The following is a 115,343-nucleotide window of genomic DNA, read 5'->3' as shown; positions in this document are numbered from 1 at the left end:
GAACTTAACGGGCTGCTCAGACAGGTCAATCTGCTGCTGCGCCAGGCGAACCTCAGCGGCCAGTTCCCTCTGCTGGTGGGCTACTATCATCGTGGTCTGAAAAATCTGATCCTGGTCTCGGCCGGATTAAACGCCACGCTTCACGTTGATACCCATCAGATTCAGCTCAGTAATGGTGTTCCCCTTGGCACTATGGGTAGCACCCACCTCAATCAAATCAGTCAGCGCGCAGACAACTGGCAGTGCCACGTCTGGGGCGCGGGTGGTCGCATTCGGCTGATGCTGTCAGCAGAAGAATAAACGGCAAAAATGGAAAGATTCTGGCGCTGAGGACAGGGCCAGAACTTAGCTTTACAGTTGGGTAATAGTCTTAATTTCGACGGATTGATGCCTTCCAGGATAAATCCGTTCGATACTAACTGATATACTCATTTTCGATTTTAAACCGACATATCAAGTATTAACTTGAACGGCCTATGAGAGAGGTAACTTAATGTCTGCCAATAATACCAAAGTAAAAAAAGCGGTAATCCCGGTCGCGGGTTTGGGTACGCGTATGCTCCCGGCCACCAAAGCGATTCCAAAAGAGATGTTACCGCTGGTTGATAAGCCGTTAATCCAGTATGTCGTTAACGAGTGTATCGCTGCAGGCATCAACGAGATTGTGCTGGTTACGCATTCATCTAAAAATGCCATCGAAAACCATTTTGATACCAGCTTCGAACTGGAATCTATGCTGGAAAAACGAGTTAAGCGTCAGCTGCTGGATGAAATCCAGTCAATCTGCCCGCCACACGTGACCATCATGCAGGTTCGTCAGGGTATCGCGAAAGGCCTGGGCCACGCAGTGATGTGTGCACACCCACTGATCGGTAACGAGCCGTTTGCCGTTATCCTGCCAGACGTCATCATCGACGAATATGAATCTAACCCAACCAAAGATAACCTGGCCGAGATGCTGACCCGTTATGAAGAGTCAGGCCGCAGCCAGATTATGGTTGAGCCGGTTGCCGATGTAACCGCTTACGGTGTTGTCGATTGCCAGGGCGCAGAACTGAACCCAGGCGACAGCGCACCGATGGTCGGTGTGGTTGAGAAACCAAAAGCGACCGAAGCGCCATCTAACCTGGCGGTCGTAGGTCGTTATGTTCTGTCTGCAGACATCTGGCCTCTGCTGGCGAAGACGCCTCCGGGTGCGGGCGGCGAAGTTCAGCTGACCGACTCTATCGCCATGCTGATGGAAAAAGAGACCGTTGAAGCTTATCACCTGAAAGGCGTAAGCCATGACTGTGGTAACAAACTGGGCTACATGCAGGCTTTCGTTGAGTACGGTGTTCGTCATCCGGTATTGGGCAAAGATTTCTCTGAATGGCTCGATAGCGCAGTTGGCAACAAAAAGTAATTTATAAACACAGGATAACTCGATGAAAGTCACTGTATTTGGTATCGGCTATGTCGGTCTGGTTCAGGCTGCGGTGTTAGCCGAAGTCGGACATGACGTTCTCTGCATTGATGTCGACGCAAACAAAGTCGAAAATCTGAAAAAAGGCATCATTCCTATTTTCGAACCAGGTTTAACCCCGCTGGTAATGTCCAATTACGAAGCGGGTCGTCTGAAGTTCAGCACTGATGCTGCACAGGGCGTAAACCATGGTGTTATGCAGTTTATTGCAGTAGGTACACCACCGGATGAAGACGGCTCTGCCGATCTGAAATATGTGACCGCCGTAGCACGCACCATTGCGCAGCATATGAACGATCACAAAGTGGTTATCGACAAATCAACCGTACCGGTTGGCACAGCAGACAAAGTTCGTGCGGTGATGGCGGAAACGCTGAAATCGCGTGACGCCAACATCACCTTTGATGTGGTGTCGAACCCGGAATTCCTGAAAGAAGGTGCGGCAGTGAATGACTGCATGCGTCCTGAGCGCATCGTTGTCGGTACCGACAACGATGACGTGGTCGAGCTGTTACGCGAGCTTTATGAGCCGTTTAACCGCAACCACGATCGCATGATCATGATGGATATCCGCAGCGCAGAGCTGACCAAGTATGCAGCAAACTGCATGCTGGCGACCAAAATCAGCTTCATGAATGAGATGTCTAACCTGGCTGAGCGTTTAGGCGCGGATATTGAAAAAGTACGCCAGGGCATCGGTTCCGATCCCCGTATCGGCTACCACTTCATCTATCCTGGCTGTGGCTACGGTGGCTCCTGCTTCCCGAAAGATGTGCAGGCGTTAATCCGTACAGCGGAGTCTATTGGCTATCAGCCACGTCTGTTGCAGGCCGTGGAAGATGTCAATGACAACCAGAAAAACAAGCTGCCAACCTTCATCAAACGCCACTTTGGCGACGATCTGAAGGGCAAGACGTTTGCTCTCTGGGGCCTGTCATTTAAGCCGAACACTGACGACATGCGTGAAGCCTCCAGCCGTGTGCTGATGGAAACGCTGTGGGAAGCAGGCGCATCTGTTCAGGCGTTTGACCCGGAAGCGATGGATGAAGCGCAGCGTATCTACGGCCACCGCAGCGATCTTAAGCTGATGGGAACCAAAGAAGCGGCACTGCAGGGCGCAGACGGTCTGGTCATCTGTACGGAGTGGCAGAACTTCCGTGCGCCAGACTTCGACGTTATCAAAAATGCGCTGAAAGAAGCCGTGATTTTTGATGGTCGTAACCTGTATGATCCAGAGCGTATCAGCAAACGCGGTTTCGTTTATTATGCAATCGGCCGCGGAGCGTCTATTCAAACTGCATAATTAACGAGGGATTTATGAACTTTCTGGTCACCGGCGCCGCAGGCTTTATTGGTTTTCATGTCAGTCAGCGTCTGCTGGCCGCCGGTCACCAGGTTGTCGGTATCGACAACCTGAATGATTATTACGACGTAAATCTCAAGCGTGCCCGTCTCGATTTAATTAATGCTGAACCTGGCTTTACTTTTATCGAGCGGGATCTGGCCGACCGTGACGCGATAGCGTCACTGTTCGGGCAGTATAATTTTCAGCGCGTTATTCATCTTGGCGCGCAGGCTGGCGTCCGCTACTCCATCGAAAATCCCCATGCTTATGCAGATTCCAATCTGACAGGTCACCTCAATATTCTTGAAGGCTGCCGTCATCATAAAATTGAACATCTGCTCTACGCGTCGTCGAGTTCCGTTTATGGCCTGAATCGTAAGATGCCATTCTCAACGGACGACAGTGTGGATCATCCTGTCTCTTTATATGCAGCGACGAAGAAAGCGAACGAGTTAATGTCTCATACTTACTCGCACCTTTATCAGCTGCCGACCACTGGATTACGCTTCTTCACCGTCTATGGCCCGTGGGGCCGTCCGGATATGGCCCTCTTTAAATTCACCCGCGCAATGATTGCCGGTGAGGCGATTGATGTCTATAACCAGGGCCAGATGAAGCGCGACTTTACCTATATTGATGACATTGCTGAAGCGATTGTGCGTCTGCAGGATGTCATTCCGCAGCAGGACGATCACTGGACGGTTGAATCGGGATCGCCAGCAACCAGTTCAGCACCGTATCGTGTTTATAATATCGGTAACAGTCAGCCGGTAACGCTGATGAGCTATATTGAGGCGATTGAAAAAGCACTGGGGATGACCGCGAAGAAAAATCTGATGCCGATGCAGCCCGGTGATGTGCTGGAAACCAGTGCCGACACCGAAGCTCTGTTTAAGGCGATTGGTTTTAAACCTCAGACCAGTGTGGAGGAGGGCGTAAAGCGCTTCGTTGACTGGTATCGTGATTTCTATCGCGTCTGAATAAAAAAGGAAGCGTACGCTTCCTTTTTTTTATTCCACCTCAGGCTGCCCGTCGGGCAGCAAAATAACGCGTCGTTACAGTAAAAAATCGTCCAGCTTTTTACCCTCTTCTTCCAGCGCTTTTTTAATTATGGCTGGCGTGCGGCCCTGACCGGTCCAGGTCTTTGACTCACCTTTTTCATCGGTATAACCATATTTAGCCGGACGCACCGAACGTTTGCTTTTTGCTGTCGCGCGGGTATCAGTCAGCATGCTGACCAGCTCAGAAGGGTCAATACCATCAGCCAGCAGCATTTCACGATACTGATTCAGCTTGCGCGCGCGCTCTTCATTTTCAGCCTGGAAATGCGACTCTTCTTCGCGACGTTCTTTTACCACTACGTCCAGTTTTTCCAGCATCTCTTCCAGTGTTTCAATGGAATACTCTCTGGCCTGGGCGCGCAGCGTACGAATATTATTAAGAACTTTTAGTGCTTCGCTCATTGTCCTGGTCTCTGAATAAGGGAGAAGTTGTGTTGCCCGCTAATAGTAGTGATGACATTAAATAACTTCAATCACAAACGTATTTCTTCAGCGAATAAAATGAAAATTAAAAAATAATGTTGATCATAAAAAATCAAAGCGATGCCCCGAAGAAATAATCTCCCCTCTGTCGTTATGAAATAAATTTAATGTATTTAAGTTGCTGCAAATAATGTCATCTCTTTTATTGCGGTTAAAATAAGAAAAACCTATTTCACTCTGCGACAGAGCCCATCGGCACTGGAAACGGTTCCTGATGAAAATTCCGGCTATCTGTCAGGCATTCTCCCTCTCTCAGCAACAACGCATGGGCTGTGCTTTGTGATAATATGCGCACCATTCTGTTCAGTCCTGATGAAGATACGCTCTTATGGCCCAACTCTATTTCTATTACTCTGCGATGAACGCAGGGAAATCGACCGCGCTGTTACAATCCTCCTATAACTATCAGGAGCGGGGCATGCGCTCGCTGGTCTACACTGCCGAAATCGACAACCGTTTTGGTGCCGGTCAGGTAAGCTCCCGTATTGGACTCTCGTCACCAGCCTTGCTCTATAATGCCGATACCGCGCTGTTCAGCGACATTGCGGCGGAACATGCCGCACAGCCTATTCACTGCGTGCTGGTCGATGAGAGCCAGTTTCTCACCCGTGAGCAGGTCAAAGCGCTCTCTGATGTGGTCGACGATCTTGATATTCCGGTACTCTGCTATGGCCTGCGTACCGATTTTCGCGGCGAACTCTTTGTTGGCAGTCAGTATCTGCTGGCGTGGGCCGATAAGCTGGTCGAACTCAAAACCATCTGTCACTGTGGCCGCAAGGCCAGCATGGTGCTGCGACTGGACAGCGAAGGGAAGCCTTTCAGTGAAGGTGAGCAGGTAGTCATCGGGGGGAATGAACGCTACATCTCGGTCTGCCGTAAGCACTATAAACAGGCCATAGAGCAGGGCTCGCTGCAGGCGATTCACGGCGCGCATACGCCCGTCATCTGACACGTTTTTCAGCCAGTAAAAAACCCGCCGCGGCGGGTTTTTTTATCAGGTTATCAGAACGGTACTATCAGACTTTCTTCGCTTTCTTCTCCGCTTTAACCTCTTTTACCGGCTGTTCAGCAACCGCTTCGGCAACGCTTGAGAAAGGTTCGACAAACTCACGGCCGTAGTAGGTGTCGAGCATAATCTGTTTCAGCTCGGCAATCAGCGGATAGCGTGGGTTTGCGCCAGTACACTGGTCATCAAACGCATCATCGGCCAGCTTGTCGACTTTGGCCAGGAAGTCCGCTTCCTGTACGCCGGCTTCACGGATAGAGGTCGGAATGCCGAGCTCAGTCTTGATCTCATCCAGCCAGGCCAGCAGCTTCTCAATTTTCTGCGCGGTGCGATCGCCAGGGGCGCTCAGGCCCAGGTGATCAGCAACCTCCGCATAGCGACGGCGCGCCTGTGGGCGGTCATACTGGCTGAACGCGGTCTGTTTGGTCGGGTTGTCATTTGCGTTGTAGCGGATGACGTTCGAGATTAACAGGGCGTTAGCCAGACCGTGCGGAATATGGAACTCTGAACCCAGCTTATGCGCCATGGAGTGACAGACCCCAAGGAAGGCGTTAGCAAAGGCGATACCGGCGATAGTGGCCGCATTGTGAACACGTTCACGCGCCACCGGATTTCTGGCACCTTCCGCGTAGCTGGCGGGCAGGTTCTCTTTCAGCAGTTTCAGTGCCTGCAGTGCCTGGCCATCTGAGTATTCATTCGCCAGCACAGACACATAGGCTTCCAGCGCATGGGTAACCGCATCCAGGCCGCCGAAGGCACAGAGTGAGCGGGGCATTTCCATCACCAGGTTGGCATCGACAATCGCCATATCCGGGGTCAGCGCATAGTCAGCGAGAGGATATTTCTGGCCTGTCGCATCATCGGTGACGACGGCAAACGGTGTCACTTCTGAACCGGTGCCGGATGTAGTGGTGATGGCCACCATGCGCGCCTTGACGCCCATTTTCGGGAACTTGTAGATACGTTTACGGATATCCATGAAGCGCAGTGCCAGCTCTTCAAAGTGGGTTTCCGGATGTTCATACATCACCCACATGATTTTCGCTGCGTCCATCGGGGAGCCGCCACCCAGCGCGATGATTACGTCCGGTTTAAAGCTGTTCATCTGCTCGGCACCTTTACGCACAATACTCAGCGTCGGATCGGCTTCCACTTCAAAAAAGACTTCCGTTTCAATACCGTGTGATTTCAGGACGCGGGTGACCTGATCGGCATAACCGTTATTGAACAGGAAGCGGTCAGTCACGATAAAGGCCCGTTTCGCGCCGTCCGTTGCCACCTCTTCCAGCGCAATGGGCAGGGAACCGCGACGGAAGTAGATAGATTTAGGAAGTTTATGCCACAACATATTCTCAGCTCGCTTGGCGACAGTTTTGGTGTTGATAAGGTGTTTTGGACCGACGTTCTCTGAAATCGAGTTGCCGCCCCAGGAACCACAACCCAGCGTCAGAGAGGGGGCCAGTTTGAAGTTGTAGAGGTCCCCGATACCGCCCTGAGAAGCGGGCGTATTGATCAGAATACGCGCGGTTTTCATCCTGTCGCCAAAGTAGTGCACACGTTCGGTCTGATTATCCTGGTCGGTATAGAGGCACGAGGTGTGGCCGATACCGCCCATGGCGACCAATTTTTCTGCTTTATCTACCGCGTCGTTGAAATCTTTCGCCCGGTACATTGCCAGGGTTGGCGAAAGTTTTTCATGGGCAAAGGGTTCAGATTCGTCCACCAGCTTCACTTCGCCAATCAGGATTTTGGTGCTGGGTGGCACGCTGATGCCTGCCATCTCCGCAATTTTGAACGCGGGCTGGCCGACGATGGCGGCGTTCAGACCGCCGTTTTTCAGAATGATATTCTGCACCGCGCTCAGCTCCGCGCCCTGCAGCAGGTAACCGCCGTGGCTGGCAAAACGTTCACGCACTGCGTCGTAGACCGCATCAACCACGATGACCGACTGTTCCGAGGCGCAGATCACCCCGTTATCAAAGGTCTTGGACATCAGAATCGAGGCGACGGCCCGTTTCAGGTCGGCGGTTTCATCAATCACCACTGGCGTATTACCGGCACCGACGCCGATGGCGGGTTTACCGGAGCTGTAGGCCGCTTTCACCATGCCCGGACCGCCAGTGGCGAGGATCAGGTTAATGTCAGGGTGGTGCATCAGCTGGTTTGACAGCTCAACGGAGGGGGCATCGATCCAGCCGATAATATCTTTTGGCGCACCGGCTGCAATGGCAGCCTGCAGCACGATGTCCGCCGCTTTGTTGGTGGCATCTTTGGCGCGGGGGTGTGGCGAGAAGATAATACCGTTGCGGGTTTTCAGGCTGATTAATGCTTTAAAGATGGCGGTAGAGGTGGGGTTAGTCGTCGGCACAATACCGCAAATCAGACCAATAGGTTCGGCGATAGTGATGGTGCCGAAGGTGTCATCGGTGGCTAACACACCGCAGGTCTTTTCATCTTTATAGGCGTTGTAGATATATTCTGACGCAAAATGGTTTTTAATGACTTTGTCTTCGACAATGCCCATGCCGGATTCGGCAACGGCCATTCTGGCGAGAGGAATGCGGGCGTCTGCGGCGGCGAGGGCGGCGGCACGGAAAATGGCGTCGACCTGCTGTTGAGAAAAATTGGCATATTCACGCTGGGCTTTTTTTACACGTTCAACCAGTGCATTGAGTTCAGCGACATTCGTAACGGCCATGGTGTTCTCCTGAGGAAGTTAAACTTTTTTAGTAAACAATCCTGCGCCCTGAGTATAGTCACGCTGTCATAACGCGTCCTATCGGCCAGAAATGCATGGATTTTCAACTGTTTACTGAAAGAGTCTTGTCAGGCAGTCCGTCAGATTTTCATTGAGACTGCTAATACTTCCGTTACGAAAAGATTACCTGGTTTGGGGTAGGGTAATTTTGATGCAGATCAATTTAACCCCAAGCTGACACCTTTCAGCCGGGCTTTTTGCGCCACCTTGTTTCGAATCTGTTTGCACCATGTAAGCTGGCTGGCCATAGCGACAAAATCCAGTCTCATTCAGAACCCTGGGGGAATCCGCTATGGGTTCCGCCTTAAGTGGCATAAATAGCGGCGTATGCATCTGGCGTCTGTGCCGCTTTTCACTTACATTAGGCGCGATTTCCCCCCTGCGTTACGGAGCCATGTCGTGAACCCTGCACTGTTAGATCTTTCAGGCTATATAAAATTCTTTGTCGGGCTGTTCGCGCTGGTTAATCCGGTCGGCATTATTCCGGTGTTCATCAGTATGACCCGCTATCAGGCGGCAGCTGAACGCAATAAAACGAATCTAACCGCCAACCTGGCGGTGGCTATTATCCTCTGGACCTCGCTGTTCCTCGGCGATGCGATTCTGCGGGTGTTTGGCATTTCGATTGACTCGTTCCGCATTGCGGGCGGGATTCTGGTCGTGACCATTGCGATGTCGATGATCAGTGGCAAGCTGGGCGAGGATAAGCAGAACAAACAGGAGAAGTCAGAAACGGCCATTCGTGAAAGCGTTGGCGTAGTGCCTCTGGCGCTTCCCCTGATGGCCGGTCCGGGTGCCATCAGTTCGACGATTGTCTGGAGCACCCGCTATCACAGCTGGCTTAACCTGCTGGGCTTTACGCTGGCGATTGCCATTTTTGCCTTATGTTGCTGGCTGCTGTTTCGGGCCGCGCCTTTAATGGTGCGGATACTGGGACAGACCGGCATTAACGTGATTACCCGTATCATGGGTCTGTTACTGATGGCCCTGGGTATTGAGTTTGTTGTTACCGGCCTGAAGTCTATATTTCCCGGACTGCTCAATTAACGCCTCACTTATTTCAGGCAGCGAAGCGTAAACCTGATCCGTAATGGTGCAATCGACGGTTTTATTGCACCATTACAATGCAATTATTCGTCACGCTTAAAAGATTCAGCCGATTATAAATTTCATTACTGCTGGCCGGTTCACAGACTTCTGTCAGCAAAATAATGTCACGATTTTCACACCATATTCTTCTGTCTTGATTCTTCCCTCCCTCATAAACACCCGCCTGAGAGCCATCAGGCTGGATTTTTCTCACGCCAGATGCCGACTTCGGAAGATAAGTACCAAAAACCGTGCGTATTTATGATGCAAAGCACGTCTGCATAGGGTTTCCGACTAAAACGCCTATTTTTCATATCGATATGATATTTTCAGGTCGAAAATTAACACTTCCGCTGCGTGACAACTCGTGATAAAAGAGAATTAGTTAACATTTTAGCTATTTTACTTTGGCGCCCTCTGATGGCTTCTGATAATTTCTGGCCCAGCGTGAATTTTTTTCTCCGAAAGTGCAAAGTGAGAACGCTTTTTGCTTAAGCCTGTCGGGATACTTAAAAAAGGTTGGCGTTTCGGATGACTGGGATGATGAATGTGCAGCAACAGCGGCTGACTCTCGCCGCACTGTTAATAGCGTTTACGCCGGCTTATGCCGCCACGGTTCCCCCCGGAACGACGCTGGCCGCGCAGCAACAGATTGTGATTAACAATGGCAATGAAGTTTCTTCGCTGGATCCCCATAAAACCGAAGGTGTGCCGGAATCCAATATTATTCACAACCTGCTGGACGGTCTGGTTAACACCGATAATTTCGGTCAGGTCGTCCCCGGCGTTGCCCTGAGCTGGGAGAATCCGCAGCCCACCGTCTGGATCTTCCACCTGCGGGATGATGCTAAGTGGAGTAATGGTAAGCCGGTGACCGCCGCAGATTTTGTCTACAGCTGGCGTCGGCTGGTGGACCCTGCCACCGCGTCCCCTTACTCCAGCTATCTGCAGGCCGCCCATGTTACCGGGATCGATGCGATTCTGGCTGGTAAAGCGTCACCCGATCAGCTGGGCGTGAAAGCACTGGATGACCACCGGCTGCAAATTACGCTGACTGAACCGGTGCCTTATCTGTTAGCCATGCTGGCGCACACGGCGCTGAAGCCGGTTTATGCACCCGCTATCAAAGAGTGGGGCGATGCCTGGACCCGGCCGGGTCACTATATCGGTAACGGTGCTTATACCTTAAGCGACTGGGTAGTGAATGAAAAAATTGTTCTCAAGCGCAATCCTCACTACTGGGACAATGGCCATACGGTGATTGAGCAGGGGACCTTCCTGCCCATCGCCTCTGAAAACAGCGATATCAACCGCTACCGCAGTGGCGGAACGGACATCACCAACAGCGCCCTGCCGCCGGAGATGTTTGGCAAGCTACGCAGGGATCTCGGCGATGAGGTGAAGATCAGTCCGCTGCTCTGCACGTTTTATTATGAAATCAATAACAAAAAGGCGCCGTTCACCGATCCACGGGTGCGCGCCGCCCTAAAAATGACCCTCGACCGTGAGGTGATTGCCAGAAAAATTATGGGGCAGGGACAGATTCCGGCTTACAGCCTGACGCCGCCCTTTACTGCCGGTATTAAGCTGACACCGCCAGCCTGGTTTACCTGGACGCAGGCGCAACGCAATGAGGCGGCGAAAAAGCTGCTGGCAGAGGCGGGATTCAACGCCGCCAATCCGCTGACCTTTACGCTGCTCTATAACACTTCCGATCAGAATAAACGGCAGGCGATTGCGGCCGCTTCAATGTGGCAGAAAAATCTCGGCGCAAAAGTCACCCTGCAGAATCAGGAGTGGAAGACGATGCTGGAGACCCGCCATCAGGCACAGTATGACGTGGTGCGAGCCACCTGGTGCGCCGATTACAATGAGCCTTCAACCTTCCTCAACATGCTGATCAGCAACGCCTCGATCAATACCGCCTTTTACAGCAGTGCGGCCTTTGACGAGCTGATGGCGAAGAGCCTGACGGCGGGCAGTGAGGCGCAGCGCGCGGACCTCTATCAGCAGGCTGAAACACAACTCGACAAAGACTCACCCATTGTGCCAGTTTACTACCGCGTCAGTGTGCGCCTGGTGAAGCCCTGGGTTGGCGGTTTCACGGGCAAAGACCCGCAGGATATGACAGACCTGAAGTACTATTTTATTAAAAAACACTGATCTGCTCGCCATCCTGGTGAGACAGACGGGAAGCGCATCAGCAAACAGACCAATTTTTTGGGGTCACTCTCCCGGGTTAAGGGAGCCCGGAAACGGGGGACGCCGCGGCAGAACAGCGCTGCGGTGACGATAATAAAACTGGAGTGTAATAATGAACAACATCACGAAAAAAAGCCTGATTGCAGCGGGCGTCTTCGCCGCAATAAGTGCCCTGGCAGGGAATGCGGCTTTCGCGGCGACCGTGCCTGCAGGCGTTGAGCTGGCAGCCAAACAGGAACTCGTTCGCGGCAATGGCGATGAAGTGCAGTCACTCGACCCGCACAAAATCGAGGGCGTGCCGGAAGACAACGTGGCGCGCGATCTCTATGAAGGTCTGCTGGTCAATGACAGCAACGGCAAACCGATCCCGGGCGTGGCGGAAAGCTATGAAAATAAAGATTTCAAAGTGTGGACTTTCCACCTGCGTAAAAATGCCAAATGGTCTAACGGCGAGCCGGTGACCGCGCAGGACTTCGTCTACAGCTGGGAGCGTCTGGTTGACCCGAAAACGGCTTCACCCTACGCCAGCTATCCTCAGTATGGTCATATCCTGAACGTTGATGACATCATCGCAGGTAAAAAGCCCATTACCGATCTGGGCGTGAAAGCGATTGATGACCACACGCTGGAAGTGACCCTGAGTGAGCCGGTTCCCTATTTTGATAAGCTGCTGATCAACTCCGTGATGTCACCGGTTTATAAACCGGCGATTGAGAAGTTCGGCGAACAGTGGACTCAGCCGCAAAACTGGGTCGGTAACGGTGCCTTTAAGCTCGACGCACACGTCATCAACGAACGCATCACGCTGGTGCGTAACCCGAACTACTGGGACAACGAGCACACCGTGCTGAACAAGGTTACCTACCTGCCAATCAGTTCTGAAGTCAGTGACGTCAACCGTTACTTCTCCGAGAACGGCAGTGACATGACCTATAACAACCTGCCGATCGAGCTGTTCAAAAAGCTGCAGCGCGAAAACGGCAAAGAGCTGCATGTCGATCCTTATCTCTGCACCTACTACTACGAAATCAATAACCAGAAAGCGCCATTTACCGATCCGCGCGTTCGTGCCGCCCTGAAGCTGGGTCTGGACCGTGACATCATGGTGAATAAAGTGCTGGCGCAGGGTCAGAAGCCGGCCTACAGCTTCACACCGCCAGCCACCGACGGTATGGAAATCCTGCCGCCAGACTGGTTCAAGTGGTCACAGGATAAGCGTAACGCCGAAGCGAAAAAACTGCTGGCTGAAGCGGGCTACACGGCGGATAAACCGCTGACCTTCAACCTGCTCTACAACACTTCCGATCTGCACAAGAAGCTGGCGATTGCCGCCTCGTCGATCTGGAAGAAAAACATCGGTGTGAATATCAAGCTGGAAAACCAGGAGTGGAAAACCTTCCTGGACACCCGTCATCAGGGTAACTTCGATGTGGCGCGTGCGGCCTGGTGTGCGGACTACAACGAACCGACTTCCTTCCTGAACATCATGCTCTCTAACAGCAGCAGTAACACCTCGCACTATAAGAGCGATGCGTTTGACAAAGTGGTGCGTGACGCGATCAAAGCGCCGGATGCCAAAGGCCGTGCAGCGGACTATCAGCAGGCCGAGCAGATCCTGGATAAAGACAGCACCATCGTACCGGTTTACTACTACGTGAATACGCGTCTGGTGAAACCTTACGTTGGTGGTTATACCGGTAAAGATCCGCTGGATAAAACGCTGTCTAAAGACTTCTACATCATTAAACACTAATAGCGTTCAGGCTATCAGCAGTGGCGGCGCTTCTCGCGCCGCCTTTTTACTATTTTTTATATGTTGTGAAGCAACAGCTTGGTAGGTACGGCAATGTTAAAATTCATCCTGCGTCGCTTGCTTGAAGCGATTCCGACGCTGTTCGTCCTGATTACCATCTCCTTCTTTATGATGCGACTGGCACCCGGCAGCCCCTTTACCGGCGAGCGCACCCTGGCACCGGAAGTGATGGCCAACATTGAGGCGAAATATCACCTCAACGATCCTATCGGTAAGCAGTATGTCGATTACCTGGTCCAGCTGGCCCACGGCGATTTCGGCCCATCCTTTAAATACAAAGATTATTCGGTTAACTATCTGGTCGCGCACGCGTTCCCGGTCTCGGCAAAACTGGGTCTGGCCGCGTTCCTGCTGGCGATCGTGCTCGGCGTCACGGCCGGGGTCATCGCCGCGCTGAAACAGAACACCCTGTGGGACTTCGCGGTAATGGGGGTGGCGATGACCGGCGTGGTGATACCCAGCTTTGTGGTCGCGCCGCTGCTGGTCCTGCTTTTCGCGATCAGCCTGAAATGGCTGCCGGGCGGGGGCTGGAATGGCGGGCAGTGGAACTACATGCTGCTGCCGATGGTGGCACTCTCACTGGCTTACATTGCCAGCATTGCCCGTATCACCCGTGGATCGATGATTGAAGTGATGCACTCCAACTTTATCCGCACGGCTCGCGCCAAAGGCTTACCGCTGCGCCGCATTGTGCTGCGTCATGCGCTGAAACCGGCTCTGCTGCCGGTCATCTCCTATATGGGACCCGCCTTTGTCGGCATCATCACCGGTTCGATGGTGATCGAATCGATCTACGGTCTGCCGGGCATCGGTCAGCTGTTTGTTAACGGCGCACTGAACCGCGACTACTCGCTGGTGATGAGCCTGACGATTCTGGTCGGTCTGCTGACCATCCTGTTTAACGCGATTGTTGACGTGCTCTATGCCGTTATCGATCCCAAAATTCGTTACTGATTGCGGAGTTCGCCATGATGTTAAGTAAGAAAAACAGCGAAGCTCTTGATGCGTTCAGTGAGAAGCTGGAAGTAGAAGGGCGCAGTCTCTGGCAGGACGCGCGTCGTCGTTTTATCCATAACCGGGCCGCGCTGATCAGCCTGCTGGTGCTGCTGGTCATTACGCTGTTTGTGATTATCGCGCCGATGGTGGCGCAGTTCACCTACGACGATACCGACTGGGCGATGATGTCTTCACCGCCGGATACCACCTCCGGCCACTGGTTCGGCACCGACTCGTCGGGGCGTGACCTGCTGGTGCGTGTGGCCATTGGCGGCCGGATCTCCCTGATGGTCGGCGTCGCCTCCGCCCTGATCGCCGTGGTGGTCGGTACCCTGTATGGCTCCATTGCCGGTTACCTGGGCGGCAAAATCGACTCGGCCATGATGCGTGTTCTGGAAATCCTCAACTCCTTCCCGTTCATGTTCTTCGTGATCCTGCTGGTGACCTTCTTTGGTCGTAACATCCTGCTGATCTTTGCCGCCATCGGCATGGTGTCGTGGCTGGATATGGCGCGTATTGTGCGCGGCCAGACGCTGAGCCTGAAGCGCAAAGAGTTTATCGAAGCCGCTCACGTGGGTGGGGTATCGACCTGGAAAATTGTGGTGCGCCATATCGTGCCCAACGTGCTGGGGGTGGTGGTGGTTTACGCCTCACTGCTGGTGCCCAGTATGATCCTGTTTGAATCCTTCCTGAGCTTCCTGGGTCTGGGCACGCAGGAACCTCTGAGCAGCTGGGGCGCACTGCTGAGCGACGGAGCCAACTCCATGGAAGTGTCGCCGTGGCTGTTGCTGTTCCCGGCGGGCTTCCTGGTGGTCACGCTGTTCTGTTTCAACTTTATCGGCGATGGCCTGCGTGATGCCCTCGACCCGAAAGATCGTTAAGGAGTTTCCCGATGACTATTCATGAATTTCAGCCAGCGATGGCGGCCCGCGCGGGAAGCGAACAGCTACTTACGGTCAAAGATTTACGCGTCACCTTTGGCACGCACGATGGTGATGTCACCGCGGTGAACAATCTGAACTTCTCGCTGCGCGCAGGGGAGACGCTGGGCATTGTCGGTGAGTCCGGTTCCGGCAAGTCACAGACCGCCTTTGCCCTGATGGGGCTGCTGGCGAAAAACGGGCGCATTGGCGGTTCTGCGCTGTTCAACGGCAAAGAGATCCTGAATCTGCCGGAAAACCAGCTCAACCGGCTGCGCGCTGAGCAGATCGCGATGATCTTTCAGGACCCGATGACCTCGCTCAATCCCTATATGCGGGTCGGCGAGCAGCTGATGGAAGTGCTGAAACTGCACAAGGGGATGAGCAGCGCACAGGCTTTCGAAGAGTCGGTGAGAATGCTGGATGCGGTGAAGATGCCGGAAGCGCGCAAGCGAATGAAAATGTATCCGCATGAGTTCTCCGGTGGGATGCGCCAGCGCGTGATGATCGCCATGGCGCTGCTCTGCCGTCCAAAGCTGCTGATTGCCGATGAACCGACCACGGCGCTGGATGTGACGGTGCAGGCGCAGATCATGACGCTGCTCAATGATCTGAAGCGCGAGTTCAACACCGCCATCATTATGATCACCCACGATCTCGGCGTGGTGGCGGGGATCTGCGACAAAGTGCTGGTGATGTACGCCGGACGCACCATGGAGTATGGCCGCGCCCGCGATGTCTTTTACCAGCCCGCCCATCCTTATTCGATCGGCCTGCTCAATGCCGTACCACGCCTGGATGCCGAGGGCGAGAGCCTCACGACCATTCCGGGGAATCCACCCAATCTGCTGCGTCTGCCGCAGGGCTGTCCGTTCCAGCCGCGCTGCCCGCACGCGATGGATATCTGCACCCAGTCGCCGCCGCTGGAGCCGTTTGGCGATGGCCGTCTGCGTGCCTGCTTTAAGCCGGTGGAGGAGTTAGTATGAGCACCGTAGCTGAAAAGAAAGTGTTACTGGAAATCGCCGACCTGAAGGTGCATTTCGACATCAAAGATGGCAAGCAGTGGTTCTGGCAGCCTTCAAAAACCCTGAAAGCGGTGGACGGGGTCAGCCTGCGTCTCTATGAAGGGGAAACCCTGGGCGTGGTGGGCGAGTCCGGCTGTGGCAAATCGACGCTGGCGCGCGCCATTATCGGGCTGGTCAAAGCCACAGAAGGGCGTGTCGCCTGGTTAGGCCGCGATCTGCTCGGTCAGAGCGAAGAGGAGTGGCGCAAGGCGCGCAGCGACATTCAGATGATCTTCCAGGACCCGCTGGCCTCTCTGAATCCGCGTATGACTATCGGCGATATCATTGCCGAGCCGTTGCGCACCTATCATCCAAAGATGGCGCGTCAGGAAGTGAAAGACCGCGTCAAAAATATGATGATGAAGGTGGGCCTGCTGCCGAACCTGATTAACCGCTATCCGCATGAGTTTTCGGGCGGCCAGTGTCAGCGTATCGGCATCGCCCGTGCGCTGATTCTGGAGCCAAAGCTCATTATCTGTGATGAGCCAGTATCGGCGCTCGACGTGTCGATTCAGGCGCAGGTGGTGAATCTGCTGCAGCAGCTGCAGCGTGAAATGGGACTGTCGCTGATCTTCATCGCGCACGATCTGGCCGTGGTGAAACATATCTCTGATCGCGTGCTGGTGATGTATCTGGGACATGCGGTGGAGCTGGGCACCTACAGCGAGGTCTATGGCAATCCGCAGCACCCTTACACCCGGGCGCTGATGTCTGCCGTGCCAATTCCCGATCCCGATCTGGAGAAGAACAAGCAGATTCAGCTACTGGAGGGGGAGCTGCCGTCGCCGATCAATCCGCCGTCAGGCTGTGTGTTCCGCACCCGCTGTCCGATTGCCGGACCGGAGTGTGCGAAAACTCGTCCGCTGCTGGAAGGCAGCTTCCACCATGCGGTCTCCTGTCTCAAGGTCGACCCGCTCTGAAGCAAAACGCCGGGCAATTGCCCGGCGTTTTCTGTTCTGGAATGCTGCGCCACGACGTCATTCACGTCACCGCGCATCGGCGGTCTATTCACGCCACAGGATATGACACAGCTTGTGATCTTTTTCACGGCACAGCAGCACGCGCGCAAAGACGTCGGTGATCGGCTCACCGTCCGCTTCACCCAGCCCAATCACCACCTCGGCGAAAAAGTCAGGGTTCAGATCGAAATCAACATGATCTTTCCAGTCTTCAGACGGGTCGAACAGCTCTGCGCCACCGCGCTCCTCAAACTGCAGATTGAAGAGAATGATGTCTGCCGGATCGAGATTGTCACCTGCCAGTTCGAGAAAAATATCGTAGGCCTGTTCCAGCGTTTCATCTTCGGTAAGGCGATTATTTAAATCCATAGTCTGTCCTGTCTGCCTGCGGCCATTTACACAATCTGGCTCGTTTTACAGTAAAGGGCTGAAGAAGTAAAACAGTCGTTCAACAATGCGCTGCCACCAGGCACGTTTTGCCCAGCGCTTACCCTCCAGCAGGCGCGACCGCGCGATATAGTCATCCTGTACGCAGGCCAGGTCACTGCCGAAGCCCGCATCATCCACCACCAGCGTCACCTCGAAATTAAGCCATAAACTGCGCATATCGAGATTCACGGTGCCGACCAGGCTCAGCTGTCCGTCCACCAGCACGCTCTTGGTATGCAGCAGGCCATCTTCAAACTGGTAAATCTTCACGCCCGCCTCCAGCAATTCACTGAAGAAGGCGCGGCTGGCCCAGCCGACCAGCAGCGAGTCATTGTGACGCGGCAGGATCAGGCTGACGCTGACGCCACGCTGCGCCGCCGTGCAGATCGCATGCAGCAGGTCGTCGCTGGGCACAAAGTAGGGGGTCGTCATGATCAGCTGCTCACGCGCCGAATAGACGGCGGTCAGCAGGGCCTGATGGATCATATCTTCCGGAAAACCGGGACCGGAGGCGATCACCTGCACGGTGTGGCCGCTCTCCTGTTCAAACGGCATGATGTTGCGATCGGGCGGGGGAGGCAGAATGCGCTTACCGGTCTCGATTTCCCAGTCGCAGCTGAAAACGATCCCCATCGCGGTCGCGACCGGGCCTTCCATACGCGCCATCAGGTCTATCCACTGACCCACACCGGCACTCTGTTTAAAGAAGCGGGGGTCGACCAGATTCATACTGCCGGTGTAGGCGATGTAGTTATCGATCAGCACGATTTTACGATGCTGGCGCAGATCCATCCGCCGCAGGAAGACGCGCAGCAGGCTCACCTGTAACGCTTCCACCACGTCAATGCCGGCGTTGCGCATCATGCCCGCCCAGGGGCTGCGGAAAAAGTTTACGCTGCCCGCTGAGTCCAGCAGCAGACGGCAGTGGACGCCACGGCGCGACGCCGCCATCAGCGATTCGGCAACTTCATCTGCCAGACCACCGGGGTGCCAGATATAAAACACCATCTCGATATTATGGCGGGCCAGCTGGATGTCACGAATCAGTGCCTGCATCACATCATCGGCGCTGGTTAACAGTTGCAGCTGATTTCCCTTTACCCCGGCAATGCCCTGCCGATGGTAGCAAAGCTCAAATAACGAGCGCGCGACGTCGCTGTGTTCCGTCGCGAAAATCTCGCGGCACTGCTTCAGATCATTCAGCCAGCGGGCCGTTGACGGCCACATGGTGCGGGCGCGCTCCGCGCGACGTTTACCCAGGTGCAGTTCGCCAAAGGAGAGATAAGCGATAATGCCGACCAGCGGCAGAATATAGATAACCAGCAGCCAGGCCATCGCCGACGTGACAGCCCGGCGCTTTATCAGGATGCGCAGTGTGACACCGGCAATCAGCAGCCAGTAACCAAACAGCAGCAACCAGCTGATCAGCGTATAAAAAGTGGTCATAAAGTGGACATCCCGTTCGCGCTTCCGTCTGGCAAGTTTACGTGCAGATGACGGCTAACGAAACCTTTATCCCTGATGAGAATAATGAGAGAACAGATTGGGTATTGTCGCAGAGATCTCTATAATGCGGCGGCGTAGACGATGGCAGAGAGGAAGTGATGAAACGAAGCAGAAATGAAGTGGCACGCTGGAGAATGTTACGGCAGGTTCACCGTCGCCGTTCACGCTGGCTGGAAGGGCAGTCACGCCGCTATAAGCGCATCCATTGTATCCGCCACCAGCTGGCGCAGCAGCAACGTCGATCGATTCTGTTCATCACGCAGATGGTTTAATTCCGCACCTCTTCAGCCCGCCCTGTAAGCCGATACCCTGTGAGGCAGCAGGCGGGCTGCGCATTGTCCGGGGCACCCTTACGCTTCAAAAAAGCCCTGCTCGGCCAGTAACCGGCGTGCCTGAGCCTGCTCCTGAGGCGACGCTCCCCGATCGTTAACCTCGAGCATCAGACAGGGCATTGCGCTGCCCAGCGCCGCTGGCCGACGATAACCCTCCCGATCGTACCATTCGTAACTCCACCGGCCTGATTTGCGCTGATAGTAGATCGTCAGCCAGGCAGAGCAGTTCGCCGGATAACCACTTAATACTTCTATTTTAGGATCGGCCAGCGCGGCAAGCCGGGATAAAAGCGTGTCAGCCAGAGTGAGAACCGGAACAGGATAGGTTTTATTCATAGTGAGCTCGCGACAGTGCGGTGCATCCATTCAGAGGTGTAAATCACGAATAGTAAATGTAGACAGAGGTAACAGATAAATCCTCTCACCGGTAAAAAAAAGCCGTAAGTTAAAAGGATCAGGCGAAAAAGGGGCGGGTCTGAGGGGCTGACAGGGGATGTGTACAGAGTGAGAAGAAACTTGTACAACTTTACATTGTTTTAAGTCTATGTATTGAATGAATTTAATGAAAAATGTCACGCTTTGGGTGATTTTTCGCGCTAAATACCTGTACAGGAGAGGCGTTTTTGTATAACTTTACCGCATCGCTTAGTAACTTTAACGACGCCTTTAAGGGACAATCATGCAGACTAACGTACATATTCCCGCTTCAGTTTCAGACATTACCGCCTATCTGCACAGTGCTGCACAGCCTTCACAGCAGGCGATCCTGGGGTCGGTTGTCACGGAAATTATTCGTTCCGGCCGCAGCCTGAACCGCAAAGCGATCTGCTCAAAACTGATTAGCCGCCTGCAGCATGTTACCAGCCCGGAAGAAGAACAGCACTATCACGCGCTGATTGGTCTGATTCTGGATCGCGGCTGATATAAAGATAACAGAGTATGAAGAACAGGACAGTCAATCAGCTGTCCTGTTCTTTAATGCCTTTTACCCTGTCAGACGTTTATGGTCAGCCGGGATGAAGCGGCTTCGTCATCATCAGCGTGACATTTACCAGCTGCAACGCTGCTGCCAGCACAATCAGCATCACGATCGTCTGCTTCTTCCTGCGCCAGCCCTGCGTCCGCCAGAGATAAATAGCCCTGCCAAGCAGTAAAGCGATGACCAGCAGCAGCGCCAGAATAACAATCTGCATATTCCCTCTCTCTACGAAAAAAAATGGCTTCTGCGCCAGGCACAGAAGCCATTTTTAATACTCAGATGCAATCAGAAGACGCGTTTGAACGGCTTAACCGCGACCTGACTATAGACGCCCGCCGCAATATAGGGATCATCCTGCGCCCAGGATTGCGCCGCTTCCAGCGACGGGAACTCCGCAATGACGGTGGAACCGGTAAAGCCCGCCACGCCGGGATCGTTACTGTCCACGGCAGGCATCGGGCCAGCGATAATCAGGCGTCCCTCTTCGTGAAGCAGTTTGAGCCGTGCCAGATGGGCAGGGCGCACGGCGTTACGCTTTTCCAGTGAATCTGCAGTATCTTCTGCATAAATGACGTAAAGCACTCAGGAACTCCCATTAACCAGAATTTTGCACACGTTAAGGGATTGCCCTTCAGAGTGCAAACGAAAACTCCGGCGGCTGGAAGGCGCAGCATAAAGGGCTAAATGCGCTTTTCTGATGGCGTGAGGGCGGGAGTTATTGAAACTGATTGCTATTTGCATTTAAAATCGCTGCTTCATTCAATCACTGCGACTGTTATGACCACGCTGACTATGCCCTTACCCAAACGCACGCCACTCTCCATGTTGCTGTCTGTTGTTCTGCATGGGGCCGTCATTGCCGGAATTCTGTATGCGTCATTCCAGCAGGTGACGGAAGTGCCAAAGGCCTCTCAGCCCATCAGCGTCACCATGGTTGCCCCGGAAGTTCAGCCCGAGCCTGCTCCGGCTGTTGTGCAGCCGCCTGCGCCTGAGCCGCAGCCAGAACCTCAGCCAGAACCGGAACCTCAGCCGGCACCAGAACCGCCGAAAGCGGAACCGGTGCCGATACCAAAACCTGAGCCGAAGCCCAAACCTAAAACCGAGCACAAGCGGGAGAAACCTCTACGCGACGTGAAGCCGCGTCAGGAGAGTAAACCGCAGGATAATCCGTTCCGGCAGGAGGCGCCGGCGACCCAGACCCGCCCAGCCACTGCGCCAAAAGCGACTCCGTCACCGACAGCATCGGTATCAACCGGCCCGAAAGCGCTGAGCGTCAGTAAGCCAGGCTATCCTCAGCGCGCGTTTGCGCTGCGGGTTGAAGGGCGCGTGCGGGTGAAGTTTGACGTGGACAGTGACGGTCGGGTAGATAACATTCAGATCCTCTCTGCAGAACCGCGCAATATGTTTGAGCGCGACGTCAGGCAGGCGATGAAAAAGTGGCGTTACCAGAGCGGTCACCCGGGACAGGGACTCACAATGAATATCGTCTTCAAAATTAAAGGCGGGGCCAGCATAGAGTAAGAGGCCGGGTCAGGCGGAGATGCCTGACCCGTTTTTTATTCGCCGGGCTGCTGATTGGCGCGGCCGGCTGGCAGCGGACGGGAATTGCCCGCACTGTCCACGGCCACATAGATAAAGACCGCTTCGGTGGCACAATAAGTCTGTCCAATCGGCTCAGACGACACTTTCTTAATCCACACCTCGACGTTAATGGTCATCGAACTGTTGCCGGTCCGGATACAGCGCGCATGACAGCTCACGACATCCCCTACCGCCACCGGCTTCAGAAATGACATGCCGTCGACGCGTACCGTCACCACGCGGCCTTCCGCGATCTCTTTAGCCAGAATCGCGCCGCCCATATCCATCTGTGACATCAGCCAGCCACCAAAGATATCGCCGTTAGCGTTGGTGTCTGCCGGCATGGCGAGCGTACGCAGCACCATTTCACCTTGCGGTAATTTATGTTTTTCGCCCATTGCTTCCCGTTCTTATGCAGATGAATGCTGAAAAAAAGCCCGGCGAACCGGGCGGATGATTATTTTTGTTCCTGCTGCGGCATCTGTCGCCAGATATAGAGCCCGCTAAGCAGGGTAAACAGTAAGGTCAGACCGGTGAGACCAAACACTTTAAAGTTAACCCAAAACGCCTGGGATAACCAAAAGGCGACGTAGATGTTCACAAGGCCGCAAATCAGAAAGAAGAGTGCCCAGGCAACGTTCAGACGACGCCAGACCGCGTCCGGCAGCTGAAGCTCTTTACCCAGCATGCTCTGGATCAGCGGCTGCTTCATAAACCACTGGCTGTAGAGCAGGGCGAGCGCAAACAGGCTGTAGATGACCGTTACTTTCCACTTAATAAACTCATCGTTGTGGAACACCAGCGTCAGGGTGCCAAAGACCGCGACCAGCACAAAGGTGAAAATGGTCATCTTTTCCAGTCTGCGATAGAGCACCCAGCTGACGACCAGCGCCAGACCGGTCGCGACAATCAGTGCGCCCGAGGCGACAAAGATGTCATAGAGCTTATAGAAGATGAAAAAGACTACCAGGGGGAGAAAGTCGAGTAACTGCTTCATAGTGATTCCCGTCAGGGTTGCATGCCAGTGCGCCCGCAGGCGCACCGTCCGTCAACGTAACAGCATATAGAGCCGATAGAGATAGATGATCAACAGGGCTGAAACCAGATTGCCGGCCGCGGTAAAAATGACCGACGAAACATTCAGCGGCAGCACGGTCAGCGAAGCGAAGAAGAGCATCACGACCACTTTCGCCAGCAGCCAGAGCAGGATGGCGGGGGCGATCAGCTTCACGTTCTTCCAGGCCATGCGCATGCTGGCGCGCATGGCGGCAAACACGCCCATCTTCTCACTGGCAAGCATCACCGGCGCCAGTGACAGCAGGATCGTCAGCAGAATACCAGGGACTACCAGCACCATAAAGCCAAGCTGGGCCACCAGCGTCATCAGGAAGGTCAGCAGCAGCAGTCTGGGCAGCAGCGGCGCAGAAGTCCCGATAGCCCGCAAAGCGCTGACCCGCTGACCGGAAGAGACCATCGGAATCAGGCAGAGCATGCCGCCCAGCAGCAGCGTGTTACCCAACAGCGCAGCGAAGGTACTGGCAGCCGAAGCCCGCAGCAGAACCTGCTGCTGTTCCGGCGACATGCTCTGCACTATCTCAAACAACGATCTGGCACTGTCGTCACCCTGCTGCAGAATGGCCATCTCATCGACACCAGGCGTCAGCACATGCACCAGCATGACAGTGATAAAAGCGGTCAGCAGCGACAGCAGCAGCAGGGTAGCCAGCTGATGTCGCGCAAAATTTCCAGTGTCACGGTATAACGAGCTTGCCGTGATAGACATGTACACTCCTTGGAGGAACCGGGTTAATTAACCCGGCGATTGTACATGTTCTGGCAGCTCACGGGCACCCGCTGTGGCATAACTTTCTGTCACGGCAGGTAAAGATGGCGAAAAAAGCGGGGGAAGGCCATAGCGGGCGCGGGCCCGATCGCAGGCTTCGTTATGAATGCCGCCTTCTCCTGACAGCGAGAACTCCCGACAGGGAGTGGGACGCTGCTCATAGATTCCGCATGAAACGCATCCGCCGATCTCTCCCTGCAGGGCGACACAGCGCGGGGTGCGATCGTTGGTGCCCCGCATGTTACGCATGAGCAGGCTGAGCGGCTCGGTCAGGTCGGTCGGCACCAGACCGCCCGCATCGTCGGCTTCCGCCCAGTAAAATGAGACGCGAAAATGGGCGCAGCAGGCGCCACAGCTGATACAAGGATTTAATGTGTCACTCATTTGATCACCCGCCCCTCCCGAGGCATCGAACCAAAATCAACCAGGAAGAGAAGCAAAATAGGGCCGCCGGAATTTTTCAGCAAGGGGAATTTGCGGGTGCCGAAGTGTGCCGAAATTGATCTAAATCAATTCATTGTTTTTTAAGCAATTTATCTGAAGCGTTCAGAGTGCAATTTCCTGTAAATCGCGTTAAATAACTGCCAGCAAAAAAATGATACCCCCCGCGACATCAACATTAAGCAAAGGAGTGATAATGAAACTGGCAAAATGCGCGATGCTGCTGGCGCTGGCTTTACCCCAGCTGGCGATGGCCCACGAAGCAGGCGACTTCTTTATGCGTGCCGGCAGTGCAACCGTACGACCCACCGAAGGCTCCGATAATGTATTAGGCATGGGGGAGTTCAGCGCCTCCAACGACACGCAGCTCGGCCTGACCTTTACCTATATGGCGACGGACAATATCGGGGTGGAACTTCTCGCCGCCACGCCGTTCCGTCACAAAGTGGGTCTTGGCCCGACCGGCACGCTGGCTACCGTGCGCCAGTTACCGCCGACGCTGATGGCGCAGTACTACTTCTTCGACAGCAAAAGCAAAGCCCGTCCCTACGTGGGCGTGGGCGTCAACTACACCACCTTCTATGATGCCGATTTCAACCAGACCGGTCGCGACGCAGGCCTGACCGATCTCAGCGTCAAGGATTCGTGGGGCGTGGCGGGTCAGGTCGGCCTGGATTATCAGATCAACCGCGACTGGATGCTGAATGCGTCGGTGTGGTACATGGATATCGACACGGAAGTGAAGTTTAAAGCGGGAGGCGAGCAGCAGAACATCAATATGCGCATCGATCCGTGGGTCTTCTTCTTCGGGGCAGGTTACCGCTTCTGATGAGAAAAAGGCCGCTGATTCAGCGGCCTTTTTTGTGTCTGTAACAACGTTATTTAATCTGCATATTGTTCACGACAGATTTCACGCCCGGTACGCTGCGCGTCACCTGAACAGCACGATTAGCCATTTGTGGCGATGACACAAAACCGCTCAGCTGAACTTTACCCTTAAAGGTTTCTACGTTGATTTCAGTCGATTTCAGCGAGTCATCCTTCAGCAGTTCACCTTTCACTTTCGTGGTTACAACGGTGTCATCGATGTAGCCACCGGTTCCCTCTTTGGTTGCGGTTGGCGCACAGGCGCTCAGTGTTAGCGCAACCACACCCGCCAGTACAGCACCTGTCAGCAGTTTAACGAATTTCATTGCTTTCTCTCCCTGTCACAAAATGGATGCGACGTTACCGTAACGGCGCTTTGTCATTGTGGTGCAGATTCTGAAAAAAGGGCAAATGGCGGAATGAAAAAAAAGGAAACAAATCATGCCTTATCGCGTGATAAGGCATGCTGACAGGATTAACGACTGGCGGCTTTCAGGCGACTGACAAAGTTCTTCAGTTCGCTCAGCATCACGTCCGGTTCGGCATGATGCTTCTCAATGATCCTGACAATGGCGGAACCGGAGATGGCTCCGGCGGCACCGGCGGCAATCGCTTCCTTCACCTGCTCAGGTTCTGAGATACCAAAGCCCTGCAGTGGCGGAGCGGCATGGTATTCGCGCAGCTTGTCGATCAGGTGCTGTAGCGGCAGGCTGGCACGGTTTTCAGCCCCGGTCACACCGGCACGCGACAGCAGGTAGGTGTAGCCCCGGCCGTGCGACGCGATCTCACGCAGCAGCGTATCGCTGGCATTGGGTGGACAGATAAAGATAGGGGCCACGCCGTGACGCAGCGCCGCCTGGCGGAACGGCGCCGACTCTTCAACCGGCACATCGGCGACCAGAACCGAATCGACACCGGCTTCGGCACAGCGTGCATAGAACGCATCCACGCCGTTGGTGAAGACCAGGTTGGCATACATCAGCAGGCCAATCGGCAGGTCAGGATATTTACGGCGGATTGTCGCCAGCATTTCAAAGCACTGGCTGGTGGTGGTGCCTGCGACGAACGCACGTAAGGTCGCATTCTGAATGGTCGGGCCATCCGCCAGCGGGTCAGAGAAAGGAATGCCCAGCTCCAGCGCGTCCGCACCGCCTTCAACCAGCGCGTCAATCACGCGCAGGGAGAGCTCAGGTGAGGGGTCGCCCAGCGTGACAAAGGGGACGAAAGCGCCTTCGTTGCTGGCTGACAGGCGCGAAAACAGTTGATTATAACGTTCCATCAGATTTCCCCCTGCGCGGTCAGAATGTCGTGAACGGTGAAAATATCTTTATCGCCGCGGCCGGAAAGGTTAACCACAAGCAGCTGCTCTTTCTCCGGCTCCTCCTGAATCATCTTCAGGGCGTGCGCCAGGGCGTGAGAGGATTCCAGCGCCGGAATAATCCCTTCCGCCCGACAGAGCTGTTTGAAGGCAGCCAGCGCTTCGTTATCGGTAACCGAGACGTAATCCGCCCGACCCGTGCTGTTCAGGTGCGCATGCTGAGGCCCGACCGACGGGAAGTCGAGACCGGCAGAGATGGAGTAGGACTCTTCGATCTGGCCATCTTCAGTCTGCATCATCGGCGCTTTCATGCCGAAGTAGATACCGACGCGACCATGCTTCAGCGGTGCGCCATGCTCGCCGGTTTCGATGCCGTGACCCGCAGGCTCAACGCCGATCAGCTTCACGCTGGTTTCATCGATAAAGTCAGCAAACATGCCGATAGCGTTGGAGCCCCCGCCCACGCAGGCGAGAATAGCGTCGGGCAGGCGACCCTCTCTTTCCAGAATCTGTTTTTTCGTCTCTTCGCCGATCATGCGCTGGAACTCACGCACGATGGTCGGGAAGGGGTGCGGGCCCGCGGCGGTGCCAAGCATGTAGTGCGCCGTTTCATAGCTGCCAGACCAGTCGCGAAGCGCCTCGTTACAGGCATCTTTCAGCGTGGCAGAGCCGCTGTGAACCGGGATCACCTCCGCGCCCATCAGTCGCATACGGAAGACGTTAGGCGACTGACGCTCCACATCTTTCGCGCCCATGTAGATACGGCATTTCATGCCCAGCAGCGCACAGGCCAGTGCAGAGGCCACACCATGCTGACCGGCGCCGGTCTCGGCGATAATTTCGTTTTTACCCATGCGCTTAGCCAGCAGTGCCTGACCCAGCACCTGGTTAGTTTTGTGCGCACCGCCGTGCAGCAGATCTTCACGCTTAAGGTAGAGGCGCGTTTTGGTGCCTTTGGTCAGGTTTTTGCACAGCGTCAGCGCGGTCGGACGACCCGCATAGTTCTTCAGCAGTTCGGTAAACTCTTCCTGGAAGGCAGGATCTTTCTGCGCGTCGACAAACGCCTCTTCGAGCTGGCGCAGGGCAGGCATCAGAATCTGCGGAACATACATTCCGCCAAATTCGCCAAAGTAGGGATTCAGTAACGTCATCTTTTCTCTTCCTTTCTCAGGCCCGCCGTCGGACAGGCCAGGCAAATCAGTACGCGCGCAGTGTCTGGAACACGGCGGCAATTTTACGGGCATCTTTGATGCCGGGCGCGCTTTCCACGCCAGAGTTGAAGTCAAGTCCGGCACAGCCCAGCTGCGCGGCTTCAACACAGTTGTCCGCACCGAGGCCACCGGCCAGCAGTACATTATTCAGCGTCTGACCCTGCAACAGGGACCAGTCGAAACGCTGACCGGTACCACCGTTACCATTGTCAAACACATAACGGTCAACGTGTGGCCAGTCGCGCGCCGGGAGATGGCCTTCGATGCGCAGTGCCTTCCAGATCTGCACGGTGGCAGGCAGGGCGGCACGCAGTTCAGCGACAAACGCCGGCGTTTCATCGCCATGCAGCTGAACCGCAGAGAGAGAAAGGGCACTGACCTGCGTGACAATGTCACTTACGCTGGCGTTCCGGAACACGCCAACGTAACGCAGCGGGGCGGCGGCCATCACGCTCTGCGCCGTGGCGGTATCAATCTGGCGCGGCGATCCTTCTGCAAAGATCAGACCACCAAAGAGTGCACCCGCTTCATAGGCGGCACGCGCATCTTCGGCACGGGTCAGGCCGCACACTTTGTTGCTGCCCAGGGTAACCCGACGCACCGCGGCTGTCAGGTCAGTCTCTTCCATCAGGGAGGAGCCGATCAGGAAACCATTGGCGAAGTGGCTCAGCTCGCGAATGTCCGCATAGCTGTTGATACCCGATTCACTGATCACCGTCACGCCATGCGACAGGCGAGGCGCCAGCTGGCGGGTGCGGTTAAGGTCGATAGAGAGGTCGCGCAGATCGCGGTTGTTGATGCCCACCACTTTCGCCTGCAGGGCGATAGCACGCTCCAGCTCCTCTTCATTACTGACCTCAGTCAGAATGCCCATCTTCAGGCTGTGTGCCACCGCGGCCAGCTGACGATACTGCTCATCATCCAGAACCGACAGCATCAGCAGAATCGCATCCGCCTGATAGTAACGCGCCAGATAGATCTGGTAAGGATCGATAATAAAATCTTTGCACAGCACCGGCTGCGTGATGGCTGCGCTGACAATCGGCAGGAAAGCGAAGTCACCCTGAAAATATTTTTCATCGGTCAGCACAGAGACCGCTGACGCATAGTGGCGGTAGACCCCGGCAATTGCGGCCGGATCGAAGTCCTCGCGAATCACGCCTTTCGACGGAGAGGCCTTTTTACACTCCAGGATAAACGCGGTTCTGGCCCCCTGCAGCGCGTCGTAAAAATGACGGCTGGAAGGCTCAATGCTGTTCTGAAAGGTGGAGAGAGGCTGCTGCTGCTGACGGGCTTCAACCCAGATCGCTTTGTCCTGAACAATTTTTTCTAACACGGTGCCTTTCATGATTACCCTCTTGCTGCCAGTGCGACAACGCGCTCATAAGCCTGTCCGCTGCGGATGGCGTTAAGCGCCTGCTGTGCGTTTTCACGCAGGTCTTCCTGACCAAATACTTTAAGCAACATCGCCACGTTAACGGCGACAGCTTCCTCATGAGCCTGCTGGCCATTACCCTGGAGTAAAGCTGTCAGAATGTCACGGTTTTCTTCCGGGGTGCCGCCCGCCAGCGCCTCTTTCGGGTGGAAGCCAAAGCCAAAGTCTTCAGGTGAGAGCTGATAACGGGTGATTTCCCCCTCGCGCAGCTCGGCGACGTGCGTCACATCGTGCAGAGCCACCTCATCCATGCCGCCGCCGTGGACCACAGCTGCACGCTGGTAGCCCAGCACTTTCAGGGTCTGAGCAATCGGCATCACCAGTTCCGGGCTGTAAACACCAATCACCGCCAGCGGAGGACGCGCCGGGTTGATCAGCGGACCCAGCACATTGAACAGCGTGCGGGTCTTCAGCTGCTGGCGCACCGGCATCGCGTGGCGGAATCCGGTGTGATACTGCGGCGCAAACAGAAAGCAGACGTTAAGATCGTCCAGCGCCTTGCGCGCCCGGTCGGCGGGCATATCCAGATTGATGCCAAAGGCCGCCAGCAGGTCGGAGGAGCCCGATTTGCTGGAGACGCTGCGGTTGCCGTGCTTCGCCACCTTCAGACCGCAGGTCGCCGCCACCAGGGCGCTGGCAGTGGAGATATTGATGCTGTTGCTGCCGTCGCCGCCGGTGCCCACGATGTCGGCAAAGGTATAATCCGGACGCGGGAAGGGGCGGGCATCTTCCAGCAGCGCGGTCGCCGCCCCGGCAATCTCTTCCGGCGTTTCGCCTCGCACCTTCATGGCGATTAAAGCGGCGGCGAGCTGCGTTGGTTCCAGCTGGCCGGTGATAATGGCGCTGAACAACTGATGACTCTCAGCCTGATTCAGCGTCTGCGCCTGGTAAAGTTTTTCCAGTGTCTGTTGCATAGTCATTCTCCCTGTTACTTCGCCAGCGCCCAGGCCAGCGTCTGCTCAAGCAGACGCGCGCCCTGAGAAGTCAGAATGGATTCAGGATGGAACTGGAACCCGCACACCCGGTCGGTCTCATGACGCACCGCCATCACCATTCCGTTGAAACTGGCGTTGACCGTCAGCTCATCCGGCGTGTTGCTGCCCACCAGTGAGTGGTAGCGCGCCACCGGCAGCGGATTGCTCAGGCCGGCAAACATCGCCTCGCCGTCGTGGTCAATAGAGGAGGCTTTGCCGTGCAGGATCTCACCGGCCTGACCCACGTGGCCGCCGTAGGCTTCAACGATCGCCTGATGCCCCAGGCAGATGCCGATAATCGGCAACCGTCCCCGCAGCACCCGCAGTAACTCCGGCATACAACCGGCATCTTTTGGCGCGCCGGGGCCGGGCGAGAGCATCAGCACCGGGTCTTCCATCCGCTGCAGCTGCTCAATTAAGAGTTCCGCAGGCAGGTTGTTCCGGTAGATCACCACGTTGTGACCAAACGTCCGCAGCTGATCAACCAGGTTATAGGTAAATGAATCGATGTTATCGAGCAGCAGAATATCGGCCATCAGAAGATCTCCTTGCAGTGATGGGCAGTCGCGATAGCGCGCAGAACGGCGCGGGCTTTGTTACGGCTCTCATCCGCTTCAGCCTGCGGATTGGAGTCCAGCACCACACCGGCGCCCGCCTGGACGGTGGCCACGCCTTCTTCAACGTAGGCCGAACGGATCACGATGCAGGTATCGAGATCGCCGTGAGCCGTGAAGTAGCCCACCGCACCGCCGTAGCTGCCGCGGCGGGTGCGTTCCGCCCCGGCTATCAGCTGCATGGCGCGCACCTTCGGCGCACCGCTCAGGGTGCCCATGTTCATACAGGCGCGATAGGCATGCAGCACGTCAAGGTCATCACGCAGCGTGCCCACAACGCGGGAGACCAGATGCATGACGAAGGAGTAACGGTCTACTTTGGTCAGGTCTGCCACGTAACGGCTGCCCGGCACGCAGATACGCGCCAGATCGTTGCGCGCCAGATCCACCAGCATCAGGTGTTCCGCCAGCTCTTTATGGTCGGTTCGCATCTCCAGCTCAATACGGCTGTCGAGATCGCGATCCAGCGAGCCATCCGCATGGCGGCCACGCGGGCGGGTACCGGCAATCGGGTAGATCTCAATCTGACGCGAAATGGCGTCATACTTCAGTGAACTCTCCGGAGAGGCACCAAACAGCGAGAAATCCTGATCCTGCATAAAGAACATGTAGGGGCTGGGATTGCTGTTCTTCAGCGTGTCATACGCCGCCAGCGGTGAAGGGCATGGCAGCGAGAAACGGCGTGAAGGGACGACCTGAAAAATTTCACCGATGCGAATCGCCTGCTGCATGCTGCGCACCACGTCGCAATACTCTTCATCACTCTGGCTGGTGGTCAGCGTCATCTGCTCAACCTTTTGTACCGGCAGTACAGGTGCGGGCTGAAGCATCTGGCCATGCAGCTGCTCAATGCGGCGCTGCAGGCGCTGGAATTCGCTGGTGGACGGACAGAACAGGCTGGCCTGGAGACGTGCGCTGCGGCTCTGGTGATCGATCACCAGTAAGGTCTCGGCCAGGTAGAAGCAGTAGTCGGGGCAGCGCTGCTGATTATCCAGCGCCGGCAGGGTTTCAAAACCGGCAACCAGATCATAAGCAAACAGACCGCCCAGCAGCACCGCTTCCCGTTCGTCGGCAGGGGCGTTAACCAGTTGCGGAATCAGACGCAGCGCGTCAAACACCGACAGGGCCTTGAGGCGGGAATCTTCATCCTGCTGCTGATCGCTGCTCTGCGGGAAGGTCAGGACACGGCCATCGGGACGCACCTGATTCATCACTGACGCGGGCAGGGCTTCATCCAGCAGCGGCAGCAGGGCGCGGCCATTTTCTGACAACGCCTGCACGGTGACTTCGCTGCCCAGTGCGCTGACGCGCAGCGCACTGTCGACGATCAGCAGGCTTTTCAGATTGCGCTTGCTGTCGATATCAGCGGATTCGAGCAGCAGGGTTGCCGGACGTGCGCCGCACAGCTGGTGAAACACTGCGGCCGGATCTTCGCGGTAGGGCGCGGTGCCGGTAATCAACTTCACTGTAGGTTTCGCATTTGGCATGATGATTTCTCTGAATTTCGCTCAAAAAAAAGCCCGCTCGGTGGCGGGCTCAGGTATCTGCACAGCGTTTACGCAAAATGTGCACGACCGTGTCGCCCGGTTTCGGGAACATCGCGCCAGCCATGTAAATGAGTAATTGTAATCGCCATGATGAAATACCCGTTACGTGTGAACTTGTGTACTAGTTAACGGGTTCGGGGCGGAAATGTCAATACACTTTTTCACTGAGCGTTAAAATCGTTATCATGCTTGCCGGTTTAGTTTCAGCAGGAGTTCTCTTGAGCGATATCGCCCGTTTCCCGGTTTATGATCTACACAGCCACACGCGCGCTTCCGATGGTTTACTGACGCCCGCCGTGCTGGTGCAGCGCGCGGTAGAGATGCGGGTTGGCGTTCTGGCGATCACCGATCACGACAGCGTGGACGGGGTGAGCGAGGCGCAGCAGACCGCCCGTGACCAGGATCTGCCGATAAAAGTGCTGGCCGGTGCTGAGATTTCTACCCTGTGGGAGAATCATGAGATCCATATCGTGGGGCTGAACATCGATATCCATCATCCGGCAATGGTGACCTTTCTGGCGGGGCAGCTGGCCTGCCGGCAGCGGCGCGCGGAAGAGATTGGTGAGCGGCTGGCGAAGGCACGTATTCCCGACGCGCTGGCGGGGGCGACCCGACTGGCCGGGGGCGGCATCATTACCCGCGGACACTTTGCCCGCTTCCTGATAGAGCAGGGCAAAGCCGGTGACATGGCCCAGGTTTTCAAAAATTATCTGGCGCGAGGCAAAACCGGCTACGTGCCGCCACAATGGTGTACAATTAAACAAGCCATTGATGCGATTCATCATTCTGGTGGTTGCGCCGTGCTGGCTCATCCGGGCCGGTATGGTTTATCGGCGAAGTGGCTGAAACGGCTGATCGCCCACTTCCGCGAAGCGGGGGGCGATGCCATGGAAGTGGCACAGTGCCAGCAGCCACCCAATGAGCGCACGCAACTGGCGCAGTACGCCAGAGAGAATGACCTGGCCGCATCGCAAGGTTCAGATTTTCATCAACCCTGCCCGTGGATTGAGCTGGGCCGCAAACTCTGGCTGCCCGGCGACGTTGAGCCGGTCTGGGAACGCTTTCCGGACCTCGCTCCCGCAGTGGCAATCACGGAAAGGTGACACGAGGTTTCTATGAGTCAACTGTTTCATATTCATCCGGACAATCCGCAGCCGCGCCTGATCAATCAGGCGGTCGACTACCTGAACAAAGGCAGCGTCATCGTCTATCCCACCGATTCCGGCTATGCGCTGGGATGCCGGCTGGAAGAGAAGGGCGCGATGGAGCGTATCTGCCGTATCCGTCAGCTCGATGGCCGCCACAATTTCACCCTGATGTGCCGCGACCTCTCCGAGCTGTCGGTCTATTCTCAGGTGGGAAACTCGGCCTTTCGCCTGCTGAAAAACAACACGCCAGGTAACTACACCTTTATTCTCAAAGCGACCAAAGAGGTGCCTCGCCGTCTGATGAACGAAAAGCGTAAGACCATCGGTCTGCGTGTGCCGTCCAATCCGGTGGCGCTGGCGCTGCTGGAAGCCCTGAATCAGCCGATGATGTCGACCTCGTTAATCCTGCCGGGCAACGATTTTACGGAATCCGATCCGGAGGAGATTCAGCACACCATTGGCAAGCTGGTCGATCTGATCATCGACGGCGGAACGCTGGGGCAGCAGCCGACCACGGTGGTCGATCTGACCACCGATACGCCGGAAATTGTGCGTGAAGGTGTGGGCGATACCCGCCCGTTCCTGTAATCAATCCGGCTCAGACACCGCGCGTCGGTGTCGGGGCCAGATTTGACTGCAACCAGCTTTTAAACTGGCCGTAGGGAATATAAAGTGAAACGTCTTTCAGGATCACTTTCCCGTTACGGCCATTTTTAATGGCATCGGAATAACCGACAATCACGCCGCTCAGCGTTTCATCACGATTATAAACACCTCCGCCTGACATTCCCTGAACCACGCCTGCATTAGAGGCCATCGCAATGCAGGGACTTTTATTCCATTTATTCCGAATAGCCGTGCGGGCTAAATTCACCCCCGTCGACTCTACCGGCATCGCGGAAATAAAGCTGTATCCGTACATTTTAACGGGATCGCCAATATCACCACTGCGGAATTTCGCCAGGGTGGTGGCATCATTCTTGTGATAAATAATCGCAAGGTCGCAATAGGGATGATAAGACTTCACGCGCTGCACGGCGGTTTTGGCGACGTGCGCTGCGGTAAGGCTATATTCAGGCGTCAGTGGAATGCTGGTGCCCAGTGTGCCGAAACCGAGGATCGTCGGGATGCCGGTCACGCTCATATCTACGTGCTGCATCGCCGTACGACTGTACTCAGTGTGGCCCACGGAACACCCGCTCAGCACCAGTGCAGCCAGCACCGGGCACAGAAACAGGTTTCTCATGATGGCATTCTTTATTCCGGCATGTCGGAAAATCCCTGGTGAAGACTTATGACATGCAAGCAAGGTTCATCAGTGAACCGTATTAACGCAACAATTCCGGATGCGCCGGTTTATTGGATTATCTGAAAACACGATTTTTATTAACGAATAACAAAGGGCCGTACTGTTATGATGCAGGACCATGAAATTTCAGGTGCTGCTTTTTTATTGTGCTGCTGAGAGAAAGTGTATCAGCTTAATAGTGTCAGACAATTTATTAAAGCTAATAAGAATTAAATACACCTGAAAATAAGGTTTTAACAGAATCTGCATTAAGAATAATCTTACCGAAGCGGTATTTTCAGCTTATTAGGCTGAATAAAAATAATTTTGCGGTGTTTTATGCTGCTCATGGAGGATGAGCCAGAGGATTAGATTCGCAGAAAAATCTCTGGAAGTTTAAGGTATTGTTAAGTTTTTGATCGTTGCGGCCTCTTTTCATTGCCCCGCCAGTGTTTAAAAAATTTAATTTTCATCAGCTATAAAGTTTTCGCCAACGCCGTTTTATTCAGTATATTTCCTTAACTGATTCTGCTGTTAATTTAATCAGGCATGTAAATAATGAGGAATATCATTATCCGGTCTCTATGCTTTTTTCAGCGGCTATTTGCAGAAGCACAAAGGGCGTTACATCGGGGTTAAATGCCTGTATAATGGGCCAAAGTTAATAGGTTAACCTGTTGATAAAGAAAGAATTATCACCCTGCCATGACGCCTGGGAAGGCGACAAAGAGGAAGCTCAATGAGCGAAAAGTTACAGAAAGTCTTAGCGCGTGCCGGTCATGGCTCGCGTCGTGAAATCGAATCAATGATTGCCGCTGGTCGTGTCAGCGTCGACGGAAAGATCGCCACCCTGGGCGACCGTGTCGAAAGCAGCAAATCCCTGAAAATCCGTATTGATGGCCATCTGGTTTCGATTGCTGAATCAGCAACCGAAGTCTGCCGCGTGCTGGCCTATTACAAACCAGAAGGTGAACTCTGTACCCGCAGCGATCCTGAAGGGCGCCCGACGGTCTTTGATCGCCTGCCGCGTCTGCGCGGGTCACGCTGGATTGCCGTCGGCCGTCTGGATGTGAACACCTGTGGTCTGATGCTGTTCACCACGGACGGTGAGCTGGCGAACCGTCTGATGCATCCCAGCCGTGAAGTGGAACGTGAATATGCGGTGCGCGTCTTTGGCCAGGTGGATGATGATAAAATTCGTCAGCTGAGCAAGGGCGTTCAGCTGGAGGATGGCCCGGCTGCGTTCAAAACCCTGCGTTTTGGCGGCGGAGAAGGGATCAACCAGTGGTATAACGTGACCCTGACCGAAGGACGTAACCGTGAAGTGCGTCGGTTATGGGAAGCGGTCGGTGTCCAGGTCAGCCGTCTGATGCGCGTTCGCTATGGCGATATTACCTTACCGAAAGGCCTGCCGCGCGGCGGCTGGACGGAGCTGGATCTGCCAGCGGTAAACTATCTGCGCAACCTGGTGGAAATGGATGATGAGACGGTGACCAAACTGGTCGTTGAGAAAGATCGTCGTCGCACCAAAGCAAACCAGATCCGTCGTGCGGTGAAACGCCACAGCAAAGTCAGCTCGACCCCTCGTACGCCGCGCCGCAATCCGGGCAGCAAACGCAATTCCGGTTAACTATGCCGGCAGGATAAAAAAACGCAGCCTCCGGGCTGCGTTTTCTTTTTCTGTCACCAGTCGATACCCTGCTGGGCCTGTATACCGGCATCAAAGGCGTGCTTAACCGGGCGCATCTCCGTCACGGTATCGGCCATCTCAGTCAGGGTGCGGTGACAGCCGCGTCCGGTAATAATGACGCTCTGCTGCGCCGGGCGCTGCTGCAGCGCGGCGATCAGCGCCTCCAGCGGCAGATAACCCATGCTCACCATATAGGTAATTTCGTCCAGTACCACCAGATCGATCTGCGCATCGGCCAGCATCCGCTGGGCATGCTGCCAGACTGCCAGACAGGCGGTGGTGTCCGTCTCACGGTTTTGCGTCTCCCAGGTAAAGCCGGTGGCCATAACCTGAAATTCCACCCCGTGCTGCTCCAGCAGGTTTCGCTCGCCGTTCGGCCAGTCACCCTTGATGAACTGGACCACCGCCACGCGCTTGCCATGTCCGGTGGCGCGCAGTGCAGTGCCGAAGGCCGCGGTTGTTTTGCCTTTGCCGTTGCCGGTAAACACCATCAGAATGCCGCGAACCGCTGTCGCGGCGGCGATGCGCGCATCCACCTGCTCTTTCAGGCGCTGCTGACGCTGCTGATGACGATCGTCAGCCATTATTCCGCGGCTCCGGGTTTTCTGCCCGGCTGCGCATCGAAGCTCATCCCGGTCTTACGGCGGCTGTCATCGCCCATCAGATAGAGGTAGAGCGGCATCAGATCGGCAGGCGTTTTCAGTTTATTTGCATCTTCCTGCGGGAAGGCGCTGGCGCGCATTTTGGTTCGCGTGCCGCCCGGATTGATACAGTTCACCCGCAGCGACTGGCTCTTATACTCATCCGCCAGCACCTGCATCATTCCTTCCGTTGCAAATTTAGAGACCGCATAAGCGCCCCAGCCTGCACGACCGGTGCGGCCCACGCTGGAGGTGGTGAATACCAGCGAACCCGCCTCTGACTTCAGCAGCAGCGGCAACAGGGCCTGAGTCAGGAAGAAAGTGGCATCCAGATTGACATCCATCACCTGACGCCAGATCTGCGGATCGAGTTCAGCCAGCGGCACGATTTCACCGAGCAGACCGGCATTATGCAGCACGCCGTCGAGACGCGGAAACTGTTGCGCCAGCTGGTCGGCAACCTGCTGGCAGCGTTCTGGTGTGGCCTCGGCCAGGTCCAGCACCACCTGGTGAGCAGGGCGTTTATTGAGTTGATTGATCGACGTTCTGACCTGTTCGAGTTTTTCCGGGTTGCGGCCCATCAGGATCACTTCTGCGCCATAGCGGGCATAGGTCAGCGCCGCTTCCTGGCCGATGCCATCTGACGCGCCCGTGACCAGAATAATACGATGATTGAGCAGGTCACTTTTCGGTTGATAATGCACAGCGGGGTCCTCCGGCGAAAACAGCATGATTCCGCTTTATGCCTGAATTTACGAATGGGTGCAATCGCCAGCCCGCGCAATCTGTGCCAGCTGCTGGCATTTCAGGCGACGAGGCAGGGTAAAACGGCTAAACTGGCGAACTGTTTTTGATTCTTTTTTACTAAGGCGACCTGATGGATTTTATTTCAACATATGGACTCTTTTTAGCGAAAGCGGTGACGCTGGTGGTTGCGGTCGCGGCGATTGTCATGATTGTGATGAATGCGGCACTGCGTAAACGCTCGCAAAGTGGTCAGCTGCGCCTGACCCATCTGGGTGATGACTATCAACAGATGAAAGAAGATCTGCAGCTGGCAAAAATGAAACCGCAGGCGCAGAAGGTCTGGCTGAAAAACCATAAAAAGAGCGAAAAGCTGAAAGCCAAAGCGGAAAAACAGGCGGCGAAGCAGGGCGCGCGTGGGGGGGAGAAGCCGACGCTTTATGTGCTTGATTTCAAAGGTAGCATGGATGCCAGTGAGGTCACGTCACTGCGTGAAGAGATTTCAGCCGTGCTGGCGGTGCAGCAACCGGGCGATGAAGTGCTGCTGCGTCTGGAAAGCCCTGGCGGTGTGGTGCATGGTTATGGTCTGGCCGCGTCGCAGCTGCAGCGTCTGCGCGATCACGGGCTGCGCATCACCGCGGCCGTGGACAAAGTGGCAGCCAGCGGCGGATACATGATGGCCTGTGTGGCCGATCGCATTGTGGCGGCCCCGTTCTCCATTATTGGTTCAATCGGTGTAGTGGCCCAGATCCCTAACTTCAACCGTCTGCTGAAGCGCAATGACATCGATATTGAGCTGCACACGGCCGGTCAGTACAAGCGAACGCTGACGCTGTTTGGCGAGAACAGCGAAGAAGGGCGGGAGAAATTCCAGCAGGATCTCGACGAAACGCACCTGCTGTTCAAGCAGTTTGTGCATCAGATGCGCCCGTCGCTGGATATTGATAAGGTCGCGACCGGTGAACACTGGTATGGCCGCCAGGCGCTGGATCTGGGGCTGATTGATGAGATCGGCACCAGCGATGATTTAATCATCCGCCAGATGGATCAGTTCAACGTGCTGGGGGTGCACTTCGCCCGCCGTCGTAAAATGATGGATCGCTTTACTCAGAGCGCGGGCTCGGTGGCAGAGCGTCTGCTGCTGAAACTCTGGCAGCGCGGCGAAAAGCCGCTGCTGTGATGCGAAACCCGGCCTGTGCCGGGTTTTTTTATTCCAGGTGATAGTGCGGCGACAGGACCACCGCGAGATGTTTGAAGACGTTAAACACCGCCGTGGTTTTAGCCGTCGGCAATCCCTGATCGTCGAGAAAAAACGGGCCGCGAAAAACCAGCACATCACCCTGCTGACTGACGTCATCCGCCTGCATGCCCGCTAAATAATCATCATGTTCTTTAATCAGGGCGTTGGCCTTTTCCAGCAACGCCTGGCGGGAAATAGCCTGGGTCGGTGTCTGCATTTATTTGCTCCTTTTTTGACAGCACTCGAATCCTTTCTATATTACTGACGAGTCTGCTGGCATGACAACCCGCTCTGACCGATGAAAACCTGGCGTAACGACGGGCTGAATGCTAATTAAGTTGCGTAACAGATTTTATCAGGTAGAGTGTGGGCGATTCCGATTTCAGGGATTTTGCACCAGGATGTGCGAAGAGTTCAGATGGAAAAATCATGCTTTATCATGCAGTTGCATTTAGCCGGATCATCTGTTCTGAGATTGACCCCTCCGCCTTGAAATGTTAGACAGGCGCAGCAATATTGAACCCGATGGGTTTTTGGGCATCCAATCCTCTCCCGTTAAGCAGGATGTTTTCATTAGGTAAAGGTAAATATGGGTAAAGCACTCGTTATTGTTGAGTCCCCGGCAAAGGCCAAAACAATCAATAAATATCTGGGCAATGACTACGTGGTGAAATCCAGCGTGGGTCATATCCGGGATCTGCCGACCAGTGGTTCAACCGCAAAGAAAAGTGCTGACGCCTCGACAGATAAAAAAGTCAAAAAAGTTAAAAAAGATGAGAAAGCCGCCCTCGTCAGCCGCATGGGTGTTGACCCCTATCATGGCTGGGAAGCGGACTATCAGATCCTGCCCGGCAAAGAGAAGGTGGTGGCAGAACTGAAGGCGCTGGCCGCCAATGCTGACCACATCTATCTCGCAACCGACCTTGACCGCGAAGGGGAAGCCATTGCCTGGCACCTGCGGGAAGTGATCGGAGGCGATGACTCACGCTTCAGCCGCGTGGTGTTTAACGAAATTACCAAAAATGCGATTCGTCAGGCGTTTGAAAAGCCGGGCGAACTCAACATCGACCGGGTTAATGCTCAGCAGGCGCGCCGCTTTATGGACCGCGTGGTGGGCTACATGGTGTCACCGCTGCTGTGGAAAAAGATCGCCCGTGGCCTCTCAGCCGGTCGTGTGCAGTCAGTGGCCGTTCGCCTGGTAGTGGAACGTGAACGTGAAATTAAAGCCTTTGTTCCCGAAGAGTACTGGGAAGTTAATGCCGCGCTGACCACGCCAAACGGCGATGAGCTGTCGATGGATGTGACACACCGCGGCGACAAGGTATTCCGCCCGGTCAACCGTGACGAAACTTACGCCGCAGTGGCGCTGCTGGAAAAAGCGCGCTTTGAAATTGTGGATCGTGAAGATAAGCCCACCAGCAGTAAGCCGGGTGCGCCCTATATCACCTCGACGCTGCAGCAGGCGGCCAGCACCCGTCTGGGCTTTGGCGTTAAAAAGACCATGATGATGGCGCAGCGCCTCTACGAAGCGGGTCACATCACCTACATGCGTACCGATTCGACCAACCTGAGTCAGGATGCGGTGGCCATGGCGCGGGGCTACATCGAAAACAACTTCGGTAAAAAATATCTGCCAGACAGCCCCGTCACTTACGCCAGCAAAGAGAACTCTCAGGAAGCGCACGAAGCGATTCGTCCTTCCGATGTGGAAGTCGTGGCGGAAAAACTGAAGGATATGGAAGCGGATGCGCAGAAGCTCTATCAGCTGATCTGGCGTCAGTTTGTCGCCTGCCAGATGACCCCGGCCAAATATGATTCCAGCACCATCACGGCCGCCGCCGGTGAGTTTAAACTCAAAGCGAAAGGCCGTATTCTGCGCTTCGACGGCTGGACTAAAGTGATGCCTGCGTTGCGTAAGAACGATGAAGATCGCACGCTGCCTGCGGTCAGTGTGGGGGATAGCCTCGACCTGCAACAGCTGCTGCCGGGTCAGCACTTCACCAAGCCACCGGCACGCTTCAGCGAAGCCTCGCTGGTGCGTGAGCTGGAGAAGCGCGGTATCGGCCGTCCGTCGACCTACGCCGCTATTACCTCGACCATTCAGGATCGTGGCTATGTCCGGGTAGAAAACCGCCGTTTCTATGCGGAAAAAATGGGTGAAATCGTCACCGATCGTCTGGAAGAGAACTTCCGCGAGCTGATGAACTACGATTTCACCGCGCGCATGGAGGACAGCCTGGACCAGGTCGCCAACAACCAGGCGAAATGGAAAGCGGTGCTGGACCACTTCTTTAGCGACTTTACCGAGCAGCTTGAAAAGGCAGAAAAAGATCCTGAAGAGGGCGGCATGCAGCCCAATCAGATGGTGCTGACCTCGATTGACTGTCCGACCTGTAGCCGTCCGATGGGGATCCGCACCGCCAGCACCGGTGTCTTCCTGGGCTGTTCCGGCTATGCGCTGCCCCCGAAAGAGCGCTGCAAGCAGACCATCAACCTGATTCCGGAAAACGAAGTTCTGAACATTCTGGAAGGGGACGATGCCGAAACCAACGCCCTGCGTGCCCGTCGTCGCTGCCAGAAGTGCGGCACGGCGATGGACAGCTACCTGATCGACAATGAACGCAAACTGCACGTCTGTGGTAATAACCCGGAGTGTGATGGTTACGAAATCGAGAAAGGCGAGTTCCGCATCAAGGGTTATGACGGCCCGGTCGTGGAGTGCGAGAAGTGCGGTTCTGAGATGCATCTGAAGATGGGACGCTTTGGCAAGTACATGGCGTGTACCAACGAAGAGTGCAAAAACACCCGCAAAATTCTGCGCAGTGGGGAAGTGGCGCCACCGAAAGAAGATCCGGTGCCGCTGCCTGAGCTGGCGTGTGAGAAGTCAGATGCCTACTTCGTGTTGCGCGACGGGGCGGCGGGCGTCTTCCTGGCAGCCAATACGTTCCCGAAATCGCGCGAAACCCGTGCGCCGCTGGTAGAAGAGCTGCTGCGCTTCAAAGATCGTCTGCCTGAGAAGCTGAAATATCTGGCAGACGCGCCAGTCGCCGATCCGGAAGGGAATAAAACGCTGGTGCGGTTCAGCCGCAAGACTAAACAGCAGTATGTCTCCTCAGAAAAAGAGGGCAAAGCCACCGGCTGGTCAGCCTTCTTTATTGATGGCCAATGGCAGGAAGCGAAAAAGTAATCTTATCAGGCCAGCGTTCGCTGGCCTTTTTCTGAGCCTTATATCAATCCGTTCTATTCTCACACTTAAACTGATATAGTTGTTATAGCATTTCCGACCTTTCCTGATGCATAGCCTTTCTTCACCCTTGCGACTGTCGGTCAAGCGGGGATGCGACTCTGTAACTTACCAGGACAAAACAGATATGAAATTACAGCAGTTGCGCTATATCGTCGAAGTGGTGAACCATAACCTCAATGTCTCTTCGACGGCGGAAGGTCTTTATACCTCGCAGCCCGGCATCAGTAAGCAGGTCCGGATGCTGGAAGATGAACTGGGTGTGCAGATTTTTGCCCGGAGCGGGAAACATCTCACGCAGGTCACGCCAGCCGGGGAAGAGATCATTCGTATTGCGCGTGAAGTGCTCTCCAAAGTGGATGCCATTAAATCGGTTGCCGGTGAGCACACCTGGCCCGATAAAGGCTCGCTCTATGTGGCGACCACCCATACCCAGGCGCGCTACGCGCTGCCCGGCGTGATCAAAGGCTTTATCGAACGCTATCCACGTGTCTCTTTGCATATGCATCAGGGATCGCCGACCCAGATTGCCGAAGCCGTTTCCAAAGGCAATGCCGATTTTGCCATTGCCACCGAAGCGCTGCATCTCTATGACGATCTCATCATGCTGCCGTGCTACCACTGGAATCGGGCGATTGTGGTCACCGCCGATCACCCGCTGGCCGGAAAAGGGCAGGTGACCATTGAAGAGCTGGCGGAGTATCCACTGGTGACTTACACCTTTGGCTTTACCGGGCGGTCAGAACTGGATACCGCATTCAATCGCGCCGGGTTAACACCTCGTATCGTCTTCACCGCCACCGACGCAGACGTCATCAAAACCTATGTCCGTCTGGGGCTGGGTGTCGGCGTGATCGCCAGTATGGCGGTTGACCCGGTGTCCGATCCCGATCTGATTCGCATTGAAGCCGCGGATATCTTTACCAACAGCACCACCAAAATAGGCTTTCGTCGCAGCACCTTCCTGCGCAGCTATATGTATGATTTTATCCAGCGTTTTGCCCCGCACCTGACGCGTGACGTGGTGGATACCGCCGTTGCGCTTCGCTCTAATGAAGACATTGAAGCGATGTTTAAAGATATCAAGCTGCCGTTTAAATAGGGTTTACCCCCTGCGCGACAACATAAGGCTGCCTGGTGCAGCCTTTTTTGTTGCCAGCCTTTAGCGCCAGATGAGACTGAAAGTTTTTATGATTTTTTTGTAAATGAAACATTGATCACATGTTTTCCGGTTCGGCTTTCTTAAATGCGAATCACAACACATTTTTAACTATGTCACTTTGCGACATGCCAGGATTATTCCCATACTCCAGTTAACCGCCTGTGTTGGAAGCCAGTAAACATCAGGCTCTGGGGTTTGCTCTTTAGTTTTAAATGGATCTGAAATGGAATTAACTCAAATTGATGAGTGCTTCATTTAATTAAAGAGTGGTTCCGCTGTTAATGATTTCTGGCGTTATTTAAGACTATTGATTAATACCGTTAATCGTTTTACTCAATAAAAATAACTGGATTTTTGGCCTTAACGCGTTTAGGATTCCTCCTAAATCTTAATCGTTGTTATCAATCATTTTGTTGAGAGTGATTATCAGAAACTATGAATACACGACTGACTGTAGAACCGGGTTTCCCGGTAAAAAGCACCAAGGTTGAGCGTACTGGTAACACCCGTCGCAAAGCCTGGTTAACCGTATTCGCTGCCTCTGCGCTGTTCTGGGTGGTTGTCGCGTTAATGATTTGGCGTATCTGGGGCTAAAGCCATGTGGGCAAACACACTCAGCCATAAACGTTCTCTGACGGCGCGTCAGACCAAGCCGGTCAGCTGCAAAGCGAAAGAGCCGCTTGCAAAGGACGAAAAAGTGTCTATCCCCGAGTCATGGGATTTGAGTGATAACCAGCGACTTTTTATTGAGTCGTTTCTGCAGCCTGAAACTAAATAACGTTGTCTGACTCTCTTTAGTCACCGCTCTTTTATTACCGGACATTCCGGCGGGCTTTTATAAATGCCCCTTTCCACATCCAGTACGACCCAAGGGTGTCGCCAGAGTAAGGTGACCGCAAAAACTTTTACGCCCGATTCCGGCGAAGGAGTGAACCAAATGAATATGATTAAAATGTCCTGGCTTAGCGCGTATGCGTTCTCCTTTGCGTTCTGGTCTGCGGCGGTGTGGATAACGCTTTAATCTGAATTACCCCCCTTTCAATGATGCCTCGTGATTTTCACGGGGCATTTTCGTTTATGGGCGATTGTAGCAATTTGTGTTGTAATCAAAACGTTAACGAATTTGTGGACTATCTTTAACATAAACCTTTGTCTCTCTAAGGTTTAAAGACCATGAATGAAAGGAGGAGCTATGTCGTCTACCCTACGCGAGCAGAGTCAGGAAATACTGCAGGTCGACAGCAAAAAATATCATATCTTCAGTCTTCCCCGCGCTGCTCAACACCTCGGCAATATCGATAACCTGCCGAAATCGCTCAAAGTTCTGCTGGAAAACCTGCTGCGCTGGCAGGATGGCGACTCCGTCACTGCGGAGGATATCCAGGCGCTGGTTGACTGGCAAAAAGAGGCGCATGCCGATCGCGAAATTGCCTACCGGCCAGCACGTGTTCTGATGCAGGATTTTACCGGCGTGCCGGCCGTCGTTGACCTGGCGGCCATGCGCGAAGCGGTGAACCGGCTGGGCGGCGACGTCGCGAAGGTGAACCCCTTGTCGCCGGTCGATCTGGTGATTGACCACTCCGTGACCGTTGACCATTTTGGCGACGATGATGCGTTTGAAGAGAACGTCCGGCTGGAGATGGAGCGCAACCATGAACGCTACGTCTTTCTCCGCTGGGGGCAAAAAGCGTTCGATAAATTCCGCGTCGTGCCGCCGGGCACCGGTATCTGTCACCAGGTGAACCTGGAGTATCTTGGCAAGGCAATCTGGCATGAAACCCTGAACGGTAAAGAGTATGCCTGGCCCGATACGCTGGTCGGTACGGACTCCCACACCACCATGATCAACGCGCTGGGCGTGCTGGGATGGGGAGTAGGGGGGATAGAAGCTGAAGCGGCCATGCTCGGTCAGCCGGTTTCTATGCTGATCCCGGATGTGGTTGGCTTTAAGCTGACCGGCAAACTGCGCGCCGGCATCACGGCAACCGACCTGGTTCTGACCGTGACCCAGATGCTGCGTAAGCATGGTGTGGTCGGCAAATTTGTTGAGTTCTATGGCGATGGCCTGGCCGATCTGCCCCTGGCTGACCGCGCCACCATTGCCAATATGGCACCCGAATATGGTGCAACCTGCGGATTCTTCCCGGTGGATGATGTCACCCTGAGCTATATGACGCTGACGGGGCGGGATGCTGAGCAGGTCGCGCTGGTGGAGGCCTATGCCAAAGCGCAGGGCCTGTGGCGTCATGCCGGGGATGAGCCCCGCTTTACCAGCTCTCTGGCGCTGGATATGAATGACGTGGAGTCCAGCCTCGCCGGACCCAAACGTCCGCAGGATCGGGTGTCGCTGGGGGATGTGCCTGCCGCGTTTGATGCCAGCAACGAGCTGGAAGTCAACCAGGCGCAGAAACCCCATAAAAATGTCACCTATACCGACAGTGACACCGGCCTGACACATACCCTCTCAGACGGTGCCGTGGTAATCAGTGCTATCACCTCCTGTACCAACACCTCTAACCCCAGCGTGCTGATGGCGGCCGGTTTACTGGCGAAAAAAGCGGTTGAGCGCGGCCTGAAGCGTCAGCCGTGGGTCAAAGCTTCCCTGGCTCCCGGTTCTAAAGTGGTGTCAGACTATCTGGCCGTGGCACAGCTGACCCCGTGGCTGGATAAGCTGGGCTTCAACCTGGTCGGCTATGGCTGCACCACCTGTATTGGTAACTCCGGGCCGCTAAAAGATGAAATCGAGTCCGCTATCAAAGCGGGCGATCTTACTGTCGGGGCTGTCCTCTCCGGTAACCGCAACTTTGAAGGCCGCATTCATCCGCTGATTAAAACCAACTGGCTGGCGTCACCGCCGCTGGTGGTGGCGTATGCACTGGCGGGTAATATGAAGATCAACCTGCAGACGGAACCGCTGGGCAAGGATCAGCAGGGCCAGCCGGTCTACCTGAAAGATATCTGGCCGACCCCGGAAGAGATTGCCACGGCGGTGCAGCAGGTCACCAGCGATATGTTCCATAAAGAGTACGCTGAAGTCTTCGACGGCACGCCGGAGTGGCAACAGATCAAAGTCAGCGAGGCGGCGACTTACGACTGGGACGAAGGGTCAACCTATATCCGGCTGTCGCCTTTCTTTGATGATATGGAGAAAGAGCCGAAGCCGGTGCAGGATATCCGCGGCGCGCGGATCCTTGCCGTGCTGGGTGATTCCGTCACCACTGACCACATCTCGCCAGCGGGCAGCATCAAAGCGGAGAGTCCGGCAGGACGCTATCTGCTCTCTCACGGCGTGGAGCGCACCGACTTTAACTCCTATGGTTCGCGGCGCGGTAATCATGAGGTAATGATGCGCGGTACTTTTGCCAATATCCGTATCCGCAACGAGATGGTGCCGGGTGTGGAGGGCGGTTATACCCGACACTATCCGAGTGGCGAACAGCTGGCTATCTATGATGCGGCGATGAAGTATCAGGCGGACGGTGTCCCGCTGGCCGTGATCGCCGGTAAAGAGTATGGCTCCGGTTCAAGCCGCGACTGGGCGGCAAAAGGGCCGCGTCTGCAGGGGGTCAGGGTCGTCATTGCTGAATCGTTTGAACGTATTCACCGTTCAAACCTGATTGGTATGGGCATCCTGCCACTGGAGTTCCCGCAGGGCGTGACCCGCAAAAGCCTGGGACTGACGGGCGAAGAGCGCATCGACGTGGAAAATCTGCAGGCCCTGACGCCAGGCTGCAGCGTTAAAGTGACACTGACCCGCGCCGATGGCAGCAAGGAAGAGCTGGATACCCGCTGTCGCATCGACACCGGTAATGAGCTGACCTATTACCGCAACGACGGTATCCTGCACTATGTGATTCGCAACATGCTGAACTGAGTGACAAAAAAGCCGGGGAAACCCGGCTTTAATTTGCTGAAGAGCAATTTCCAGTCTGCTGTAAGACCGGAGCTGCACAGGTAAGACGGTCAGATCGGAAAGTCGCTTAAGCCATCCATGGCCGCTCGGCCCGCGCCGTCCCTGGCGCGGGACGCTTTCCTCTTCTGACCGTCTTCCCTGCGCTTTACGTTAGCCATGGCGGTCAGGCTCGCCCGGATGTGGCTTCGTCAGCGCACTCAGTCCTTACGACTTCGGCAGCAGATGTCCCATCTTCTCGGCTTTAGTGTCGAGATAGTGCGCATTCTTCGGGTTACGGCCGACAACCAGCGGCACACGCTCTACGATATTGATCCCGGCTTCGCTGAGGATCTCCACTTTGCGTGGGTTGTTGGTCAGCAGGCGCACTTCATTCACGCCCAGCAGTTTGAACATGTCGGCACACAGGGTAAAGTCGCGCTCATCAGCGGCAAAGCCAAGCTGATGGTTGGCCTCGACAGTATCGTAACCTTTATCCTGCAGCGCATAGGCGCGGATCTTATTCAGCAGACCGATATTACGGCCTTCCTGACGATGATAGAGCAGGACGCCGCGACCCTCTTCTGCGATGGCGTTAAGGGCGGCTTCCAGCTGAAAACCACAGTCGCAACGCAGGCTGAAGAGTGCGTCGCCGGTCAGGCATTCGGAGTGAACGCGCGCCAGTACCGGCTCATTATCGTTAATATCGCCAAAGACCAGGGCAACATGGTCATGTCCGGTTGCCAGTTCTTCAAAACCAACCATCAGGAAATCTCCCCATGGCGTGGGCAGTTTGGCTTCTGCCACCCGTTTAAGCTGCATGTGACTCTCCAGAACCTTCAGAGGATGCACTATCATCATGATAGTGCACAGGCCAGTGTGGCCTGACAAACGTGCAATATTGTGCCACAACCCTGAGTCGGGCTGGTAATCTCTCATACCAATTGCATTGATAAAGCACAATTATCCAATCTGCAACAGGTATGTTATTCTTTTTTAAGCTAAAGTTATGCATGCTTTGTGACCTGACACCGGGATAAGGGAAGAGATGTTTAAGATTTCGCGCCGTACCACCCTGGGAATGCTGCTGCTGCTGATCATGCCCGTTACCGTCTGGCTTAGCGGCTGGCGCTGGCAACCCGGCGAAAGCAACGCCCTGCTGAAAACACTGTTCTTCATGACCGAAACGGTCACCAGCCCGTGGGGCATTGTCACCAGCGTGCTGCTGAGCGCCTGGATGCTCTGGTGCCTGCGCTTTCGCCTGAAGCCGGCGATCCTGCTGCTGCTGATCATGAACGCCACTATTCTGGCGGGGCAGTACACCAAATCTTTCATCAAAGAGCAGATCCAGGAGCCGCGTCCCTATGTCATCTGGCTGGAACAGCATCACGGGCTGGATGAAAAAACCTTTTATGAACTGAAGCGCAAACAGCGTGGTGAGATGGTAACGTCGCTGATCGCCGATGAGACGCAGATACCCGGCTGGCTGAAACGGCACTGGGCCTTTGAAACCGGTTTTGCCTTTCCGTCAGGCCATACGATGTTTGCGGCCAGCTGGGCGCTGCTGGCCTTAGGACTGCTCTGGCCGCGCCGTCACTATAAAACCGTGGTGGCGATCTTTCTTTGGGCAACGGGCGTCATGGCGAGCCGGATGCTGCTGGGCATGCACTGGCCTCGCGATCTGGCGATGGCCACCGTGATCTCCTGGATACTGGTGACCCTGGCGACCTGGCTGGCCCAGCGCGTCTGCGGCCCGCTCACGCTGCCACCTGAAGAGCAAAAAGAGGTGGCACAGCGGGAGCCCTGATTGTAATTCCCCGCGAAGACCCCATATTATTGATCGGTCTTGCGCAAAAGCGACTCGGCCAATGCTGCTGGGAGCAGCATTTTTGCTGTAGTTTTGGCATAATTCTACCTGACAACCTCACAACAGGACGCACTGTGAAATATTTGCTGATTTTTTTAGTGGTACTGGTCATTTTCATTGTTTCCGTCACCTTAGGCGCGCATAACGACCAGGTCATTACTTTTAACTATCTGCTGGCGCAGGGTGAGTTCAGCATCTCGACCTTACTGGCATCACTGTTTGGTGCAGGGTTTGTCCTCGGCTGGGTCATCTGCGGCCTGTTCTGGTTACGTACCCGCGTCGCACTGGCTAATGCCAACCGTAAAATCAGGCGTATGCAGACGCAGATTGAACAGAGCACCGCGCTGGCGACCACGCCATCCTCTCCGGCCGGCCGGGAATAATCCCCGATGCATGAATTGCTGTTTCTGTTACTGCCGGTTGCGGCTGCGTATGGCTGGTATATGGGCCGCCGTAGCGCGCATCAGGACAAGCAACAGGAAGCCAACAGACTCTCGCGTGAATATGTTGCTGGCGTAAACTTCCTGCTTTCTAACCAGCAGGACAAAGCGGTCGACCTCTTTCTGGATATGCTGAAAGAGGACAGCGGCACCGTAGAAGCACACCTCACCCTAGGCAATCTGTTCCGGTCGCGTGGCGAAGTAGACCGCGCCATCCGAATCCATCAGGCTTTAATGGAAAGTGCCTCCCTGAGCTACGAGCAGCGTCTGCTTGCCGTGCAGCAACTGGGCCGGGACTACATGGCGGCGGGCCTGTATGACCGCGCCGAAGATATGTTTAAACAGCTCACCGATGAAACCGACTTTCGGGTGGGGGCGTTGCAGCAGCTGCTGTTAATCCATCAGGCCACCAGCGACTGGCAGCAGGCGATTGAAGTGGCAGAGCGGCTGGTTAAGCTCGGTAAAGAGAAACAGAAAGGCGAAATTGCTCATTTCTACTGTGAACTGGCGTTGCAGGCGATGAGCAGCGACGACCTGGATCGTGCCATAAGCCTGCTGAAGAAAGGGGAGGCGGCCGATCGCAACAGTGCCCGCATCTCCATCATGATGGGCCGTATCCTGATGGAAAAAGAGGATTTCGCCCGTGCGGTGGGGCATCTGCAGCGGGTGCTGGATCAGGATAAAGAGCTGGTCAGTGAAACACTGGCGATGCTGGAAACCTGCTACCAGCGACTCAACCAGCCCGAGGCCTGGGCGGCGTTTCTGCAGCGCTGCGTCGATGAGAACACCGGTGCGGCAGCGGAGCTCTATCTCTCTGATATTGTTGAGCAGCAGCAGGGTTCAGAGGCGGCCCAGAACTACATCAGTCGTCAGTTGCAGCGTCATCCTACCATGCGGGTATTCCATCGTCTGATGGATCTCAACCTGCTTGAAGCCGAAGATGGCCGGGCCAAAGAGAGCCTGATGGTGCTGCGTGACATGGTGGGTGAACAGATTCGCACCAAGCCACGCTATCGCTGCCAGAAGTGTGGTTTTACCGCTCATGCGCTCTACTGGCACTGCCCATCGTGCCGCACCTGGTCTTCCGTTAAGCCTATCCGGGGACTCGACGGCCAGTAATCCGGCCGACGCACTCCGGTGTAAATCACTGCATTATAGTTACAACATACTAGAGGGGTGAACTGACACCGGGGGCAGGCAGCCGTGCATTTATTGCCTGGCAGAGGGGCACGGCGATTGTGATGCTCCGGAGCCGCAGGTAGAATGCTTGCCGTTTGTCTATTGCGCCTGCGGGTGCCTACTGCAGAGGAAATGCCATGCCTTCACCCCACAACGTGACCGCCTCGCCGATTCTGGTAGCGCTGGATTATCATGACCTCGACAGCGCATTGCGTTTTGTCGACCAGATCGACCCCCGCAGTTGCCGCCTGAAGGTGGGCAAAGAGATGTTTACGCTGTTTGGCCCGTCGCTGGTCAGAACCCTGCAGCAGCGCGGCTTTGAGATCTTCCTCGACCTGAAATTTCACGATATTCCTAACACTACCGCGCATGCTGTGGCGGCCGCGGCCGATCTCGGTGTCTGGATGGTCAACGTCCACGCCAGCGGCGGGGCGCGGATGATGAATGCGGCGCGTGAAGCGCTGGTTCCTTATGGCAACGATGCCCCCTTGCTGATTGCGGTCACCGTTCTGACCAGCATGGATGCCGACGATCTGAAAGGGCTGGGCATCACGCTCTCGCCGGCTGAGCAGGCGGAGCGACTGGCGAAACTGACTCACGCCTGCGGGCTGGATGGCGTCGTCTGCTCCGCGCAGGAAGCCGTTCGCTTTAAAGAGGTGATGGGCACCGATTTCGCGCTGGTCACGCCGGGGATTCGTCCGGCAGGCAGTGAGGCAGGCGATCAGCGCCGCATTATGACGCCTCAGCAGGCGAAGCAGGCAGGCGTGGACTATATGGTTATTGGTCGTCCGATTACCCAGGCGGCCGATCCGGCTGCCGCACTGCAGGCAATTCTGCACTCTCTGGAGATACGCTAATGGCCAATGATAATCCACTGGTTTACTCAACCGACAGCGGCCGAATTGCTCAGTCGCAGCCGAAAGCGGAACGCCCCAAAGGGGATGGTATTGTGCGCATCCAGCGTCAGACCAGCGGCCGTAAAGGCAAAGGGGTCTGCCTGATTAGCGGGATTGACCTGGATGATGCGGCACTGGCACTGCTGGCGGCGGAGCTGAAAAAGAAGTGCGGCTGTGGCGGATCCGTTAAAGAGGGCGTGATCGAGATTCAGGGCGATAAACGCGATCTGCTGAAAAGTCTGCTGGAAGCCAAAGGCATGAAGGTGAAACTGGCGGGCGGCTGATAAAAAATCGGGCTACAGATGTAGCCCGATTGTAACGCAGATGCTTAGCGTAGCCGATTATAGTTTTAATAAGGTCCTTAGTGGACCTGATGACCGATAATACCACCCACAGCGGCGCCGCCGACTGTTCCGAGTGCGCTACCATTGGTCAGAACTGAACCCCCAATTGCGCCCGCACCCGCGCCAATCGCGGTGTTACGGTCACGTTTGGACCAGTTAGAGCAGCCGCTCAGTGCGACGGCTAAGGTGGTCGCCAGTACAACGGCAGTGATTCGTTTCATTGTTGTTGTCATACACTTCTCCTTTGATGTGCTCACAGAGGCAACACTCTTAGTATAGCTCCGATATTGACTCAGCCCGCTTGTGCCGCATCATTGCCGCGTCCGTGACGGCATCGAAATGTGATCACCATGGACAAACCGTTTGTAGCGGATGAGTAGCCATGCTGTCCCAACAGGTCCATGCATTGCCGGAGAGAATTTTAATCGTTCTGCGGAAATTCCGAAGATAGAAAATTCTTAAATCACGGCACATTTTTGCATTCACAGCCATTCCTTCTGCGTTTATAGCTAATCGCTCCATAACCCTTTGGCGGCCAACTCCGCAAAATTCAGGGACGATTGTCAGCAGGAGAAGAGGCATGCTGGAACACCTTAAACAACAGGTTCTGGAAGCGAATCTGGATCTACCCAAATACAACCTGGTGACCTTCACCTGGGGCAATGTCAGCGCAATCGACCGCGAACAGGGCCTGCTGGTGATTAAACCCTCCGGCGTGCGCTACGAGGTCATGAAGCGCGACGACATGGTCGTGGTCGATCTCACGACGGGTGAGGTGGTGGAGGGCGACAAGCGTCCCTCATCGGACACCGCGACGCACCGGGCGCTCTATCTCGCCTGGCCAGAAGTGGGGGGCATCGTCCATACGCATTCACGGCATGCGACGATCTGGGCGCAGGCAGGACGACCGATTCCCGCCTGGGGAACCACCCATGCCGATGATTTCTACGGAGAGATCCCCTGTACCCGCTCTATGCGCAGCGAAGAGATTCAGCACGATTATGAGTGGAACACCGGAGAAGTGATTATCGAAACCTTTGCGCAGCGTGGCCTGTCTCCCTCCGCGATTCCGGCGGTGCTGGTCAACTCGCATGGCCCGTTTGCCTGGGGGAAGGATGCCCACGCGGCTGTCCACAGCGCCGTCGTGCTGGAGGAGGTGGCCTACATGGGCTTATTCAGCCAGCAGCTGACGGCAAACCTGCCGCCCATCCAGCAACCGCTGCTTGACCTTCACTACCTGCGAAAGCACGGCGAAAATGCCTGGTACGGTCAGAAATAATCATCAGGACGCTTCGGCGTCCTTTTTTTACCCGCTTTACGCAGGGTGGCACGTTCTCTGTTCTGTTTTTTTCTGACTTTTCAACAGCCGAAACCTGCGGCCACCCCCTTTTAAGACGACTGCCGGATGACTGTACGCCGGTCCGCTTTATCTATTCAGTGCGCGTTAAGCATCGGCCTGGTGCTGCCTGACCGCATGGTGACAATGTGTAACGTGCCTAATCTATTTCTGACGAGCCTGTCAGGGATCACTCTGGATTTTGTGTTGTAAATCAATCTCTCATTTGGTCTGGCCTCACTCTGCATTACGCTGATGTCGCGTATTAAACGCATCAAATATAAACAGAGGATGAGACAATGACAGTAATTAACCAACCCACTTGCAGATTATTTACCGAAGCCGGCAACACCACGCAGTTAGTCGCCTATTACGAAGAAGGGCGTCGGACGATGTGGATGATGCTGCGTGCGCAGCCGCGCCCGAGTTTCAACCATGAACTGATTGAGGAGATCATGAATCTGAGCTACGCCGCACAGCGTTCTGGTCTGCCCATCGATTTCTGGGTCACCGGGTCACTGGTGCCGCAGATGTTCAACGCCGGTGGCGATCTGCGCTTTTTTGTCGAGTGCATTCGCAATAACCGCCGTGAGGCGCTGCGGGCCTATGCCCGTGCCTGCGTAGACTGCATCCACTCGGCGGCGCGCGGATTTGATACGGGGGCGGTAACGCTGGCGATGATCGAGGGAAGTGCCTTAGGCGGAGGATTTGAAGCGGCGCTGGCGCATCACTTCATTCTGGCGCAAAACAATGCGCGGATGGGGTTCCCGGAAATCGCCTTTAACCTGTTCCCTGGCATGGGCGGTTACTCGCTGGTGGCGCGTCGTTCCGGCATGAAGCTGGCCGAGGAGTTAATCTGTGAAGGGGAGTCCCACAGTGCAGAGTGGTATGAAACGCGCGGTCTGGTGGACAAAGTCTTCCAGCCGGGCGACAGCTACCGTGCCACCCGCACCTTCATCGATACCTTACGGCCGAAGCTGAATGGTGTGCGGGCGATGCTGAAAGCGCGTCAGCGCGTGCTGCAGTTGTCACGCGCCGAGCTGATGGATATCACCGAGGATTGGGTCGATTACGCCTTTACGCTCGAACCTAAAGACATTGCTTACATGGAACGCCTGGTTCAGTTACAAAACCGCCACAGCGCATCACTGCGTAAAGCGGGATAACCGGACTTAGCGTTAAACGCGGGCAGGATGCTTAGCCAGCCAATGCCCAAATTGCTCCGCGGGCATTGGTTTTGCGTAGTAGTAACCCTGACGCCCATCCACACCACTTTTGAGAACAAACGACTCTTCATCCGGGGTTTCAATGCCTTCCGCGATGACCTGCAAATCGAGCGCTTTTGCAACGGCGACGATGGCGCGCACCAGCGACTGGGAAACCGGCTGCGTACTAATATTGCGGATAAAGCTCTGATCGAGCTTGATGGCATTAATCGGCACACGGGCCAGCTGCGACAGCGAGGAGTATCCGGTGCCGAAGTCATCAAGATGAATCTTCGCGCCCAGATCCTGAAACTGCTTCATCAGCTTCAGCGCTTCGGTCTCATTCTCAATCAGGCAGCTTTCAGTCAGCTCAATGTCGATGGGGCAGTCGGTAAGCCCCGCCTCATGCAGCGCCTGTTTCAGGTCGGTGTAGATGCTTTGATCGATCAGCTGGCGGGCTGAGACGTTCACGGCGACGCGCAGAAAAATGCCCTCCTGGCGCCAGGCAATGATCTGCTTCAGCACGTTGAGCATCACCCAGCGGCCCAGCGGCACAATCAGTCCCGACTCTTCGGCATAGGGAATGAAATCGGCCGGCGAGACCAGGCCCCGTTCCGGTGAGTTCCAGCGAACCAGGGCTTCCGCACTGCGGACTTCGCCATCGCTGTCGATTTTGGGCTGGTAGTAGACCAGCAAGTGGTCGAGTTCCAGCGCTTTGCGCAGATTGGTATCCAGCCAGAGATATTCAAAAACCCGCTGGTTCATCTCGGCGGCAAAAACGCAGAATTTGCCGCGACCGTTCTCTTTGGCGTGATACATCGCGGTATCCGCATTACGAATCAGGCTTTCACGATCTTCGCCATGCAGCGGCGCGAACGCGATGCCGATTGAGCAACCGCTATAGACTTCGATCAGGCCGATACGGAACGGCTGACGCAGCCGCTCCAGAATGCGTGAGGCCATCGCCTCCAGCGCGGCCTGGCTGGTGTGCTCGGCCAGCACCACAAACTCGTCACCGCCCAGCCGGCCCAGCGTCTGATCTTTGCCCAGACAGCTCAGGATCGCCAGCGACACCGCCTGCAGGAGCTGGTCGCCAAACATATGGCCGTAGGCGTCATTCACTTTCTTGAAATTATCGAGATCCAGGTAAACCACACCGGTCTCATCTCCCCCGGAACGCTCCAGCGCCAGGCTAATCTGTTGATGGATGGCGTTGCGATTAGGCAAACCGGTCACCGTATCGGTGTTAGCCAGCACCCGGAGCCGTTCCTGAGCCCGACGCTCCTCGGTGATGTCGGTCCCGGAACAGATGAGGAAAATTTCATTTTTGCCACTGCCGCTGTGAACAAACTTATTACGAAACAGAAAGAGTCGCTGGCCTTTGCGGGTTTTGACCCAGCGTTCGACCTCATAGGAGTTGCCGTCGCGAAAGAAGCCCGCAATGTTGCGGCGCGACTGGGACGCTTCCTGTTTGGTCATAAAGAGCTGGAAGACGTTGCGGCCAATCACCTCATGCTCATTCAGGCCGGTATATTCTTCACTTAGACGGTTAAAACGCTGAATATTGCCGCGCTGGTCGAGGATCACAATCACCGAGTTGGCTTCAGAAACCACCTGTTCGGCGAAAGAGAGTCCCAGCGTTAAATCGCGTGCAACCGCCGAGGTGTCACCCCAGGCGGAGGCGGTGCCTGCCCAGGATGCCTGGTTCACTTTACGACCCACAAAATGCATAGGCACATCAATGCCCTGCAATGTCATGGTCAGGTTAATGCTTGACGTGATGACAGGCATCGCGCGAATCATCGCGGCCTGGCCGGGGGTCAGCGGCAGGGCGATATTGGTCTCTGATGACTCATCTTCAGCAAAATGTAGCGCATCGCTGTCCGCGGTCAGACGCCAATGAGGGCTGGTTGTACCAAACAGGGTGTACAACAAGGTTTGCCCTTGTTCATCGGTCATGGAAACTTCCTCCGGGAAGTGCTCTGCAGGCGTTATCTCATTATTTTAGCAACAGTATTCATCATCTGACGCCAGCACAAGATGCAAACCAAATATATTTTTCCATCCAGATAAGAATGGCACAAAAAAGCCCCGGCGGTGCGGGGCATTAAGCCATGATCAGCAGGGACATTTCCCCAGTTTTCCCGCCTGACTCGGGAAGCGCGCATCCAGACAGTAACGGTGGAAATCGCGCTCGTTCATCGTCGGCTGGCCAGGATGATGCTGCCGCATATGCTGCAGATATGTTTGATAATCCTGTACCCCGACCATTAAGCGAAAGCACTGCTGCAGGCCGCGCCAGAAGCCGCGCCAGCTGAACGCGACAGGAGCAGAGGCGGTAAGGGGATGACAGCCGATAATCTGCCATTTCCCCTGCGGCCGCTGGAACTGATGAATCGCATCAGACATGGCGCACCTCCTTGTTACGCAGCGCCACCGATGACTCATGGGTGGTTGGCGTGTCACTGCGCAGCGCCTTGCGGATAACAAAGAACGCGGCGATCAGCATCGTCACGGCCACCAGCATAAAAAAGGCACACAGCGCCGCGTTGATCTGATTGCTGAACACGATGGTCTGCATGTCCGCCACGCTTTTTGCCGGGGCGATGATCACGCCGTCCTCCACGCCTTTGCGGAACTTGCTGGCCTGCGCCAGGAAGCCGATAGCGGGTTTCTCATGGAAGATTTTCTGCCAGCCTGCGGTCATGGAGGTGATAAACAGCCAGACGGTGGGCAGGATGGTGACCCAGGCGTAACGCTGCTTTTTCATTTTGAACAGCACGACGGTGCCGAGGATCAACGCCATCGACGCCAGCATCTGATTACCGATACCGAACAGTGGCCAGAGCGTATTAATGCCGCCCAGTGGATCCACCACGCCCTGATAAACAAAGAAGCCCCAGCCCGCAACGGCGACGGTGGTGCCCGCCATATTGCCCAGCCAGGAACGGTTGTTCGCCATGGAAGGCACCACGGTGCCCACGAGATCCTGCACCATAAAACGGCAGGCGCGGGTGCCGGCATCGACCGCAGTCAGGATAAACAGCGCTTCAAACAGGATGGCGAAGTGGTACCAGAACGCCATCATCGCCCGGCTGTTAAAGATCTCGGTGATGATATGGGCCATCCCCACGGCGAAGGTCGGCGCACCGCCGGCACGTGACAGAATCGAGCCTTCGCCCACGTCACGGGCGATGCCGCTCAGCATTTCAGGCGTCACCACAAAGCCCCAGCCGTTAATCACCTGCGAGGCGCTCTCCACGGTGGTACCAATCAGCGCCGCTGGCGAGTTCATGGCAAAGTAGACGCCGGGGTCCAGCACCGAGGCGCAGATCAGCGCCATAATGGCCACAAAAGATTCCATCAGCATCGCGCCGTAGCCAATAAAGCGGATATGGCTTTCGCGCTCCACCAGTTTAGGCGTGGTGCCGCTGGACACCAGCGCATGGAAGCCTGAGATCGCGCCGCAGGCGATGGTAATAAACAGGAAGGGGAACATCGCCCCGGAGAAGACCGGGCCAGTGCCGTCGATAAAGCGGGTTACCGCCGGCATTTTCATCTCCGGCATGGCAAAGACAATGCCCACCGCCAGGCCGACAATCACGCCGATTTTGAGAAAGGTCGAGAGATAGTCACGCGGTGCCAGCAGCAGCCAGACCGGCAGCACTGAGGCAATAAAGCCGTAGATGACCAGCACCCAGGTCAGCGTGGTGCCTTTCAGGGTGAAGAAGGGGCCCCAGTAGGGGTGTTGCGCCACATCGCCGCCATAGATAATCGCCGCCATCATCAGCACAAAGCCAATCAGCGATACCTCCGCGATTTTACCCGGACGGATAAAGCGCATGTAGAGACCCATAAACAGCGCGATAGGAATGGTCGCGGCTATCGTAAACAGCCCCCACGGACTGTTAGCCAGCGCCTTCACCACCACCAGCGCCAGCGCCGACAGGATAATGATCATCACGCCCAGCGCGCCGAGCATGGTCACCACACCGGCAAACGCGCCGAGCTCCTGACGGGCCATCTCACCCAGCGAACGACCATCCCGGCGGGTTGAGATAAACAGGATCAGGAAATCCTGAACCGCGCCCGCCAGCATTACCCCCACAAGGATCCAGATAGTACCGGGCAGAAAGCCCATCTGCGCCGCCAGAATCGGCCCGACCAGGGGGCCGGCACCGGCAATCGCCGCAAAGTGATGGCCGAACAGCACCCATTTATTGGTCGGGACATAATCCAGCCCGTCGCTCAGCCGCTCGGCCGGGGTCATCCGGCGGTCGTCCAGCTCGAAGATATTACGGGCAATAAACAGGCTGTAGAAACGATACGCGATGCTGTAACAGGCGACAGCGGCTATCACCAGCCAGACTGCGTTGACGTGTTCGCCGCGGCTGAGGGCCAGCATGGCAAAAGCGCCTGCGCCGATTAACGCCACCACTAACCAGATCGCGCTGGTTTTGACGTTTTTCATGACTAACTCCTTGTAGGGATCGAGAGGAAGGCGATCGAAAACAACGAGTTAAACTTAATGTAATGGAATGTAAGTGAAAGTTAATCAGTGGAGAAGTGTGAAGCGGGGTACAAATATAACCTGTTTGCAACCTGAACGGGGGCGGGAACGGGCGGGATAACCGGAGTTATCCCGCCGGATGGCATAAGTCAGCTGGAACTCAGACGGCGGGGCGCGCCACGACGCTGCGGGTTTCCATGCGGACTTCGGCGATGGTGACATCAATCACGTCAGTCACACGATAAACCACCTCGCCTTTAATCTGAACGCTGCCATTCTCCTGGCTGCAGACCATCTCATCACGCACCGCGTGAATGAACGGAGCAGGGATAAAGGCCACTGCGCCATACTCCAGCAGACGAACGCGCATACCGCCGCGTGACACGTCGATAATCTCGGCGCTGAAGCGACGATCGGTGCCGGCGAACGGCGCAAGATAACGGGCGTAGAGCCAGTCACCCACATCACGCTCGGCCATGCGGTTCAGACGACGGCGCTCGCTCATCGTGATCGTCACGGCATCGTCCGGACGGGCGATCGTCTCGCCGCGGATAATCGCTTTCAGCAGGCGATGGTTGATCATGTCGCCAAACTTACGGATGGGTGAGGTCCAGGTGGCGTACGCCTCCAGTCCCAGCCCGAAGTGCGGGCCCGGCTCGGTGCTGATCTCGGCAAAGGTCTGGAAGCGACGGATGCGGCTGTCGAGGAACGGCGTCGGCTGGGCATCGAGTTCACGACGCAGCACGCGGAAGCCTTCCAGGGTAGTAATCGCCTGAGCATCCACGGTAATGCCATGATTCGCCAGCACTGCGGCGGCCTGTTCAGCATTGGTGGCATCGAAACCGGCATGGACGTTGTAAATACCAAAGCCGAGACGGTCACGCAGCACCTTCGCCGCACAGATGTTTGCCAGAATCATCGCCTCTTCAACGATGCGGTTAGCGATGCGACGCGGTTCCGCGACGATCTCCAGCACTTCACCTTTTTCTCCCAGCAGGAAGCGGTAGTCAGGGCGATCTTTGAACACCAGCGCGTGGGTCTGACGCCACTCGCTGCGCGCCTGGCAGAGGCGATGCAGCAGACGAATCTGTTCTGCAATCGCGTCACTGTCCGGCTGCCAGCTGCCGCTGTTTTCCAGCCAGTCAGAAACGTCGTCATAAGCCAGCTTGGCTTTGGACTCGATCCAGGCCGCAAAGAAGGTGACATCATCCGCCAGGCTGCCATCGGCGGCCACGGTGACGCGGCAGGCCAGCGCCGGACGGCGGACATTCGGACGCAGCGAGCAGACATCATCAGAGAGTTCGCGCGGAAGCATCGGGATGTTAAAGCCCGGCAGGTAGTTGGTGAAGGCGCGCTTCGCTGCCAGCTTATCCAGCTGACTGCCTTCCGCGACATAAGCGGTCGGGTCGGCGATAGCGATGGTCAGGGAGAGCGAGCCATCCGCCTGCGCTTCCACATAAAGCGCATCATCCATATCCTGGGTGCTGGCGCTGTCAATGGTGACAAAATTGAGCGCGGTCAGATCTTCGCGCGTCAGATTCTCATCCATCATCTCGCCAAAGCTGACATCCGGCGCTTCACGCTCAAGGTTGTGACGCGACAGCGTCACCCACCACGGCGCCAGATGGTCATCCGCTTTGACGATAAAATCGGTGATTTCGGCGTAAAAACCGCGGTCGCCTTTCAGAGGATGACGACGCATTTCAGCGACAGCCCAGTCGCCATTCTCAAACTCATGGCTGACATCGCGCGCCGGGCGGCACGGGATAGCCTCTTTCAGCAGGGGATGGTCCGGCACGATCGACAGGCGATCGTCTTTCTTCTGTACCCGGCCGACAAAACGGCTCAGGAACGGCTCAACCAGGGTTTCCGGTTCAGCACTTTCGCGGTCTTTATCGGTGTGGATCACGGCGACGATACGATCGCCATGCATCACTTTCTTCATCTGCGGAGGCGGAATGAAGTAACTTTTCTGCGCATCGACTTCCAGAAAGCCGAAGCCTTTTTCGGTGCCTTTTACCACGCCTTCTGCACGTGGTGTCTGTGAATGGAGCTTCTCTTTCAGCTGCGCGAGCAGCGGGTTATCCTGGAACATAATTTTTACGTTTCGTGGCCTGAATGCGGCTGACAGTTTTACGCGAATCGACGCCGCGCGGCAAGGCAAAAAGCCGGACGAACCGGCTTTTCAGAGGGGCTGACAGGGGATCAGGCGATGCGCTGATCGGCCTGTGCCAGGGAGAGTTCCAGCTTCACGGGCACCGATTTGGAGGTCGGTGTACCGCTGCCATCACCAAAGCTGTTCAGCGGCACCAGCGGGTTGGTTTCCGGATAGTAGGCCGCCAGATTTCCGCGCGGAATATTATAAGGAACCAGTTTGAAACCGCTGACGCGACGAGTGATGCCATCATTCCACAGCGTTTCGATATCGACATTCTGGCCTTCGGTAAAGCCCAGGTCCGCCATATCGTCCGGATTGATAAACACCACTTCGCGCTGACCAAACACGCCACGATAACGGTCATCGAGGCCGTAGATGGTGGTGTTGTACTGGTCGTGTGAACGCAGGGTCTGCAGGGTAAACGGCACCGCCTGATCCAGCGCCGGGAACAGTGAGTCCGGCAGCATCGACGCATTAAACTCCGCTTTCTGGCTTGGCGTATTGAAGCGTAATTCCGCAGCGGCATTGCCCAGGTAGAACCCGCCAGGGATATCGCATTTCGCGTTAAAGTCGGCAAAGCCCGGAATGGTCGCGGCGATATGGTCGCGGATCAGGTTGTAGTCACCCGCCAGGTCGCGCCACTTCACTTTGTCATCACCCAGCACCGCCTGCGCGATCCCGGCGACGATGGCCGTTTCAGAGCGCTGCGTCTCCGCCAGCGGAATGCCGATCCCTTCGGAGGCGTGCACCATGCTGAACGAGTCTTCGACGGTAATAAACTGATTGCCGGTTGCCTGGCGGTCACGTTCCGTGCGGCCCAGCGTCGGCAGAATCAGCCCTTCATGACCCGGCACCAGGTGGCTGCGGTTCAGCTTGGTGCTGATGTGTACGGTCAGACCACAGCGCGATAACGCCTCTTCCGTGCGCGGTGAATCGGGCGCCGCCGCGGCCAGGTTGCCACCCAGCGCAATCAGCACTTTGACTTCATCACGCAGCATGGCATTCAGCGCTTCAACGGTGTTGTGGCCCGCAGCACGCGGTGGCTCGAAACCGAAATGGTTGCCCAGCGCATCCAGGAACGCCTGCGTCGGTTTCTCATCAATGCCCATCGTCCGGTTGCCCTGCACGTTACTGTGACCGCGCACCGGGCAGAGACCTGCGCCTTTTTTGCCCAGCTGGCCAAACAGCAGCTGCAGGTTGGTGATTTCACGCACCGTGTCTACCGAATGCTTGTGCTGGGTGATCCCCATCGCCCAGGTGCAGATCACCCGGTCAGCGCTCTGATAGATAGCCGCCGCTTCACGGATTTGCGCCTGCGTCAGGCCCGACTGCGCCACAATCTGCATCCAGCTGGTGTTGTCTACGGCGTCGAGGTAGGCCTCAATGCCGTTGGTTTTGGCATTGATAAAGGTCTGGTCGAACAGGCCGCTTTCACCTGCCGCCAGGCGGGCACGGTGGGTTTCCAGCAGGGATTTCACCATGCCGCGCACGGCAGCCATATCTCCGCCCAGATTCGGCTGGTAGTAGGAGGAGCTGATAGTGCCGGCTTTAGAGGTCACCACTTCCAGCGGTTTCTGTGGATCGGCAAAGCGTTCCAGACCGCGTTCGCGCAGGGTGTTAAAGGTCACGATTTTTGCGCCGTGGTCGGCAGCGTGACGCAGGCTGTGCAGCATGCGCGGATGGTTGGTGCCGGGGTTCTGACCGAAGACAAAAATCGCATCCGCATGGTCAAAATCGTCCAGACGAATGGTGCCTTTACCGACGCCAATGCTGCGCTTCAGCCCGGTGCCGCTGGCTTCGTGACACATATTGGAGCAGTCAGGAAAGTTATTGGTGCCCACCAGGCGACCAAACAGCTGATAGAGCCAGGAGGCTTCATTGCTGGCGCGACCGGAGGTGTAAAGCTCCATCTGATCCGGATTGTCCATCGCCTTAATGTGCTGCGCGATCAGCGCAAAGGCGTCGTCCCAGCTGATTGGCTCATAGTGGTCAGTTTCGGCGTTGTAGCGCAGCGGATGCGTCAGACGACCCTGATATTCCAGGAAGTAGTCACTCTGGGTGTAGAGGGTGGTTACGCTATGCCGGGCGAAAAAGTCGGTATCAACCACCCGGCGCGTCGCTTCCCAGGTCACCGCTTTGGCGCCGTTTTCGCAGAAGCTGAAGGTACTTTTATTGTCATCACCCCAGGCGCAGCCCGGACAGTCAAAACCGCGTGCTTTATTCATGCGCATCAGGTTGCGCATATTTTTCAGGGCCGCTTTGCTGTCAAGAACGAAACGCGTGGTGGCTTCCAGTGAACCCCAGCCGCCCGCAGCCGCGCGGTAGGGTTTGATTTGGCGTTTAAATTTCATATTGAGTGCAGGCTTTTTATAGTAGGAATAATTGTTTGATGATTGTTATCAGGTTATAGCCTGATGGTGAAGGGGAGTGTGCAATTATCGTCATACCTTGTCTAATTGATTGACATAATGGTGCGATAGCTGGCGTTTATCGTGCATCGGCCAGAAGTGTGAAGCTGGTCAGATTTTACCCAGTTTTAACGCGCTGATAACGGGAGTTCTCTCGGTAACGGGCTAATACTTGCTGTTTATCATCAGAGAGGGCGCGACACCATGAAACAGCTGACCAGCCAGATCCACGCGTTTGGCAAAGCGCTAATGATGCCAATCTCGGTGATCGCCGCCGCAGGGATCTTTCTCGGGCTGGCGGCGGCGATGCAGAACCCGGCGGTGACCGGTGAGGCGTTCGTCCAGATGGCGGTGCCACAGATCATCATTGGCTTTATCCGCAAAATCGCCGGTGCGCTGTTTACAAACCTGCCGCTCTTCTTTGCCGTGGCGAGTGCTATCGGGCTGGCAAAAGCGGAGAAGCCCACCGCCGCGTTTGCTGCGGTGATTGGCTATATCGTGATGAATGTCGGCATCAGCGCCACCCTGGCGGCCAAAGGGATCACGGCCGCCACCACCACACCGGCCGCTCTGCAGCAGGCGGGGATGGATCAGACGACGGCGATGATGACCTCGGCGGAATATATCAGCATGCTGGGGGTCTTTACCTACAACATGAGCGTGCTGGGTGGGGTGATTGCCGGGCTGATAACGGTCGCGCTGCACAACCGCTTTTACACCCAGCAATTGCCTACTGCGATCAGCTTTTTTGGCGGGCGGCGTTTTGTGCCGATCGTCACCGTCGTCTGCCTGCCGCTGGTGGGGGTGCTGCTGGCGCTGGTCTGGCCGACCATCGGCCAGGGGATCGCCTGGATCGGCGCGATGATCGGCAAAAGTGGCCAGTATGGCGCGTTCCTGCTGGGGGCATTTGAACGCATTCTGATCCCCACCGGCCTGCACCATATCCTCAACGAAACCGTTCGCTTCACCCCGATCGGCGGTATGGCGGTGGTCGATGGCCAGACCAATGTCGGTGCGCTCAACATCTTCAACGCGTCGCTGACCCATCCGGGATCGATCCCGGATGCGACGCTGCGCACCGCCACGCAGTTTCTGGCGCAGGGCAAAATTCCGGTCATGATGTTTGGCCTGCCCGCCGCTGCCCTGGCGATCTATCACACCGCACGGCCAGAGCATAAACAGCGGGTCAAAGCGCTGGTGATGGCGGGCGCGCTGACCTCGTTCACGACCGGTATTACGGAACCGCTGGAGTTCTGCTTTATTTTTGTCTCGCCGGTACTCTATCTCCTGCACGCCTTCCTGACCGGTCTCTCCTTCATGCTGATGTCGATGCTGCATCTGATGATTGGCAATGTGCAGGGCGGCATCATCGATCTGGTGGTGTTCGGCATGCTGGGCGGGGCGAAAACCCACTGGTGGTGGACACTGGCGCTGGGAGCGGTCTATGCACCGCTCTACTACTACGCTTTCCGGCTGGTGATCACCCGGATGCATGTCGAAACGCCGGGCCGGGAATCGGAAGAGGAGAAACCGCAGCAGGTCGCGGCGGATGAGCGCACTCAGGTGATTATCAGCGGGCTGGGCGGGCAGGCCAATATCGAGGATGTCGATTGCTGCTTTACCCGACTGCGGGTCCGGGTCAGAGAGATGAATCAGGTGGTGGACCAGACGCTGATGAGCACCGGTGCCAACGGCGTCAATCGCGTCAGCGAGCATGATGTTCAGGTGATTTACGGGCCGCAGGTTGAGAAAGTCGCCAGTGAGGTGAAGCGGGCGCTTGGCGTGGCTTAGCGACAGCCTGTTTCGGCTCATCAGCAGGCGCTCTGCCGGAAAGGGGAAAAAGGCTGCACGCTGCCGCTCCGCTTATTGTAACTAAAAAAAGTTCAGCCCTAATGGGCTGCTTTTTTTTGCCGATATAGCCACTAATCCACCCAATTTCCGGAACGTAGCGATGTCGTTAAAAAAGTCCTCCCTGATTATTTTTTCTTTTCTGCTGGCGCTGTTTCTTACCAGCGTGGCAATCAGTACCTGGCTGCTTGTTCAGAGCAATCACTCCCTGAATGCGGTTAACAAAGAGATTCGCGTTGTGCTGTCGGTGATCGACCCTATCAACCACAGCCGTACGCTGCGTGTCCGCCTGATGGAGTACATGAAGTCGATCGAGGGCAGTGAGGCGAATAACCCGGCCACACTGGACAGCGTTCGCACCGTTGCCGGTAAGGCGGATGCGGCGTTTGAGGCCTATATGAACGCGCCGCGTCTGCCGGGCGAAGAGGCTGAAGCGGAAGCCTATCGTCAGGCCTATCAGGCCTATCGCCAGCAGGGGCTGCAGCCGTTAATTGAGGCAGCAGAAGCGCACGACCAGCTGCGATTCAAAAACCAGATTGCCACCGTGGTGCGTCTGGATCGCCAGTATGAAATTATTCTGGATCGGGTGCTGGCGCAGCATGAAACCTACGCCAGAAAACTCAACAGTGATGCGCAGAGTCATTTCACCACCGGCATTACCCTGCTGGGACTGTTTGGTGTGCTCTTTTTTGCCATTATCATCGCGATCTACATCTTCATGAAGCGCTACGTGCTCTCTCCGCTGAATGATGCGCAGGAACACTGCAGGCTGATTGCGGCGGGCGTGCTGGACAGCAGCGTCCCGGTCAGGGCGAACTCCCGCAGTGAAATTCAGCTGCTGATGGGCTCGCTGGAGCAGATGCGCAGCGCGCTGACCTCTATCATTCTGCAGGTTCGTGACTCGACCCGCTCCGTCTCCACCGCATCACAGGAAATTGCTGCGGGCAACATCGATCTCGCCTCACGCACCGAGCAGCAGGCTGCCGCGCTGACCGAGACTGCCGCCAGCATGGAGCAGCTGGGCGCAACGGTGAAACAGAACACCGAAAACGTCTTTGAAGCCTGCCGGCTGACCAGCGAAGCGGTGAAAAATGCCGAAAGCGGTGAGAAAGTGTCGCAGGAAGTGGTGGTCTCAATGGGGCTGATTAACGCCAGCTCCAAGAAGATTGAAGAGATCACGACCGTTATCGACAGCATCGCTTTCCAGACCAATATTCTGGCGCTGAACGCAGCGGTGGAAGCGGCCCGTGCCGGGGAGCAGGGTCGCGGTTTTGCGGTGGTGGCGGGCGAAGTCCGGAACCTGGCGCAGCGCAGCGCCACGGCTGCTAAAGAGATTGAAAGCCTGATTGCCGAATCGGTTGCCATCATTCACGCCGGTTCTGATCAGGTCAGCCGCACGGGTGAGGCGATGAGCGCGATTATCTCCTCGGTCAGCCAGGTTAACCTGCTGATGGAGCATATTTCTACCGCGTCAGATGAGCAGAGTCGCGGCATCGGCCAGATTGAACAGGCCGTGACCGAGATGGACAGCGTGACGCAGCAGAACTCGGCGCTGGTGCAGGAGTCTGCAGCGGCCTCCGCCTCGCTGGAAGAGCAGGTGCAGTATCTGACGCAGTCGGTATCCACGTTCCGTCTCGCCAGCCATTAACCGGCGGTTCCGCGCGGCGCCAGTGCCGCGCGGAACCTGCTGCCGGTAAGGCATGTTATCCGGGCAGCTTGCCCTGAGGTCAGTGTGCCGGGAGAGTTTGACTCAGCGCCTTGTCGCCGGCCGGGAAACGGCGGATGATAAGGCTTTCCTCTGAAAATGTGGTGGTCATGCTAATCAGTACAGAAAGTGCCCGCAGCCACAGCGCCGACACCCGTCTGGCCTGTACGCTGGCGGCCGCTGCGGGGGCGCTGAACACCGCCGCCTTTGAGATTGTCGGTTTCTTTTCTGCCAACATGACCGGCAATGTCTCGCTGCTCTCCGATCATCTGGCAAAAGCGAATCCGGGGACCGGCCTCTTTTTTCTCGCCATCGTCATCCTCTTCATCGCCGGATCGGCGCTCTCCACCCTGGTTATCAATTCCGGTCGCCGCAGAAACATCCGCACTATTTATGCCTTTGTCATCCTGGCTGAAGGCGCTGCGCTGATGGTACTGGGGGTGATAGAAAATCATTTTCCGCCGCTGTCGCCGGGCGTGGTGTTAATCCTGAGCCTGAGCTTTCTGATGGGGCTGCAGAATGCGGTGGTGACACGGATTTCGGACGCCCGCGTCCGTACCACCCATGTCTCCGGCACGGCGACCGATATCGGGATTGAGCTGGCGATGCTGTTTGAGGTGCTGCGGCGTAAAATCTCCCCGAAAGAGGCACCGCTCTACCTGAGCCGGCTGCGGCTGCATGTGCTGACGCTGCTCGCATTCCTGGCGGGCGGTATAGCCGGAATAGGGCTCTACAGGCTGCTCAGCTACGACTTTCTGCTGCTGGTGGGGTTCGGCCTGATCTGCCTGGCGCTGAACGCCATTTTCCGGCCGCGCAAATGAACCGTGCGGTTAAACCTTCAGGTCCGGCACAGGGTAACATTGCGCCTTATACTCAGGGTGATACAGGTCAGAGACCGTCACGCGAACCGCCTTCAACCTGCTGATGGACTATTAAAATCGACATTAAACAACTGATTTATTTGTGTAACCTGGAGCGCGAACGCCATTTCGGGCGCGCCGCGGAAGCCAGTTTCGTTACACAGCCGACACTCTCTATGCGCCTGAAAAATCTGGAGCGCGAGCTGGGCCTGCCGCTGATTAACCGCAGTAATAACTTCGCCGGATTTACGCCAGAGGGCGATCGCGTGCTGGCATGGGCGCGGGAAATCGTTTCGGTGTATCAGGGGCTGAAGCTGGAAGTCGAATCACTCAAACATGGGGTAAACGGCACGCTGCGGGTGGGAGTGGTTCCGCAGTGCAGCATGGCCCTGCCGCTGCTGCTGAAAGTGGTCCAGGAGAGATATCCGCAGCTCGACTACCGCATTGCGGTGCTGAGCGCTGATCAGCTGCTGGATGCGCTTAACAGTCATACCGTGGATGTCGGCATCGGCTTTTTTGAGATGGCGACCCTGCGCGAACTCCATTTTCAGACCGAGCTGCTGGCGGACCGCGGCGTTGAAGCGGTGTTCCATCCTGACCATTTCCCGGCGCTGGTGGGTGATACGCCGCTGGCGCTGTCGGATCTGGCGCAACAGCCGCTCTGCCTGGCGGAGCCGACCCGCTATTTTCGCCGTTATCTCGACATGGCCTTTCGTGAGGCGGGGCTGGTACCACGGGTGATTGTCGAGAGCGCTTCCGTCATGCAGCTGATGCAGTGCGCTCAGGTCGGGCTGGGGCTGCTGGTTTCACCAGTGGGGCATCTGTTGCCCGCTTCACTTCAGGGGCTGCAGCAGCGCGCCATCACGCTGCCACCCATGGCACGTCAGGCGGCGCTGGTTATCGCCGAGCCTGGCCGTGCCACCCCGCTGGCCCAGCACTTTTTCGATGAAGCGCGCGCGCGGCTGCCGATGTAACCGGCGGCAGGCTCGCACTTTTTACGCTTACTGCGCTTCGCCCAGCGCGTAAAAGAGGCGACTGTTCCAGTTGCCTATCGCGACACGCTGAATCAGCGCGAACAGCGCATCATTCTCCCAGCCCGCTTCCATGAGGGGTTGCAGATGGGCCGCGCTGAAGCGCTCCGGTGAGCGGGTCAGCTGCGCCGCCAGTGCAATAATCTGCTGTTCTGCGCCGCGCGATCCGGCATCATCGACTCCTTCAATCAGACCCGCCTGACCGTCCAGCAGCCGGAAAAGCCAGCGACTGCCGAGGATGCGGGCGGCGACCGCCTCTGGCAGAGCAGGTTCATCAGAGAGGTGCTGACGCAACTGCGCCCAGCCATATAACGCCGCAGGATCGTGTGCCAGCACCCAGACTGCCTCCTGCATACCCGGCAGTGACTGGCAACGGGTGATTGCTGCGAGCTGCTCCGCGCTGGCATAACGCAGCTCCAGCGGCTTCAGCACCGGCTGCCAGCGGGCGGGCTGATCAAAGCCGGTTGCCTCTGCATCGGGAGGCGCGGTGCTGCCGGGCAGCCAGCGAACCGGCTGAGCCTGCAGTGCCTGTAAGCCCGCCACCACCCGCGCCTGATAACTGACAAACCCGATCACCTGATTCAGCGTCACGATATCGGGCTCGGTCAGGCCAACCCCATCCAGTGCGGTAATGGCACTGCCGTTGATCAGCTCAGGCTGCATCGCCAGCTGACGGGCGTACTGTGTGATCTGGGTCAGGCGGTTATTACTCTCGCGTGAAGAGTCGGGGCCGGGCAGCGGATTCAGGCGGGCAGAGTAATGGTTACACAACCGCTGAATCCCCGCCACCTGCGCGACGGTCAGGGCGGTGCTGAGGCGGTCGTAGAGGGTTAACGTATGGGTGAGCGACGTAATCACCCGATCGGGAAACAGCAGCTGCGCCAGATCGCGTGCGGCCAGCAGGGCGGGTTGCTGCGAGCGCAACAGGGCGTGCATCCCGGCGTGATCGGCGTGGCAGCCCAGCAGAAAGCGGTCATCGATATGGGCGGCCTCGGGCACCAGCGGCGCGGCCTGAGAGGTTCGTGGACTGGTCTGGCTCTCGTAAAACCAGTGGTTATGGCCCGGATAGCGGCGTTGTTCCATGATCAATCCTTTTGCAGATTCGGGTTCGGTATGCAGGCGGCAGAATCTGAAAATGTGCATAAACCGAAAGGCAGGCTTATCGTCGCTGATGGCCGGTCCGGGGCAAAAGAATGATCGGTGATAATTAATAGCGTTACGCTATAACGGCAGAAAAATCAGGGAGTGAGGCGGGGCGGGGGCAAAAAAAGAGGGCGAGCCAGGCTCGCCCTCAGGGAACTTATTTCAGTTCCAGTTCGTTCATCGCGGCGATGCTGAAGCCGCCATCAACGTGAACGACTTCACCGGTGATGCCGCCTGCCAGATCAGAGCAGAGGAACGCGGCAGAGTTGCCGACATCTTCGATGGTGACGGTACGGCGAATCGGGGTGACCGCTTCGCAATGCGCCAGCATCTTACGGAAATCTTTGATGCCTGAGGCGGCCAGGGTGCGGATTGGACCTGCAGAGACGGCGTTAACACGCACGCCTTCCGGGCCCATGGCGTTTGCCATGTAACGCACGTTCGCTTCCAGGGATGCTTTCGCCAGACCCATCACGTTGTAGTTCGGGATCGCGCGCTCAGCACCCAGGTAAGAGAGGGTCAGCAGACCGGAGCCTGGATTCAGCATCTCACGGCACTCTTTCGCCATCGCAACGAAGCTGTAAGCACTGATGTCATGCGCGATTTTAAAGCCTTCGCGGGTAACGGCGTTCACATAGTCGCCATCCAGCTGGTCGCCAGGCGCGAAGCCGATAGAGTGAACGAAACCGTCAAATTTCGGCCAGGTTTTTGCCAGTTCAGTGAACAGAGATTTGATGCTCTCATCTTCTGCGACGTCACATGGCAGCACGATGTCTGAACCCAAATCTTTAGCAAACTCTTCCACACGACCTTTTAACTTGTCGTTCTGGTAGGTGAAAGCCAGTTCTGCGCCCTGTTTGTGCATCGCCTGTGCAATACCGTAGGCGATGGAAAGTTTACTGGCAACGCCAGTAATCAGAATGCGCTTACCGGAAAGAAAACCCATAGCTGTAATCCTTATGGTCATTGTTGTTGGCGGCCGCATGATTAAAAAGTAAGCGACCGACGTTAATCGACGTGCGGATTCTAGCACGTCTCTCATAAATCAGGTAAACCGGCCCGCAATTTCCGCGACGGGCAGCAAAATCAGCGTTCGCGTCGCCAGGCTTCGGCACTCAGCGCTTCGCCGAAGTGGCTGCTGATCAGGCGTCGGGTCAGATCGTGCAGCGGCGAGGCCAGCACATCCGCGGTGCCGCCGCGCTCGACCACTTCGCCCTGATGCATCACCAGCACCTTGTCGCTGATGTGTTTCATCATGCCCAGATGCTGCGTTACATAAATGTAGGAGATACCGTGTTTTTCCTGCAGCTCCAGCATCAGATTCACCAGCTGGGAGCGCATGGTCATATCCAGCGAGGCCAGCGCTTCATCGGCCACGATTACTTTGGGCTGCAGGATCAGCGCACGGGCCAGACCCAGACGCTGCTTCTGACCGGGTGCCAGCATATGGGGATAATAACCGGCGTGATCGCGCAGTAATCCCACCTGCCGCAGGGTTGCGATGATGCGCTTCTCGCGCGCTTCCGCATTGAGATCGGTGTTGAGCCGCAGCGGAAAATCAAGAATCTGACTGATGCGCTGGCGCGGATTCAGGGAGGTGGAGGGGTCCTGAAAAATCATGCGGATGCGCTGACTGCGGTAGCCATAATCGCCGAAGGTCAGCGGATGATCGTCAATCAGAATCTCACCCTCCGTCGGCGCGACCATGCCGCTGAGCATCTTAGCCAGGGTGGATTTGCCTGACCCGTTCTCGCCGATGATGGCCAGCGTCTGCCTTTCACGCAGGGTAAAGCTCACCGATTTCACCGCCTCGACATGCTGACGGCGGAACAAACCGGTGCGATAGCGAAACGTTTTACTCAGGTTGCGCACTTCCAGCAGGGTTTCCATGTTACTGGCCCTCCATATTGAGCGGGAAATGGCAGGCATAAAGATGCGTTTTGCTGCCGGTCAGCCTTGGCGTTTCAATACATTTGCGCTGGGCGTAAGGACAACGCGGCCCCAGCCGGCAACCTATCGGCAGGCTCTCCAGCGAAGGGATCGCCCCGGAGAGGGTGTTGAGACGACTCTTGTGCGGCAGCGCACGCCCGAAATCGGGCATCGCCCGGATCAGCGCCTGGGTATAGGGGTGATGCGGTGTGCTCATCAGATCGTCGCTCTGCGCGGTTTCTACCGTCTGGCCGCAGTACATCACGTTAATCCGATCCGCCCACTGGCTCATGGTGCGCAGGTCATGACTGATCAGCAGAATGGTGGTGTTGTTATTCTGATTCAGGCGGCTCAGCAGGCGGAAAATCTGCGCCTGCGTGGTCGGCTCCATGGCGTTGGTCGGTTCATCCGCGATCAGCAGACGCGGCTGATTCGCCAGCGCAATGGCGATCATCACTTTCTGGCACTCGCCTTCGGTCAGCTCATAGGGGAAGCTGCGCATGATATCTTTGTGGTCTTTAATACCGACGCGATGCAGCAGCTCGATGGCCCGGGTTTTGCGCCAGAACCAGAAACGTTTCAGCCACGGCCCTTTATACGTCCAGCGCGGGATCACCTGCATCAGCTGACGACCGATACTTTCAGAGGGATCGAGACAGGATTGCGGCTCCTGAAAAATCATCGAGACGTTATGCCCGATAATACGGCGGCGCTCGCGCGGCGTCAGGCGCAGCAGATCCACATCATCAAACACCATACGGTCTGCGGTCACGCGCCAGTTGTCATTGGTTACGCCGCAGATGGCCTTTGCCACCAGACTTTTGCCAGAGCCGGACTCTCCGACCAGACCGCGGATTTCCCCTTCGCCCAGCGTCAGGTTTACGCGGTCCACCGCTTTGACCGGTCCGTCAGCGGTCATAAATTCGATGGTGAGATTACGGATATCGAGTAACGGCATCTATTCCACTCCCGCTTCGACGGCGCGACGGATGCCGTCACCGAGCAGGTTAACAATCAATACGCTGACCATCAGCGCCACGCCCGGCAGCATCACGGTCCAGGGGGCCACGTAGATCAGCTCCAGCGAGTCGCCCAGCATCGCCCCCCACTCGGGTGAGGGCAGCTGCGCGCCCAGGTCGAGAAAGCCGAGTGCGGCGATGTCCAGAATCGCCATCGACAGCGCACGGGTGATCTCCGTGATCAGCAGCGGCAGAATGTTCGGCATAATGGCGTAGCGCAGGATGTTGCGGCCGCTGGCCCCGTCCAGACGCGCGGCGACCACATACTCTTTTTCCAGTTCATCATGCACCGCACTGTATATCTCGCGCACCAGGCGAGGCATCAGCGCCAGCCAGACCGCCAGCAGCGCATGCTCCAGTCGCGGTCCGAGAAAAGCCACGACAATGATCGCCAGCAGCAGCGAAGGAATAGAGAGCAGCGTATCCAGTACATGGTTCATTACCGCCGAGCGGATGCCGTGGGTCATGCCGGCCAGCACGCCCAGTATCAGCGCGCCCAGCGTGGCGAACAGCGTGACCAGCATCGCTGACCCTACCGTCGGGCCTGCACCGCTCAGCAGGCGGCTCAGCACATCCCGCCCAAGATCGTCGGTGCCGAGGAAAAAGGAGACGTCGCCATAGCGTGACCACGACGGCGGCAGCAGCTGATACCCCAGGAACTGCTGATCGATGCCGTAAGGCGCGATCAGCCCGCCGAACAGGCAGAGCAGCAGCAGGGCGCCAAAGCCATACAGCCCGACCATCGAAATCGGATTGCCGTAGAAATGGTGCCAGCTCTGACGAAACGCGCTGGGCAGGCGTTTCTCGGCATAGATATTATCTAAGGGCATACCATTCCTTATGTTTCAGCGGATTCATTGCCGCGCCAATCACATCAGAGATGACGTTGACCAGGATCACCAGCCCGCCAATCACCATCACCCCGGCGGAGATAGCCGCATAATCCTGCTGACGAATCGCATTGATCAGCCAGCGGCCCAGTCCGGGCCAGTTGAACACCATCTCGGTAATCATCGCCAGCGTCAGCATGGTGGAAAACTGCAGCCCCAGACGCGGGATGACCGGCGGCAGGGCGTTATGCAGCACGTGCCGGCGGATCACCGTAAAGCGCGACAGCCCCCGGGTAGCGGCTGCTTTAATATAATTTTTATCCATCACGTCGCTGGTGCTGTTGCGCAGCAGACGGATCACCTCTGTGGTGGGGGCCATCGCCAGCACCAGCACCGGCAGAATCAGGTGAGTCAGTGCGCTGATGATCATCTCGTGACGCCAGGGTGAAGGACTCAGCCAGGCATCGATCAGCGCAAAGCCCGTGATATTCTGCACCGGGTAGAGCAGATCGTGGCGACCCGACACCGGCAGCCAGCCGAGCGTCAGCGAGAAGAAAAGCGTGAACAGCAGCGCCAGCCAGAAAATCGGCGCGGAGAAGCCGAACAGCGCCAGCGCACTGATGGTTTTATCCTGCCATTTATTGCGCATCACCCCGGCGCAGATCCCCAGCGGGATCCCCACCAGCAGCGCGAACAGAAACGCCAGGATGCAGAGCTCCATCGTCGCCGGGAACACCTCGCGCAGCTGCAGGCCAATCTCCTGACCGTTAGTGCTGGAGACGCCAAAGTCGAACTGCAGCATTCCTTTAAACCAGAACCACCAGGCGTCCGAAAGCGCAGCGCCTTCCAGCGGGGCGTTGGGGGTAAAGTAGCTCAGGCTGAAGCTGACCAGCGACAGCAGAAACAGGGTAATGACCAGCAGCAGCAGACGCCGCAGAAGATAGATAATCACTTACTTTTCCTTATCGCTTTCACGATAAACCCCGGCAAACGAGGCGTTGCCAAACGGACTCAGCACCAGCCCTTTAATATCATGGCGGAATGCCTGCAGACGCAGCGAGGAGGCCAGCGGCAGCACCGGCAGCTCCTGCGCCAGAATCTGCTGCGCTTTGTCATAGCTGTCGATGCGGCCAGAGAGCTGCTGCGACAGCAGGGCATTCTGCAGCGTTTCATCAAAGGCGGGTGAGCACCAGTGCGCGTAATTGGTCTGGGAGCGAATTGCCGCGCAGCTGAGCAGCGGACGGAAGAAGCTGTCCGGGTCATTACTGTCAGTGGCCCAGCCAGAGAGGGTCAGATCGTGATTCATCGCCATCAGCTGCGCCTCCTGGAAGCGCCCCTCCACCGGCACAATCGTCAGCCGGACACCCACCTGGGCCAGATCCGCCTGCAACAGTTCAGCCGTTTTCAGCGGGCTGGGATTCCAGGATTGCGACGCTGCGGGCACCACCAGCCGCAGATGCAGATCGCTGATGCCCAGTGCGGCCAGCGCTTCGCGCGACTTCGCCGGGTCATAGCCAGTGATGCGCGCATCATTGTCATACGCCCATGAGGCGCGCGGCAATATCGACGCGGCCGTTTCAGCCGTTCCGTAATAGATGGACTCCATCAGGCGTTCGTTGTTGATCGCCAGCGCCAGCGCATGCCGCACCTCAGGCCGGTCCAGCGGCGGCTTGCGGGTATTGAAGGCCAGATAGGCGATGTTCATGCCAGGGCGCAGCGTCATCCGCAGGCGCGGGTCATCGCGCAGGATACTGAGCTGACTGGCGGCCGGGTAGGCCAGCACGTCACACTCACCGGTTAACAGTTTAGAGAGTCGCCCGGTGCCGCCGGAACCGAGATCGATGACCGCCTGTTGCAGACGCGGCACGCCTTTCCAGTAATGCGGATTGCGCGCCAGACGGATGTACTGGCCGGTGCGATATTCGCTGAGCTGATAAGGGCCGGTGCCCACCGGCTGCCGATCCAGCTCCTCCTGATGCCCCTGCGCCGTGAGCTGGTCAGCATACTCTTTCGAGAGGATCGGCGCATAGTGCGTGGCCATATGCCACAGGAACGACGCGTCCGGGCTGTTGAGCCGGAACTCGACCGTCCGGTTATCGATCTTCTTTACGCTCTGGACAGAATCGGCGAACTGCAGGCTGTCAAAGTAGGGGTAGTTGCCGCCATTCACGTTATGCCACGGGTGATGGCGATCAAACATGCGGGCGAAGCTGAAGACCACATCGTCAGCATTGAGGGTGCGGGTGGGGCGGAACTGATTCGTCTGCTGGAAGGCGACGCCACTCCGCAGGTGAAAGCGGTAGGTCGCGCCGTTATCGCGCACTTCCCAGCTGGAGGCCAGATCGGGTTTCAGCCGGTAGGTATACGGGTCGACATCCAGCAGCCGGTCATAAAGCTGAGCCGCCAGGGTATCCACCGTCAGCCCGCTGCTGGCCATCTGCGGATTAAAGGTGTTCAGCGTGCCGCTGACGCAGTAGACAAAGCCGGACTGGCGGATATCACCCGCCGGTGCTGACCATGCAGGGGCACTCAACACGCTGAGGCTGAGCAACAGCGAACTTAGTAGTTTTGACATAGAACTCAACGATTTTGAGGCATTGAACAGAGTGTATCGCAAAGCGGGCGTTGTCCCAAAACCTGCGACCGCTGTCAGCCTGATTTTCATCCTCTGCGGGGCAAAAGGGCGCACAGAAGGTGGGGTAATGAGAAATATTCTCAATTACACCTTTACAGATGATAATAAGAATGATTATTATTCATATGCACTTCGACGGTGGCTCTGCCGAAGAGGAGCACGACATTGCTCACATTGCTTCCAGTATTGTTGCCCGCCTGATGGCAGGCTTTTTTTTGCCCGACGCAGCCCGGGTGGGAAAGAAAGCAGGTTAGTGAATCCGCCTTTACCCCGGTGTAACAATCAGCCGTGCAGCAGGCGGATCAGTTCTCGGCTTTGATATCGTGCTTTTTCATCATTGCGCGCAGCTGGTGGTAGGTGACGCCGAGCAGACCGGCAGCACGGCGCTGGTTGTAGCGTGCCTGTTGCAGACTCGCCTCCACCAGATCCCGCTCCTGCTGGTTTTGCCACTGTCGCAGATCCAGCGGCAGTCCGGGCAGCGCAGCGCTATCCGCAGCCGGGTTTAACGGCATTCTGGCGACCGGTTGCTGGCGCGAAGCAAAAGGATTGATAATGATGTTATCCAGCGGCTGCTCGCTGCTGTTATGCCGGTAGACTGAGCGCTCCACCACATTTTTCAGTTCACGCACGTTGCCGGGCCAGTGGTAATCGAGCAGCGTCTGCTGCGCACGGGCCGTAAAGCCGGGGAAGAGTAACAGCCCCAGCTCCCGGCACATCTGGATGGCGAAATGTCCGGCCATCACCAGAATATCGCTGCGGCGTTCGCGCAGTGGCGGCAACTGCACCACATCGAAAGCCAGACGATCCAACAGATCGGCGCGGAATTTGCCCGCTGCCGCCAGCGCAGGGAGATCTTCGTTGGTGGCGCAGACCAGACGTACATTGACCTGCAGGGAGTGGTTGCCGCCGACCCGCTCCAGCTGACCATACTCAATCACCCGCAGCAGTTTCTCCTGCACCAGCATGGGTGCGGTTGCCAGCTCATCCAGAAACAGTGTGCCGCCATCGGCCCGTTCAAAACGCCCAAGATGACGCTTCTGCGCGCCGGTAAACGCGCCCGCCTCATGGCCGAACAGCTCCGAATCCAGCAGATTCTCGTTGAGGGCGGCGCAGTTCAGCGAGATAAACGGCCCCTGCCAGCGATCGGAAAGATAGTGTAACCGGCTGGCGATCAGCTCTTTACCGGTGCCGCGCTCGCCAATCACCAGAACGGGTTTCTCCAGCGGGGCGAGTTTAGAAACCTGCTCCAGAACCTCCAGAAAATTGTTCGACTCACCGAGAAGATTATCATTAGTTCCGGTCATGATGAATTTCGCTACCCGTTAATCATTTTGACTATCTTAAAGCAGCCGGGAGAGGGTGTAAAATTTAAAAGATGATTAAAATCAATTATATATAAAATTGGCACGCATCTTGTATTAATCAGGCAGGGCAACACTGTTTAAGACTTTTAAAAGAGGAACATCATTATGGGTATTTTTTCTCGTTTCGCCGACATCGTGAATGCCAATATCAATTCTCTGCTGGAGCGTGCTGAAGATCCACAGAAACTGGTGCGGCTGATGATTCAGGAAATGGAAGACACCTTAGTCGAAGTGCGTTCTACCTCTGCGCGGGCGCTGGCAGAGAAGAAACAGCTGTCCCGTCGCATTGAGCAGGCGGAGATTCAGCAGGCGGAGTGGCAGGAAAAAGCCGAGCTGGCGCTGCGCAAAGATAAAGACGACCTGGCCCGCGCTGCGCTGATTGAAAAACAGAAACTGACTGATCTTATCGCCTCGCTGAAGCAGGAAGTCACTCATGTTGAAGAGACACTGGAACGCATGAAGGGTGAAATTGGCGAGCTGGAGAAAAAGCTGAGCGAAACGCGCGCCCGTCAGCAGGCCTTAACGCTGCGTCATCAGGCGGCGTCGTCGTCACGTGATGTGCGTCGTCAGCTGGACAGCGGTAAAATCGATGAAGCGATGGCGCGTTTTGAATCCTTTGAACGCCGTATTGATCACATGGAAGCGGAAGCCGAAAGTCACGGCTTTGGTAAATCCAAAACCCTGGACCAGCAGTTTACCGATCTGAAAGCGGACGATGAGATCAGCCAGCAGCTTAATGCGCTGAAAGCCAAAATGAACCGCAGTGAGTAACCTTCGACGTTGCAAAAAGTGATTAAGGAGAGTCAATGAGCGCACTTTTTCTCGCCATACCGCTGACGATTTTCGTGCTGTTCGTGGCACCCATCTGGTTATGGCTGCATTACAGCAACAAACGCAACGGCGGTTCGGAACTGTCGCAAAGCGAACTTCAGCGCCTGCAGCGTGTGACCCAGGATGCGCAACGGATGCGCGAACGGATTGACGCGCTGGAAGCGATTCTGGACGCAGAGCATCCTAACTGGAGGCAGCCATGATGAAAGGCCGTAAGTTATGGCGTAAGCCAGACGAAGGAAAGCTGATGGGGGTCTGTGCAGGGCTGGCCGAGTATCTCGACATCCCGGTTCGCCTGCTGCGGATCATCGTGGTGTTATCCCTGTTCTTTGGTCTGTTTGTTTTTACGATTATCGCCTACTTTGTGCTGGGGTTTGTGCTGGATGAGAAGCCCGCCTCGGCCGCAGAAGGGGAACGCCCGCCCAGCGCCAGCGAACTGCTGGACCAGCTGGAAAGCGCACTGCAGCGTGATGAACGCAGCGTGCGCGACGTGGAACGCTACGTAACGTCTGAAACGTTCAGCGTACGCAGTCGCTTCCGCCAGATCTGAAACCGCCTGTACCGGGCCGCTTCAGGCCCGTTCGTTCACGCAATGGAGGTGTTATGTCTTTTTCGCGATCCACAATCTTCCGTCACCGCGCGGCACCTGCATTGAAGTCGGCGGCCAGATTCATCATTATCAATGCTGTTACCTATGGTCCGGCCGGTGTGACGGGCTGGGCGGTGAAATCGGTAGCGCGACGCCCGTTACGTCTGCTGCTGGCCGTGGCGCTGGAGCCACTGCTGAAGCGGGTGATGAATCGGGTTGCGTCGCGCTTCATCAGGGAGAAAGATGAAAAGACTGCAAACTGAACTACTGGCGTTAATGAACCGCGGCGTCGATCGCCATCTTCGTCTGGCGGTCACCGGATTAAGCCGCAGCGGTAAAACCGCCTTTATCACTTCTCTGGTTAACCAGCTGTTAACCGTTCACAGCGGCGCTCGTTTGCCGCTGTTTTCCGTTGTGCGGGATGAGCGTCTGTTAGGTGTCAAGAGGGTGCCGCAGCGCGATATGGGCACCGCACGCTTTACCTACGACGAAGGGCTGGCACAGCTCTACGGCACGCCACCCGCCTGGCCTGTGCCCACCCGTGGCGTCAGCGAAATGCGTCTGGCGCTGCGTTACCGTCCCAGCGATTCCCTGCTGCGCCACCTGAAAGAGACCGCGACCCTCTATCTGGAAATTGTTGATTATCCCGGTGAGTGGCTGCTGGATCTGCCGATGCTGGCGCAGGACTACCTCGCCTGGTCCCGGCAGATGAACGGACTGTTGCAGGGCGACCGCGCGGGGTGGGCCGCGCCGTGGCGCGCCCTCTGCGAGAACCTGGACCCGCTGGCTCCCGCCGATGAAACCCGGCTGGCAGAAATCGCCGCCGCCTGGACCGACTATCTGCACCGCTGTAAAGCCGAAGGCTTACACTTTATCCAGCCTGGCCGCTTTGTCCTGCCCGGTGATATGGCGGGCGCGCCTGCGCTGCAGTTCTTCCCCTGGCCGACCACCGATGAGGCCCGGCTGACGAAGCTGGCGCAGGCGGACAAGGGCAGTAACTTTGGCATGTTGCAGCAGCGGTTTAACTACTACTGTCAGCATGTCGTGAAAGGCTTCTATAAGAACCATTTTCTGCGTTTCGACCGCCAGATTGTTCTGGTTGACTGCCTGCAACCGCTGAACAGCGGGCCGCAGGCGTTTAACGACATGCGTCTGGCCCTGACGCAGCTGATGCAGAGTTTTCATTATGGCCAGCGCACGCTGTTTCGCCGGCTCTTCTCGCCGGTAATTGATAAATTGCTGTTTGCTGCCACCAAAGCCGATCACATCACCAGCGATCAGCATGGCAATATGGTCTCGCTGTTGCAGCAGCTGGTGCAGGATGCCTGGCAGAACGCGGCGTTTGAAGGGATCACGATGGAATGCATCGGACTGGCTTCGGTTCAGGCGACGCAGAGCGGGCTGGTCGATCACCGTGGCGAAAAGCTCCCGGCACTGCGCGGCAACCGGCTGGATAATGGCGAGCCGCTGACCGTCTATCCTGGCGACGTTCCGCCACGTCTGCCCGGCAATGCCTTCTGGCAGCAGCAGGGTTTTCAGTTTGAACAATTCCGCCCGCAGCAGCTCGACGTCGATCGTCCGCTGCCTCATATCCGCATGGATGCCGCGCTGGAATTTTTGTTGGGAGATAAATTGCGATGAGTGATCCGCTGAAGCCGCGTATCGATTTTGCCCGTCCGCTGGAGGAGAGCCGCGCCGCGCCACTGCGCCCGGCACACGCCTTTGATGCAGAGGCCGATGCCGCCTTTCTGGCGGTACAGGATGAAGATGTCGCCGTTGAAGAGGAGGGCGCAGGCGAACGGGCAGTGGAGGCCGCGCTGAAACCGAAGCGCAGCCTGTGGCGTAAACTGGTGACTGCTGGCGCACTGCTGTTTGGCGTCAGCGTCATTGCCCAGGGCGTGCAGTGGACCCATGACGCCTGGCTGACCCGCGACTGGTTCTCACTGGGCAGCGGTGTGGCCGGTGGCCTGATCGTCCTGGCGGGGGTGGGTGCCCTGACCACGGAGTGGCGTCGTCTCTATCAGCTGCGTCAGCGCGCTGAAGAGCGCGATGTCGGCCGTGAACTGCTGCACAGTCATGGCATCGGCAAAGGCCGGGCCTTTTGTGAAAAGCTGGCGCAGCAGGCGGAACTTGACCAGGCGCATCCGGCTTTGCAGCGCTGGCACGCGTCCCTGCATGAAACCCAGAACGACAGTGAGATTGTCCGTCTCTATGCGCAGCTGGTGCAGCCGGTGCTGGATCGCCAGGCGCGGCGTGAAATCAGTCGCCATGCAGCCGAGTCCACCCTGATGATTGCGGTCAGCCCGCTGGCGCTGGTCGATATGGCGTTTATCGCCTGGCGCAATCTGCGGCTGGTCAACCGCATCGCCGCCATCTACGGCATCGAGCTGGGCTATTTCAGCCGTATCCGCCTGTTCCGTCTGGTGCTGCTTAACATGGCTTTTGCCGGGGCGTCAGAGCTGGTGCGGGAAGTGGGGATGGACTGGATGTCGCAGGATATCGCCGCCCGACTTTCAACGCGGGCCGCACAGGGCATTGGTGCCGGTTTACTGACCGCACGTCTGGGTGTAAAAGCGATGGAGCTTTGCCGTCCGCTGCCCTGGCTGGAGCAGGATAAGCCCCGGCTGGGCGATTTCCGGCGTGAGCTGCTGGGACAGATGAAAGAGGCGCTGCAGAAGGGCAACAACAAATCCTCCTGAAGCGCGTCTGTAAGCATGAAGGCGGCCAGGCCGCCTTCATGCCGATTACGGTGTCTGACGCAGAACCTGACGGGAATCGATAATCAGACAGTCACCCGGGCAATGCCCTTCATCTGTGATAACCGGATTCTCGGGTAACGTATAGGCCATGCCATTTTTCTCGCGGATAAAATGGGCCATCCCGGCAAAGGTCCATGACATGCTCAGGCCCAGTCCGCCAAAATCATCATATTTCCGCAGCGTAGCGACTTTCGGTAAATACTCCCCGGTCAGGCGATAGTAGAGCGCCCCGTTGAACGCTTTCGGCACCTGCTGCGTGATCGCCCGTTCGAGCAGGGCAAACTCCTTGCGGGCAGGTACGGAATAACCGTTGATAAGATGACTGATCGACAGTGAGGCCGCCGCGATCACCAGCAGGGCATAAAATGTCTTTTTCCACTTCAGCTTTTTACTGAGTTCAAACAGACCCAGAATAAAGGCGCTGGTAGTCATCAGCGCACCGGCAATAAGCGTCCGGTAGGCCGCCATACTCTCGCTGACAATCAGGTTAGGCAGGGCGGCGATAACCAGTAAGATAAACATCAGATAAAATTTGTCGTTACCGGCTGCCTTAATTTTCTTCAGCCCAAAACCGATAATGATCGACGAGATGATGACTGAAACCGTCTTTGCGCCGAGGTCAAAATTGCAGATCACGTTCTTAAGGTATTCCGTGAAAAACCAGCTGAGCTTAGCCGGGACGTCATAGCTGAAGGCGGAGCGCGGCAGCGTGTGGCCATAAAGCTGGACCGGGAGGACCTTTGATGCGAGCAGCGCCGCAAACATACCGGCACCCAGTACGATCAGAGAGATTGCAGCCCGCTTCCTGTCAATTTTTCGTGCAGAAAGGCAGAGATCCAAGGCGGCAAAAAAGGTAAAGCTCATTGCGGCTGGCTGATAGAGACAAAAGGCAACGGTCAGCAGGCACACCGCTGACACGCGGCCTGTCACGCCGGGTTTAGTCGAGAAGTGGTAGCTGGCACCTGCCAGTAAAATGGCCGCGATGTAAGGAAAGCAGGATGCCCAGGCAATATAAACCTGAAAGGAGGGAAGCAGGCAGAGTAATAACGCAAAGGTTATCCGCTGAGCCTGGCTTTCCATCAGCTGATATTTCTGGCAAAGGGTATAGAGATAGTAGCCGGTAAAGATAAGCAGAATAATGGCGACACCGCGCAGGAGTGCCAGGCGTTCTATGCTCGCGACCAGGAATGAGGCGCTGTACTGAATAATGCCATAGACCGGTCTGCCCGACAGGGTGTCCCAGTTTAAAATACTGAGCCTGTCAAAATTGGCCCAGTAGAGATTGGTCCAGTCATCGGTATAGGCGTATTGGGTCAGCCAGGCGGGACTGTAGGCCACCAGAAAAACTAATGCAAAAAGTAAAAAAACCTGACGGCGGGTCAGGCCGTTATCGGTGGCGATCATCTGTCATCCTTTTATTCTGACCATTATCTCTGCCCGTTTACCGGACAATTTAATCGGTGTTTTCGGGTGGGCTTGATTTATTTTCCACGGGTTTTCGCAAAATATAGCGAGGCCGGTTTTTGGTTTCCATATAGATGCGGCCAATATATTCACCCAGTACACCAATGCCAATCAGCTGAACTCCGCCAAGAAACAGTACGGAAACCAGGATAGAGGGATAGCCAGGCACCGGATTACCGAACAGGAGTTTATCTGCAATCATCCAGAGCCCATAAAGAAAGGCCAGTGAGGCAACCAGAAAACCCAGATAAGACCAGATACGTAGCGGTACGGTTGAGAAAGAGGTCAGTCCCTCCAGCGCCAGATTCCACAATTTCCAGCCTCCGAATTTACTGTGCCCCGCGACCCGCTCAGTCCGGACATATTCAACAATGTCAGTCTGTCCGCCGACCCAACTCAGAATGCCTTTCATAAACAGATTTTTTTCGGGCAGCCGTTTAATGTTCTCAACCACTTCCCGCGACATCAGCCGGAAATCACCCACGTTCTCTTCAATCTGCGGATAGCTGATTTTGTTATGCAGCTTGTAAAACCAGCGGGCTGTTTTGCGCTTCAGATGGCCATCAGCACTTCTGTCAATCCGTTTGGCTAAAACGATATCGGCACCCGCCTGCCATTTACGGACCATTTCGGGAATTATCGAAATCGGATCCTGTAAATCGACATCTATTGGAATTATGGCCTCGCCGGTTGCCGCTTCCAGTCCGGCAAACAGCGCCGGCTCTTTGCCAAAATTACGAATAAACGACAGGCTGCGCACCAGCGGATCACGCTGGCTCAGTTGAGTAATCAGCGCACGCGTTGCGTCCGTGCTGCCATCATCGATAAAAACAATCTCAACCTGCCAGGCCGCAAGCGCCTCATCTTTTCTCACGGCCTGATAAAAATGGGGAATAGCCTCTTCTTCATTGAATACCGGTACCACCAAAGAGATGTTCATGACTCTCCTTTAAAGACGATAAAGCGGGAAAAAAGGAAGCCACACGCCAGACTCAGGGCGGATGAGGCGATCAGCGTTATCAGAGGGTAGAGGCCGAGCCGGTCAGCGAGATAACCCACGCTAAAGGCCATTGCCCCCATAAACAGGACGTAGAGAAGATAGCGCCAGGCTGTTGCCTGCTGATTAAAGGTCCAGCGTGCATTCACAAAGAAAGAGAAGGTGACGGCCAGACAAAACGCCAACAGATTAGCGGTTGACTGGAAAAGGCCCAGACTAAGGCAGATAAAGAAGGTGACCCAGTGAAGCAGGGTATTGATGACACCTACCGTCAGATATTTTGCGAAGAAAGTCAGCATTTTATAGTGGTTTTTATTCGGTTTTGAAAAATATACAGCAAGTCGGATGGGATAAAAACTCCGGCACTGACAAATCCTGACACTCTGAGACAGAATCATGATCTCAGCGGCGCAGTACAAAACGCCATCATCCACACCAGAAGTGTCAACTTTTCCTGACAGAGTTCTTTCTGCCAGTGCGCGACTTAGCGTATCATTGAACCATCTGAACCTGATTAAGGCGAACGCAATGCGTCTGGAAGTGTTCTGTCAGGACCGTATCGGTCTGACGCGTGAACTGCTCGACCTGCTGGTGGCACGCAATATTGATTTACGCGGTATCGAAATTACGGCGATTGGGCGCATCTATCTCAACTTTGCTGCGCTGGAATTTGATGCCTTCAGCAATCTGATGGCTGAAATCCGGCGTACGCCCGGCGTGACAGATGTGCGCACTGTCACGTACATGCCTTCTGAGCGGGAACACCGTGCGCTGAGTGCGCTGCTGGTGGCGATGCCCGATCCGGTGTTCTCTGTCGATCTGAAAAGTAAGGTTGAGTTAGCTAATCCGGCGGCACAGAACCTCTTCAATCTCGATGAAGAGAAGATGCGCAATTTCAGCGCCGGTCATCTGATCACCGGCTTTAACTTTATGCGCTGGCTGGAGAGCGATCGGGTGGAAGCGCAGGCGCAGCATGTCGTTATTGAGGGCCGGGATTTTCTGATGGAAGCGCGTCCCATCTATCTGCCGGGTGAAGAGGGCCAGAGCGACCGGCCGGTCGGCGCGATGGTGATGCTGAAGTCGACCGCCCGCATGGGCCGTCAGCTGCAGAATCTGGTGGTCACCGACGATTCGGAGTTTGATCACATTATTGCCGTGACACCGAAAATGCGGCAGGTGGTGGATCAGGCCCGCAAGCTGGCGATGCTGGATGCGCCGTTGCTGATTGTGGGCGACACCGGCACCGGGAAAGACATGCTCGCGCGCGCCTGCCATCTGCGCAGCGCCCGCGGGAAGAATCCTTTCCTGGCGCTGAACTGCGCCTCACTGCCTGACGACGTTGCGGAAAGCGAGCTGTTTGGACATGCTGCCGGCGCCTATCCTAATGCGCTTGAAGGCAAGAAGGGCTTTTTCGAACAGGCGAACGGCGGCTCGGTGCTGCTGGATGAAATCGGTGAGATGTCGCCGAGAATGCAGACCAAACTGTTGCGTTTTCTCAATGACGGCACCTTCCGCCGCGTCGGTGAAGAGCATGAAGTGCATGTGAATGTGCGGGTGATCTGCGCCACGCAGAAGAACCTGATTGAGCTGGTACAGCGCGGAGAGTTCCGCGAAGATCTCTTCTACCGTCTCAACGTCCTGACGCTGCAGTTGCCGCCTCTGCGCGACCGTCCGCAGGATATTCTGCCGCTGACCGAGATGTTTGTTGCCCGCTTTGCGGATGAGCAGGGGATGGCGCGTCCACGCCTCTCTCCGCAGCTCAACGCGTTTCTGACCCGCTATGCCTGGCCGGGCAACGTACGTCAGTTAAAGAATGCGCTTTACCGGGCGTTAACCCAGCTGGAGGGTTACGAACTGCGTCCTCAGGACATCGTACTGCCTGAGCAGGCGCTGGATGTGTCGCTGGGTGATGAGGCACTGGAAGGAACGCTGGATCAAATCACCAGCCGTTTCGAGCGCTCAATCCTGACGCGGCTTTACCTCTCCTATCCCAGCACCCGAAAACTGGCAAAACGGCTTGGCGTGTCGCACACGGCGATTGCCAATAAGCTGCGGGAATATGGTCTGGGGCAGAAGCGCAGCGACAGCGAATAGGCTATGCGCGAAAGGGAAAAAGCGGATAACCCGGTTATCCGCTTTTTTTATTACTTCAGCGCGGCCAGCGCTGCGTCATAATCAGGTTCGTTGGTGATTTCATCCACCAGCTGGCTGTAAAGCACTTTATCATTCTCATCCAGCACCACCACCGCACGCGCGGTCAGACCTTCCAGCGCACCATCGGCAATTTCCACGCCATAATCATACTTAAACTCTGAGCCGCGCAGCGTCGACAGGGTCACCACGTTGCTCAGGTTCTCTGCGCCACAGAAGCGCGACTGGGCAAACGGCAGGTCAGCAGAGATACATAACACCACGGTGTTATTCAGTTCGCTGGCTGCCTGATTGAATTTACGCACTGATGACGCACACACGCCGGTATCCACACTCGGGAAAATGTTCAGAATTTTGCGTTTTCCTGCATACTCAGAGAGCGCAACGTTAACCAGGTTCTTCGCCACCAGGGTGAACGCTTTGGCTTTATCGCCCGCCTGAGGGAACTGACCTGCAACCGGGACGGCATTACCCTGAAAATGAACAGTCTGAGACATAGTGATTCCTTTTGATGATAAAAAAGTGCTGATACAAAAAGGCTAAACTTAGCCGTTGTTTATGACATAAATGTTAAGGGTTTACGAGTTCAATTGTCGAAATCTCTGTGGCGGTCTGCCACTGCGTCATTCATTCTGGAGTGGAAATGAGAACGGTAAAAAGTTATCCCGAAGCCTGGCCGTTGCATACCCCGTTTGTCATTGCCCGTGGAACCCGAACCGAAGTGAAGGTGGTGGTGGTTGAGATTGAAGAGGCGGGCGTCAAGGGGGTGGGTGAGGCGACGCCTTATGCCCGCTACGGCGAAACCGAGGCCTCTGTGCTGGCGCAGATCGCCTCTCTGCTGCCCGCGCTGCAGCAGGGCATGACGCGAGAGGCACTGCAGCAGGCGCTGCCCGCCGGTGCTGCACGTAACGCTATCGACAGCGCGCTATGGGATCTCGCCGTTCATCAGCAGAAAAGCAGCCTGTGGCAGCTGAATGGCGTGATCGCGCCCCCGGAGGTGGTGACCGCCCAGACGGTGAGCATCGACACACCGGCAGCGATGGCCAGCAGCGCGCTGGCGCTATGGCAGCATGGTGCCAAGCTACTGAAAATTAAGCTGGATGATAATTTCATTACCGAGCGGTTGATGGCGATCCGCGCAGCGGTGCCGGAAGCCACCCTGATTGTCGATGCGAACGAATCCTGGCATGCAGAAGGGCTGGCGGCGCGCTGCCAGCTGCTGGCCGATATCGACGTGGCGATGCTGGAGCAGCCGCTGCCCGCCGGCGAAGATGCGGCGCTGGAAAACTTTATTCATCCCCTGCCGATCTGTGCCGATGAGAGCTGTCACACGCGTGACAGCCTGCCGGCGCTGCGCGGCCGTTATGAGATGGTCAATATCAAGCTGGATAAGGCTGGCGGGCTGACCGAAGCGCTGGCGCTGGCCGAAGCGGCGCAGCAGCAGGGCTTTGCGGTCATGCTTGGCTGCATGCTCTGCACTTCGCGGGCGATACGCGCCGCACTGCCTCTGGTGCCGCAGACCCGTTTTGCCGATCTTGATGGCCCGACCTGGCTGGCGGTGGATGCCGAACCACCGATTAACGTGCGGAACGGTCAGTTGCTCATTGCTGCCAGCGCAGCAGGTTAACCATCACCTCAAGGTAGACTTCCGTCGCTTCATCCACGGAGATTACCGGCAGTTCCGCGGTCACGCAGGGCAGGCTGAGATCTTTGCACCAGCTGCCGAAGGAGCCGGGAGTGTCATATCCGACGCTGGTGACGCGGGGGAGGCCGGTGTGGTCGGCCAGCCAGCCGCCTATCTCTGACTGATGGGGGTCATCAATGCACCCCAGCGGCTCATGCCAGGAGACGATCCAGCGAGGTTTGATCTGATGAATCAGGGCGCAGAGCGCCTGGGTTTCCGGTTCTGAGGCGGGATGATTGCCGGTTGAGAGCGCCACATCGCGCGCATCGGCGGCGCTGTTCCAGCGATAAACGGTATCGCCCGACTGCCAGTTTGCGGCCGGAAAGTTACGGTTGAGATCCACGCCACTGGCATTCGCGCGCAACCCCAGCTGACAGCCGTCTGGATTAACCGCTAACACCACATGATGCCGCCGCATGCCATCGGGCAGCGTCCGCAATGCGGCGGAGAGCGTGGCGATAGCCGCATTCTCATCCCCATGGGTGCCTGCCAGGATCAGCCCGCTCTCCGAATTGCCCAGCGGAGCCGGAAACCAGAGCAGCGGTGCGCCCAGGAGTGAGCGACCATACTGCTGATACGGAACGTCCAGCTTGCCCCGCAGCGGGCGCGGATGAAGTGGCGACATAATAAATTCCTCGAAGGGTTTTATTAAAAGTAGCGGAAAAGCAGAAGGCGGAAAATAGTTATTTATCCATCAGCGATTTGCGTTAAAGTGCCCTGCACAAGCTGCATCGCGTTCGGCGTCGAGCAGCGCTTCTTTGGGGTAAAGGAGTGATTATGGTTAAAACCTTTAGCATGACGCTGGCCGCCATCAGTCTGAGCAGCCTCTTCACACCCGCCCTCGCGGCGAATCCACCCGCTGGCGCGCAGCTGGCTGAGCAGCAGCAGATCGTGCGCCATATCAAGGATGAACCCGCTTCGCTCGATCCGCTTAAAGCGGTCGGCCTGCCAGAGATTCAGGTCATTCGCGATCTCTTTGAAGGCCTCACCAATCAGGATGCGCACGGCAAAATCGTACCGGGCGTGGCCCAGAGCTGGAGCAGCAGCGACAACAAAACCTGGATCTTTACGCTGCGCAACAACGCACGCTGGTCGAATGGCGAGCCGGTCACCGCGCAGGATTTTGTTTACAGCTGGCAGCGGCTTGTCGACCCTGAAAACAGTTCACCTTCGGCCTCGTTCGCCGCCTTAAGCGGTATTGAGAACGCGGCGGCGATCGCCAAAGGTCAGATGACCCCGGATAAGCTGGGCGTGGTGGCGCAGGATAACAGCCGCCTGAAGGTCACGCTGGATCGTCCGGTGCCGTGGTTCCCGGCGCTGGTGGCTAACGTGGCGCTCTTTCCGGTGCCGCAGAAGACCCTGGCGCAGCAGGGCGACAGCTGGACCGCGCCCGGTAAACTGGTCGGCAACGGGGCCTATCAGCTCAGCGAGCGCGTGGTAAACGAGAAAATTGTCCTGACGCGCAATCCGCACTACTGGGATGATGCCCATTCGGTTTTGACCCGGGTGACGTTTGTTCCGATCAACGAAGAGTCGAGTGCCACCAAGCGTTATCGCGCCAACGACATCGATATCACCGAATCTTTTCCTAAAGAGATGTATGGTCTGCTGAAGAAAAGTCTGCCGGGTGAGGTCTACACGCCTGACCAGCTGGGCACCTATTACTATGCGTTTAATACGCAGAAGGGCCCGACCGCTGATGCGCGGGTGCGCAAAGCGCTCTCCTGGTCGATTGATCGCCGGATTATTGCGGAAAAAGTGCTGGGAACCGGTGAAAAACCGGCATGGCACTTTACCCCGGATGTCACCGCTGGCTTCAGGCCGCTGCCTTCTTTCCTGCAGCAACATGACCAGAACAATCTCAACGCGCAGGCAAAAGCACTGCTCACCGCAGCGGGCTATGGGCCGGGTAAACCGCTCAGGCTTAAGCTGCTTTATAACACCTCGGAGAGCCATCAGAAGATTGCTATCGCGGTGGCGTCTATGTGGAAAAAGAACCTTGGCGTGGATGTCTCGCTGGAAAATCAGGAGTGGAAAACCTACATCGACAGCCGTAACAGCGGCAACTTCGATGTGATCCGGGCATCCTGGGTCGGCGATTACAATGAGCCATCCACCTTCCTGAATCTGCTGACCTCCGGCAACAGCAGCAACATTCCCCGCTTCAGCAACGCGGATTACGATGCCGTGCTGGCCAAAGCGAGTCGCGAGACCAGTGACGAGGCGCGCAGCAGCGATTACAACCGCGCGGAACAGATTCTGGCGGATCAGGCCCCCATCGCCCCGATCTATCAGTACACCAATGGCCGCCTGATTAAACCCTGGGTCAAAGGGTATCCCATCACTAACCCCGAAGATGTCGCCTACAGCCGCGAGCTCTGGATCGAGAAACATTAAGCCTCCGGTGGCTGTTCATCCGGCCACCGGCTGACATCTTTCTACACAGCCCGGAGATTGCAACTCATCGCCGCCACGCTAGACTGTATCGTATTGATTTTGATAGTGAGGGGACGGTGTGGACGTAATTGAAGGAAAAGCATTGCAGGTTTCAGACGCCATCATTTCCTGCCAGCTTGATGGCAAGGGCGGCATGATCCCGATCGCGGAAGATGAGGTGATTCAGTGCGAGCAGCCCTGCTGGCTGCATCTGAACTACACCCATCGTAAAAGCGCAGAGTGGCTGCAGTCGACGCCTCAAATTCCTGATGCCGTCCGTGATGCCCTGGCGGGTGACAGTATGCGTCCGCGCGTCAGCCGTCTGGGTGATGGCTTCATGATTGTGCTGCGCAGCGTTAACCATAACAGCGATGCGCGCCGTGACCAGCTGGTCGTGATGCGGGTCTTTATCAACGACAAGCTGATTGTTTCGACCCGCCGGCGCAAAGTCTCTGCCGTAGATGAAGTACTGACCGACCTGCAGAATGGCAACGGCCCGATCGATTGCGGCAGTTGGCTGGTGGATGTCTGTGATGCCCTGACCGATCACACCAGCGAATTTATCGAAGAGTTGCATGACAAAATCATTGAGCTGGAGGATGCGCTGCTGGATCAGCGGATGCCCGCGCGGGGTGAGCTGGGTCTGCTGCGCAAACAGCTGATTGTGATGCGACGCTATATGGCCCCGCAGCGCGATGTCTATGCCCGGCTGGCGAGCGAAAAACTGGCCTGGATGGATGACAACGAACGGCGTCGGATGCAGGAGATTGCCGACAGGCTGGGACGCGGGCTGGATGACCTGGATGCTGGCGTGGCGCGAACCGCCATTCTGGCCGATGAGGTTGCCTCTGCCATGGCCGAATCGATGAACCGGCGCACCTATACCATGTCAGTCATGGCGATGATCTTCCTGCCAGCCACCTTCCTGACCGGTCTGTTCGGCGTCAACCTCGGCGGCATTCCGGGCGGAGAATGGCGATACGGCTTTTCCATTTTCTGCCTGCTGCTGGTGGTTCTGGCTGTCGGCGTCGCCGGTTATCTGCGTAAACGGCACTGGCTGTAGCGCGACGGGGAGGGGCCATCTCAGCCCAGGCGCTGAAATTCGATGAAAGGCGGCAAAAGCTGATCGATATCAAGAACCCGATGTCGCCGTTGACGCAAACTCTCTCCCGCAGGTGAATGCAACGTCAAGCGATGGGCGTTGCGCTCCATATTGTCTTACTTCCTGATTTAGAATTAATGCATAGCACATTTAATTCGAAACATGCCGGCCAGTGCGCCGGCTTTTTTTTGCCTGGCTGGCTGGAACGCCGTTCCTTACCTAAGCTTAAAGTCCATTCGCAAGAAAAGGAGTACGGCATGAGCGCGATTTATAACAGCGAGCCGATCCCCACGGATCCGACCCCGATTCCTGACCCGATCCCCCATCCGCAACCTCAGCCCGATCCGCCGACGGATCCGGAGTTTCCGCCGATAATGGATCCACCGCCACACCGCAACATATAAAAAAAGGGCGTGCTGCCAGCAGCACGCCCTTCTGTTTTTCCGGCACTTACTTAATCTGAAGCACATCCAGACGTGCGCCTGTGACAGGGGCATCTTCATCATCGAGCCGCCAGCCTGCCGGCTGCAATGGCAGCGTTTCGCGGTCAAAAGCGATATCGCCCCCGTCCACCACCGCATCGCCATGTTTGATGCCTTTGAAGTCGAACAGATTGACATCGGCGAGGTGCGACGGCACGACATTCTGCATCGCACTGAACATTGTTTCGATACGGCCCGGGTAGCGCTTATCCCAGTCACGCAGCATATCGGCTACCACCTGACGCTGCAGGTTTGGCTGAGAACCGCAGAGGTTGCAGGGGATAATCGGGAACTGACGCGCTTCCGAGAAGCGGATGATATCTTTTTCACGGCAGTAGGCCAGCGGGCGGATCACAATCTGCTTGCCATCGTCGCTCATCAGCTTCGGTGGCATGCCTTTCATTTTTCCGCCATAGAACATGTTGAGGAACAGCGTCTGCAGAATGTCATCGCGGTGGTGGCCCAGCGCAATTTTCGTGCAGCCCAGCTCCGTGGCAACGCGGTACAGAATGCCACGGCGCAGGCGTGAGCAGAGAGAGCAGGTGGTTTTCCCTTCCGGAATCTTCTCTTTGACGATGGAGTAGGTATCTTCTTCGATAATCCGGTACTCCACCCCCTGAGACTCCAGATAGGCCGGGAGGATATGCTCAGGGAAGCCAGGCTGCTTCTGGTCCAGGTTAACGGCAATCAGGCTGAAACTGACCGGGGCGCTTTTTTGCAGACTGCGCAGAATTTCCAGCATGGTGTAGCTGTCTTTTCCGCCCGACAGGCAGACCATGATGCGGTCACCTTCTTCGATCATGTTGAAATCTGCAATGGCTTCGCCGACATGACGGCGCAGGCGTTTCTGCAGTTTATTGAGGTTGTACTGTTCTTTCTTGTCAACCATTTGATTATCTTGCATTTTTACCTATCTCTAAAACCAGAAAGCGTAGCCTGAGGGCAAATCAACGTGCGCATTCAGCCAGCCACTTCTCTGCGGTGTCACGAATATGCAGCGTATGGTACGGATTGTTGCCGCGAATGCCAGTGCCGGAGTGAAGTAATCCGCGGATTAAGACGCCAGAGTTCACCTTCCGCACGTTGCGTAAAGGCAAACGGGGGGAGAAAGGGATGTTGCAGCATTGCGCAATGGCGCATGAGGAGAAAAGTCAGCGTTACCTCCTCAACTGGCGGGGACCTCTTTCCACTGACAGTCGATTTCATCACTGTGCGAGGAGCAGGAGGGGGATGAAGTCTGGTCAGTCGCGGTTCGCGCGCTATCGTTCTTTGTCGCGCAGCCTGCGATCATAAAAATGAAGGGGAGGATTAACAGATATTTCATTGACGCCACCGGTTCAGCAAATTAACCAGCATGAGCAGGTAAAGATCAATCAGACATAAACAGGCACTATTATATCGGGAGTGAAATTTGACCCATATCAAATTTAAATATTTTGCTTTTTAAATCGGGCGTTCTGCGTGAGTCAGGCTGGGACAGATTAAACGGAGTGATCTGAAAGTCGCACGCGGTTTAATCTGTGTTGAGCGGAAAAGATTATAATCAGCTTCATCGACAGGCTGGTTTAATGGCCTGAATCGAACGCTCTGTTAATTTAAGCCTGCAATTTTTTATCTGGAAAAAGAGATAGTAAACAATCAGTTGTTTGTTTCTTGAGAACGTGTCCACCCGGATGAAAAAGCATAACGTCGTCGGGCTGGGTTTTATCCAACGTAAAATCAACAGACAGACATCCGGGGCGTCGTTTCGCACATTTCGGCAATACAGCGGAACAAAGGAACCGTTTAATATCCCGCTGTGCAATCAGGTTAAAAAAAGGAGTGGTGATTAACCGCGATGAGAAAGCCGGATAACGATCACAAAATAAAAAAGTCTGGTGTGAAATTTATCATGACGCTGCTGCTTTTTTTAATCTGTTATGTCGCCGTAATGTATGGTGGCGTTCTGCTGCTGCTGAACCGGCATGGCTTACTCCATTTTCTGCTGCACTGAATTTAATTAGCCGCAGGCTTTAAAGATCCAGCGATAGGCATGGTGTAAAAAATGCCTGAGTACGCCAAGAATGTTTTCAGCGCCTTCCTCAGCCAGACATTGTCCGGTTTCAAGCGCATTATTCACCGAGTTGCGATGGTCCAGAATCATGATAATGGCCACCGCAGCCGCGATCAGGATAACCGTCAGCAGGCTTAGCCCGCGCCAGTTGCTTTTACGTGCGGTCGCGGACAGGGCATTGTCTGCAGGGTCAGAGTCAGGGCGCATTGGTCTCCGGCTGTCATCATTTCGCTGATAAATAATACCGGATTATGTCATTAATTTCTGACCGGCTCCATGTGTCAGGTCAGGGGATGGTCATTCTGAAGGGTGACAGTGGATCAGGCTGTTAACAACGTCGGCAGCAGGCAAGGGGAGCGCCATCGTCTGCGCCGACATTTTCAGGGTATGAAACCCACCGGGCTGGCGCACCGGCCCGGTGAGACAGGGCAGATGCTCACATCATCTCCAGCGACTGCACCCCTTTAATCTCCATCACCTTATCGTAAAGATGCGCGTCATTTGACCTGCGCGACAGCGTAACCTGCACGCTGAGTTCACACAGTCCGCTTTCCTGATCGCGATTAATCACCGTCACGTTGCCGTAGCGGATGCCTTCCCGCTGCATCACCAGCAGCACCAGCGGCACACTCTTCGGCTTCAGGAAAACCAGCAGGGTATGGTGTTTACCGATTAAAACGTGGCTCAGACGGCGGAACACTTCCAGCACGACCAGCGCCAGCACGGTCCCATAGATGCCGATCTCATACATGCCGCTGCCGATGACCAGGCTAATCGCTGCGGTTACCCACAAACCCGCTGCCGTGGTTAAGCCTTTCACCACCTGCTTCTGGATCATGATGGTACCCGCGCCCAGGAAGCCCATGCCGCTGACCACCTGCGCCGCAATCCGGCTGGGGTCCAGCGCGACATGGTCACTGTTCAGCATATCGGCAAAGCCATATTTCGACACCAGCATGAACATCGCACTGCCGATCCCGACCAGGATGTGGGTGCGAAGTCCGGCTTCTTTGGCCCGCATCTGCCGCTCCAGGCCGATGAGGCCGCCAAGAATACCGGCCAGCGCAATGCGAATTAACATATCCATTAACATGGCTTTACTCCGAAATAAGGGGGGCCGGAAAAGGGTGACAGTTCAGTGTTACCAGGTAAACAAGATAATTCTGCTTGCAAAACACGCCGCAGAAATTTGTAAAAAGCTGTTTCACCTCTCGACCCCTTGTGCTGCCTGACATATGCTGAGCCAGCCTATTATCCCAATTCCCGGAGTCCGACTGATGAAAGCAGCCACCTTTTTGCTGGCCGGTGCCGCGTTATTCCTCTCTGCCTGCAGCAGCCACAGTGATGATAACGAGCCACCGCAACAAGCCACCGCCGCCCATGTTCAGCCCCGCGTGGTGATGTCTTCTCTGGCAGAAAGCACCTGTGAAAATGCAGGCGGAACCCTGGCTTTTTCGCATCAGCTGGATGGATCCCGGGTGGGGATGTGTCAGTTAGTGAACGGGCGTCGTTGTGATGAGCAGGCGCTGATCGGCGGGCACTGCGCGCGCTGATAGACAGGCCGGATTGCTCCGGCCCGCACCCTCAGACGGAGAGTCGGTTAGGGCAGTGTTCACCGCGATCGAGCTGACTGAGATTGCTTAACGTGGTTTCAGAAATGGCGGTCAGGGCTTCGGCGGTTAAAAATGCCTGATGGCCGGTGAAGAGCACGTTATGGCACGCCGACAGACGGCGGAAGACATCGTCCTGAATCACATCATTCGACTTATCTTCAAAGAACAGGTCGCGTTCGTTCTCATAAACATCCATGCCGAGCGCGCCAATCTTCTGCTGCTTCAGCGCATCAATCGCCGCCTGTGAATCGATCAGACCACCGCGGCTGGTATTGATAATCATGACGCCGTCACGCATCTGGCTGAACGCTTCGGCGTTGAGCAGATGGTGATTTTCCGGCGTCAGCGGGCAGTGCAGCGTAATGACGTGCGACTCCGCAAACAGCGTCTTCAGATCGACATACTCCGCGCCAAGTTCCAGCGCCTGCTCGCTCGGCCAGGGATCAAACGCCAGCAGCCGCATGCCAAAGCCTTTCAGGATGCGCATGGTCGCAATGCCGATTTTACCGGTGCCTATCACGCCCGCCGTTTTGTTATGCATGTTAAAGCCGGTCAGGCCGTCGAGTGAAAAGTTCGCGTCACGGGTGCGCTGATAGGCGCGATGAATACGACGGTTCAGCGTCATCATCAGGCCGATAGCATGCTCCGCGACCGCTTCCGGCGAATAGGCGGGCACACGCACCACCTCCAGGCCCAGCTCTTTTGCAGCGTCCAGATCGACATTATTAAAACCGGCACAGCGCAGCGCGATATACTTCACACCCAGCGCGGCCAGCTCTTCCAGCACCGGTCGGCTGCCATCATCATTGACAAAGATGCAGACCGCATCGCAATCCACTGCCGTTTTTGCGGTGCTTTCAGTGAGTAAAAAGTCGAAGAACACCAGTTCAAAGCCGAACTGCTGATTGACCTGCTCAAGGTATTTCTGATCGTAATGCTTGGTGCTGTAAACCGCGATCTTCATCGTTGTGCTCCTGCAGAGGTGATAGACCAAGGATAACGTTTTCTGACGGACTTTGCTGAAACCGCTGAAATGCGTCCGGGGCAGACCTTCACCTCGCGCAATTTACATGCCATCATCATGGTCAGGATAGGGTGAGGAAAAGGATTATGGCTTTTATGCCACGGAGAGTCCGGCGGCGGCTGGCGGCTATTCTGGCGCTGATTCTGCTGCTGCTCGGCCTGATGTTAACAGTGACACAGTGGCTGCCCCGGCTGGTCGGGATCTGGCTGCCGCAGGAGACCCGCATTGAGCTGTCTGGCGCACCGCGCTGGCGGGAGGGAGGCCTGTGGTTGCCAGAAATTCGTTATCTGGCGGGCGACTGTACGCTGGCAACGGTTGAAGCCGTCTCGCTGGGCTGGCATCAGTCGCGCTGGAAACTTAACGCGGCCGCACTGACGCTGGACAGCGCCTGTCTGCAAAAACTGCCGGCGGACGACGACAATCCCGGTTCGCCCAGAACGCTGGCCGAATGGCAGGCAATGCTGCCGGGTGCCGATGTCCATCTGGATAAGCTGACGGTGGCCCCGTGGCAGACCTACGCGGGTACACTGGATCTCACGCTGGAAAAAGATCGCCAGCGTCTGACTTATCGGGGTGACAATCTGCAGCTGGCGGCAACGCTGACCGGTCAGCAGCTGGCAGTCGATCATCTGACGCTGACCCATCCGGCACTCTCTGAACCCATCACCCTCAAGGGGCATCTTGAACTTCCCACCTTTGCCAGTGACCTGCCGGTAAATGGCGAGATGGCCGGACAACTGGCGCTGGCTGCGCTGCCGCATCCGCTTCAGCTCAGCCTCAACTGGCAGCAGCAGCAGGGCATAGTCGTCGCAACGACGGCGGAACAGGATCGCCCGCTTCTGCGTCTCCCCTGGCAGATCAGTCGCGACCAGATTCAGATTGAGAAGGGGGAATATTACTGGCCGTTCGCCGCCCAGCCGCTCTCCGGCTTTATTAACCTGACGCTGGAGAACTGGCAGTCGGGGCTTGAACGGAGCCAGATCAGCGGACGCCTCAATCTGCTGACCCGGGGGCGCGGCGGCAAGGGCAACGTTGTGCTGGGTCTCGGCCCCGGCCACCTCAGCCTGACAGAGAGCCATCTGCCGTTTCAGCTGACCGGCGAAAGTAAGCTGGCGGATCTGCAACTCTACGGCTCCATTCCGGGCGTGCTCAGCGGGTCACTCCTCGATCCTCAGCTGCAACTCCAGCCTAAATCACTGCTGCGCCTGCGGGGCCGCCTGCTCTCCACGCTGGAGGTGGACGAGGCGCGCTGGCCGCTGGCGGGCGTGCGCCTCTCATCGCAGGGAATTGATGGCCGTCTGCAGGCGATTCTTAACGCGCACGATGCCAGTTTTGGCCGTTTCCGGCTGCATCTCGATGGGCGTGCCAGCGACTTCTGGCCTGATAAGGGCGAATGGAACTGGCGCTACTGGGGCGGAGGCGAGATGCTGCCGCTTCAGGCACGCTGGGATGTCAAAGGCACGGGTGGCTGGCACGATACGCTGATCCATCTGGATACGCTCTCCACCGGGTTTAATCAGCTGGCCTACGGCAGTGTCAACGTCGCCAGTCCGCGTCTGACGCTCACTGAACCCGTTAACTGGCAGCGCGATGCGGCCCACCCGGCGTTTAATGGCCATTTCCGGCTGCAGGCGGGCGAGACCCGGTTCAGCTATGGCGGCAGGCTGGCTGATTCAACGCTCGATTTCGAGGCGAAAGGCCGTGACCCCGGCGACTTTATCTGGCGGGGCAGCCTGAATGCCGGCAGGATTGGCCCGCTGCGGGTCAATGGTCGCTGGGATGGCGAACGGCTGCGCGGTCAGGCCTGGTGGCCGTCACAGTCGCTCCGGGTGTTTCAGCCGTTAATCAGCCCGGACATGAAAATGCAGATTCAGGATGGTCAGCTGCAGGCGCAGTTCGCCTTTTCCGCTGCCCCCGAGCAGGGTTTTCAGGCCGGTGGACACTGGTCGGTGAAGCAGGGCAGCGTCTGGACGCCGGACAGCCAGATCAATGGTATCGACTTCTCACTGCCCTTTCGCTTCAGGGCCGGGCAGTGGCAGTTTGGTCAGCATGGCCCGGTTTCCCTGCGCATTGCCGAGGTAAAAAACCAGTTTGCGATGCAGAATATCCGTGCCGATCTGCAGGGCAGCTGGCCGTGGAGCGAAGCCGCGCCGCTGAGGTTGCAGGATGTCAGTCTGGAACTCCTCGGCGGGCAGATTACGCTGCCCGCATTGCAGATGCCACAGCATGAGCCTGCGCGGGTAACGCTGCGTCAAATCAGCCTCAGCGAGCTGGTGACCGCACTGAAGCCTAAGCAGTTCGCCATGTCGGGACGGGTTAACGGTGAACTGCCGCTGTGGCTCAATAATCCCCGCTGGCTGGTCGAGAAAGGGTGGATAGCCAACAGCGGCCCTCTGACTTTCCGGCTGGACAACGATATGGCGGATGCCATTACCCGTAATAACGTCGCCACTGGCGCGGCGCTGGACTGGCTTCGCTATATGGAGATCTCCCGCAGCTGGGCGACAATTAATCTGGATAACCTCGGCGACCTGAGCATGACGGCAGAGGTGCAGGGCGTCAGCCGGTTCAGCAACCGTCGTCAGACGGTGAATCTTAACTACCATCATCAGGAAAATCTGTTTCAGCTCTGGCGCAGCCTGCGCTTTGGCGATAATTTGCAATCCTGGCTGGAACAACACGCGACTTTGCCATCGAACAAGGACACTTCACCATGAGCCTGAGGGCACTACTGGTTCTGGCAGCCGGACTGCTGAGCATCGGCTGCGTGCCGCGCATTGAGGTTACGGCACCCAAAGATCCCATCACCATCAATATGAACGTAAAAATTGAGCATGAGATCCACATCAAGGTGGATAAAGACGTGGAAGCGTTACTGAAAAACCAGAGCGGTCTGTTCTGAGGAGAGCACGTATGAGACGCAAAAGCGCGGCGCTGCTACTCGCGCTGATGATGATGCAGCCCGCCTGGGCGCTGACGCTGGATCAGGCCCGGCAGTCGGGGCTGGTGGGCGAAACGCTCTCCGGCTACCTCGCGGCGCGCGCCGGAGACAGCGAAACCCTGGCACTGGTGCAGCGCATCAACGCCGGACGGCATCAGCAATATCAGCGGCTGGCAGAACAGAACAATCTCTCCACGGCGGATATCGCCAGCATTGCCGGGCAGAAACTGGTGAGCCGGGCGGCGGTGGGGGAATATGTGCGCGGCATTAACGGTCAGTGGCTGAGAAAAGAGGCTCCGGGCACGCCGTAAGCCGCAAAAAAACCGGGCGCGTGGCCCGGTTGATTGTGCGTCACATCCTGAGATGAGCGCCTTTTAAGCGATGACGATCTGTTTGATCGCGTCTTTCGCTTCAGCGGTCGCTTTGCTGGCCACTTCAGGACCGTAGGCGATACCTTCAGCAAACACGAACTCAACGTCAGTGATGCCGATGAAGCCCAGGAACAGCTTAACGTATGGCGTCAGCAGATCGGTCGGGGTGTCTTTGTGAATCCCGCCACGGCTGGTGATCACAACCGCTTTTTTCCCTTTAATCAGACCTTCCGGGCCTGCTTCGGTGTAGCGGAACGTTACGCCTGCACGGGCAATCAGGTCGAAATAGTTTTTCAGCTGGGTCGGGATGTTGAAATTGTACATCGGTGCCGCAATAACCACTTCGTCATGTGCCTGCAGTTCTTCAATCAGCGCGTTGGAGAGATCCAGCGCTTCCTGCTGGCGCGGAGACAGCGGCGTGTCAGAAGGACGCATAGCACCGACCAGTTCACCATCCAGAACCGGAATCGGGTTCGCCGCCAGATCACGAACGGTCACGTCTTTACCCTGGGCTTTTGCCTGTTCAACGTAGAAGTCAGCAAGCTGGCCTGATTGTGAGTAGCCTGCGAGGATGCTTGATTTCAGAACTAAAACTTTGCTCATGGTGATTTCCTGTCTGTAACGCGGAAGGGTTTCCGCTCAATGGTTTACACTCTACGGTTATCAATGGCGCGGTGAAAGCGCAATATTTCGAGAGCTATGTTCGAATTTATTGAATAAGCGTAACCGGGGCGCGTCCCCGGAACAGTTCAGAATGTGCTATTATGCGCGCAATTATTTTCACTGAATCAGCTGGTTATCCCGGCGTCCAGGGCGCTGTTTCTGCAGCGGCACTGTCTGAGTAAGGTACGTCACTATTATGTCATCTCCCGATACGTCTCCACTGACCGCGCTCCGGGCCCGGCTCGACGGCTTAATGCTTCGCGATCGCCAGCGGCTGCAGCGCCGTCTGCAGGGGGCCAGAAAAGTCAAAAGCCTCGAGGCACAACAGGGCATAGCCCGCGAGCTGGAGCAGGACGTTTTCGCCGCTGAACAGCGTGTAGCCCAGAGGCGCGCGGCGACGCCAGCCATCACCTTCCCGGACAATCTGCCTGTCAGCCAGAAACAGCAGGATATCGCTGAGGCGATTCGCGATTACCAGGTCGTGATTGTGGCCGGGGAAACCGGCTCCGGTAAAACCACGCAGCTGCCGAAAATCTGTCTGGCGCTGGGGCGTGGCGTGACCGGATTGATTGGTCACACCCAGCCCCGTCGCCTGGCGGCACGCACCGTGGCCAATCGCATCGCCGATGAGCTGAACACCTCGCCCGGCGGCTGTGTCGGCTATAAAGTGCGGTTTAATGACCAGGTCAGCGAGCTGACCCAGGTCAAGCTGATGACCGATGGGATCCTGCTGGCGGAGATCCAGCAGGATCGACTGCTGATGCAATATGACACCATCATCATCGACGAAGCCCACGAGCGCAGCCTGAATATCGACTTCCTGCTCGGTTATCTGCGTGAGCTGCTGCCGCGGCGTCCCGATCTCAAGGTGATCATCACCTCTGCGACCATCGACCCGCAGCGTTTCTCGCGGCATTTCAACGATGCGCCGGTTATCGAAGTTTCCGGCCGCACCTTCCCGGTGGAAGTGCGCTACCGGCCGGTGGTTGAAGAGGCGGAGGATGGCGACCGTGACCAGCTGCAGGCGATCTTTGATGCCGTCGATGAACTCGGACAGGAGAGCCGGGGCGATATTCTGATCTTCATGAGCGGCGAGCGCGAAATCCGCGATACCGCCGACGCGCTGAATAAACGCGACCTGCCGCACACTGAAGTGCTGCCGCTGTATGCGCGACTGTCGAACGCCGAACAGAACCGGGTATTTCAGTCACACAGTGGCCGCCGCATCGTGCTGGCCACCAACGTGGCGGAAACTTCGCTGACGGTGCCCGGCATCAAATATGTGATTGACCCCGGCACCGCGCGTATCAGCCGCTACAGCTTCCGCACCAAAGTGCAGCGTCTGCCGATTGAGCCGATTTCTCAGGCCTCGGCCAATCAGCGTAAAGGACGATGCGGACGTGTTTCCGACGGTATCTGTATCCGCCTCTACTCGGAAGAGGATTTCCTGAGTCGTCCGGCCTTTACTGACCCCGAAATTCTGCGCACCAACCTGGCGTCGGTGATCCTGCAGATGACCTCGCTGGGGCTGGGCGATATCGCGGCGTTCCCCTTTGTGGAAGCGCCCGATAAGCGCAATATTCAGGATGGTATCCGCCTGCTGGAAGAGCTGGGCGCGCTGACGCTGAATGAAGAGACGGGTCACTACACCCTCACCGGCTCCGGGCGACAGCTGGCGCAGTTGCCGGTCGATCCGCGCCTGGCGCGAATGGTGCTGGAGGCGCAGCGGCTGGGCTGTGTGCGCGAAGTGATGATCATCACTGCGGGCCTGTCGATTCAGGACCCGCGCGAGCGTCCGGCAGAGAAGAAGCAGGCCTCTGATGAAAAACACCGGCGCTTTGCTGACAAAGATTCCGATTTCCTGGCCTATGTCAATCTGTGGAACTATCTGGCGGAGCAGCAGAAAGCCCTGTCCGGCAACCTGTTCCGACGCCAGTGCAAAAGCGACTTTCTCAACTATCTGCGCGTGCGGGAGTGGCAGGATATCTACACCCAGCTGCGGCAGGTGGTGCGCGAACTGGGTATTCCGGTCAACAGCGAACCGGCCCCGTTACAGCAGGTTCACTGTGCGCTGTTGAGTGGTCTGCTGTCGCACATCGGACAGAAAGATGCCGACAAGCAGGAGTACACCGGCGCGCGCAATACCCGCTTCGCCATCTTCCCCGGCTCCGGGCTGTTTAAGAAGCCGCCGAAGTGGACCATGGTGGCAGAGCTGGTCGAAACCAGCCGCCTCTGGGGGCGGACGGCGGGACGCATTGAGCCGGAGTGGATTGAACCGCTGGCGCAGCATCTGACGAAGCGCAGCTACAGCGAACCGCACTGGGAGAAATCGCAGGGGGCGGTGATGGCAACCGAGAAGGTCACGCTCTATGGCCTGCCGATTGTTGCCGCGCGCAAGGTCAACTACGGCAGTATCGATCCCACCCTGAGCCGCGAACTCTTTATCCGCCACGCCCTCGTCGAGGGCGACTGGCAGACGCGCCACGCTTTCTTCCGCGCCAATCAGAAACTGCGCAGCGAAGTGGAAGATCTGGAGCATAAATCCCGTCGCCGCGACATTCTGGTCGATGACGAAACGCTGTTTGCTTTTTATGATCAGCGTATCGGCAAAGAGGTGGTCTCGGCCAGACATTTTGACAGCTGGTGGAAACGGGCCAGCCGCGATAACGCCGACCTGCTCAACTTCGACAGGCAGATGCTGATCAAAGAGGGCGCGGACAAGGTCAGTCAGCTCGACTATCCCAACTTCTGGCATCAGGGCAACCTGAAACTGAAGCTGAGTTACCAGTTCGAGCCAGGCGCAGATGCCGATGGCGTGACGGTCCATATACCGCTGCCGTTGCTGAATCAGGTTGAGGATAGCGGCTTTGAATGGCAGATCCCCGGCGTGCGCCGTGAGCTGATTATTGCGCTGATTAAGTCGCTGCCGAAACCGCTGCGCCGCCATCTGGTGCCTGCTCCTAACTACGCCGAGGCGTTTCTGGGAAGGGTGACGGCGATGGAGATGCCGCTGGCAGATGCGCTGGCGCGCGAGTTTCGCCGCATGACCGGCGTTACGCTGGAGCGGGAGAACTGGCAGTGGGAACAGGTGCCCGATCATCTGAAAATGACCTTCCGGGTAGTCGACGAGCACAACCGTAAACTGCTGGAAGGCAAGGACCTCACCGCGCTCAAGGCCCAGCTGAAGGACAAGGTGCAGGAGACGCTGTCGAAAGTGGCCGATGACGGGCTGGAACAGAGCGGGCTGCATCTCTGGAGCTTTGGCGAACTGCCTCGCAGCTATGAACAGAAGCGCGGCAGTTACCAGGTGAAAGCCTGGCCTGCGCTGGTGGATGAAAAAGAGAGCGTCGCGATCCGCCTGTTTGACAGTGAGCAGGAGCAGCAAAAAATGATGTGGCGTGGCCAGCGTCGTCTGCTGCTGCTGAATGTGCCGTCGCCGGTGAAGTATCTGCACGAGAAGTTACCGAACAAGGCCAAACTCGGACTCTACTTTAACCCCTATGGCAAAGTGCTGGAGCTGATCGACGACTGCATCGCCTGCGGCATCGATAAACTGATGGGGGAAGCGGGCGGCCCTGCCTGGGATCAGGCCTCGTTCGAGCAGCTGCGTGACAAAGTCCGCGGTGAGCTTAATGAGACCGTGGTGACGATAGCTAAGCAGGTAGAGCAGATTCTGACGGCGGTCTTTAACATCAATAAACGGCTGAAAGGCCGGGTGGATATGACCATGGCGCTGGCGCTGTCCGATATCAAAGCGCAGTTAAACGGACTGGTCTATCGGGGTTTTGTCACCGGCAACGGCTGGCAGCGACTGGCCGACACGCTGCGTTATCTGCAGGGCATTGAGCGGCGACTGGAGAAACTGCCTGCCGATCCGCACAGCGATCGGGCACGGATGCTGAAAGTTCAGGCGGTGGAACAGGCGTACCAGGCGTGGCGCAACAAGCTGCCGCCGCAGCGTCAGGATGATGAAGAGGTGCTCAGCATTCGCTGGATGATTGAAGAGCTGCGCATCAGCTACTTTGCTCAGCAACTGGGTACGCCTTATCCGATCTCGGATAAGCGTATTCTGCAGACGATGGAGCAGATAGCGGGCTGAAAGCCGGGTGCGCACCGAGCGTGCGCACCCGACAGCCGCTCAGGCTACACGCAATTACTGCGCGAGGGATTCCAGCTTATCTTTAAATGAGGTGACCGCAATCGCGCGGTTGTCCGCCAGATAGCGATCCTTTGCCGCGGGCGCGGAGCTCTGCACCGCAATCAGCTGCCAGCCTTTGTCGCTGTTGAGCAGCAGCGGTGAACCGCTGTCGCCGGGCAGGGTATCGCACTGATGTGACAGCACGGCGCGCTGCGCCCAGCCGGTAATCAGACAGTTGCTGTGGGAATAGAGGGTATCCAGGTGATCGGCCGGATAGCCCGCCTGCGTCACTTTACGGCCGGTCAGCTTCAGGGCGGCCGTCAGGTCGCTGCGCGAGCCCTCAAACAGCGGGATAGGGGTAATGGCCGACGGTGGATTGCGTAATATCACAATGCCATAGTCATACGGGGCCGCACTGCTCGGCACGATCCAGCCTTCACCATCCGCCTTTAACTTGGAGGCCAGCGAGGGCTCAACCCGCGCATCAATGTCATGCAGTTCATAGCGCCAGCCTTTGTCGCTGGCCATAAAACGCAGCGCAACCGGCTTATCAAAGTTACCCGGCGGGGCGAGCAGACAGTGTCCGGCCGTCAGCGCCAGATGGGGAGAGATGAGCGTGGCTGTACAGAGGTTACCGCTTTCTGTTTCGAGCTGACCAATCGCATCCCAGGGAGCAGCGGTGATATCCGTGATTGCCTGGCGATGATCCTTGCCGAAGAACAGCATCTTAATTTCAGCCGGTGTCGGCGAATCATCGTCATCATCGGCATGAACCGTCGTGGCAAAGCTGAAAAGTCCAACCATTAACAAGGTAGCCAGGCGCATAGAAATCTCAATGGCGAGAAAATAGACGTTATTGTTATCACGTAAGAACGGTAACTATAGTCGGTGAGCGTTAAAAAAGGGAGTTTTATCGGTTAATCAGTACGCTACAGCAGTTAAATAAAGAAGCTGGCAGCAACGATGCCACACAGGATCATCACAAGCAGAATAATTTCGAAGCGATAGCGACGCACCATTTCATCCACTCCAGTAAAGAAACACCCGGCAGAACCGGGTGTTTTTAAGCATTATCGCGTGGCTGTGCGCCTGAGGGCGATCTTATTTAGCCGCTGATTTAACAACTTTCTTGTGGTGAACTTTCTTAGCTGCCTGCGCTTTCTGAGCAGGTTTTACCGCTTTCTTGTGGTGAACTTTCTTAGCAGCCTGCGCTTTCTGAGCAGGTTTTACCGCTTTCTTGTGATGAACTTTTTTCGCAGCCTGGGCTTTCTGTGCAGCGGGCTGAGTGGCTTTTTTGTGGTGAACTTTTTTAGCTGCCTGCGCTTTCTGGGCAGCAGGTTTTACCGCTTTCTTGTGGTGAACTTTTTTAGCTGCCTGCGCTTTCTGAGCAGCATCTTTTTTCACCGCTTTTTTGTGGTGAGTCTTTTTAGCAGCCTGCGCTTTCTGTGCTGCTTTATGGTGTTTCTTGTGTGCAGTTTTGTGAACGGTTTTAGCCGGTGCAGCTGCGGTGGTTGTGGTGGTCGCTGTTGCGGCTGGCGCAGCGGCTGGCGCAGCTGTGGTTTCAGCAGCGAAAGCAACAGAAGACATACCCATAGCAGCGGCGACAACCAGTGCAAATAATTTTTTCATTGCAAATCCCTCGGACTCTTTTTTCATGTGTAGCCCACTGCGGGGCCGGTGAAGAGACTATAGGGAAATCAACAAAGCCTGTCCGTGGGTGTTTGGTATCGGCGTGTAACCGATTGTACAAAGGGGGAAAGGGCGGCGTGATGGCCGCCCGTAGGGTCAGTTCTTCAGATAACGCTGTTCAAGATGCTGGCGGAAATAAGCCGGGTTCAGCGCTTCGCCTGTCGCATTGATCAGCAGCTGGTCGGTGGAGAAGCGGCTGCCGTGCTGCCAGATGTTCTGTTGCAGCCAGTCGAATACCGGCTGCAGTTCGCCGTGCTGAATCAGTTCGCTGAGCTGAGGAATGGCGGTCTGGACGGAGCGGAACAGCTGCGCGGCGTACATCGCGCCCAGCGTGTAGGTGGGGAAGTAGCCAAACGCGCCATCGGTCCAGTGAATATCCTGCATACAGCCATCGCGATAGTTGCCGCGGGTATCCAGACCCAGCGACTGCATCATCTTCTCATCCCACAGCGCCGGAATATCCTCAACCTCTATCTCCCCTTCAATCAGCGCCTGTTCGATTTCGTAGCGCAGAATGACATGAGCCGGGTAGCTTAGCTCATCGGCGTCCACCCGGATCAGGCCCGGCTTCACCTGCTGGGTCAGACGGATGAAATTATCCGCCTGCAGGGCAGGCTGGTCGCCAAAGGTGGCGATGATGGTCGGCAGAATGCGCTGCAAAAATTCGCGGCTGCGACCGAGCTGCATCTCCATGAACAGGCTTTGTGACTCGTGGATGGCGGTGGAACGCGCCAGCGCCACCGGCTGCCCCCGCCACTGCTGCGGCAGATTCTGCTCATAGCGGGCGTGGCCGGTTTCATGGATCACACCCATCATGGCGCTGAGAAACTCAGCCTCATTGTAACGGGTGGTAATGCGTACATCTTCCGGCACGCCGCCGCAGAAAGGATGTGCGCTGATATCCAGGCGACCATGATTGAAGTCGAAGCCCAGCGTTTCCATGATGCTCAGCCCGAGCTGGCGCTGCGCAGGCACGGCGAACGGCCCCTGCGGCGTGACGATCGGCTGTTGTGCCTGCTTCTCCACGACCTGCTGTAACAGATCGGGCAGCCAGCTTTTCAGTTCGCCAAACGTCGCATCCAGCCTGGCGCGGGTCATGCCCGGTTCATAGAGATCGAGCAGGGCATCGTAACGCGAGCAGCCGCTGGCATCGGCGCGTCGCTGCGCCTCTTCTCGGCTCAGGCGCACCACCTCTTTCAGGTTGGTGGCAAAGCCCTGCCAGTCGTTAGCCGGGCGCTGAGTGCGCCACGCATGTTCACAAACCGAACCGGCAATCGATTTGGCTTCCACAAAGTCGTCAGGCAGCAGGCTGGCCTGCTGGTAAGCACGCTGCATTTCATGAAGATTGGCCCGCTCAACATCGTTCAGCGACGCCTGCTCTGCGGCCTTCAGCCACTCTCCGACCTGGGGAGCCGTCAGGATCTGATGCTGCAGAACGCTCATCTCGGCCAGGGCTTCACCCCGGGCCTGACTGCCGCCTGGCGGCATGGTGGTCTGCATATCACAGCCGGCGATGGCCGCGACATGGCTGAAACGGGAGAGGCGCTGGAAGGTCGCGCTAAGGTGCTGATACGCTGAGGTCACGTGAGACTCCTTGAAGTGTTTAACGCAGCGGAATTTCCCGCAAGGGTAGATCAACCGGCCAGCAAAAGCGAACGCTGGCTCCGCCCAGCGGGCTGGCCTCAATGGTGACCTGGCCGCTCAGCGCCTGCGCAATAGAGTGGACAATCGCCAGCCCCAGTCCGCAGCCGCCCGTCGCGCGATCGCGGCTTGGATCGAGCCGGACAAAAGGTTCGAAGACCCGTTCCCGCTCTTCTGGCGGAATGCCCGGACCATCATCCTCCACCTGCAGGCAGCCGGTTGCGCCGTCGAACCATAAGCTCACCCGCAGTCGCTGCTGCGCATAACGCAGCGCATTATTGACCAGATTATCCAGCACCCGTTCCATCAGGCGGCTGTCAGAAATCCCGATATTTTCACGCTGCGGCAGGTCGAGGTCGATCCGGACATCGGGATTGATGGTGCGGAAGTCATCGAGGCGCTCGCGCAGCCAGCTGGCGAGATCCTGCGACTTCAGATTGAGGTCCACGCGTGGCCGATCCAGCCGCGCATAGGTCAGCAGCTCCTCAATCAGGCTTTCAAGCTGGCCGATGTCGCGGTTCAGCGCCACCCGTTCGGCGTCCGTGAGGTTATCGCTCATCTCCAGCCGGTAGCGCAGACGCACCAGCGGCGTCCGCAGCTCATGGGCGATGCCGTCGATCAACTGCTTCTTACTGGCAACCAGGGTGTTGATGTTTTCCGCCATCTGGTTAAAGGCGATACCGAGCCGGAACAGGCTGGAGGTGCTGTCAAAATGGGTGCGCACATCCAGCTCACCGCGACCAAAGCGCTGAGCCGCTTTTTCCAGCCGCTGCATCTCCTGCCAGTGGGGGCGCAGCCAGATAAACACCGGCAGCGCCAGTGACATGCCGATAAAGACCAGCAGGGCAATATCGAGCAGCCGCATCTGATGCAGATAGAACAGATAGGGGATAGGCCCCACCGACAGCACGTAGTGGCTGCGCGGGATATGCTGCAAAAAGGTGTACTGGTCGTCGAGCGCCACAATCTCACCGGCGTGCAGGCGACGCATGTTGGTCTCGTCGAGCTGGAATTTGTTCATCGGCTCGATATGCAGGTCAAACGAGAGGCCAAGATCGAGGCTCTTGATGGTTTTGTTCCAGTCGCGCGGGGGGATCTCCCGCAGTTCGCTGCGGATCAGGTAGAGCGAGCTGGCCATCAGGTCATTCATCGACTGTCGGCCTGCGCGCTCGGCGGTGAACTTATAGACCAGTCCCACCAGCAGCGCCATCACCAGAAAGCAGACAAACAGCAGCAGATAGAACTGAATAAAAAGCTTTCTCATAGGACGCGGGTATCCCAGGCCTGAGGTGCAAACAGGTAGCCTTTGTTGCGGATGGTCTTGATACGAAACGGCTCGGTGGCGCTGTCGTGCAGCTTTTTACGCAGGCGGGAAATGGCCACGTCAATGCTGCGATCCAGACCGTCATAGCTGACGCCGCGCAGGGTTTTCAGCAGCGCATCGCGGTTAAGCGTCTGACCGGCATGGCTGGCGAGGACCCAGAGCAGGTCAAAATCGGCCGTAGAGAGGGCGATCTGTTCGTCAAACAGCGTCACCTGTCGATTGAGGGCATCAATGGTCAGCGAGCCAAAACGCAGCATACGGTTCGCGGCAGGAATGGCGGGCGCATCCTCCGGCTGCGTCTGCTGAGACTGACGCAGATGCAGGCGCAGACGGGCCAGCAGGACCGCGGGTGGCGTGGTCTTCAGGATGTAATCCTGCGCGCCCATCTCCAGCGCCAGAATGTGATTCATGTCGCTGTCGAGTGAGGTGAGCAGCACAATGGGCCCCTGCCAGTTGGCCCGTAAATCACGGCAGATCGTCATGCCATCCTTGCCGGGCAGCATGATATCCAGCATCACCAGATCGGGTTGCTGTTCGGCAATCACCGCTTCAGCGCGGTCGCCGCGCGTCTCAACAATCACTTCAATGTCATGACGACCCAGGTAGGCCGCAATCAGTGAACCCACTTCGGGTTCATCTTCTACATAAACAATTTTGTTCATAGTTTACAAAGCAGAGACAGGGATGGACGAAAGCATATCTTTTCCTGGTCCTGAGCTCTACGCTACCGCACGAAATATCCTTAGCTTGCTGGTATATAACCGGCAAAATGTGCAATCATTAGCGCGGCCTTTTTGCGCCAGGTTTGGGATATCGTTGATTATTATGAGGAGCATTAGTGTGTCTGATAAAGAGCTGGCATCAGCCATATACCCTGACCGCATCTGCTTCAATTACAGTGACTTTCTTTCCGCTTCCTGCAAAAAACGCTGGAGCTTTGTCGATGCGATTTATGGCGTGATGCCGATATTCGGCATGGTGACACGGAAATCAGCACACCGCTTACAGAGCAGTGACGACCCGTTAAAAGAATTAGCATTACAAATCATTTCTACCCAGGTGAGTGACGAAATTAACATCGCGCGCCTGGTCACCCTCGCGGAACAGCAGCAGATCAGCCGCTTTGATATCCAGCTCCCTTATCCGCTGTCGGCGGAGCAGCTGGATGCCATTCATCATGAATATGCCAAGCCGCTGAATCTCACACAGCAGGATGACCTGCTGTGTGTGTCGATTCCGGTGCAGTCACACTAAGCGCACCTTTCGCGCTATTTCGTCAGCTGCCACACGGCGGGCATCGTCGCCGCGATCAGTAATCCCATCACAATCCGCTCCGGTGCGGTCAGCGCAGAAGCTGCGCGGCCTCCCCGGCGGGCAAAGAGAAACAGCAGCAGGCCCGGCGTATAGAGCACCACCGACATCATCAGATGCAGGGGGCCTGAGGCATAAAGCAGCCAGATGCCATAGAGGCTGGCACCGAGACCGATCGCCATTGCCAGCGGCTTGTGCTGTCCGCGCACGACTTTGATCAGATACAACCCCACCAGCAGATAGGGCACCAGAATCATCTCCGAGGCGATGGTCAGCAGGTTGTTGTAATCCGCGCCGGTCACGGCGATCAGAATCAGGCAGACCTGAATACTGCCGTTGGTCAGCCACAGTGAGGCGGCGGGCGCGTTGTGGCGGTTTTGCCGGGCAATGCTGCGTGGAAAGGCACCCTGCTGCGCGGCAATCAGCGGCACTTCGGCAGCCATAATCGTCCAGCTCAGATAGGCGCCGCAGACGGAGATGATCAGGCCGATGGCAATCACCGCATCGCCCCAGTGTCCCATCAGTCGCGTCATCAGTCCTGCCATGGAGGGGTTGCGCATCCCGGCCAGTTCGGCACGGGGCACCACGCCCAGCGACAGCAGCGTCACCAGCAGATAAACCAGCAGGGCGGCCAGTACCGCCAGCAGGGTGGCGCGTCCCACATCTTTTTTCTGACGTGCGCGGGCAGAAACCACCACGGCACCCTCAACCCCGATAAAGACCCACAGAGTGATCAGCATCGTCTGCTTGACCTGCTCCCACAGGGGTTGCCCCAGCGTGACGCCGGAAAAGTCGACCCGGAAGCGATCGTAGTTAAACGCCATCACCGCCAGCACGATAAACAGCAGCAGCGGCACCAGTTTGCCCAGCGTCGCCATCAGATTGATACTGGCCGCAGTCTGTACCCCGCGCAGTACCAGCCAGTGAACCAGCCACAGCAGCACCGAGGCCCCCAGCATCGCCTGCCAGGTGTTGCCATCCCCAAAGATCACCCGATCCGGGGTATCTGTGAAAAAGCTCAGGGCGGAGAAGACGATCACCAGATAGGAGACGTTGGCGATGACAGCACAGAGCCAGTAGCCCCAGGCGGAGCAGAAGCCTGTCAGTTCACCGAACCCGGCGCGGGCGTAGGTGAAAATGCCGCCGTCGAGTTCAGGTTTCAGGCGGGTCAGCAGCAGCATCGCCAGCGACAGAAAGATGATGCCGACGCCGGTAATCAGCCAGCCCAGCAGCAGCGCCGCTGGACCCGCCACCGCAGCCATATTTTGCGGCAGACTGAACACGCCGGCACCCAGCATGGAACTGAGTACCAGCGCCGTCAGCGCACCGAGACCTAATTTTTTCTCCAAAACAACCTTCCCGCTAGCATATATGGCTGGATAAATCGGATTTCATCGCTGGGTTATCGCAGACTCGCGGCAGAAAACAGGGACAAACTCCGGCAAAACAGGCGGCAGATTTTACGGAGTGTGGCGGGGGATGGCAATGCGTGACTATGCAAATCCGCGCAGGAATTATGCAAACAGCAGGGCGGCGGGCGCCGCCCTGAAGAGATTACTTAAACAGGTCAGCGGTGACGGTCAGGTTACCGCCACTCTGGTTCTGCCACTGACGGGTCACGTGATAGAACTTCGCACCTTTATCAGACGCACGCTTCGCCACTTCTTCAGAAACTTCGGTAGGGGAACCGAAGTGACCGGTAAACGTCACGGTGTCGAATGGCTGCATCTGCGCGGCCGTAATCGCGTTCACTTCCTGCACGGATTTGCCGTTTGGCAGATTGACCGTGTAACGCTTGCCGGTTGAGCTCTGGGTTTCGAAGAAGCGGCCCACTTTATTGCTCGGTGTCTCAGAGGAGGCGACGCCAGGGATTTCAACCTGAGCGGCCGCTGCGCCACCCGCAGCCAGTGCAGCTTTACCCGCTTCTGAGTCGGCAGGAATCGCGTTCGGCGTCTGAACCACACGCGCTTTAGCATCCGCTTTATAGACGTAGGCTGTGATGTACTGGTTGCCGCCGCTGTTGGCGTCAATCTGACGAACAATAAAGAATGAGGCGGCGCCTTTCTCTTTAGCCGCTTTTGAAATCGCATCGTTGACATCAGGCTGGCTGGCAAAGAAGCCGCTGACGGAAACGGTATCAAAAGGTTCGAGCTTATAAGCTTCAGCCTTTGGCAGTTCGTTGACGCCGTTAAAGCGACGGTATTGGGTGGTTTCGGAAGCGGCCGGGGCATCAGCCTTGTAGAGGTCGGCAGTAACGCGCCAGTTGCCGCTGTTGCCGTTGCTGTCGTTGATCCCCTGAATGTAGAAAGAAGCAGCGCCCAACTCATCTGCACGCTTAGAGACCGCATCGGCTGCGTCGCCAATTGCGTTGAAACGGCCGGTGATATTAATACGTTCGAATGGCTTCAACGCGGCCGCTTTTTCTGGCGTTAACTCCTGCGCAGCGAATGCATTAGCTGCCAGCAGGGACAACAGAGTGGACGCCAGAATAGTGTTCTTCAGCTTCATAAAAATAATCCTTCGCCTTACGCAAAAATGAGTACGAAAACGTGCTGGACTCTTGATGTATAACAGATTAGCCGCTGATTATTGCATGTTATAAACAGACTGTCGCAGCGATTTTTTGCGCGATATCGCGTTATTCACCTCCCTGTTTTTCATCTGACTGTCATGAAATGCGTTTAAGGCGTCATTTCTGGGCGCTGTTACCACTAAAAACGGTAACACTTAGCGCTATAACAGTTAATGTATTGTTAATTAAGGGTTTTTATTGTTGATTAATTCGTCCGGAGCGCAATTTTCATAGCAGATTATCTGCTGATGACGCGTTTTAATAGCGTAATAATGCAGGATTTCAAAGCGAATACTGAATAATCAGGTGAATGTCTCCATCTGCGGTAACCGCTGTGGATCAGGCGTCACAATTTAAGTAGGTTATAAACACTTTGAAATATCTGCATTTCGACTATAAGCAGCTGAAACCGCGTTTCGGCTGCGCTGTCGTGGTGCGGATTCGGGCCATCACCCTTTAACCGATGAAAGGAAACACTATGTTAATTGGAATACCCAAGGAAAGGTTGCCAAACGAGTCGCGCGTGGCAGCCACGCCAAAGACCGTGGAACAACTGATCAAACTGGGTTTCAGCGTCACGCTTGAGCACGACGCCGGTAAACGCGCCAGTTTTGATGACGAAAGTTACCTTGCTGCGGGTGCCACCCTCAGCGACCGTCAGCAGGTCTGGCAGGCCGATATCGTCATGAAGGTAAACGCACCCGATGACGACGAAATTGCGCTGACCCGTGCAGGCAGCACGCTGGTCAGTTTTATCTGGCCCGCCCAGAATCCGGCGCTGCTGGAAAAGCTGGCTGCCCGTCAGGTGACGGTGATGGCGATGGATTCGGTGCCGCGTATTTCGCGCGCACAGTCGCTGGATGCCCTGAGTTCAATGGCCAACATCGCCGGTTATCGCGCTATCGTCGAGGCGGCACATGAATTTGGCCGCTTCTTTACCGGTCAGATTACCGCGGCAGGTAAAGTGCCACCGGCAAAAGTGATGGTGATTGGGGCTGGCGTGGCGGGACTGGCTGCGATAGGCGCGGCGGGCAGCCTGGGCGCCATCGTCCGGGCGTTTGATACCCGTCCCGAAGTCAAAGAGCAGGTGCAGAGTATGGGCGCCGAATTCCTCGAACTCGATTTTGAAGAGGAGGCGGGCAGTGGGGATGGCTATGCCAGAGTCATGTCCGACGCCTTTATCAAAGCGGAGATGGCGCTGTTCGCCAGCCAGGCCAGAGAGGTGGACATCATTGTCACCACCGCGCTCATCCCAGGCAAACCGGCTCCGAAACTGATCACCGAAGAGATGATCGCCAGCATGAAGCCGGGCAGTGTGATTGTGGATCTGGCGGCGCAGACCGGCGGCAACTGTGCGCTGACCGTCGCCGATCAGGTGACCGTGACACCGAATGGCGTGAAAATTATCGGCTATACCGATCTGCCCAGCCGGCTGGCGACGCAGTCCTCCCAGCTTTACGGCACCAATCTGGTCAACCTGCTCAGGCTGCTCTGCAAAGAGAAAAATGGCGAAATTCAGG

At 56.5% G+C, this 115,343-nt stretch carries 106 protein-coding genes, 1 pseudogene and 1 other annotated feature (2 of these 108 running past the window's edge); of the genes and pseudogenes, 54 read left to right on the top strand and 53 right to left on the bottom strand.

The window, feature by feature from the left end:
• The 4 genes from rssB to HFD97_RS06255 form a co-directional block, all read left to right on the top strand.
• Positions 1-300: the end of a two-component system response regulator RssB gene (gene rssB, locus HFD97_RS06270; protein ID WP_009089900.1), read on the top strand. The gene continues 717 nt to the left of window position 1, outside the view; 300 of the gene's 1,017 nt are visible here — the last part of the coding sequence; its start codon lies off the left edge, out of view; the stop codon is at positions 298-300.
• Positions 301-493: 193 nt separating this feature from the next.
• Positions 494-1,402: a UTP--glucose-1-phosphate uridylyltransferase GalU gene (galU, locus tag HFD97_RS06265; RefSeq protein ID WP_009089901.1), complete on the top strand. Its 909-nt coding sequence runs from the start codon at positions 494-496 to the stop codon at positions 1,400-1,402.
• Positions 1,403-1,424: 22 nt separating this feature from the next.
• A complete protein-coding gene (locus tag HFD97_RS06260) occupies positions 1,425-2,765 on the top strand; it encodes a UDP-glucose/GDP-mannose dehydrogenase family protein (protein WP_046101926.1) in 1,341 nt (446 codons plus the stop codon).
• 14 nt (positions 2,766-2,779) lie between these two features.
• Positions 2,780-3,787, top strand: a complete 1,008-nt coding sequence (locus HFD97_RS06255) for an NAD-dependent epimerase (protein ID WP_009089903.1) — start codon at positions 2,780-2,782, stop codon at positions 3,785-3,787.
• A gap of 75 nt (positions 3,788-3,862) precedes the next feature.
• Here the strand turns inward: HFD97_RS06255 and hns are convergent, their stop codons facing one another.
• Positions 3,863-4,270 (bottom strand): histone-like nucleoid-structuring protein H-NS, encoded by a 408-nt coding sequence (gene hns, locus HFD97_RS06250; RefSeq protein ID WP_058958169.1) that lies wholly within the window; start codon positions 4,268-4,270, stop codon positions 3,863-3,865.
• Positions 4,271-4,679: 409 nt separating this feature from the next.
• Between hns and tdk the strand changes: the two genes are divergently transcribed.
• Positions 4,680-5,300: a thymidine kinase gene (tdk, locus tag HFD97_RS06245; protein WP_009089905.1), complete on the top strand. Its 621-nt coding sequence runs from the start codon at positions 4,680-4,682 to the stop codon at positions 5,298-5,300.
• Between the two features lie 67 nt (positions 5,301-5,367).
• Here tdk and adhE read toward each other — a convergent pair whose 3' ends face one another.
• Complete coding sequence (gene adhE / locus HFD97_RS06240; RefSeq protein ID WP_009089906.1) at positions 5,368-8,055, bottom strand: bifunctional acetaldehyde-CoA/alcohol dehydrogenase; 2,688 nt, start codon at positions 8,053-8,055, stop codon at positions 5,368-5,370.
• Between the two features lie 459 nt (positions 8,056-8,514).
• Between adhE and HFD97_RS06235 the strand changes: the two genes are divergently transcribed.
• The 7 genes from HFD97_RS06235 (at position 8,515) to oppF (ending at position 17,119) form a co-directional block, all read left to right on the top strand.
• Complete coding sequence (locus HFD97_RS06235; RefSeq protein WP_009089907.1) at positions 8,515-9,162, top strand: YchE family NAAT transporter; 648 nt, start codon at positions 8,515-8,517, stop codon at positions 9,160-9,162.
• A 582-nt stretch (positions 9,163-9,744) separates the two neighbouring features.
• Positions 9,745-11,367: an ABC transporter substrate-binding protein gene (locus HFD97_RS06230; RefSeq protein ID WP_167430772.1), complete on the top strand. Its 1,623-nt coding sequence runs from the start codon at positions 9,745-9,747 to the stop codon at positions 11,365-11,367.
• A gap of 151 nt (positions 11,368-11,518) precedes the next feature.
• Entirely contained in the window at positions 11,519-13,159 is a 1,641-nt protein-coding gene (gene oppA / locus HFD97_RS06225) for an oligopeptide ABC transporter substrate-binding protein OppA (protein WP_058958172.1), read from the top strand.
• A 93-nt stretch (positions 13,160-13,252) separates the two neighbouring features.
• Positions 13,253-14,173, top strand: coding sequence for an oligopeptide ABC transporter permease OppB (gene oppB, locus HFD97_RS06220; RefSeq protein ID WP_009089910.1), 921 nt, complete (start codon positions 13,253-13,255; stop codon positions 14,171-14,173).
• A gap of 14 nt (positions 14,174-14,187) precedes the next feature.
• On the top strand, positions 14,188-15,096 hold the full coding sequence (gene oppC, locus HFD97_RS06215; RefSeq protein ID WP_140925471.1) for an oligopeptide ABC transporter permease OppC: 909 nt from the start codon (positions 14,188-14,190) through the stop codon (positions 15,094-15,096).
• Positions 15,097-15,107: 11 nt separating this feature from the next.
• Positions 15,108-16,121, top strand: a complete 1,014-nt coding sequence (locus tag HFD97_RS06210) for an ABC transporter ATP-binding protein (RefSeq protein ID WP_167430773.1) — start codon at positions 15,108-15,110, stop codon at positions 16,119-16,121.
• Entirely contained in the window at positions 16,118-17,119 is a 1,002-nt protein-coding gene (gene oppF / locus HFD97_RS06205; RefSeq protein WP_009089913.1) for a murein tripeptide/oligopeptide ABC transporter ATP binding protein OppF, read from the top strand. The genes HFD97_RS06210 and oppF overlap by 4 nt, the downstream gene beginning before the upstream one ends.
• Positions 17,120-17,203: 84 nt before the next feature.
• Here oppF and HFD97_RS06200 read toward each other — a convergent pair whose 3' ends face one another.
• Together HFD97_RS06200 and cls are read right to left on the bottom strand one after the other, a co-directional pair.
• Positions 17,204-17,527, bottom strand: coding sequence for an HI1450 family dsDNA-mimic protein (locus tag HFD97_RS06200; protein ID WP_009089915.1), 324 nt, complete (start codon positions 17,525-17,527; stop codon positions 17,204-17,206).
• Between the two features lie 45 nt (positions 17,528-17,572).
• Positions 17,573-19,033: a cardiolipin synthase gene (gene cls / locus HFD97_RS06195; RefSeq protein ID WP_009089916.1), complete on the bottom strand. Its 1,461-nt coding sequence runs from the start codon at positions 19,031-19,033 to the stop codon at positions 17,573-17,575.
• Between the two features lie 158 nt (positions 19,034-19,191).
• Here cls and HFD97_RS06190 point away from each other — a divergent pair, with 158 nt between their 5' ends.
• The gene (locus HFD97_RS06190) at positions 19,192-19,365 is read left to right on the top strand and encodes a YciY family protein (protein ID WP_128084052.1); all 174 of its coding nucleotides are present in this window, start codon (positions 19,192-19,194) and stop codon (positions 19,363-19,365) included.
• Positions 19,366-19,443: 78 nt separating this feature from the next.
• Here HFD97_RS06190 and HFD97_RS06185 read toward each other — a convergent pair whose 3' ends face one another.
• Complete coding sequence (locus HFD97_RS06185) at positions 19,444-19,761, bottom strand: hypothetical protein (protein ID WP_009089920.1); 318 nt, start codon at positions 19,759-19,761, stop codon at positions 19,444-19,446.
• A gap of 343 nt (positions 19,762-20,104) precedes the next feature.
• Here HFD97_RS06185 and ycgZ point away from each other — a divergent pair, with 343 nt between their 5' ends.
• Complete coding sequence (ycgZ, locus tag HFD97_RS06180) at positions 20,105-20,347, top strand: regulatory protein YcgZ (RefSeq protein WP_009089921.1); 243 nt, start codon at positions 20,105-20,107, stop codon at positions 20,345-20,347.
• A gap of 85 nt (positions 20,348-20,432) precedes the next feature.
• On the opposite strand, the gene HFD97_RS06175 is transcribed toward ycgZ, so the two are convergent.
• Together HFD97_RS06175 and HFD97_RS06170 are read right to left on the bottom strand one after the other, a co-directional pair.
• A complete protein-coding gene (locus HFD97_RS06175; protein WP_058958173.1) occupies positions 20,433-20,618 on the bottom strand; it encodes a hypothetical protein in 186 nt (61 codons plus the stop codon).
• A gap of 71 nt (positions 20,619-20,689) precedes the next feature.
• Positions 20,690-20,986: a YciI family protein gene (locus HFD97_RS06170; RefSeq protein ID WP_009089924.1), complete on the bottom strand. Its 297-nt coding sequence runs from the start codon at positions 20,984-20,986 to the stop codon at positions 20,690-20,692.
• Between the two features lie 195 nt (positions 20,987-21,181).
• Between HFD97_RS06170 and tonB the strand changes: the two genes are divergently transcribed.
• Positions 21,182-21,925, top strand: coding sequence for a TonB system transport protein TonB (gene tonB / locus HFD97_RS06165; protein WP_167430774.1), 744 nt, complete (start codon positions 21,182-21,184; stop codon positions 21,923-21,925).
• A gap of 35 nt (positions 21,926-21,960) precedes the next feature.
• Here the strand turns inward: tonB and yciA are convergent, their stop codons facing one another.
• From yciA to HFD97_RS06145, 4 genes are read right to left on the bottom strand one after another with little or no spacing between them, the layout of a single operon-like run.
• A complete protein-coding gene (gene yciA / locus HFD97_RS06160; protein WP_009089928.1) occupies positions 21,961-22,383 on the bottom strand; it encodes an acyl-CoA thioester hydrolase YciA in 423 nt (140 codons plus the stop codon).
• Positions 22,384-22,442: 59 nt separating this feature from the next.
• On the bottom strand, positions 22,443-22,982 hold the full coding sequence (locus HFD97_RS06155; protein WP_046101919.1) for a septation protein A: 540 nt from the start codon (positions 22,980-22,982) through the stop codon (positions 22,443-22,445).
• A 51-nt stretch (positions 22,983-23,033) separates the two neighbouring features.
• Positions 23,034-23,768 carry a YciC family protein gene (locus HFD97_RS06150; protein ID WP_009089932.1) on the bottom strand — a complete coding sequence of 245 codons (735 nt, stop codon included), beginning with the start codon at positions 23,766-23,768 and terminating at the stop codon, positions 23,034-23,036.
• A 27-nt stretch (positions 23,769-23,795) separates the two neighbouring features.
• Positions 23,796-24,212: a YkgJ family cysteine cluster protein gene (locus HFD97_RS06145; protein WP_150029526.1), complete on the bottom strand. Its 417-nt coding sequence runs from the start codon at positions 24,210-24,212 to the stop codon at positions 23,796-23,798.
• Between the two features lie 253 nt (positions 24,213-24,465).
• On the opposite strand from HFD97_RS06145, the gene ompW reads away from it, so the two are divergent.
• Entirely contained in the window at positions 24,466-25,098 is a 633-nt protein-coding gene (gene ompW / locus HFD97_RS06140) for an outer membrane protein OmpW (protein ID WP_009089935.1), read from the top strand.
• A gap of 49 nt (positions 25,099-25,147) precedes the next feature.
• Here ompW and HFD97_RS06135 read toward each other — a convergent pair whose 3' ends face one another.
• From HFD97_RS06135 to HFD97_RS06105, 6 genes and pseudogenes are all read right to left on the bottom strand, one after another.
• Positions 25,148-25,462 carry a BON domain-containing protein gene (locus HFD97_RS06135; protein WP_009089937.1) on the bottom strand — a complete coding sequence of 105 codons (315 nt, stop codon included), beginning with the start codon at positions 25,460-25,462 and terminating at the stop codon, positions 25,148-25,150.
• 149 nt (positions 25,463-25,611) lie between these two features.
• Positions 25,612-26,415 carry a tryptophan synthase subunit alpha gene (trpA, locus tag HFD97_RS06130; protein WP_167430775.1) on the bottom strand — a complete coding sequence of 268 codons (804 nt, stop codon included), beginning with the start codon at positions 26,413-26,415 and terminating at the stop codon, positions 25,612-25,614.
• Positions 26,415-27,605, bottom strand: a complete 1,191-nt coding sequence (gene trpB / locus HFD97_RS06125) for a tryptophan synthase subunit beta (protein WP_009089941.1) — start codon at positions 27,603-27,605, stop codon at positions 26,415-26,417. Before trpB ends, trpA begins: the two co-directional genes overlap by 1 nt.
• A gap of 46 nt (positions 27,606-27,651) precedes the next feature.
• The gene (gene trpCF / locus HFD97_RS06120) at positions 27,652-29,013 is read right to left on the bottom strand and encodes a bifunctional indole-3-glycerol-phosphate synthase TrpC/phosphoribosylanthranilate isomerase TrpF (protein ID WP_167430776.1); all 1,362 of its coding nucleotides are present in this window, start codon (positions 29,011-29,013) and stop codon (positions 27,652-27,654) included.
• Between the two features lie 2 nt (positions 29,014-29,015).
• Positions 29,016-30,610 (bottom strand): annotated as a pseudogene (trpD, locus tag HFD97_RS22260) (bifunctional anthranilate synthase glutamate amidotransferase component TrpG/anthranilate phosphoribosyltransferase TrpD).
• Positions 30,610-32,175: an anthranilate synthase component 1 gene (locus tag HFD97_RS06105; RefSeq protein ID WP_009089949.1), complete on the bottom strand. Its 1,566-nt coding sequence runs from the start codon at positions 32,173-32,175 to the stop codon at positions 30,610-30,612. Before HFD97_RS06105 ends, trpD begins: the two are co-directional and overlap by 1 nt.
• 23 nt (positions 32,176-32,198) lie before the next feature.
• Positions 32,199-32,300: a sequence feature (Trp leader region), on the bottom strand.
• Between the two features lie 120 nt (positions 32,301-32,420).
• On the opposite strand from HFD97_RS06105, the gene HFD97_RS06100 reads away from it, so the two are divergent.
• The gene (locus HFD97_RS06100) at positions 32,421-33,338 is read left to right on the top strand and encodes a PHP domain-containing protein (RefSeq protein WP_167430777.1); all 918 of its coding nucleotides are present in this window, start codon (positions 32,421-32,423) and stop codon (positions 33,336-33,338) included.
• Positions 33,339-33,350: 12 nt separating this feature from the next.
• Positions 33,351-33,971, top strand: coding sequence for an L-threonylcarbamoyladenylate synthase (locus tag HFD97_RS06095; protein WP_111207586.1), 621 nt, complete (start codon positions 33,351-33,353; stop codon positions 33,969-33,971).
• 10 nt (positions 33,972-33,981) lie between these two features.
• On the opposite strand, the gene HFD97_RS06090 is transcribed toward HFD97_RS06095, so the two are convergent.
• Positions 33,982-34,629, bottom strand: coding sequence for a hypothetical protein (locus tag HFD97_RS06090; protein WP_009089953.1), 648 nt, complete (start codon positions 34,627-34,629; stop codon positions 33,982-33,984).
• Between the two features lie 781 nt (positions 34,630-35,410).
• On the opposite strand from HFD97_RS06090, the gene rluB reads away from it, so the two are divergent.
• Positions 35,411-36,301 carry a 23S rRNA pseudouridine(2605) synthase RluB gene (gene rluB, locus HFD97_RS06085; RefSeq protein ID WP_058958472.1) on the top strand — a complete coding sequence of 297 codons (891 nt, stop codon included), beginning with the start codon at positions 35,411-35,413 and terminating at the stop codon, positions 36,299-36,301.
• Between the two features lie 53 nt (positions 36,302-36,354).
• Here the strand turns inward: rluB and cobO are convergent, their stop codons facing one another.
• Both cobO and HFD97_RS06075 read right to left on the bottom strand, forming a co-directional pair.
• Complete coding sequence (gene cobO, locus HFD97_RS06080) at positions 36,355-36,945, bottom strand: cob(I)yrinic acid a,c-diamide adenosyltransferase (protein WP_140925463.1); 591 nt, start codon at positions 36,943-36,945, stop codon at positions 36,355-36,357.
• Positions 36,945-37,706, bottom strand: a complete 762-nt coding sequence (locus tag HFD97_RS06075) for a YciK family oxidoreductase (RefSeq protein ID WP_140925462.1) — start codon at positions 37,704-37,706, stop codon at positions 36,945-36,947. The genes cobO and HFD97_RS06075 overlap by 1 nt, the downstream gene beginning before the upstream one ends.
• Before the next feature lie 173 nt (positions 37,707-37,879).
• On the opposite strand from HFD97_RS06075, the gene sohB reads away from it, so the two are divergent.
• Entirely contained in the window at positions 37,880-38,926 is a 1,047-nt protein-coding gene (sohB, locus tag HFD97_RS06070; RefSeq protein ID WP_009089960.1) for a protease SohB, read from the top strand.
• 28 nt (positions 38,927-38,954) lie between these two features.
• Here the strand turns inward: sohB and HFD97_RS06065 are convergent, their stop codons facing one another.
• Positions 38,955-39,203 (bottom strand): YciN family protein, encoded by a 249-nt coding sequence (locus HFD97_RS06065; RefSeq protein WP_009089962.1) that lies wholly within the window; start codon positions 39,201-39,203, stop codon positions 38,955-38,957.
• 372 nt (positions 39,204-39,575) lie between these two features.
• Here HFD97_RS06065 and topA point away from each other — a divergent pair, with 372 nt between their 5' ends.
• The 4 genes from topA to acnA all read left to right on the top strand — a co-directional run bounded on the left by topA (position 39,576) and on the right by acnA (position 47,266).
• Positions 39,576-42,173 carry a type I DNA topoisomerase gene (gene topA, locus HFD97_RS06060; protein ID WP_058958471.1) on the top strand — a complete coding sequence of 866 codons (2,598 nt, stop codon included), beginning with the start codon at positions 39,576-39,578 and terminating at the stop codon, positions 42,171-42,173.
• 184 nt (positions 42,174-42,357) lie between these two features.
• A complete protein-coding gene (cysB, locus tag HFD97_RS06055; protein ID WP_009089966.1) occupies positions 42,358-43,332 on the top strand; it encodes an HTH-type transcriptional regulator CysB in 975 nt (324 codons plus the stop codon).
• Between the two features lie 495 nt (positions 43,333-43,827).
• On the top strand, positions 43,828-43,986 hold the full coding sequence (locus HFD97_RS06050) for a YmiA family putative membrane protein (RefSeq protein ID WP_009089968.1): 159 nt from the start codon (positions 43,828-43,830) through the stop codon (positions 43,984-43,986).
• A gap of 598 nt (positions 43,987-44,584) precedes the next feature.
• A complete protein-coding gene (gene acnA, locus HFD97_RS06045) occupies positions 44,585-47,266 on the top strand; it encodes an aconitate hydratase AcnA (RefSeq protein ID WP_167430778.1) in 2,682 nt (893 codons plus the stop codon).
• Between the two features lie 243 nt (positions 47,267-47,509).
• On the opposite strand, the gene ribA is transcribed toward acnA, so the two are convergent.
• Positions 47,510-48,103 (bottom strand): GTP cyclohydrolase II, encoded by a 594-nt coding sequence (gene ribA, locus HFD97_RS06040; RefSeq protein WP_033783243.1) that lies wholly within the window; start codon positions 48,101-48,103, stop codon positions 47,510-47,512.
• 226 nt (positions 48,104-48,329) lie between these two features.
• Here ribA and pgpB point away from each other — a divergent pair, with 226 nt between their 5' ends.
• The 5 genes from pgpB to yciH all read left to right on the top strand — a co-directional run bounded on the left by pgpB (position 48,330) and on the right by yciH (position 51,947).
• Positions 48,330-49,088, top strand: a complete 759-nt coding sequence (gene pgpB / locus HFD97_RS06035; RefSeq protein ID WP_167430779.1) for a phosphatidylglycerophosphatase B — start codon at positions 48,330-48,332, stop codon at positions 49,086-49,088.
• 134 nt (positions 49,089-49,222) lie between these two features.
• The gene (locus HFD97_RS06030; protein ID WP_046101909.1) at positions 49,223-49,531 is read left to right on the top strand and encodes a LapA family protein; all 309 of its coding nucleotides are present in this window, start codon (positions 49,223-49,225) and stop codon (positions 49,529-49,531) included.
• 6 nt (positions 49,532-49,537) lie between these two features.
• Positions 49,538-50,707 carry a lipopolysaccharide assembly protein LapB gene (lapB, locus tag HFD97_RS06025; RefSeq protein WP_046101908.1) on the top strand — a complete coding sequence of 390 codons (1,170 nt, stop codon included), beginning with the start codon at positions 49,538-49,540 and terminating at the stop codon, positions 50,705-50,707.
• A gap of 197 nt (positions 50,708-50,904) precedes the next feature.
• Positions 50,905-51,624 (top strand): orotidine-5'-phosphate decarboxylase, encoded by a 720-nt coding sequence (gene pyrF, locus HFD97_RS06020; RefSeq protein ID WP_167430780.1) that lies wholly within the window; start codon positions 50,905-50,907, stop codon positions 51,622-51,624.
• A complete protein-coding gene (gene yciH / locus HFD97_RS06015) occupies positions 51,624-51,947 on the top strand; it encodes a stress response translation initiation inhibitor YciH (protein ID WP_167430781.1) in 324 nt (107 codons plus the stop codon). The genes pyrF and yciH overlap by 1 nt, the downstream gene beginning before the upstream one ends.
• 77 nt (positions 51,948-52,024) lie before the next feature.
• Here yciH and osmB read toward each other — a convergent pair whose 3' ends face one another.
• Positions 52,025-52,240 (bottom strand): osmotically-inducible lipoprotein OsmB, encoded by a 216-nt coding sequence (gene osmB, locus HFD97_RS06010; protein ID WP_003853848.1) that lies wholly within the window; start codon positions 52,238-52,240, stop codon positions 52,025-52,027.
• A 347-nt stretch (positions 52,241-52,587) separates the two neighbouring features.
• Between osmB and araD the strand changes: the two genes are divergently transcribed.
• Positions 52,588-53,286 carry an L-ribulose-5-phosphate 4-epimerase gene (araD, locus tag HFD97_RS06005; protein ID WP_009089984.1) on the top strand — a complete coding sequence of 233 codons (699 nt, stop codon included), beginning with the start codon at positions 52,588-52,590 and terminating at the stop codon, positions 53,284-53,286.
• 356 nt (positions 53,287-53,642) lie between these two features.
• Positions 53,643-54,509 (top strand): crotonase/enoyl-CoA hydratase family protein, encoded by an 867-nt coding sequence (locus HFD97_RS06000; protein WP_009089985.1) that lies wholly within the window; start codon positions 53,643-53,645, stop codon positions 54,507-54,509.
• Between the two features lie 12 nt (positions 54,510-54,521).
• On the opposite strand, the gene pdeR is transcribed toward HFD97_RS06000, so the two are convergent.
• The 5 genes from pdeR to HFD97_RS05975 all read right to left on the bottom strand — a co-directional run bounded on the left by pdeR (position 54,522) and on the right by HFD97_RS05975 (position 63,567).
• On the bottom strand, positions 54,522-56,507 hold the full coding sequence (pdeR, locus tag HFD97_RS05995; RefSeq protein ID WP_150029532.1) for a cyclic di-GMP phosphodiesterase: 1,986 nt from the start codon (positions 56,505-56,507) through the stop codon (positions 54,522-54,524).
• A gap of 159 nt (positions 56,508-56,666) precedes the next feature.
• Positions 56,667-56,957, bottom strand: coding sequence for a YbdD/YjiX family protein (locus tag HFD97_RS05990; RefSeq protein WP_140925455.1), 291 nt, complete (start codon positions 56,955-56,957; stop codon positions 56,667-56,669).
• A complete protein-coding gene (locus HFD97_RS05985) occupies positions 56,950-59,019 on the bottom strand; it encodes a carbon starvation CstA family protein (protein WP_111207592.1) in 2,070 nt (689 codons plus the stop codon). The genes HFD97_RS05990 and HFD97_RS05985 overlap by 8 nt, the downstream gene beginning before the upstream one ends.
• Before the next feature lie 199 nt (positions 59,020-59,218).
• Positions 59,219-61,153 (bottom strand): exoribonuclease II, encoded by a 1,935-nt coding sequence (locus HFD97_RS05980; protein ID WP_167430782.1) that lies wholly within the window; start codon positions 61,151-61,153, stop codon positions 59,219-59,221.
• A gap of 110 nt (positions 61,154-61,263) precedes the next feature.
• Positions 61,264-63,567, bottom strand: coding sequence for an FdhF/YdeP family oxidoreductase (locus tag HFD97_RS05975; RefSeq protein WP_140028600.1), 2,304 nt, complete (start codon positions 63,565-63,567; stop codon positions 61,264-61,266).
• Positions 63,568-63,828: 261 nt separating this feature from the next.
• On the opposite strand from HFD97_RS05975, the gene HFD97_RS05970 reads away from it, so the two are divergent.
• The 4 genes from HFD97_RS05970 (at position 63,829) to HFD97_RS05955 (ending at position 69,011) form a co-directional block, all read left to right on the top strand.
• Positions 63,829-65,415, top strand: a complete 1,587-nt coding sequence (locus HFD97_RS05970; protein WP_167430783.1) for a PTS transporter subunit EIIC — start codon at positions 63,829-63,831, stop codon at positions 65,413-65,415.
• Positions 65,416-65,575: 160 nt separating this feature from the next.
• Positions 65,576-67,120: a methyl-accepting chemotaxis protein gene (locus tag HFD97_RS05965; protein ID WP_009089998.1), complete on the top strand. Its 1,545-nt coding sequence runs from the start codon at positions 65,576-65,578 to the stop codon at positions 67,118-67,120.
• A 167-nt stretch (positions 67,121-67,287) separates the two neighbouring features.
• Positions 67,288-67,998, top strand: coding sequence for a YoaK family protein (locus HFD97_RS05960; RefSeq protein ID WP_046101899.1), 711 nt, complete (start codon positions 67,288-67,290; stop codon positions 67,996-67,998).
• 116 nt (positions 67,999-68,114) lie between these two features.
• Complete coding sequence (locus HFD97_RS05955; protein ID WP_033736237.1) at positions 68,115-69,011, top strand: LysR family transcriptional regulator; 897 nt, start codon at positions 68,115-68,117, stop codon at positions 69,009-69,011.
• Positions 69,012-69,038: 27 nt separating this feature from the next.
• Here the strand turns inward: HFD97_RS05955 and HFD97_RS05950 are convergent, their stop codons facing one another.
• From HFD97_RS05950 to sapA, 7 genes are all read right to left on the bottom strand, one after another.
• A complete protein-coding gene (locus tag HFD97_RS05950; protein ID WP_167430784.1) occupies positions 69,039-70,151 on the bottom strand; it encodes an oxidoreductase in 1,113 nt (370 codons plus the stop codon).
• 217 nt (positions 70,152-70,368) lie between these two features.
• The gene (fabI, locus tag HFD97_RS05945) at positions 70,369-71,157 is read right to left on the bottom strand and encodes an enoyl-ACP reductase FabI (RefSeq protein WP_009090006.1); all 789 of its coding nucleotides are present in this window, start codon (positions 71,155-71,157) and stop codon (positions 70,369-70,371) included.
• Between the two features lie 140 nt (positions 71,158-71,297).
• On the bottom strand, positions 71,298-72,101 hold the full coding sequence (sapF, locus tag HFD97_RS05940) for a putrescine export ABC transporter ATP-binding protein SapF (RefSeq protein WP_009090008.1): 804 nt from the start codon (positions 72,099-72,101) through the stop codon (positions 71,298-71,300).
• Position 72,102: 1 nt separating this feature from the next.
• Positions 72,103-73,098, bottom strand: a complete 996-nt coding sequence (gene sapD, locus HFD97_RS05935) for a putrescine export ABC transporter ATP-binding protein SapD (RefSeq protein ID WP_009090009.1) — start codon at positions 73,096-73,098, stop codon at positions 72,103-72,105.
• Positions 73,099-73,989, bottom strand: a complete 891-nt coding sequence (gene sapC / locus HFD97_RS05930; protein WP_009090011.1) for a putrescine export ABC transporter permease SapC — start codon at positions 73,987-73,989, stop codon at positions 73,099-73,101.
• Positions 73,976-74,941, bottom strand: coding sequence for a putrescine export ABC transporter permease SapB (sapB, locus tag HFD97_RS05925; protein ID WP_009090012.1), 966 nt, complete (start codon positions 74,939-74,941; stop codon positions 73,976-73,978). The genes sapC and sapB overlap by 14 nt, the downstream gene beginning before the upstream one ends.
• The gene (gene sapA, locus HFD97_RS05920; RefSeq protein WP_009090014.1) at positions 74,942-76,564 is read right to left on the bottom strand and encodes an ABC transporter substrate-binding protein SapA; all 1,623 of its coding nucleotides are present in this window, start codon (positions 76,562-76,564) and stop codon (positions 74,942-74,944) included.
• Between the two features lie 170 nt (positions 76,565-76,734).
• Between sapA and HFD97_RS05915 the strand changes: the two genes are divergently transcribed.
• Positions 76,735-76,878, top strand: coding sequence for a hypothetical protein (locus tag HFD97_RS05915; protein WP_162484736.1), 144 nt, complete (start codon positions 76,735-76,737; stop codon positions 76,876-76,878).
• A gap of 48 nt (positions 76,879-76,926) precedes the next feature.
• Here the strand turns inward: HFD97_RS05915 and pspF are convergent, their stop codons facing one another.
• Positions 76,927-77,928 (bottom strand): phage shock protein operon transcriptional activator, encoded by a 1,002-nt coding sequence (pspF, locus tag HFD97_RS05910; RefSeq protein ID WP_046101896.1) that lies wholly within the window; start codon positions 77,926-77,928, stop codon positions 76,927-76,929.
• A gap of 165 nt (positions 77,929-78,093) precedes the next feature.
• Here pspF and pspA point away from each other — a divergent pair, with 165 nt between their 5' ends.
• From pspA to HFD97_RS05880, 6 genes are read left to right on the top strand one after another with little or no spacing between them, the layout of a single operon-like run.
• Positions 78,094-78,759: a phage shock protein PspA gene (pspA, locus tag HFD97_RS05905; protein ID WP_167430785.1), complete on the top strand. Its 666-nt coding sequence runs from the start codon at positions 78,094-78,096 to the stop codon at positions 78,757-78,759.
• Between the two features lie 35 nt (positions 78,760-78,794).
• Positions 78,795-79,022, top strand: coding sequence for an envelope stress response membrane protein PspB (pspB, locus tag HFD97_RS05900; RefSeq protein ID WP_009090021.1), 228 nt, complete (start codon positions 78,795-78,797; stop codon positions 79,020-79,022).
• Positions 79,019-79,369: an envelope stress response membrane protein PspC gene (gene pspC, locus HFD97_RS05895; RefSeq protein WP_009090023.1), complete on the top strand. Its 351-nt coding sequence runs from the start codon at positions 79,019-79,021 to the stop codon at positions 79,367-79,369. Before pspB ends, pspC begins: the two co-directional genes overlap by 4 nt.
• A gap of 53 nt (positions 79,370-79,422) precedes the next feature.
• On the top strand, positions 79,423-79,671 hold the full coding sequence (pspD, locus tag HFD97_RS05890; RefSeq protein ID WP_167430786.1) for a phage shock protein PspD: 249 nt from the start codon (positions 79,423-79,425) through the stop codon (positions 79,669-79,671).
• Positions 79,652-81,049 (top strand): YcjX family protein, encoded by a 1,398-nt coding sequence (locus tag HFD97_RS05885; protein WP_167430787.1) that lies wholly within the window; start codon positions 79,652-79,654, stop codon positions 81,047-81,049. Before pspD ends, HFD97_RS05885 begins: the two co-directional genes overlap by 20 nt.
• Entirely contained in the window at positions 81,046-82,107 is a 1,062-nt protein-coding gene (locus HFD97_RS05880) for a YcjF family protein (protein ID WP_167430788.1), read from the top strand. The genes HFD97_RS05885 and HFD97_RS05880 overlap by 4 nt, the downstream gene beginning before the upstream one ends.
• A gap of 45 nt (positions 82,108-82,152) precedes the next feature.
• Here HFD97_RS05880 and HFD97_RS05875 read toward each other — a convergent pair whose 3' ends face one another.
• From HFD97_RS05875 to HFD97_RS05865, 3 genes are read right to left on the bottom strand one after another with little or no spacing between them, the layout of a single operon-like run.
• A complete protein-coding gene (locus HFD97_RS05875; RefSeq protein WP_167430789.1) occupies positions 82,153-83,571 on the bottom strand; it encodes a hypothetical protein in 1,419 nt (472 codons plus the stop codon).
• A gap of 49 nt (positions 83,572-83,620) precedes the next feature.
• A complete protein-coding gene (locus HFD97_RS05870; protein ID WP_167430790.1) occupies positions 83,621-84,571 on the bottom strand; it encodes a glycosyltransferase family 2 protein in 951 nt (316 codons plus the stop codon).
• Positions 84,568-84,927, bottom strand: coding sequence for a GtrA family protein (locus tag HFD97_RS05865; RefSeq protein WP_111207623.1), 360 nt, complete (start codon positions 84,925-84,927; stop codon positions 84,568-84,570). The genes HFD97_RS05870 and HFD97_RS05865 overlap by 4 nt, the downstream gene beginning before the upstream one ends.
• A gap of 229 nt (positions 84,928-85,156) precedes the next feature.
• Here HFD97_RS05865 and tyrR point away from each other — a divergent pair, with 229 nt between their 5' ends.
• Positions 85,157-86,722 carry a transcriptional regulator TyrR gene (gene tyrR / locus HFD97_RS05860; RefSeq protein WP_058957869.1) on the top strand — a complete coding sequence of 522 codons (1,566 nt, stop codon included), beginning with the start codon at positions 85,157-85,159 and terminating at the stop codon, positions 86,720-86,722.
• A gap of 50 nt (positions 86,723-86,772) precedes the next feature.
• Here the strand turns inward: tyrR and tpx are convergent, their stop codons facing one another.
• Positions 86,773-87,276: a thiol peroxidase gene (gene tpx / locus HFD97_RS05855; protein ID WP_046101893.1), complete on the bottom strand. Its 504-nt coding sequence runs from the start codon at positions 87,274-87,276 to the stop codon at positions 86,773-86,775.
• A gap of 146 nt (positions 87,277-87,422) precedes the next feature.
• Between tpx and ycjG the strand changes: the two genes are divergently transcribed.
• The gene (gene ycjG, locus HFD97_RS05850; protein ID WP_167430791.1) at positions 87,423-88,406 is read left to right on the top strand and encodes an L-Ala-D/L-Glu epimerase; all 984 of its coding nucleotides are present in this window, start codon (positions 87,423-87,425) and stop codon (positions 88,404-88,406) included.
• Here the strand turns inward: ycjG and mpaA are convergent.
• On the bottom strand, positions 88,381-89,088 hold the full coding sequence (gene mpaA, locus HFD97_RS05845; RefSeq protein ID WP_167430792.1) for a murein tripeptide amidase MpaA: 708 nt from the start codon (positions 89,086-89,088) through the stop codon (positions 88,381-88,383). The genes ycjG and mpaA overlap by 26 nt on opposite strands.
• Before the next feature lie 152 nt (positions 89,089-89,240).
• Here mpaA and HFD97_RS05840 point away from each other — a divergent pair, with 152 nt between their 5' ends.
• The 3 genes from HFD97_RS05840 (at position 89,241) to HFD97_RS22465 (ending at position 92,405) form a co-directional block, all read left to right on the top strand.
• On the top strand, positions 89,241-90,860 hold the full coding sequence (locus tag HFD97_RS05840; protein WP_167430793.1) for an ABC transporter substrate-binding protein: 1,620 nt from the start codon (positions 89,241-89,243) through the stop codon (positions 90,858-90,860).
• Positions 90,861-90,978: 118 nt separating this feature from the next.
• Positions 90,979-91,962, top strand: a complete 984-nt coding sequence (gene zntB, locus HFD97_RS05835; protein ID WP_009090042.1) for a zinc transporter ZntB — start codon at positions 90,979-90,981, stop codon at positions 91,960-91,962.
• 116 nt (positions 91,963-92,078) lie between these two features.
• Positions 92,079-92,405 carry a hypothetical protein gene (locus tag HFD97_RS22465; protein WP_140925444.1) on the top strand — a complete coding sequence of 109 codons (327 nt, stop codon included), beginning with the start codon at positions 92,079-92,081 and terminating at the stop codon, positions 92,403-92,405.
• 46 nt (positions 92,406-92,451) lie between these two features.
• On the opposite strand, the gene ttcA is transcribed toward HFD97_RS22465, so the two are convergent.
• The 3 genes from ttcA to HFD97_RS05815 all read right to left on the bottom strand — a co-directional run bounded on the left by ttcA (position 92,452) and on the right by HFD97_RS05815 (position 95,629).
• On the bottom strand, positions 92,452-93,387 hold the full coding sequence (gene ttcA, locus HFD97_RS05825; RefSeq protein ID WP_167430794.1) for a tRNA 2-thiocytidine(32) synthetase TtcA: 936 nt from the start codon (positions 93,385-93,387) through the stop codon (positions 92,452-92,454).
• 1,095 nt (positions 93,388-94,482) lie between these two features.
• The gene (locus HFD97_RS05820; protein WP_009090049.1) at positions 94,483-94,743 is read right to left on the bottom strand and encodes a hypothetical protein; all 261 of its coding nucleotides are present in this window, start codon (positions 94,741-94,743) and stop codon (positions 94,483-94,485) included.
• 229 nt (positions 94,744-94,972) lie between these two features.
• On the bottom strand, positions 94,973-95,629 hold the full coding sequence (locus HFD97_RS05815) for an MgtC/SapB family protein (protein ID WP_167430795.1): 657 nt from the start codon (positions 95,627-95,629) through the stop codon (positions 94,973-94,975).
• Between the two features lie 184 nt (positions 95,630-95,813).
• On the opposite strand from HFD97_RS05815, the gene HFD97_RS05810 reads away from it, so the two are divergent.
• Complete coding sequence (locus tag HFD97_RS05810) at positions 95,814-96,089, top strand: DUF333 domain-containing protein (protein ID WP_009090053.1); 276 nt, start codon at positions 95,814-95,816, stop codon at positions 96,087-96,089.
• A gap of 31 nt (positions 96,090-96,120) precedes the next feature.
• On the opposite strand, the gene HFD97_RS05805 is transcribed toward HFD97_RS05810, so the two are convergent.
• On the bottom strand, positions 96,121-97,113 hold the full coding sequence (locus tag HFD97_RS05805; protein WP_167428159.1) for a 2-hydroxyacid dehydrogenase: 993 nt from the start codon (positions 97,111-97,113) through the stop codon (positions 96,121-96,123).
• A 146-nt stretch (positions 97,114-97,259) separates the two neighbouring features.
• Between HFD97_RS05805 and HFD97_RS05800 the strand changes: the two genes are divergently transcribed.
• Genes HFD97_RS05800 through HFD97_RS05790 form a run of 3 tightly spaced genes read left to right on the top strand, consistent with a single transcriptional unit; the run spans position 97,260 to position 100,425 of the window.
• Positions 97,260-99,890: a YdbH family protein gene (locus tag HFD97_RS05800; protein ID WP_167430796.1), complete on the top strand. Its 2,631-nt coding sequence runs from the start codon at positions 97,260-97,262 to the stop codon at positions 99,888-99,890.
• Positions 99,887-100,075 carry a YnbE family lipoprotein gene (locus HFD97_RS05795; RefSeq protein ID WP_009090058.1) on the top strand — a complete coding sequence of 63 codons (189 nt, stop codon included), beginning with the start codon at positions 99,887-99,889 and terminating at the stop codon, positions 100,073-100,075. Before HFD97_RS05800 ends, HFD97_RS05795 begins: the two co-directional genes overlap by 4 nt.
• 11 nt (positions 100,076-100,086) lie before the next feature.
• Positions 100,087-100,425, top strand: coding sequence for a YdbL family protein (locus HFD97_RS05790; protein ID WP_167430797.1), 339 nt, complete (start codon positions 100,087-100,089; stop codon positions 100,423-100,425).
• Between the two features lie 63 nt (positions 100,426-100,488).
• Here the strand turns inward: HFD97_RS05790 and HFD97_RS05785 are convergent, their stop codons facing one another.
• On the bottom strand, positions 100,489-101,088 hold the full coding sequence (locus HFD97_RS05785; RefSeq protein ID WP_167430798.1) for an FMN-dependent NADH-azoreductase: 600 nt from the start codon (positions 101,086-101,088) through the stop codon (positions 100,489-100,491).
• Between the two features lie 256 nt (positions 101,089-101,344).
• Here HFD97_RS05785 and hrpA point away from each other — a divergent pair, with 256 nt between their 5' ends.
• Entirely contained in the window at positions 101,345-105,247 is a 3,903-nt protein-coding gene (gene hrpA / locus HFD97_RS05780) for an ATP-dependent RNA helicase HrpA (protein WP_167430799.1), read from the top strand.
• 54 nt (positions 105,248-105,301) lie between these two features.
• On the opposite strand, the gene HFD97_RS05775 is transcribed toward hrpA, so the two are convergent.
• The 5 genes from HFD97_RS05775 to rstA form a co-directional block, all read right to left on the bottom strand.
• Entirely contained in the window at positions 105,302-106,111 is an 810-nt protein-coding gene (locus HFD97_RS05775; RefSeq protein WP_009090066.1) for a serine protease, read from the bottom strand.
• 276 nt (positions 106,112-106,387) lie between these two features.
• Positions 106,388-106,915: an acid resistance repetitive basic protein Asr gene (gene asr, locus HFD97_RS05770; RefSeq protein WP_009090070.1), complete on the bottom strand. Its 528-nt coding sequence runs from the start codon at positions 106,913-106,915 to the stop codon at positions 106,388-106,390.
• 156 nt (positions 106,916-107,071) lie between these two features.
• Positions 107,072-108,559, bottom strand: a complete 1,488-nt coding sequence (locus HFD97_RS05765; RefSeq protein WP_167430800.1) for a carboxypeptidase M32 — start codon at positions 108,557-108,559, stop codon at positions 107,072-107,074.
• Positions 108,560-108,578: 19 nt separating this feature from the next.
• On the bottom strand, positions 108,579-109,880 hold the full coding sequence (rstB, locus tag HFD97_RS05760) for a two-component system sensor histidine kinase RstB (protein ID WP_009090073.1): 1,302 nt from the start codon (positions 109,878-109,880) through the stop codon (positions 108,579-108,581).
• On the bottom strand, positions 109,877-110,602 hold the full coding sequence (gene rstA / locus HFD97_RS05755; RefSeq protein WP_009090075.1) for a two-component system response regulator RstA: 726 nt from the start codon (positions 110,600-110,602) through the stop codon (positions 109,877-109,879). Before rstA ends, rstB begins: the two co-directional genes overlap by 4 nt.
• 178 nt (positions 110,603-110,780) lie before the next feature.
• Here rstA and HFD97_RS05750 point away from each other — a divergent pair, with 178 nt between their 5' ends.
• Positions 110,781-111,194, top strand: a complete 414-nt coding sequence (locus tag HFD97_RS05750; RefSeq protein ID WP_058957860.1) for a hypothetical protein — start codon at positions 110,781-110,783, stop codon at positions 111,192-111,194.
• A gap of 14 nt (positions 111,195-111,208) precedes the next feature.
• On the opposite strand, the gene HFD97_RS05745 is transcribed toward HFD97_RS05750, so the two are convergent.
• Together HFD97_RS05745 and ydgH are read right to left on the bottom strand one after the other, a co-directional pair.
• Positions 111,209-112,600 carry a basic amino acid/polyamine antiporter gene (locus tag HFD97_RS05745; RefSeq protein ID WP_167430801.1) on the bottom strand — a complete coding sequence of 464 codons (1,392 nt, stop codon included), beginning with the start codon at positions 112,598-112,600 and terminating at the stop codon, positions 111,209-111,211.
• Positions 112,601-112,805: 205 nt separating this feature from the next.
• Positions 112,806-113,759: a DUF1471 family protein YdgH gene (gene ydgH, locus HFD97_RS05740; RefSeq protein ID WP_167430802.1), complete on the bottom strand. Its 954-nt coding sequence runs from the start codon at positions 113,757-113,759 to the stop codon at positions 112,806-112,808.
• A 542-nt stretch (positions 113,760-114,301) separates the two neighbouring features.
• On the opposite strand from ydgH, the gene pntA reads away from it, so the two are divergent.
• Positions 114,302-115,343: the 5' portion of a Re/Si-specific NAD(P)(+) transhydrogenase subunit alpha gene (gene pntA / locus HFD97_RS05735; RefSeq protein WP_140925439.1), read on the top strand. Its footprint extends 491 nt past the window's final position; only the first 1,042 of its 1,533 coding nucleotides appear in the window; the start codon lies at positions 114,302-114,304; its stop codon lies beyond the right edge, outside the window.

The organism is Pantoea sp. EKM103V (assembly GCF_011800365.1).
GTDB lineage: Bacteria > Pseudomonadota > Gammaproteobacteria > Enterobacterales > Enterobacteriaceae > Pantoea > Pantoea anthophila.
Note: the sequence above shows the minus strand (reverse complement) of the source record. Positions and strands in the feature narration are given on the sequence as shown.

Bases quoted from the DNA above. Each gene is read 5' to 3' on its own strand.
- HFD97_RS05980 (WP_167430782.1), bottom strand. From the start codon at position 61,153: ATGTTCCAGGATAACCCGCTGCTCGCGCAGCTGAAAGAGAAGCTCCAT.
- HFD97_RS05965 (WP_009089998.1), top strand. From the start codon at position 65,576: ATGTCGTTAAAAAAGTCCTCCCTGATTATTTTTTCTTTTCTGCTGGCG.
- sohB (WP_009089960.1), top strand. From the start codon at position 37,880: ATGGATTTTATTTCAACATATGGACTCTTTTTAGCGAAAGCGGTGACG.
- pspB (WP_009090021.1), top strand. From the start codon at position 78,795: ATGAGCGCACTTTTTCTCGCCATACCGCTGACGATTTTCGTGCTGTTC.
- HFD97_RS05815 (WP_167430795.1), bottom strand. From the start codon at position 95,629: ATGTTAATGGATATGTTAATTCGCATTGCGCTGGCCGGTATTCTTGGC.
- HFD97_RS05975 (WP_140028600.1), bottom strand. From the start codon at position 63,567: ATGAAATTTAAACGCCAAATCAAACCCTACCGCGCGGCTGCGGGCGGC.
- HFD97_RS06145 (WP_150029526.1), bottom strand. From the start codon at position 24,212: ATGAGTGACACATTAAATCCTTGTATCAGCTGTGGCGCCTGCTGCGCC.
- araD (WP_009089984.1), top strand. From the start codon at position 52,588: ATGCTGGAACACCTTAAACAACAGGTTCTGGAAGCGAATCTGGATCTA.
- HFD97_RS06185 (WP_009089920.1), bottom strand. From the start codon at position 19,761: ATGAATAAAACCTATCCTGTTCCGGTTCTCACTCTGGCTGACACGCTT.
- galU (WP_009089901.1), top strand. From the start codon at position 494: ATGTCTGCCAATAATACCAAAGTAAAAAAAGCGGTAATCCCGGTCGCG.
- HFD97_RS06000 (WP_009089985.1), top strand. From the start codon at position 53,643: ATGACAGTAATTAACCAACCCACTTGCAGATTATTTACCGAAGCCGGC.
- HFD97_RS06065 (WP_009089962.1), bottom strand. From the start codon at position 39,203: ATGCAGACACCGACCCAGGCTATTTCCCGCCAGGCGTTGCTGGAAAAG.
- pspC (WP_009090023.1), top strand. From the start codon at position 79,019: ATGATGAAAGGCCGTAAGTTATGGCGTAAGCCAGACGAAGGAAAGCTG.
- HFD97_RS06105 (WP_009089949.1), bottom strand. From the start codon at position 32,175: ATGCCAAATGCGAAACCTACAGTGAAGTTGATTACCGGCACCGCGCCC.
- osmB (WP_003853848.1), bottom strand. From the start codon at position 52,240: ATGACAACAACAATGAAACGAATCACTGCCGTTGTACTGGCGACCACC.
- oppC (WP_140925471.1), top strand. From the start codon at position 14,188: ATGATGTTAAGTAAGAAAAACAGCGAAGCTCTTGATGCGTTCAGTGAG.
- HFD97_RS05950 (WP_167430784.1), bottom strand. From the start codon at position 70,151: ATGGAACAACGCCGCTATCCGGGCCATAACCACTGGTTTTACGAGAGC.
- HFD97_RS06255 (WP_009089903.1), top strand. From the start codon at position 2,780: ATGAACTTTCTGGTCACCGGCGCCGCAGGCTTTATTGGTTTTCATGTC.
- lapB (WP_046101908.1), top strand. From the start codon at position 49,538: ATGCATGAATTGCTGTTTCTGTTACTGCCGGTTGCGGCTGCGTATGGC.
- HFD97_RS05810 (WP_009090053.1), top strand. From the start codon at position 95,814: ATGAAAGCAGCCACCTTTTTGCTGGCCGGTGCCGCGTTATTCCTCTCT.
- trpA (WP_167430775.1), bottom strand. From the start codon at position 26,415: ATGGAACGTTATAATCAACTGTTTTCGCGCCTGTCAGCCAGCAACGAA.
- HFD97_RS06095 (WP_111207586.1), top strand. From the start codon at position 33,351: ATGAGTCAACTGTTTCATATTCATCCGGACAATCCGCAGCCGCGCCTG.
- tyrR (WP_058957869.1), top strand. From the start codon at position 85,157: ATGCGTCTGGAAGTGTTCTGTCAGGACCGTATCGGTCTGACGCGTGAA.
- HFD97_RS06100 (WP_167430777.1), top strand. From the start codon at position 32,421: ATGCTTGCCGGTTTAGTTTCAGCAGGAGTTCTCTTGAGCGATATCGCC.
- ycjG (WP_167430791.1), top strand. From the start codon at position 87,423: ATGAGAACGGTAAAAAGTTATCCCGAAGCCTGGCCGTTGCATACCCCG.
- rstB (WP_009090073.1), bottom strand. From the start codon at position 109,880: ATGAGAAAGCTTTTTATTCAGTTCTATCTGCTGCTGTTTGTCTGCTTT.
- HFD97_RS05865 (WP_111207623.1), bottom strand. From the start codon at position 84,927: ATGCTGACTTTCTTCGCAAAATATCTGACGGTAGGTGTCATCAATACC.
- HFD97_RS05785 (WP_167430798.1), bottom strand. From the start codon at position 101,088: ATGAGCAAAGTTTTAGTTCTGAAATCAAGCATCCTCGCAGGCTACTCA.
- ribA (WP_033783243.1), bottom strand. From the start codon at position 48,103: ATGCAGCTTAAACGGGTGGCAGAAGCCAAACTGCCCACGCCATGGGGA.
- HFD97_RS06200 (WP_009089915.1), bottom strand. From the start codon at position 17,527: ATGGATTTAAATAATCGCCTTACCGAAGATGAAACGCTGGAACAGGCC.
- HFD97_RS05790 (WP_167430797.1), top strand. From the start codon at position 100,087: ATGAGACGCAAAAGCGCGGCGCTGCTACTCGCGCTGATGATGATGCAG.
- HFD97_RS05800 (WP_167430796.1), top strand. From the start codon at position 97,260: ATGGCTTTTATGCCACGGAGAGTCCGGCGGCGGCTGGCGGCTATTCTG.
- ycgZ (WP_009089921.1), top strand. From the start codon at position 20,105: ATGCAGACTAACGTACATATTCCCGCTTCAGTTTCAGACATTACCGCC.
- pspD (WP_167430786.1), top strand. From the start codon at position 79,423: ATGTCTTTTTCGCGATCCACAATCTTCCGTCACCGCGCGGCACCTGCA.
- oppA (WP_058958172.1), top strand. From the start codon at position 11,519: ATGAACAACATCACGAAAAAAAGCCTGATTGCAGCGGGCGTCTTCGCC.
- pspA (WP_167430785.1), top strand. From the start codon at position 78,094: ATGGGTATTTTTTCTCGTTTCGCCGACATCGTGAATGCCAATATCAAT.
- tdk (WP_009089905.1), top strand. From the start codon at position 4,680: ATGGCCCAACTCTATTTCTATTACTCTGCGATGAACGCAGGGAAATCG.
- HFD97_RS05915 (WP_162484736.1), top strand. From the start codon at position 76,735: ATGATTATTATTCATATGCACTTCGACGGTGGCTCTGCCGAAGAGGAG.
- asr (WP_009090070.1), bottom strand. From the start codon at position 106,915: ATGAAAAAATTATTTGCACTGGTTGTCGCCGCTGCTATGGGTATGTCT.
- HFD97_RS05820 (WP_009090049.1), bottom strand. From the start codon at position 94,743: ATGCGCCCTGACTCTGACCCTGCAGACAATGCCCTGTCCGCGACCGCA.
- oppB (WP_009089910.1), top strand. From the start codon at position 13,253: ATGTTAAAATTCATCCTGCGTCGCTTGCTTGAAGCGATTCCGACGCTG.
- HFD97_RS06155 (WP_046101919.1), bottom strand. From the start codon at position 22,982: ATGAAGCAGTTACTCGACTTTCTCCCCCTGGTAGTCTTTTTCATCTTC.
- topA (WP_058958471.1), top strand. From the start codon at position 39,576: ATGGGTAAAGCACTCGTTATTGTTGAGTCCCCGGCAAAGGCCAAAACA.
- cobO (WP_140925463.1), bottom strand. From the start codon at position 36,945: ATGGCTGACGATCGTCATCAGCAGCGTCAGCAGCGCCTGAAAGAGCAG.
- HFD97_RS06050 (WP_009089968.1), top strand. From the start codon at position 43,828: ATGAATACACGACTGACTGTAGAACCGGGTTTCCCGGTAAAAAGCACC.
- ttcA (WP_167430794.1), bottom strand. From the start codon at position 93,387: ATGCAAGATAATCAAATGGTTGACAAGAAAGAACAGTACAACCTCAAT.
- pyrF (WP_167430780.1), top strand. From the start codon at position 50,905: ATGCCTTCACCCCACAACGTGACCGCCTCGCCGATTCTGGTAGCGCTG.
- fabI (WP_009090006.1), bottom strand. From the start codon at position 71,157: ATGGGTTTTCTTTCCGGTAAGCGCATTCTGATTACTGGCGTTGCCAGT.
- HFD97_RS05840 (WP_167430793.1), top strand. From the start codon at position 89,241: ATGGTTAAAACCTTTAGCATGACGCTGGCCGCCATCAGTCTGAGCAGC.
- HFD97_RS05990 (WP_140925455.1), bottom strand. From the start codon at position 56,957: ATGTCTGATGCGATTCATCAGTTCCAGCGGCCGCAGGGGAAATGGCAG.
- trpB (WP_009089941.1), bottom strand. From the start codon at position 27,605: ATGACGTTACTGAATCCCTACTTTGGCGAATTTGGCGGAATGTATGTT.
- HFD97_RS06210 (WP_167430773.1), top strand. From the start codon at position 15,108: ATGACTATTCATGAATTTCAGCCAGCGATGGCGGCCCGCGCGGGAAGC.
- sapC (WP_009090011.1), bottom strand. From the start codon at position 73,989: ATGCCCTTAGATAATATCTATGCCGAGAAACGCCTGCCCAGCGCGTTT.
- HFD97_RS05970 (WP_167430783.1), top strand. From the start codon at position 63,829: ATGAAACAGCTGACCAGCCAGATCCACGCGTTTGGCAAAGCGCTAATG.
- hrpA (WP_167430799.1), top strand. From the start codon at position 101,345: ATGTCATCTCCCGATACGTCTCCACTGACCGCGCTCCGGGCCCGGCTC.
- ompW (WP_009089935.1), top strand. From the start codon at position 24,466: ATGAAACTGGCAAAATGCGCGATGCTGCTGGCGCTGGCTTTACCCCAG.
- hns (WP_058958169.1), bottom strand. From the start codon at position 4,270: ATGAGCGAAGCACTAAAAGTTCTTAATAATATTCGTACGCTGCGCGCC.
- sapF (WP_009090008.1), bottom strand. From the start codon at position 72,101: ATGGAAACCCTGCTGGAAGTGCGCAACCTGAGTAAAACGTTTCGCTAT.
- yciA (WP_009089928.1), bottom strand. From the start codon at position 22,383: ATGGGCGAAAAACATAAATTACCGCAAGGTGAAATGGTGCTGCGTACG.
- HFD97_RS06175 (WP_058958173.1), bottom strand. From the start codon at position 20,618: ATGCAGATTGTTATTCTGGCGCTGCTGCTGGTCATCGCTTTACTGCTT.
- pspF (WP_046101896.1), bottom strand. From the start codon at position 77,928: ATGACCGGAACTAATGATAATCTTCTCGGTGAGTCGAACAATTTTCTG.
- HFD97_RS06135 (WP_009089937.1), bottom strand. From the start codon at position 25,462: ATGAAATTCGTTAAACTGCTGACAGGTGCTGTACTGGCGGGTGTGGTT.
- oppF (WP_009089913.1), top strand. From the start codon at position 16,118: ATGAGCACCGTAGCTGAAAAGAAAGTGTTACTGGAAATCGCCGACCTG.
- HFD97_RS05880 (WP_167430788.1), top strand. From the start codon at position 81,046: ATGAGTGATCCGCTGAAGCCGCGTATCGATTTTGCCCGTCCGCTGGAG.
- HFD97_RS05775 (WP_009090066.1), bottom strand. From the start codon at position 106,111: ATGCGCCTGGCTACCTTGTTAATGGTTGGACTTTTCAGCTTTGCCACG.
- trpCF (WP_167430776.1), bottom strand. From the start codon at position 29,013: ATGAAAGGCACCGTGTTAGAAAAAATTGTTCAGGACAAAGCGATCTGG.
- HFD97_RS22465 (WP_140925444.1), top strand. From the start codon at position 92,079: ATGCAACGTCAAGCGATGGGCGTTGCGCTCCATATTGTCTTACTTCCT.
- ydgH (WP_167430802.1), bottom strand. From the start codon at position 113,759: ATGAAGCTGAAGAACACTATTCTGGCGTCCACTCTGTTGTCCCTGCTG.
- HFD97_RS06260 (WP_046101926.1), top strand. From the start codon at position 1,425: ATGAAAGTCACTGTATTTGGTATCGGCTATGTCGGTCTGGTTCAGGCT.
- HFD97_RS06230 (WP_167430772.1), top strand. From the start codon at position 9,745: ATGATGAATGTGCAGCAACAGCGGCTGACTCTCGCCGCACTGTTAATA.
- HFD97_RS06090 (WP_009089953.1), bottom strand. From the start codon at position 34,629: ATGAGAAACCTGTTTCTGTGCCCGGTGCTGGCTGCACTGGTGCTGAGC.
- acnA (WP_167430778.1), top strand. From the start codon at position 44,585: ATGTCGTCTACCCTACGCGAGCAGAGTCAGGAAATACTGCAGGTCGAC.
- sapD (WP_009090009.1), bottom strand. From the start codon at position 73,098: ATGCCGTTACTCGATATCCGTAATCTCACCATCGAATTTATGACCGCT.
- tpx (WP_046101893.1), bottom strand. From the start codon at position 87,276: ATGTCTCAGACTGTTCATTTTCAGGGTAATGCCGTCCCGGTTGCAGGT.
- rstA (WP_009090075.1), bottom strand. From the start codon at position 110,602: ATGAACAAAATTGTTTATGTAGAAGATGAACCCGAAGTGGGTTCACTG.
- cysB (WP_009089966.1), top strand. From the start codon at position 42,358: ATGAAATTACAGCAGTTGCGCTATATCGTCGAAGTGGTGAACCATAAC.
- HFD97_RS05805 (WP_167428159.1), bottom strand. From the start codon at position 97,113: ATGAAGATCGCGGTTTACAGCACCAAGCATTACGATCAGAAATACCTT.
- pgpB (WP_167430779.1), top strand. From the start codon at position 48,330: ATGTTTAAGATTTCGCGCCGTACCACCCTGGGAATGCTGCTGCTGCTG.
- mpaA (WP_167430792.1), bottom strand. From the start codon at position 89,088: ATGTCGCCACTTCATCCGCGCCCGCTGCGGGGCAAGCTGGACGTTCCG.
- sapA (WP_009090014.1), bottom strand. From the start codon at position 76,564: ATGTCAAAACTACTAAGTTCGCTGTTGCTCAGCCTCAGCGTGTTGAGT.
- tonB (WP_167430774.1), top strand. From the start codon at position 21,182: ATGACCACGCTGACTATGCCCTTACCCAAACGCACGCCACTCTCCATG.
- HFD97_RS05870 (WP_167430790.1), bottom strand. From the start codon at position 84,571: ATGAACATCTCTTTGGTGGTACCGGTATTCAATGAAGAAGAGGCTATT.
- HFD97_RS05885 (WP_167430787.1), top strand. From the start codon at position 79,652: ATGAAAAGACTGCAAACTGAACTACTGGCGTTAATGAACCGCGGCGTC.
- HFD97_RS05875 (WP_167430789.1), bottom strand. From the start codon at position 83,571: ATGATCGCCACCGATAACGGCCTGACCCGCCGTCAGGTTTTTTTACTT.
- HFD97_RS05985 (WP_111207592.1), bottom strand. From the start codon at position 59,019: ATGAAAAACGTCAAAACCAGCGCGATCTGGTTAGTGGTGGCGTTAATC.
- pdeR (WP_150029532.1), bottom strand. From the start codon at position 56,507: ATGACCGATGAACAAGGGCAAACCTTGTTGTACACCCTGTTTGGTACA.
- HFD97_RS05795 (WP_009090058.1), top strand. From the start codon at position 99,887: ATGAGCCTGAGGGCACTACTGGTTCTGGCAGCCGGACTGCTGAGCATC.
- adhE (WP_009089906.1), bottom strand. From the start codon at position 8,055: ATGGCCGTTACGAATGTCGCTGAACTCAATGCACTGGTTGAACGTGTA.
- HFD97_RS06150 (WP_009089932.1), bottom strand. From the start codon at position 23,768: ATGTCTATCACGGCAAGCTCGTTATACCGTGACACTGGAAATTTTGCG.
- HFD97_RS05960 (WP_046101899.1), top strand. From the start codon at position 67,288: ATGCTAATCAGTACAGAAAGTGCCCGCAGCCACAGCGCCGACACCCGT.
- HFD97_RS06190 (WP_128084052.1), top strand. From the start codon at position 19,192: ATGAAACGAAGCAGAAATGAAGTGGCACGCTGGAGAATGTTACGGCAG.
- yciH (WP_167430781.1), top strand. From the start codon at position 51,624: ATGGCCAATGATAATCCACTGGTTTACTCAACCGACAGCGGCCGAATT.
- rluB (WP_058958472.1), top strand. From the start codon at position 35,411: ATGAGCGAAAAGTTACAGAAAGTCTTAGCGCGTGCCGGTCATGGCTCG.
- cls (WP_009089916.1), bottom strand. From the start codon at position 19,033: ATGACCACTTTTTATACGCTGATCAGCTGGTTGCTGCTGTTTGGTTAC.